The 115,343-nt window shown below is 65.9% G+C and carries 99 protein-coding genes, 1 tRNA gene and 4 pseudogenes (2 of these 104 running past the window's edge); 61 read left to right on the forward strand and 43 right to left on the reverse strand.

Features of this window, described 5'->3' with window-relative positions:
- Positions 1 to 2,639 carry the 3' portion of a hypothetical protein gene (locus ACVWYO_RS06470; protein ID WP_457349300.1) on the forward strand. Its footprint begins 1,852 nt before the window's first position, so the window shows 2,639 of its 4,491 coding nt (coding positions 1,853–4,491); the start codon falls outside the window, past its left edge; it ends in the stop codon at positions 2,637 to 2,639.
- Positions 2,640 to 2,656: 17 nt separating this feature from the next.
- Here ACVWYO_RS06470 and ACVWYO_RS06475 read toward each other — a convergent pair whose 3' ends face one another.
- The gene (locus ACVWYO_RS06475; RefSeq protein ID WP_457349301.1) at positions 2,657 to 4,231 is read right to left on the reverse strand and encodes an LA2681 family HEPN domain-containing protein; all 1,575 of its coding nucleotides are present in this window, start codon (positions 4,229 to 4,231) and stop codon (positions 2,657 to 2,659) included.
- Between the two features lie 241 nt (positions 4,232 to 4,472).
- On the opposite strand from ACVWYO_RS06475, the gene ACVWYO_RS06480 reads away from it, so the two are divergent.
- The 3 genes from ACVWYO_RS06480 to ACVWYO_RS06490 all read left to right on the forward strand — a co-directional run bounded on the left by ACVWYO_RS06480 (position 4,473) and on the right by ACVWYO_RS06490 (position 7,101).
- Entirely contained in the window at positions 4,473 to 4,778 is a 306-nt protein-coding gene (locus ACVWYO_RS06480) for a hypothetical protein (protein WP_457349302.1), read from the forward strand.
- A 78-nt stretch (positions 4,779 to 4,856) separates the two neighbouring features.
- On the forward strand, positions 4,857 to 5,579 hold the full coding sequence (locus ACVWYO_RS06485) for a hypothetical protein (protein ID WP_457349303.1): 723 nt from the start codon (positions 4,857 to 4,859) through the stop codon (positions 5,577 to 5,579).
- A gap of 277 nt (positions 5,580 to 5,856) precedes the next feature.
- Positions 5,857 to 7,101, forward strand: coding sequence for a phospholipase D-like domain-containing protein (locus ACVWYO_RS06490; RefSeq protein ID WP_457349304.1), 1,245 nt, complete (start codon positions 5,857 to 5,859; stop codon positions 7,099 to 7,101).
- 39 nt (positions 7,102 to 7,140) lie between these two features.
- Here ACVWYO_RS06490 and ACVWYO_RS06495 read toward each other — a convergent pair whose 3' ends face one another.
- Positions 7,141 to 13,206 (reverse strand): DEAD/DEAH box helicase, encoded by a 6,066-nt coding sequence (locus tag ACVWYO_RS06495; RefSeq protein ID WP_457349305.1) that lies wholly within the window; start codon positions 13,204 to 13,206, stop codon positions 7,141 to 7,143.
- Complete coding sequence (locus ACVWYO_RS06500; protein WP_457349306.1) at positions 13,207 to 16,590, reverse strand: STY4851/ECs_5259 family protein; 3,384 nt, start codon at positions 16,588 to 16,590, stop codon at positions 13,207 to 13,209.
- Between the two features lie 670 nt (positions 16,591 to 17,260).
- Here ACVWYO_RS06500 and ACVWYO_RS06505 point away from each other — a divergent pair.
- Positions 17,261 to 17,908 (forward strand): hypothetical protein, encoded by a 648-nt coding sequence (locus tag ACVWYO_RS06505; protein WP_457349307.1) that lies wholly within the window; start codon positions 17,261 to 17,263, stop codon positions 17,906 to 17,908.
- 137 nt (positions 17,909 to 18,045) lie between these two features.
- Complete coding sequence (locus ACVWYO_RS06510) at positions 18,046 to 19,977, forward strand: hypothetical protein (RefSeq protein WP_457349308.1); 1,932 nt, start codon at positions 18,046 to 18,048, stop codon at positions 19,975 to 19,977.
- Here ACVWYO_RS06510 and ACVWYO_RS06515 read toward each other — a convergent pair.
- Positions 19,937 to 20,997, reverse strand: a protein-coding gene (locus tag ACVWYO_RS06515; RefSeq protein WP_457349309.1) for an IS630 family transposase whose coding sequence is annotated in 2 segments (ribosomal slippage) — positions 19,937 to 20,505 and positions 20,505 to 20,997 — 1,062 coding nt in all. Because the reading frame shifts where the segments join, the coding sequence is not laid out codon by codon here. The two genes, ACVWYO_RS06510 and ACVWYO_RS06515, sit on opposite strands and share 41 nt — an antisense overlap.
- Before the next feature lie 770 nt (positions 20,998 to 21,767).
- Positions 21,768 to 22,118, reverse strand: coding sequence for a hypothetical protein (locus tag ACVWYO_RS06520; RefSeq protein ID WP_457349310.1), 351 nt, complete (start codon positions 22,116 to 22,118; stop codon positions 21,768 to 21,770).
- 829 nt (positions 22,119 to 22,947) lie between these two features.
- Here ACVWYO_RS06520 and ACVWYO_RS06525 point away from each other — a divergent pair.
- The 8 genes from ACVWYO_RS06525 to ACVWYO_RS06560 all read left to right on the forward strand — a co-directional run bounded on the left by ACVWYO_RS06525 (position 22,948) and on the right by ACVWYO_RS06560 (position 32,077).
- Entirely contained in the window at positions 22,948 to 23,157 is a 210-nt protein-coding gene (locus ACVWYO_RS06525; protein ID WP_457349311.1) for a helix-turn-helix domain-containing protein, read from the forward strand.
- Positions 23,154 to 25,097: an AAA family ATPase gene (locus ACVWYO_RS06530; RefSeq protein WP_457349312.1), complete on the forward strand. Its 1,944-nt coding sequence runs from the start codon at positions 23,154 to 23,156 to the stop codon at positions 25,095 to 25,097. The genes ACVWYO_RS06525 and ACVWYO_RS06530 overlap by 4 nt, the downstream gene beginning before the upstream one ends.
- A gap of 414 nt (positions 25,098 to 25,511) precedes the next feature.
- Positions 25,512 to 26,162 carry a hypothetical protein gene (locus tag ACVWYO_RS06535; RefSeq protein WP_457349313.1) on the forward strand — a complete coding sequence of 217 codons (651 nt, stop codon included), beginning with the start codon at positions 25,512 to 25,514 and terminating at the stop codon, positions 26,160 to 26,162.
- 3 nt (positions 26,163 to 26,165) lie between these two features.
- Positions 26,166 to 26,870: a hypothetical protein gene (locus ACVWYO_RS06540; RefSeq protein WP_457349314.1), complete on the forward strand. Its 705-nt coding sequence runs from the start codon at positions 26,166 to 26,168 to the stop codon at positions 26,868 to 26,870.
- A complete protein-coding gene (locus ACVWYO_RS06545) occupies positions 26,870 to 28,660 on the forward strand; it encodes a hypothetical protein (protein ID WP_457349315.1) in 1,791 nt (596 codons plus the stop codon). The genes ACVWYO_RS06540 and ACVWYO_RS06545 overlap by 1 nt, the downstream gene beginning before the upstream one ends.
- Complete coding sequence (locus ACVWYO_RS06550; RefSeq protein ID WP_457349316.1) at positions 28,657 to 31,329, forward strand: hypothetical protein; 2,673 nt, start codon at positions 28,657 to 28,659, stop codon at positions 31,327 to 31,329. Before ACVWYO_RS06545 ends, ACVWYO_RS06550 begins: the two co-directional genes overlap by 4 nt.
- Positions 31,330 to 31,366: 37 nt before the next feature.
- Positions 31,367 to 31,666: a hypothetical protein gene (locus ACVWYO_RS06555; RefSeq protein ID WP_457349317.1), complete on the forward strand. Its 300-nt coding sequence runs from the start codon at positions 31,367 to 31,369 to the stop codon at positions 31,664 to 31,666.
- 63 nt (positions 31,667 to 31,729) lie between these two features.
- A complete protein-coding gene (locus tag ACVWYO_RS06560) occupies positions 31,730 to 32,077 on the forward strand; it encodes a hypothetical protein (protein WP_457349318.1) in 348 nt (115 codons plus the stop codon).
- Between the two features lie 121 nt (positions 32,078 to 32,198).
- Here the strand turns inward: ACVWYO_RS06560 and ACVWYO_RS06565 are convergent, their stop codons facing one another.
- A complete protein-coding gene (locus ACVWYO_RS06565) occupies positions 32,199 to 32,687 on the reverse strand; it encodes a BrnA antitoxin family protein (RefSeq protein ID WP_457349319.1) in 489 nt (162 codons plus the stop codon).
- On the reverse strand, positions 32,672 to 32,884 hold the full coding sequence (locus ACVWYO_RS06570; protein WP_457349320.1) for a hypothetical protein: 213 nt from the start codon (positions 32,882 to 32,884) through the stop codon (positions 32,672 to 32,674). Before ACVWYO_RS06570 ends, ACVWYO_RS06565 begins: the two co-directional genes overlap by 16 nt.
- Positions 32,885 to 33,276: 392 nt before the next feature.
- Between ACVWYO_RS06570 and ACVWYO_RS06575 the strand changes: the two genes are divergently transcribed.
- Together ACVWYO_RS06575 and ACVWYO_RS06580 are read left to right on the forward strand one after the other, a co-directional pair.
- Positions 33,277 to 33,537 carry a hypothetical protein gene (locus tag ACVWYO_RS06575; RefSeq protein ID WP_457349321.1) on the forward strand — a complete coding sequence of 87 codons (261 nt, stop codon included), beginning with the start codon at positions 33,277 to 33,279 and terminating at the stop codon, positions 33,535 to 33,537.
- Between the two features lie 72 nt (positions 33,538 to 33,609).
- Positions 33,610 to 33,984, forward strand: coding sequence for an HU family DNA-binding protein (locus tag ACVWYO_RS06580; protein WP_457349322.1), 375 nt, complete (start codon positions 33,610 to 33,612; stop codon positions 33,982 to 33,984).
- A gap of 236 nt (positions 33,985 to 34,220) precedes the next feature.
- On the opposite strand, the gene ACVWYO_RS06585 is transcribed toward ACVWYO_RS06580, so the two are convergent.
- From ACVWYO_RS06585 to ACVWYO_RS06595, 3 genes and pseudogenes are all read right to left on the reverse strand, one after another.
- On the reverse strand, positions 34,221 to 34,532 hold the full coding sequence (locus ACVWYO_RS06585; RefSeq protein ID WP_457349323.1) for a hypothetical protein: 312 nt from the start codon (positions 34,530 to 34,532) through the stop codon (positions 34,221 to 34,223).
- 128 nt (positions 34,533 to 34,660) lie between these two features.
- Positions 34,661 to 35,294, reverse strand: a pseudogene (locus ACVWYO_RS06590) (SOS response-associated peptidase family protein).
- Positions 35,295 to 36,216: 922 nt separating this feature from the next.
- On the reverse strand, positions 36,217 to 36,468 hold the full coding sequence (locus ACVWYO_RS06595) for a hypothetical protein (protein ID WP_457349324.1): 252 nt from the start codon (positions 36,466 to 36,468) through the stop codon (positions 36,217 to 36,219).
- 79 nt (positions 36,469 to 36,547) lie between these two features.
- Between ACVWYO_RS06595 and ACVWYO_RS06600 the strand changes: the two genes are divergently transcribed.
- Complete coding sequence (locus ACVWYO_RS06600) at positions 36,548 to 37,342, forward strand: hypothetical protein (protein ID WP_457349325.1); 795 nt, start codon at positions 36,548 to 36,550, stop codon at positions 37,340 to 37,342.
- Positions 37,343 to 37,628: 286 nt separating this feature from the next.
- On the opposite strand, the gene ACVWYO_RS06605 is transcribed toward ACVWYO_RS06600, so the two are convergent.
- Complete coding sequence (locus ACVWYO_RS06605) at positions 37,629 to 37,841, reverse strand: hypothetical protein (protein ID WP_457349326.1); 213 nt, start codon at positions 37,839 to 37,841, stop codon at positions 37,629 to 37,631.
- 82 nt (positions 37,842 to 37,923) lie between these two features.
- Between ACVWYO_RS06605 and ACVWYO_RS06610 the strand changes: the two genes are divergently transcribed.
- Together ACVWYO_RS06610 and ACVWYO_RS06615 are read left to right on the forward strand one after the other, a co-directional pair.
- Positions 37,924 to 38,115, forward strand: a complete 192-nt coding sequence (locus ACVWYO_RS06610; RefSeq protein WP_457349327.1) for a hypothetical protein — start codon at positions 37,924 to 37,926, stop codon at positions 38,113 to 38,115.
- Positions 38,116 to 38,215: 100 nt separating this feature from the next.
- The gene (locus tag ACVWYO_RS06615; RefSeq protein ID WP_457349328.1) at positions 38,216 to 38,338 is read left to right on the forward strand and encodes a hypothetical protein; all 123 of its coding nucleotides are present in this window, start codon (positions 38,216 to 38,218) and stop codon (positions 38,336 to 38,338) included.
- Positions 38,339 to 38,597: 259 nt separating this feature from the next.
- Here the strand turns inward: ACVWYO_RS06615 and ACVWYO_RS06620 are convergent, their stop codons facing one another.
- From ACVWYO_RS06620 to ACVWYO_RS06630, 3 genes are all read right to left on the reverse strand, one after another.
- Positions 38,598 to 38,909, reverse strand: coding sequence for a hypothetical protein (locus ACVWYO_RS06620; protein WP_457349329.1), 312 nt, complete (start codon positions 38,907 to 38,909; stop codon positions 38,598 to 38,600).
- Between the two features lie 32 nt (positions 38,910 to 38,941).
- Positions 38,942 to 39,988 (reverse strand): hypothetical protein, encoded by a 1,047-nt coding sequence (locus tag ACVWYO_RS06625; protein ID WP_457349330.1) that lies wholly within the window; start codon positions 39,986 to 39,988, stop codon positions 38,942 to 38,944.
- A 568-nt stretch (positions 39,989 to 40,556) separates the two neighbouring features.
- Positions 40,557 to 41,852 (reverse strand): tyrosine-type recombinase/integrase, encoded by a 1,296-nt coding sequence (locus ACVWYO_RS06630; RefSeq protein WP_457349331.1) that lies wholly within the window; start codon positions 41,850 to 41,852, stop codon positions 40,557 to 40,559.
- 328 nt (positions 41,853 to 42,180) lie between these two features.
- On the opposite strand from ACVWYO_RS06630, the gene ACVWYO_RS06635 reads away from it, so the two are divergent.
- Complete coding sequence (locus ACVWYO_RS06635) at positions 42,181 to 43,047, forward strand: HNH endonuclease (protein ID WP_457349332.1); 867 nt, start codon at positions 42,181 to 42,183, stop codon at positions 43,045 to 43,047.
- A 610-nt stretch (positions 43,048 to 43,657) separates the two neighbouring features.
- Here the strand turns inward: ACVWYO_RS06635 and ACVWYO_RS06640 are convergent.
- The gene (locus ACVWYO_RS06640) at positions 43,658 to 44,590 is read right to left on the reverse strand and encodes an IS5 family transposase (RefSeq protein ID WP_457348219.1); all 933 of its coding nucleotides are present in this window, start codon (positions 44,588 to 44,590) and stop codon (positions 43,658 to 43,660) included.
- A gap of 60 nt (positions 44,591 to 44,650) precedes the next feature.
- Between ACVWYO_RS06640 and ACVWYO_RS06645 the strand changes: the two are divergent.
- Positions 44,651 to 45,502, forward strand: a pseudogene (locus ACVWYO_RS06645) (MFS transporter); the annotation flags it as partial.
- Here the strand turns inward: ACVWYO_RS06645 and ACVWYO_RS06650 are convergent.
- Positions 45,503 to 46,510 (reverse strand): LacI family DNA-binding transcriptional regulator, encoded by a 1,008-nt coding sequence (locus tag ACVWYO_RS06650; RefSeq protein ID WP_457349333.1) that lies wholly within the window; start codon positions 46,508 to 46,510, stop codon positions 45,503 to 45,505.
- 278 nt (positions 46,511 to 46,788) lie between these two features.
- On the opposite strand from ACVWYO_RS06650, the gene ACVWYO_RS06655 reads away from it, so the two are divergent.
- The gene (locus ACVWYO_RS06655) at positions 46,789 to 47,088 is read left to right on the forward strand and encodes a winged helix-turn-helix transcriptional regulator (RefSeq protein ID WP_457349334.1); all 300 of its coding nucleotides are present in this window, start codon (positions 46,789 to 46,791) and stop codon (positions 47,086 to 47,088) included.
- A 53-nt stretch (positions 47,089 to 47,141) separates the two neighbouring features.
- On the opposite strand, the pseudogene ACVWYO_RS06660 reads toward ACVWYO_RS06655, so the two are convergent.
- A pseudogene (locus ACVWYO_RS06660) lies at positions 47,142 to 47,240 on the reverse strand (hypothetical protein); the annotation flags it as partial.
- Between the two features lie 26 nt (positions 47,241 to 47,266).
- Here ACVWYO_RS06660 and ACVWYO_RS06665 point away from each other — a divergent pair.
- Positions 47,267 to 47,464: a hypothetical protein gene (locus ACVWYO_RS06665; RefSeq protein WP_457349335.1), complete on the forward strand. Its 198-nt coding sequence runs from the start codon at positions 47,267 to 47,269 to the stop codon at positions 47,462 to 47,464.
- 21 nt (positions 47,465 to 47,485) lie between these two features.
- Here ACVWYO_RS06665 and ACVWYO_RS06670 read toward each other — a convergent pair whose 3' ends face one another.
- From ACVWYO_RS06670 to ACVWYO_RS06690, 5 genes are all read right to left on the reverse strand, one after another.
- On the reverse strand, positions 47,486 to 48,778 hold the full coding sequence (locus ACVWYO_RS06670) for a glycoside hydrolase family 130 protein (RefSeq protein ID WP_457349336.1): 1,293 nt from the start codon (positions 48,776 to 48,778) through the stop codon (positions 47,486 to 47,488).
- A 280-nt stretch (positions 48,779 to 49,058) separates the two neighbouring features.
- Positions 49,059 to 50,054: an SMP-30/gluconolactonase/LRE family protein gene (locus ACVWYO_RS06675; protein WP_457349337.1), complete on the reverse strand. Its 996-nt coding sequence runs from the start codon at positions 50,052 to 50,054 to the stop codon at positions 49,059 to 49,061.
- Positions 50,051 to 50,524 (reverse strand): cupin domain-containing protein, encoded by a 474-nt coding sequence (locus ACVWYO_RS06680; RefSeq protein WP_457349338.1) that lies wholly within the window; start codon positions 50,522 to 50,524, stop codon positions 50,051 to 50,053. Before ACVWYO_RS06680 ends, ACVWYO_RS06675 begins: the two co-directional genes overlap by 4 nt.
- Complete coding sequence (locus tag ACVWYO_RS06685; RefSeq protein WP_457349339.1) at positions 50,521 to 51,651, reverse strand: Gfo/Idh/MocA family protein; 1,131 nt, start codon at positions 51,649 to 51,651, stop codon at positions 50,521 to 50,523. Before ACVWYO_RS06685 ends, ACVWYO_RS06680 begins: the two co-directional genes overlap by 4 nt.
- Before the next feature lie 81 nt (positions 51,652 to 51,732).
- A complete protein-coding gene (locus ACVWYO_RS06690) occupies positions 51,733 to 52,002 on the reverse strand; it encodes a helix-turn-helix domain-containing protein (RefSeq protein ID WP_457349340.1) in 270 nt (89 codons plus the stop codon).
- A 316-nt stretch (positions 52,003 to 52,318) separates the two neighbouring features.
- Between ACVWYO_RS06690 and ACVWYO_RS06695 the strand changes: the two genes are divergently transcribed.
- Positions 52,319 to 53,665 carry a GntP family permease gene (locus ACVWYO_RS06695; protein WP_457349341.1) on the forward strand — a complete coding sequence of 449 codons (1,347 nt, stop codon included), beginning with the start codon at positions 52,319 to 52,321 and terminating at the stop codon, positions 53,663 to 53,665.
- A 24-nt stretch (positions 53,666 to 53,689) separates the two neighbouring features.
- Complete coding sequence (locus ACVWYO_RS06700) at positions 53,690 to 54,367, forward strand: FadR/GntR family transcriptional regulator (RefSeq protein ID WP_457349342.1); 678 nt, start codon at positions 53,690 to 53,692, stop codon at positions 54,365 to 54,367.
- Here the strand turns inward: ACVWYO_RS06700 and ACVWYO_RS06705 are convergent.
- Both ACVWYO_RS06705 and ACVWYO_RS06710 read right to left on the reverse strand, forming a co-directional pair.
- Positions 54,364 to 55,278 carry an alpha/beta hydrolase gene (locus ACVWYO_RS06705; protein ID WP_457349343.1) on the reverse strand — a complete coding sequence of 305 codons (915 nt, stop codon included), beginning with the start codon at positions 55,276 to 55,278 and terminating at the stop codon, positions 54,364 to 54,366. The genes ACVWYO_RS06700 and ACVWYO_RS06705 overlap by 4 nt on opposite strands.
- Positions 55,275 to 55,787 carry a gluconokinase gene (locus tag ACVWYO_RS06710; protein ID WP_457354891.1) on the reverse strand — a complete coding sequence of 171 codons (513 nt, stop codon included), beginning with the start codon at positions 55,785 to 55,787 and terminating at the stop codon, positions 55,275 to 55,277. Before ACVWYO_RS06710 ends, ACVWYO_RS06705 begins: the two co-directional genes overlap by 4 nt.
- 257 nt (positions 55,788 to 56,044) lie before the next feature.
- Here ACVWYO_RS06710 and ACVWYO_RS06715 point away from each other — a divergent pair, with 257 nt between their 5' ends.
- The 3 genes from ACVWYO_RS06715 (at position 56,045) to ACVWYO_RS06725 (ending at position 65,315) form a co-directional block, all read left to right on the forward strand.
- Positions 56,045 to 59,104 (forward strand): glycosyl hydrolase family 28-related protein, encoded by a 3,060-nt coding sequence (locus ACVWYO_RS06715; protein WP_457354893.1) that lies wholly within the window; start codon positions 56,045 to 56,047, stop codon positions 59,102 to 59,104.
- Between the two features lie 21 nt (positions 59,105 to 59,125).
- Positions 59,126 to 62,185, forward strand: a complete 3,060-nt coding sequence (locus tag ACVWYO_RS06720) for a TonB-dependent receptor domain-containing protein (protein WP_457349344.1) — start codon at positions 59,126 to 59,128, stop codon at positions 62,183 to 62,185.
- Between the two features lie 85 nt (positions 62,186 to 62,270).
- Entirely contained in the window at positions 62,271 to 65,315 is a 3,045-nt protein-coding gene (locus ACVWYO_RS06725; protein WP_457349345.1) for a glycosyl hydrolase family 28-related protein, read from the forward strand.
- Between the two features lie 10 nt (positions 65,316 to 65,325).
- On the opposite strand, the gene ACVWYO_RS06730 is transcribed toward ACVWYO_RS06725, so the two are convergent.
- The 7 genes from ACVWYO_RS06730 to ACVWYO_RS06760 are packed head-to-tail and all read right to left on the reverse strand — an operon-like array spanning position 65,326 to position 69,419.
- Positions 65,326 to 66,105 carry an enoyl-CoA hydratase-related protein gene (locus tag ACVWYO_RS06730; protein ID WP_457349346.1) on the reverse strand — a complete coding sequence of 260 codons (780 nt, stop codon included), beginning with the start codon at positions 66,103 to 66,105 and terminating at the stop codon, positions 65,326 to 65,328.
- Positions 66,102 to 66,383, reverse strand: coding sequence for a type II toxin-antitoxin system RelE/ParE family toxin (locus ACVWYO_RS06735; RefSeq protein WP_457349347.1), 282 nt, complete (start codon positions 66,381 to 66,383; stop codon positions 66,102 to 66,104). The genes ACVWYO_RS06730 and ACVWYO_RS06735 overlap by 4 nt, the downstream gene beginning before the upstream one ends.
- On the reverse strand, positions 66,383 to 66,637 hold the full coding sequence (locus ACVWYO_RS06740; RefSeq protein ID WP_457349348.1) for a hypothetical protein: 255 nt from the start codon (positions 66,635 to 66,637) through the stop codon (positions 66,383 to 66,385). The genes ACVWYO_RS06735 and ACVWYO_RS06740 overlap by 1 nt, the downstream gene beginning before the upstream one ends.
- 19 nt (positions 66,638 to 66,656) lie before the next feature.
- Positions 66,657 to 67,100 (reverse strand): methylmalonyl-CoA epimerase, encoded by a 444-nt coding sequence (mce, locus tag ACVWYO_RS06745; RefSeq protein WP_457349349.1) that lies wholly within the window; start codon positions 67,098 to 67,100, stop codon positions 66,657 to 66,659.
- Positions 67,101 to 67,111: 11 nt separating this feature from the next.
- Entirely contained in the window at positions 67,112 to 67,675 is a 564-nt protein-coding gene (locus ACVWYO_RS06750; protein WP_457349350.1) for a hypothetical protein, read from the reverse strand.
- Positions 67,672 to 68,694 (reverse strand): cobaltochelatase subunit CobS, encoded by a 1,023-nt coding sequence (gene cobS, locus ACVWYO_RS06755; RefSeq protein WP_140847535.1) that lies wholly within the window; start codon positions 68,692 to 68,694, stop codon positions 67,672 to 67,674. Before cobS ends, ACVWYO_RS06750 begins: the two co-directional genes overlap by 4 nt.
- Before the next feature lie 32 nt (positions 68,695 to 68,726).
- Entirely contained in the window at positions 68,727 to 69,419 is a 693-nt protein-coding gene (locus ACVWYO_RS06760; RefSeq protein WP_457349351.1) for a winged helix-turn-helix transcriptional regulator, read from the reverse strand.
- A 74-nt stretch (positions 69,420 to 69,493) separates the two neighbouring features.
- Between ACVWYO_RS06760 and ACVWYO_RS06765 the strand changes: the two genes are divergently transcribed.
- The 3 genes from ACVWYO_RS06765 (at position 69,494) to ACVWYO_RS06775 (ending at position 71,311) form a co-directional block, all read left to right on the forward strand.
- The gene (locus ACVWYO_RS06765; RefSeq protein ID WP_457349352.1) at positions 69,494 to 69,925 is read left to right on the forward strand and encodes a VOC family protein; all 432 of its coding nucleotides are present in this window, start codon (positions 69,494 to 69,496) and stop codon (positions 69,923 to 69,925) included.
- 17 nt (positions 69,926 to 69,942) lie between these two features.
- Entirely contained in the window at positions 69,943 to 70,755 is an 813-nt protein-coding gene (locus ACVWYO_RS06770) for a VOC family protein (protein ID WP_457349353.1), read from the forward strand.
- A 64-nt stretch (positions 70,756 to 70,819) separates the two neighbouring features.
- A complete protein-coding gene (locus tag ACVWYO_RS06775) occupies positions 70,820 to 71,311 on the forward strand; it encodes an SRPBCC family protein (protein WP_457349354.1) in 492 nt (163 codons plus the stop codon).
- A 20-nt stretch (positions 71,312 to 71,331) separates the two neighbouring features.
- On the opposite strand, the gene ACVWYO_RS06780 is transcribed toward ACVWYO_RS06775, so the two are convergent.
- Positions 71,332 to 71,952: a J domain-containing protein gene (locus ACVWYO_RS06780; RefSeq protein WP_457349355.1), complete on the reverse strand. Its 621-nt coding sequence runs from the start codon at positions 71,950 to 71,952 to the stop codon at positions 71,332 to 71,334.
- A gap of 40 nt (positions 71,953 to 71,992) precedes the next feature.
- Between ACVWYO_RS06780 and ACVWYO_RS06785 the strand changes: the two genes are divergently transcribed.
- The 5 genes from ACVWYO_RS06785 (at position 71,993) to ACVWYO_RS06805 (ending at position 75,380) form a co-directional block, all read left to right on the forward strand.
- A complete protein-coding gene (locus ACVWYO_RS06785; RefSeq protein ID WP_457349356.1) occupies positions 71,993 to 72,307 on the forward strand; it encodes a BolA family protein in 315 nt (104 codons plus the stop codon).
- A complete protein-coding gene (locus ACVWYO_RS06790; RefSeq protein ID WP_457349357.1) occupies positions 72,304 to 73,020 on the forward strand; it encodes a glutathione S-transferase in 717 nt (238 codons plus the stop codon). The genes ACVWYO_RS06785 and ACVWYO_RS06790 overlap by 4 nt, the downstream gene beginning before the upstream one ends.
- Positions 73,017 to 73,460, forward strand: coding sequence for an NUDIX hydrolase (locus ACVWYO_RS06795; protein ID WP_457349358.1), 444 nt, complete (start codon positions 73,017 to 73,019; stop codon positions 73,458 to 73,460). The genes ACVWYO_RS06790 and ACVWYO_RS06795 overlap by 4 nt, the downstream gene beginning before the upstream one ends.
- Positions 73,457 to 74,359 (forward strand): pirin family protein, encoded by a 903-nt coding sequence (locus ACVWYO_RS06800; RefSeq protein ID WP_457349359.1) that lies wholly within the window; start codon positions 73,457 to 73,459, stop codon positions 74,357 to 74,359. The genes ACVWYO_RS06795 and ACVWYO_RS06800 overlap by 4 nt, the downstream gene beginning before the upstream one ends.
- Before the next feature lie 133 nt (positions 74,360 to 74,492).
- Positions 74,493 to 75,380 (forward strand): alpha/beta fold hydrolase, encoded by an 888-nt coding sequence (locus tag ACVWYO_RS06805; RefSeq protein ID WP_457349360.1) that lies wholly within the window; start codon positions 74,493 to 74,495, stop codon positions 75,378 to 75,380.
- Between the two features lie 164 nt (positions 75,381 to 75,544).
- On the opposite strand, the gene ACVWYO_RS06810 is transcribed toward ACVWYO_RS06805, so the two are convergent.
- Positions 75,545 to 76,645 (reverse strand): DUF2332 domain-containing protein, encoded by a 1,101-nt coding sequence (locus tag ACVWYO_RS06810; protein ID WP_457349361.1) that lies wholly within the window; start codon positions 76,643 to 76,645, stop codon positions 75,545 to 75,547.
- A gap of 64 nt (positions 76,646 to 76,709) precedes the next feature.
- On the opposite strand from ACVWYO_RS06810, the gene hisG reads away from it, so the two are divergent.
- From hisG to ACVWYO_RS06915, 21 genes are all read left to right on the forward strand, one after another.
- Complete coding sequence (gene hisG, locus ACVWYO_RS06815; protein ID WP_457349362.1) at positions 76,710 to 77,372, forward strand: ATP phosphoribosyltransferase; 663 nt, start codon at positions 76,710 to 76,712, stop codon at positions 77,370 to 77,372.
- A gap of 124 nt (positions 77,373 to 77,496) precedes the next feature.
- Positions 77,497 to 78,783, forward strand: a complete 1,287-nt coding sequence (gene hisD / locus ACVWYO_RS06820) for a histidinol dehydrogenase (protein ID WP_457349363.1) — start codon at positions 77,497 to 77,499, stop codon at positions 78,781 to 78,783.
- Positions 78,784 to 79,058: 275 nt separating this feature from the next.
- Positions 79,059 to 79,529: a transcription antitermination factor NusB gene (gene nusB / locus ACVWYO_RS06825; protein WP_140847576.1), complete on the forward strand. Its 471-nt coding sequence runs from the start codon at positions 79,059 to 79,061 to the stop codon at positions 79,527 to 79,529.
- 2 nt (positions 79,530 to 79,531) lie between these two features.
- A complete protein-coding gene (locus tag ACVWYO_RS06830; RefSeq protein ID WP_457349364.1) occupies positions 79,532 to 79,708 on the forward strand; it encodes a DUF4169 family protein in 177 nt (58 codons plus the stop codon).
- Between the two features lie 199 nt (positions 79,709 to 79,907).
- Positions 79,908 to 80,792: a CPBP family intramembrane glutamic endopeptidase gene (locus ACVWYO_RS06835; RefSeq protein ID WP_457349365.1), complete on the forward strand. Its 885-nt coding sequence runs from the start codon at positions 79,908 to 79,910 to the stop codon at positions 80,790 to 80,792.
- An 80-nt stretch (positions 80,793 to 80,872) separates the two neighbouring features.
- Entirely contained in the window at positions 80,873 to 81,790 is a 918-nt protein-coding gene (gene thiL, locus ACVWYO_RS06840) for a thiamine-phosphate kinase (protein WP_457349366.1), read from the forward strand.
- 111 nt (positions 81,791 to 81,901) lie between these two features.
- A complete protein-coding gene (locus tag ACVWYO_RS06845; RefSeq protein WP_457349367.1) occupies positions 81,902 to 84,058 on the forward strand; it encodes a sodium-translocating pyrophosphatase in 2,157 nt (718 codons plus the stop codon).
- 417 nt (positions 84,059 to 84,475) lie between these two features.
- Positions 84,476 to 84,940 carry a vgr related protein gene (locus tag ACVWYO_RS06850; protein ID WP_457349368.1) on the forward strand — a complete coding sequence of 155 codons (465 nt, stop codon included), beginning with the start codon at positions 84,476 to 84,478 and terminating at the stop codon, positions 84,938 to 84,940.
- A gap of 77 nt (positions 84,941 to 85,017) precedes the next feature.
- On the forward strand, positions 85,018 to 85,290 hold the full coding sequence (locus ACVWYO_RS06855) for a hypothetical protein (RefSeq protein ID WP_457349369.1): 273 nt from the start codon (positions 85,018 to 85,020) through the stop codon (positions 85,288 to 85,290).
- 16 nt (positions 85,291 to 85,306) lie between these two features.
- A complete protein-coding gene (locus ACVWYO_RS06860) occupies positions 85,307 to 85,513 on the forward strand; it encodes an alpha/beta hydrolase family protein (RefSeq protein ID WP_457349370.1) in 207 nt (68 codons plus the stop codon).
- Between the two features lie 297 nt (positions 85,514 to 85,810).
- A complete protein-coding gene (infA, locus tag ACVWYO_RS06865) occupies positions 85,811 to 86,029 on the forward strand; it encodes a translation initiation factor IF-1 (protein WP_010162480.1) in 219 nt (72 codons plus the stop codon).
- A 13-nt stretch (positions 86,030 to 86,042) separates the two neighbouring features.
- Entirely contained in the window at positions 86,043 to 86,618 is a 576-nt protein-coding gene (locus ACVWYO_RS06870) for a Maf family protein (RefSeq protein WP_457349371.1), read from the forward strand.
- A complete protein-coding gene (locus ACVWYO_RS06875; protein ID WP_457349372.1) occupies positions 86,611 to 87,567 on the forward strand; it encodes a ribonuclease in 957 nt (318 codons plus the stop codon). Before ACVWYO_RS06870 ends, ACVWYO_RS06875 begins: the two co-directional genes overlap by 8 nt.
- Positions 87,567 to 87,755 carry a DNA gyrase inhibitor YacG gene (locus tag ACVWYO_RS06880; protein WP_457349373.1) on the forward strand — a complete coding sequence of 63 codons (189 nt, stop codon included), beginning with the start codon at positions 87,567 to 87,569 and terminating at the stop codon, positions 87,753 to 87,755. Before ACVWYO_RS06875 ends, ACVWYO_RS06880 begins: the two co-directional genes overlap by 1 nt.
- 30 nt (positions 87,756 to 87,785) lie before the next feature.
- A tRNA-Phe gene (locus tag ACVWYO_RS06885) sits at positions 87,786 to 87,861 on the forward strand.
- A gap of 29 nt (positions 87,862 to 87,890) precedes the next feature.
- Positions 87,891 to 88,637: an SDR family NAD(P)-dependent oxidoreductase gene (locus ACVWYO_RS06890; protein ID WP_457349374.1), complete on the forward strand. Its 747-nt coding sequence runs from the start codon at positions 87,891 to 87,893 to the stop codon at positions 88,635 to 88,637.
- A gap of 106 nt (positions 88,638 to 88,743) precedes the next feature.
- Positions 88,744 to 91,215, forward strand: a complete 2,472-nt coding sequence (locus ACVWYO_RS06895; RefSeq protein ID WP_457349375.1) for a DegT/DnrJ/EryC1/StrS family aminotransferase — start codon at positions 88,744 to 88,746, stop codon at positions 91,213 to 91,215.
- A complete protein-coding gene (locus tag ACVWYO_RS06900; RefSeq protein ID WP_457349376.1) occupies positions 91,212 to 92,267 on the forward strand; it encodes a glycosyltransferase family 2 protein in 1,056 nt (351 codons plus the stop codon). The genes ACVWYO_RS06895 and ACVWYO_RS06900 overlap by 4 nt, the downstream gene beginning before the upstream one ends.
- Before the next feature lie 64 nt (positions 92,268 to 92,331).
- Positions 92,332 to 92,661 carry an ArsR/SmtB family transcription factor gene (locus ACVWYO_RS06905; RefSeq protein WP_457349377.1) on the forward strand — a complete coding sequence of 110 codons (330 nt, stop codon included), beginning with the start codon at positions 92,332 to 92,334 and terminating at the stop codon, positions 92,659 to 92,661.
- 13 nt (positions 92,662 to 92,674) lie between these two features.
- Positions 92,675 to 93,100, forward strand: coding sequence for an arsenate reductase (glutaredoxin) (gene arsC / locus ACVWYO_RS06910; RefSeq protein ID WP_457349378.1), 426 nt, complete (start codon positions 92,675 to 92,677; stop codon positions 93,098 to 93,100).
- Positions 93,100 to 94,386: an arsenic transporter gene (locus ACVWYO_RS06915; protein ID WP_457349379.1), complete on the forward strand. Its 1,287-nt coding sequence runs from the start codon at positions 93,100 to 93,102 to the stop codon at positions 94,384 to 94,386. Before arsC ends, ACVWYO_RS06915 begins: the two co-directional genes overlap by 1 nt.
- On the opposite strand, the pseudogene ACVWYO_RS06920 reads toward ACVWYO_RS06915, so the two are convergent.
- The 9 genes and pseudogenes from ACVWYO_RS06920 to ACVWYO_RS06960 all read right to left on the reverse strand — a co-directional run bounded on the left by ACVWYO_RS06920 (position 94,387) and on the right by ACVWYO_RS06960 (position 109,113).
- Positions 94,387 to 95,752: pseudogene (locus tag ACVWYO_RS06920) on the reverse strand (cation:proton antiporter).
- Between the two features lie 62 nt (positions 95,753 to 95,814).
- The gene (locus ACVWYO_RS06925) at positions 95,815 to 99,402 is read right to left on the reverse strand and encodes a M1 family aminopeptidase (protein ID WP_457349380.1); all 3,588 of its coding nucleotides are present in this window, start codon (positions 99,400 to 99,402) and stop codon (positions 95,815 to 95,817) included.
- Positions 99,403 to 99,416: 14 nt separating this feature from the next.
- Positions 99,417 to 100,328, reverse strand: coding sequence for an ABC transporter ATP-binding protein (locus ACVWYO_RS06930; protein ID WP_457349381.1), 912 nt, complete (start codon positions 100,326 to 100,328; stop codon positions 99,417 to 99,419).
- Between the two features lie 64 nt (positions 100,329 to 100,392).
- Positions 100,393 to 100,923, reverse strand: a complete 531-nt coding sequence (locus ACVWYO_RS06935; protein WP_457349382.1) for a hypothetical protein — start codon at positions 100,921 to 100,923, stop codon at positions 100,393 to 100,395.
- Positions 100,920 to 105,902: a hypothetical protein gene (locus tag ACVWYO_RS06940; RefSeq protein ID WP_457349383.1), complete on the reverse strand. Its 4,983-nt coding sequence runs from the start codon at positions 105,900 to 105,902 to the stop codon at positions 100,920 to 100,922. Before ACVWYO_RS06940 ends, ACVWYO_RS06935 begins: the two co-directional genes overlap by 4 nt.
- Before the next feature lie 81 nt (positions 105,903 to 105,983).
- A complete protein-coding gene (locus ACVWYO_RS06945; RefSeq protein ID WP_457349384.1) occupies positions 105,984 to 107,072 on the reverse strand; it encodes a hypothetical protein in 1,089 nt (362 codons plus the stop codon).
- A gap of 42 nt (positions 107,073 to 107,114) precedes the next feature.
- The gene (locus tag ACVWYO_RS06950; protein ID WP_457349385.1) at positions 107,115 to 107,585 is read right to left on the reverse strand and encodes a hypothetical protein; all 471 of its coding nucleotides are present in this window, start codon (positions 107,583 to 107,585) and stop codon (positions 107,115 to 107,117) included.
- A gap of 11 nt (positions 107,586 to 107,596) precedes the next feature.
- Complete coding sequence (locus ACVWYO_RS06955; protein ID WP_457349386.1) at positions 107,597 to 108,289, reverse strand: hypothetical protein; 693 nt, start codon at positions 108,287 to 108,289, stop codon at positions 107,597 to 107,599.
- Positions 108,290 to 108,447: 158 nt separating this feature from the next.
- The gene (locus ACVWYO_RS06960; RefSeq protein ID WP_457349387.1) at positions 108,448 to 109,113 is read right to left on the reverse strand and encodes a response regulator; all 666 of its coding nucleotides are present in this window, start codon (positions 109,111 to 109,113) and stop codon (positions 108,448 to 108,450) included.
- 109 nt (positions 109,114 to 109,222) lie between these two features.
- Here ACVWYO_RS06960 and ACVWYO_RS06965 point away from each other — a divergent pair, with 109 nt between their 5' ends.
- The 4 genes from ACVWYO_RS06965 (at position 109,223) to ACVWYO_RS06980 (ending at position 113,280) form a co-directional block, all read left to right on the forward strand.
- The gene (locus ACVWYO_RS06965; RefSeq protein ID WP_457349388.1) at positions 109,223 to 109,867 is read left to right on the forward strand and encodes a LuxR C-terminal-related transcriptional regulator; all 645 of its coding nucleotides are present in this window, start codon (positions 109,223 to 109,225) and stop codon (positions 109,865 to 109,867) included.
- On the forward strand, positions 109,864 to 112,365 hold the full coding sequence (locus tag ACVWYO_RS06970) for an ATP-binding protein (RefSeq protein ID WP_457349389.1): 2,502 nt from the start codon (positions 109,864 to 109,866) through the stop codon (positions 112,363 to 112,365). The genes ACVWYO_RS06965 and ACVWYO_RS06970 overlap by 4 nt, the downstream gene beginning before the upstream one ends.
- Positions 112,362 to 112,766: a response regulator gene (locus ACVWYO_RS06975; RefSeq protein WP_457349390.1), complete on the forward strand. Its 405-nt coding sequence runs from the start codon at positions 112,362 to 112,364 to the stop codon at positions 112,764 to 112,766. The genes ACVWYO_RS06970 and ACVWYO_RS06975 overlap by 4 nt, the downstream gene beginning before the upstream one ends.
- A 91-nt stretch (positions 112,767 to 112,857) precedes the next feature.
- Positions 112,858 to 113,280: a hemerythrin domain-containing protein gene (locus tag ACVWYO_RS06980; protein ID WP_457349391.1), complete on the forward strand. Its 423-nt coding sequence runs from the start codon at positions 112,858 to 112,860 to the stop codon at positions 113,278 to 113,280.
- Positions 113,281 to 113,391: 111 nt separating this feature from the next.
- Here the strand turns inward: ACVWYO_RS06980 and ACVWYO_RS06985 are convergent, their stop codons facing one another.
- Positions 113,392 to 115,343, reverse strand: the 3' portion of a protein-coding gene (locus ACVWYO_RS06985; RefSeq protein WP_457349392.1) for a beta-glucosidase. 652 nt of this gene lie beyond the right edge of the window; 1,952 of the gene's 2,604 nt are visible here — the last part of the coding sequence; its start codon lies off the right edge, out of view; the stop codon is at positions 113,392 to 113,394.

Genomic DNA, 115,343 nt, shown 5'->3' on the forward strand with positions numbered 1-115,343 from the left:
CTCCGGAGGCCGAACCGCTGGAGGAGGACGATCCGCTCGACGCGCAGGAGGACGTGCTCCGCTTCGCGTTCCAGAGGATACAGGATCAGCTCATCGCGAAGAGCCTCATCCAGGATCAGCCTGGTCCAGACGGCCTCTTCGAACCGACGGGCGTGCTCGCCTTCCTTCTGGGGCGATGGGGGGTGGAATACGACTGGCGGGGCGTCATCATCGCGCTCGCAGTCGAGTTCGCCGATGCGTGGGGCGCCGAGATGGTGGACCACATGCCGGGCGATTGGCTCCGATGGTGGGACGATCCGATCCTTCGGGAGGCCTTCGTCGAAAGCGTGCGCTGGCGCCAGCACGGATCCTTCCGGCCGCGCACCCTGGAACTCCTGAACGCGCTGGAGTGGCCTGCGACCCCGTTCGACCTCCTGATGGAGCTATCCGCGGTCGAGGGGCATCCCTGGAACGCCGACGTCCTGCACAGGAACCTGGCGAAGCGGAGCATGCCGGACCGCGACGCCTTCTGGACCACCCGGATCAACGGCGCGCCCGACGAGCCCCGGGCCGCGCACCGGCTGGCGGACTGGGGCCTCGGGGCCGGTCCCGCGACGGCGAGCGACGAGACCATCCGGCTCGCCCTTACCGCGCTCGGATGGATTTTCACCTCCACGAACGCGGCGCTCCGAGACCGTGCGACGAAGGCGACGACCGAGATCCTGCTGCGGCGGCCAGCGGCCGTCGGGGCGTTCGTCGGGAGGTTCGCGGACGTCGACGACGTATACGTCATCGAACGCGTCCTCGCCGCCGTGGCGGGATCATGCCTGCGCGATCCCACTCCTGTCCGGCTCACGGTTGCTGCCGCGAGCGTCTGGCACGACGTGATCGCGAAGGGACACCTCCCCGTCCACGTGCTCGCGCGCGACCACGCCCGCCTCGTCGTCGAGTTGGCTGCCGAGCGCGGCTCACTTCCTGCCGATTGCGACCTGGATCGGTGCCGGCCTCCCTATGGCAGCATCGCTCCGCGCTTCGGTCTCGATGAGGCGAAGATCAAAGCGGAGTGCACCGCCGCCGGGGACCACAGCATCTTCAGCTCGACCGCGGGATGGGGCGGCGACTTCGGCACCTACGTCGTGAAGCACCGGGCCCGCTCGTTCACGTCGGTCCGCCTGACCAAACCGCGGCCAGTCCGCCACGCGGAGGCATACCAGCGATTCCGGGAGGAGCTGATCGATGGAGACGAGTTCCGGGTCACCCTTCTCTCCATCGTCGAGACGACCACCGAGCTAATGCGAGGTAGCGACCGCCTACAAAGCCCTGAACGGCTTTGGGACATCTCGCGCGCGCAGGCTGAAGCCACACTCCTCCACCAGCTCGGGACCCGTGGACGGAAGCGCTATGAAACCGAGGCGCGTCCGCACCTGGAGGGCGAGGAGGGATGGTTGGGTTTCGCGGATGGCGAGCTCGGACTGATCGACCAGGAGCAGGCCAGGCTCTGGATAGCGCGGCGTGCGATCCGCCTGGGCTGGACCAAGCGGCTGTTCCCACGGGATGCAGGTGCGGGGAGCGAGACATCGCGCGCCACACGGATCGAGCGCATCGGCAAGAAGTACCAGTGGATCGCCTACCATGAATTGATCGCCCGGCTCGCCGACAACTATTGGCTCGCGCCCGAGTGGGGCCCGGAAGCGGTGAAGGGGTACGAGACCCCGCTCGATCTGCCCTTCACCCGCAGTCTCGAACCGACCGTTCCGCCTCGCGCCAACAATGATACGTCCAGACCTGCCGGCGATGGTCCGGTCGTTCCTCGCCTTGCCCTGGGCGAAGTCGCCACCTCGACCATGTGCGACTGGGTGTTCGAGGACGGGATCGCGCGGGACCGGCTCGCGCTCAGCCTCTGCCCCGACGTGGAGGGCGGGGACGGGGAGTGGCTGACCCTCTACCGCTACGCCTCCCGCAATACGGATCACCTACCCGTCGAGAACCAGAGGGGAGCTCCGTCCCGGCTGAACGACTTCCACTTCCTCCTCATGGTGGGAGTCGGAACGGCCGACGTCCCTGATTTCGTGGCCACGGCTCGCAACGTGTGGACCGATTTCCACCACGACTGGTTCAATTGGGGCGACCTCACGGATGGCCCATACCTCTATGAGGCAGGCATCCGCTCCACCTGGCCGGAAACGGAGTGGGTCACGACGGACGGCTTCCGGGGTGCCGAACAGACCTATCTCCGGTTCTGCCGCGAATACCACTGGGAGCACCACCTCGACGGCACGCTGCCACAGGGCGTAACCCTGCAGGTCCCGAACCCCTGGCTCCTGCGCGAGCTCGGTCTTACGGCTGATCCCCATAGGCTCGGGGTGTGGGTCGATAGCGAGGGTAGAGCCACGATCGTGTCGAGCGTCGGCGACCGGAATGCCCACTGCCTGGTACGCCGGGAAGCCCTCGAACCGATCCTCGCAGAACGCGACGTAGCACCCCTCTGGATCGGAATGGGCGAGCGCGGCGCATGGCCCGACCCTTGCGAGAACGCGGGTCCGAACTGTCGATGGAACGGCATCCTCTGGCGTGAGGCAGGTGAGGTTCGGCACGAGGCCTGGGCCGAGGACCACCGACCCGGCCAGGGCCAGCGTGTGGTGCGCCGCCGGCTGACATGAAATGGCCGTCAAAGAGTTCAGGTCGGATCTCTCCGCTTCCGCCGGTCATCAAGGCCGTAGAGCGGTAGAGTGCCGAGCCGCGCTTCAGGCCGCGCGCGGGCGCGTTCCTCGACACCGATCGCGAGTGCCAGCTGGATCAGCGCTGACCGCGCAATCTTCATCACCCGCAGCGCTTTCGCCTCCAGCAGGTCGCTGTCTATCGACAGGCCAAGCCCGTGCGACGATGGAGGATTGCGCATCAGCGGCCAGGCCCAGCCCTCATGGACCTGCAGGTACTTGTGCTCGAGAGCGTTGCGGATGTCATGGAGTTCGCGCGCGTCCGGCCCCGTCGATTGCATCAGCTGCTCATCGAAGAGATCCTTGGATAGCCAGTAGAGCCCCCGCAACGGCCAGTTCTCAGACTCCTTGAAGCGATCCAGAAGCCGGGGCTTGCCTTCCACCATCCACACGTTGCGGAAGTTGATCCGGTCGGGGATCTTGCCGAGCTTCCAGTAGTGGTCGACAAGGTAGGCGACCTTGTCGAGCAGCGAGTAGGCTATCCTGAAGGCCGTACGCACACGCTCGGTGGCCAGCGAGTGCATCGGGTAGTCCAGTGTATCGAACAGCTGCACGCCGCGATCCGAGAAGTGAACCCTCGTGTCCAGAAGCCCTTCGTAGAGCATGAAGCGGGCGGAGGCGTACTCCTGCTTCATCTGATTGAAGAAGCCGATGACGGGCGGTGGCGTTACGGCACCCGGACGCTCCTCCAAGCTCTCCGTGATCGGCGGCAGCACCAGATCGTCCAAGGCGGCGACCGAGTGCGCTCCGAGATCGTTGAGCGGGTTAAGGAAAAGCCTCCGTTCAAGACACCAGCCCCGATAGGCGCGCTCGGCCTTGTTCCGGCCAAGCGACGGGCCATCCAGATCCTGCAACCCGCGAATCCGTTCGAGGTCCGCTGCCTCCTCGTAGCTCCTCGCATCGGCGGCGAATCGCTGCACCATCGATTCAGGATAGACTGCGTCGAAGATGGAATCCTGCGCGGTCGCTGCGACCAGCGAGTCATGGGCGTGCAGCAGCAGAATCGCGCGATCGCGGTCCTCATCGAGCAACCCTGCATAATGCTTCAGTCCATAACCACGATTGGCCTGCGCCATCGCGAACCTCGGAATAATCCGCAGCGCCGCGTCCCAGCCCTCGATCGCGTCGATGAACCGACCCATCGTGTTGAGCTGGTTCGCGCGGTTGGTCAGTATCTGACAACGGCGGACCTCGCCAAGTTCGCCGAACCCTGGATGCGCAGCCGCGCGCGAGAGCGCCAGGACTTGCTGCTCACGCTGACGGTGATCCCACGTCCAGGAGCGACGGGTGCCCGAGACATCCTCCTTCACGCTCCAGGCATTCGCGCGGAAATACTCCAGGACCGCACCGTGCCCGATCGTCAGGTCGCGTCTCGCGAGCTCGTCGAGCAGGAAGATGGCCCGATCCGCGCCCCGCTCGAACCGTGCGTCCTGTGAAACGTCGATGAGGTTGCCTATGTGGTCGAGCGCCGCACCGTCATCGAGCTTCGAGATCGAGCGTTCACGCAGCCGTTCAAGGTCTTCAGGAGCGGGCATTCATCACCTCATCGCGCATATCGGCCCCCTCCACGGGAGAAGAGCTCCGGTTCAACTGCGGTACCTGCTTGTCGCTGCCACTTGACCAGCGCGAGCCAAGCGAGGAACATAGGCAGAACGAAAGAGTCGTCCCAACATGTCCTCCGCAACCGCCCAAGTCGAGTCGCTGGCCCTCCTTCGCGAGAGCGCGGCGGTCGTGCGCCCCCGCGACGTCCCGGCCCTGCCGTTCGACCTAGACTAGATGGATAAGCGTCTCGGCGACAACGGGATCGACGGTGCAGCACTGCACGAGGTCGCGCCTGGCGCCCCCTCGCTCAGCGACGATGCCGCCGCGGCACCTTTCGTTGCGGGCATCGCCGCCCGCTTCGCCGGCATCGGCGACGGCCGCGGCCTGTGGGCCGTCAGCCGCTTCGACCTCTACGCTCCGGGCCTCGAACAGGCCGGTCTCCCGCCCGGGGGGGTGTCATCTTCGCCGAGGGTCTTGAGGACAACGATGTGCTCGCGCTCATGGAGGACGCGCTGCGCCACGGCGCGCTCGCCGCAGTAATCGCCGAGGTGAAGCGCTCCGACATGACCGCCACCCGGCAGCTCCAGCTGGCGGCGGACGCGGGCCGCACACCAGCGGGTGGCGATCGGCACTGTCTCCGTTACCCGCGAACCCGCCCATCTCGCGCGGCTCTACCATCTGCAGATCGAGAGGATCGAGCCGGGCGACGGCATCGAGATAATGTGGCTGGCCGCGACGCGCACGGAGCCGCTTGGAGCAATGCCGTTCGCAGCGAACCTGACCGGCGAGAAGTCGCCTACCGACATAGCGAGGCTGGTTGATCGGCTCGCAGGCCGTGCCGGAGACGACGCTCCGTTCACGGTTGGGGCGGTCGAGAGCGATTTACCCGAGCGCGCTGTCGCGAGGGAAATCCGCTTGTCACGCCCCACGGCTGGCCTGCCTGGAAGCGTCCCGTCAGACTCCTGCGCTGACCGGAGCCAGCGATCCGGGGATGATGTCGGCCTTCTTATATACCGCGCCGTTGGCTTCTACCGATACGTAGTCATCGGCAAGAAACCACTGAACATATGGAACGCTGCAGCAGCTGGCGATCTCGCGGGCGTGAGCGGACTCAGGGATCGTTTTCCGACGGAGCTCATAAACGAACCCCGGTTGGCTGCCAGCGGCATCAGCGCGCGTCGCGGATGCAACGAAGATGCGCCGATAGGCGCTCCGCCAGCTGCAGCCGCTCGAACGGATCGCTGGCATCCATCATCGACAACCCTGGACGTTGGAGGGGGGCACCTCGGTACTTGGAGGTATCGCCGTGAACTGGAACAGCTCCCGAAGATTCGCGATTGACGCCGCCAGAAACCGAATTCGAAACAACACGCCCGTGCATTGAACGACCAGCGACGGGAGCTTGACTGCCTGCCGGGCAGGCGCATGGACAGAGCGGGTCGAAGCTCGTCCTTTACCCGTAACCAGCCGTCCCGCGCCCATAGTTTACCGGCGGGTCGAAGTGTTCGCCGAAACGCATTCAACTACCATTCCCCAATCCCGACCAACCCGTTAAGATCCTTGTCGGCAGCCGAAAATGCGCCTGCATAACTGCAAAAGATGAAACGGGTCTAAGCCTATGAAGCACAAGCCCCCGCCCGCTTCCACGGTGTTGTTCGATAACGAAGGCGACGAAGACGATCATGCCTCGAGGATCATCGCCAGCCTCGCCAATGCCACGCACTTCATCTGCATCGTGGCGTTCGCAAAGACATCCGGCCTCAAGCTCATTCGGGAAGCACTTGAGGCGCGCGCCGCCAAGGGCATCAGAGCCACGTTCGTGGTCGGGATCGACTTCTTCCAGAGTGAACCCGGGGTTCTTCGGGTGCTGCTCCAGATGCAGCGCGCGGCAGGAAAGGCAGGCAACGTGAAGGTCTACATGGGAAAGGAGGCGGGCGGCGCCACGCTGCATCCCAAGATCTACTGGTCGAAGAAGCCGAATACTGAAACCCTGATCGTGGGGTCCGCCAACATGACCTCGGGCGGGTTCTGCAACAACCACGAGATCTCCGCCACCCTCGCCGACGGCGTTCCCAGCTCCGAGAAATGGCTGCGGGCTTGGATCTCGCGTCGAGTGAAAACCAAGGACGTCGTTGAGGCGAGTCCGGCACTCATCGATCGCTACGAGCAGCGTCGCGACATCTATCGCGCAGCGATGAAGGCGGCGGAACGGCGAGCGCGTCGTGCAATGCAGGCTCCGCCCGGCCAGATCGTGTCGTTGAGCGACCTTCTGGCAGAGATGCGTGCCGACGATGGGCCTGACGGCTTCGATGCGCAGTCGGAAGGGCGTCGTCTGAACCATGCGAAAGCCCAGTCCCTACTCGCTGGGTTGGCGCGTGATCCGGACCTCAAGCGAAGCATGTTCCTTACTCGGTACGAGGAGCAGATCGGATGCTGGCACTCGGGTGGTCTCCAACGTGGCAAGACGGCGATCGCGCGGAAGGGAGCGCGGTTTCAGGAGGCACTGCGGGCCCTCGATTCCGAGCCCTCGCAGGATCCAGCGAAGCTCTTCGATCTCCTCAGGCACCATTTCGACGGCATCCCACGAGCGGGGATCAACGTCCTGACCGAAGTGCTCCACACGCGCGATCCGCGACGATTTCCGGTCATGAACCGCAATTCCGTAGCCGGAATGGGCCTCGCCAACATCACCGGCTATCCCCGCGCACCGGCGAAATCGTCAGTCGATGGTGCCCGGTACGCCCGCTTCGCAGCCGATGCAGAGGGGCTTCGCCGAGGCCTAGGGCTCGGCGACCTCAGCGAGCTCGATGTATTGTTCAATTTCGCCTACTGGAAGGAGCCGGAGGCGACCGAAGAGGATTAGCTTCAGTTGACAGGCTGCGGCTCCTCCGTCGGCTCCGCATCAACTTCGCGTGACAGCCACATAGCTCTCGCCCACCCCCGCGACGAATGTTGACGCATCAAGGAGCGCACCGGCCTGCCGCTCCGGGCCCGCCCTGAAATCATGCCGGTCTGAGGATGTAGCACGCCAGTAGCCGAAACCCTGGTCGAACAGGATCACCGCCACCATGCCGTCGTCGTAGCTGATCGTCATCTTGCGTCCGTGCGGCGCGTGGGAGTCGTAGTATCGGCACTGAAGCCGCAGGCGTTCGGCGAGAGCTTCCACAACGTGGGCGCGGTCTCCCTCGTTCTGCCAGTTGTTCCCGATCTTGAAAGGGGCACCACCGTACCGATCGTCCCGGAGCGGCTCGGTCACGACGTCAAAAGGGATGAGGACGCCCTTGGGCGCGAGCGAGTCCCGCAGCGCCGCGACTGTGCGGAACATCAGCAAGACGGGCAGAGGTGCCTTCAGATAGCGGTCGGAATAGCCGATCGCTGCGAGGTGACCGGGCTTCCACAGCCCAGCGGCCTCCAGATCGTCCTTGAGAACCCGGGATACCATCCCCGTCCCGAACTGCTTCACCGGCCGGCCCGGATCGGACTGCATGATGCGGACTCGGTCGCCAGGCGATGAGCGCTCCAGTGCATCGGCGTCCACGCGAAGCATCTGCGGAAACGACGCGAGCGGCATCGACACAAGCGGATGCTCGCTTCCCGATCCCCAGCCGGCGTCGAGCACGCGGGCAGCCGCGTCGCGGGTGAAGAAGCCGGTTGCACCGCCGGACGAACCGATGGCCGCCAGCATAACGGCGCCGTTCGCGCCCACGACCGGATCCGCGCTCCAGAGCGTGAAGCCGTGACGGAAGGAGGCGTTCCGCAGCCCTGCCCGCGCCGCGTCGTCCATCTGCTCAAGGGCCCCTGATGGCAGAACAAGGCGCACTTCCGCACCAACCGTGCCCAGCGATCCGAAGACGGTGGAGAACGGCGTCTCGGCCAAGGCAGCCAGATCATAGTCCGTTCCGGTCCAGATCGCCGCCACTTCACCGGCCTGCACCCGCCTGACCATGGCATCGGCCGCCGGCCCGCTGAGGACCGAATTAGGCCCAGCCAGGTCGTCCTCATCCGGTTCGCTCATGTCAGCGAGAAGCGTCGTGAGAAATGAAAGGGCGGCGCGGCGATCGATGATTTCCTGCTGCGCGAAGATGTCCGCCACGAGGACGCACGAGGAGCATCCAGTCCTACATTCCATCGGGCATTCAAGGACACGTCGCGCGCCTTGCAGGACAACGGTGAGCTCGTCGAGCAGGCGGGGCGAATAGCCGGCACCTCCCGAACTCTGATCATAGAGGAAGATCGAATAGGTCGGAGCGCCAAGTGCCCCGGTGCGTCGCGCAACGCCCAGCCCCAGCTCGCGCGGTTCGATGCCAAGCCGCCGGGAAAGGGCCTCGCGCATGGCCGATGCAAGCGCCCACGCCGTCCCGAGGTCGGTCAGGTTCGCGGGCTGAAGCTCTGCCACGTCCGTCAAGACCTCATGCCCAAGCGCCAGGGGACGCGTTATCGCGAACGTCTTGTCGTTGCCGGAACACCGACCGGCGCCACCCTTGGGTGGCATGAGCGCGTTGTGATCGGTGAGCGGTGGGCCGCCCTCCTCGGCCGCGCGACCGCAGTCCAGGCATATCTTGTAGCCTTGCTTCCGCCTTCCCATCGAATGGTAGAACACCATGCCATCGGAGGTCGCCCTCACGCGTCCCAGGATAGGGTCGAGCAGGGGATCCCAGCGCGCCTCCCTGGCCGAAATGCGAGCCGGTATCGGCTCGATGTATTCCACCCTGTCGGTCTCGGCGTGCGGCTTCGCCTTCCAGTCGACCCGGAAGCCGGCCGGCTCGAGGAACTGCTGCTGCTCTATACTCGTCGAGCCGCACGCGTTGCACTGCTCGACCATCGTTCGCGAGCAGCCCGCCTCCCCGCAGTCGCGACACGACCAGGACCAGCGCACGCTCTGGATCTCCGGACTGCCGTTGTCGTGGGCGGGCCGCTCCCAGTTCAGCGTCACGCCCTCCGAGGTCCAGACGAGCCCGTCGACCACGATCTCCGCTCCGGGCGCATACTCGCGGATGGCGACGTCGGCATTGCGGCTTGGATAGTCGTATCTCCGGTTCCGCGTGGTCTCGCCCTCATCGTCCGACCGGTTGCGGTGCCTGTCACGGGTCTCGGCGCAGTCGGTGATGAAGGGCACGACCGCGTTGGGGAATCCGTGACCTGGAAGCAGCGAACGGTTGGCGAGTTCCCTTAGCAGCGGTTCGCGGCACATCCGGCGCACCTGGATCTCGATCCCGGCCCGCGCGTCAGGTGCGAGCGTCCTCGCCTGCTCCCGCAGCGCTCGCCACTGCTCTCCGAAGGAGACAGCCGCCGACCCGAACATCTGTGCGGCAGTGGTCAGCACCGACGCGTTGCCCTCAAGAGCCGTCCCCCTGGTCAGCGCGCGAGTTCCGGGACCCGTGCTTGAGTCCGTGCTCGGCTGCGCCAGCCAGGCGAGGAATTGCGCGATCGGTGGATCGACGGGAGGATCCAGGGTCAGGCCTTGCGGGTAACCGAGGAAGTCACCCGCCTTGACACGTGTCAACTCGCCGGATGCCTCGCGGAACCATCGCGCGAGGAGCAGCGCATTGACGTGCCGCTGGACGATGCGCCGCGATTCAAGCTGCACCTTCGGCGACCGCAGCTTCGTGCCGAGGTAGGCCACCGGGTCCAGGAAGGCCTCGCGGTCCAGCGGGGTGTTGCGCGCGAAGGTGAGCGATGAGGCGAACCCCTGGCCCCGCCGTCCCGCGCGCCCCACCCGCTGACGGTAGTTCGCGATGGAGGGTGGCACGTTGGTGTTGAGGACGGCCTCGATCGATCCGATGTCGACGCCCATCTCCATCGTGGTCGAGCATGCCAGGAGGTTGATCTCCCCCTTCTTGAATTGCTCCTCGAACTCGCGGAGCCGATATGGCGGTTGCTGCGCCGAGTGCTCCTCAGCCCGGATGTAGGGCGCGAACGACGCAGCCCGGTCGTGAAGGTCGGACCACACGCCCGCGCCGCGGAGTTCGGCCACCAGCGGATCGTCGTGCGTGAACCCAGCCAGGCGCTCCCGATCGACAGCGCTGCGTGGGAACGTCTGTGGGAGCTGCGGGAAGGTGAGCTCCCGCGGCTTCTGGTCCGCACCCGGGGGGGGGCCGCGAAGGCCGTACGGGGTCCGCCCCAGGGCGAGCCGTGGGAGCACCCGATGCGTCACCGGGCATAGCCAGGCCGAACGGACCGGCGCAAGGGAAGCCCGGCCAAGGTCCAGTGAAAGGGTGGAGGCCGTGCTCTCCAGTAGCGGACGCACCTGATCCCAGGCGGACTGGAGTATGTCATCGATGGTCGCGCGATCCTCGGCCGACGCGCTATCCAGCCCGAGCGTCCGCTCCAGAAGCAGGACCGCATTGGTCTTCGGACCCGACGCCCCGGCTCGGGGCCAGACGATGTCCGAGGCATTGCGGCGGCTCTGGCCAGGCCCCACGATGCTGCGCACGAAGGCTTGCCTCGGCAGCAACCACCGCGCATCGGCCCAACTGATGTTCAGGACGAAGTTGGTCCGGATGGCTGCATCCACAAGGAAGTAGAGATAGTCGCGCCAGTCCCCGAGGCCGAGGCCCTTTCGCGTCAGGGCCTCCGGCACCCGCGCCTGGGTCAGCTTCTCGATCGGTGGAAAGACCAGCTTGGCGAAGCCGAGCGTTTCGATCGCGTTCGCCCGGCGCGGCCGCCGTGCAAGCTCCCGGAGCAGGAGGTAGTTGGCAAGCGCGTCGGGATCACGGTGGAACCGCTCATCGCGATCCGCATCCCACACGCGGCCGATCCACTGTCGAACCATCGGCTCGCTGCCCAGGTCCCGCACCGCCGCCGTCCATGGGACGCCCGCCTCGACGGCGCCCTGGCCCAGCTCCGCCTCAACCTCCGCGAGATACGGCGCGAACATCGCATCCCCCTGCGCGAGCCTGGCGAACTTGTCCCGCTTCTCCTCCAGCTCCACCCTCAGCTCGGGTGAGAGATCCGGGGGCGCCGATGCCTTCTGCACGAGATGGTAGACGAAGGAACGGACGTAGCTGCGCTCCGACATGGTCTCGATGTTCGCCGCGAAACGGGCTGTGCCCTGGCGGCTGTCGGTGAAAGAGATCAGCTGACGCCCTTCCGCGGGAAGCTCGATGCCTTCGACCCGGCTTGCGGACACCCCTTCCAGCATGGTCGGTGTCGCGTTCTGGATCAGGAAGGGTGCCCCGAAGCGGAATGGCCACAGCGGTCCGCTGGAATTGGTGCCGGGTGCCGCATGACAGCGAGCGCATCGCCCGTCGTCGACGGGTCGGCTCATCCAGACCGGGGTCCCCTCGCCCTTGCGCTCGGGGAGACTTCCGTCCCGCGGGTCCACGCCACGCAGCTGAAGGTCCGGAAGCGCGCGAACGCCCAGAAGCCTGCGCTGGCCGTCCGCGGGGACGCCGATCGGCTCCTGGTCCTCCGCCTCACCGTCTTCGGTCTCAGCATCGCCATCATCCATCTCGCGCGCGCTGGCGGCGGCGAACTCGTCACGGTCCGGGGTCGTCGCCGCGGGAAGCAACCTGTCACCATGGTCGTACGCGTTGAGCCACGGCTCTCCGCACTCGCGACAGCTGACGATCTCGTACAGCTGGCCTCCGCACCCGCCACACCGATCGTCGTCCTGGAACGAGATGCCGCCATACGGCCACTCCTCAGGGCGTTCGCGAGCACAACCCCCGTCCAAACAGGACCAGAGGCCTGGCACGGCCCGCACGAACTGGTGCACACGGAGCGGCAGCAGGGGACCGTCCCCCCTCGTCCCGGGCCTCGGGGTCGCGACACCGTGGATCAGCGAGGACGTGTCCAGCGCCGTGCCGGCGATCTGGCGGGCGCGGGTCAGCGACATCGGTCCACGCTCGGCCTCTCGCACGAACGCCTGCACCGTGGGATGCGCCGCGAAGTCGGCGCGCGCCGGATCCGGTGGCCCTGCAGCCGACGTCGGCGGTGGAAGGGCGACGTCCTGCCGGTGGCCGATCACCACGCTCACCTGCGATGTCGGAACGCCGGCCAGGTCGGCAAGGTAGCGCTGCAGTTCGGCCCTCGACTTTTCGTCAGAGCCGCCGATGGTCGCCGATGTCGCGACGAACCGCACGTTCGCCGCCTCGACGCCGAACGTCTGCAGCACGCGCCTCAGCAGAAGCGAGACCTCAGCCGCTGCGGATCCGACGTAGCTGTGCGCCTCGTCAATGACGATCCACCGCAAAAGACCTTGCGAGGCCTCGACGATCGGATGGTCCTCCTTCCGGATCGTCATGTATTCGAGCATGGTGCTGTTCGTGACCAAGACCGGCGGTGGATCGCTACGAAGGGTTCGCCGGTAGAGGACCTGCCCCGGGTGGTCGACCTCCGCCCGGTCGCGCTCGCTCTTGCGGTTGTCCGTCATCAGGCCGTTGTAGAGCGCGAAGCGGATGTCGCCGCCGAACGGCGCGATCCACCTGCGCAGGCGCTCCTCCTGGCTCGCGATAAGCGCGTTCAGCGGATAGAGCATCAACGCCCGCACACCCATGAGCCGACCCCGAACTTCGACCTCGCGCGCCAAGTCGTCCAACATGGGCACGAGGAAGCATTCCGTCTTGCCGGAACCTGTGCCGCTCGAAACGAGGACGGATCGCGGCTCCTTCGCCAGCAGGTGCGTCCAGGCCTCGATCTGGTGCGCGTACGCCGGATAGTCGAATCGGTACGGGTCACCCTCCCTTCCCACGAGTGCATCAACCACGCGCGGGTGGAGGAGGCCGCCGCGAAGGTCCTTGGGAGATCGACCGGACGACACGAAGCCCGCGGCGCCCTCGAGCGCGGGCTCGGCGAAAAGTGCGCCGCGGGACACGTCCGTGCATGACAGCCGGGCGCGGAGAAATGAGTTGAGGCCATCGTGCCGAATGCCGGCCTGAGCGATCACCGCGGCGGCCACCCGCTCGCGCAAGCGCGCATCAACCTCGAGCGGGCTCAGGGTCGCCGGAGAGGGGTCTGCGTCTGCCATCTAGCGATACTCCTCGAGCGTGGCGGCGAACGCCTCGCGAAACCAGCGCGGATGGCGCCGTCCTATGTCTTTAACGCACCTGATCTCGGCATCGTCGAGCTCGACCCGCTGCATCGCGGACAACGCCGCGGCGACGGGTGCATCCAGAGCGCGCCAGAAGTGCTCTCCCACGCCCCATGCCGGAAGCAGGTCCGCATGTCGCCGCCGAAACGGGTTCTGCATGTCCTGTATGCGGTCGTCAGATCTATTCAGAAAAGCGTTGGACGCCACGACAAGTCCGTCGTGCTCGGATTTCAACCCCAAGAGCGGTGCCAGGACGGGCTCCTGTTCCGCGATCGCCTTCCGACGGTCGCTCACCATCCGGGCCACCAGCAGCGGCTCGTCGGGTGCGGTCTCGAACAGGTACTCGGCCAATGCGGCCGCGGCCTCCTCCCAGCACCGGACATGCACCAGCGACCACGCCATCGGCAGCCCTTCGGTCAGCCGAACCAGCGCATCAAGGTCCTTCGCCGCCGCGTGGAACAGCATCATGGTGCCGAGAAGCGGCCGGTCGCAGATCAGCGCCAGGACGTCGAATGTCGCGGGCGGCATGCCGTCGAGCGAGAGGGCGAGATCGGTGGCTGACTTCACGAGCTCGCGGCTCTCGCGCGAAGTCGGCTCCCCCAGCGTGTCGTCAATGAGCCCGACGATCGCCGCCAGCCGCGGCTCCCGCTCCTGGACCGCCATCGCCCGGCCGAGCGCGGTGGTCGGCGCCACGGCCATGTCGCGCCCCCGGATGAACTGCGGGCAGCTGAGCACTCGCTCGTTGGCCCTGAGGTAGACCAGCCAGTCGCCGTGAAGGGTCGGAATCTCGAAGGGTCTGTGCATCCCGCTGGCGAGCAGGCCGTAAGAGCCAAAGTCCCGCTCAGCCGCGGGTTGGGCCAAGGCTCGCCCGACGATGCGGACGTCGCCCTCGACCACGGCACGATCAGGACACCATCCACGTCCCTCCTTCTGGAGGATGTGCTCGAACTCCTCGACGAACCAGAAGTCCTCATGGCCATCGTTGAACTTGAGCCTCACCGTCGCGCGTATGTCGCCAAGTGGCCGGAGCAGCGCCGCGAGGTCGTCGCGGACCGTGGACATCGGCAGCTCGCCGTCGACCCACCAGCTCGAGATTCCCTGCACCATAGGCCTCCGATTGCGGCCGAGGAGATCGGCGAGCAGCTCGCACCTGCCGTCGGCGCGAGCGACGAAACGGTTTATCGTCGAGAGCGAGATGCGCGAGCCGCGCTGCAGTGGACCAGCGGACCAGTCGTCTATCCAGGACTGGTGGGGAAGCGCGATCGAGATCTCGACGAGTGCCCGTCCGTCAACGAGGAGGCGTAGCGTGGTGCTCGATCTCGTGGTCGCGCGCGTCGGGAACCGCCAGGTGTCGAGGCCGACCTTCGCCCCGCCGTCCATCTCCATGCGACCCGGCCATCCGGAGACGGTGAGATTGAGCCATTCACCGACCCTGCGGGATTCGATCGCGAAGGCCGCTGGCAGCACGACGGCATCACCCCTTGCGCGGATGTGCCCGCTATGCTCATCGCGCCACGCGAACTCGCACTGGCCGTGCGATGGAGCGAGCGCGTTAGCCTGCCAACCGGCAGCCCCCGCCGCGCGCCAGACGAGTTCGCCCGGCGCCGCCATCCTCTCACGGTTACCGTCCCGCAGTCGAAACGCGGGCGCGCCGACGAAAAGCGGCAGCGTGGGGTCTACGCTCGAGCACTCGCGAGCGACGGTGCCCAGGATGAACAATCGATCGCGGTGCTCGCCCTTCTGTCCCGCGCGGACCAGATACCGGTCTCCACGCTCGGATGTGACCAGGGCTGCGCCTTCCACGATCCAGAGCGACCGCTCGCCTTGACTGCCACCGGCCAGCAGTTCGGAAGTGCTGAGCTCGTCATGTGCGGCGCAGGTCCACGTTCGCGGCACGTCGACGTGCAGCCGGTCCGGCCTGTACCCTCCGCTTCCGACACCAAGAAGCGTCAGTTCCAAGCGATCGTTCACGCCCTGGTCGCCGTCCGCCACGTAGACCCGCACGCCGGGTGGGACTGCGTCCCCGCCCGGCAGGCCGAACGGCTCGCCCACCCGCGCGCCGCCACCGCGCAGCTCCGCCGTGACCGCGATCGACAGCGGTAGGTCGAACCTGCTCCGCGTCGTGCTCGGTCTCGCCGTCCAGGTGCCCTCCTCATCCGGATCCGCGGTGGCCAGTTCGCCGGCCACGTGCCGCGCGAACTCGCCGGACGGGAAAAGGCGCAGCCGGCTCCAGTCCTCCCCGAGGTTTCGCGAGATCGCCCTACCCTCGACGTCATTGAGCGTTCCGGTGAGCTTCAGCTCGACCAGCTCTCTCCGCCCGTCCGACGTCAAGGTGAGCAGTCGTCGCAGACCAACCGCACCTGTCCCTCCACGCAGGACCGCGGTACGCATCAGGCCGTCGATCAGGCTTCGTCCCGCCTCGCTGCTGACACCGACAGGCAGTTCGTCGCGCCAGGCCGGGTGGTGCCTGTCGAGCCAGAGCGACGTGAGCGATCCCTCAGGCGCCCCTTCCGCATCCGCGAGGCGTCGCAGCCGAACGATCTCGGTCGCGAGCTCGGCGGACACGATCTTTATCTCCTGGTTGCGCCAGGTCTCGGGCACCAGAACCATGAGCGACGAGGCGATACGCTCGGCCACGTCGAGCGAGGCGTCCGGCTCGGCCAGCAGGGCTCCGACAAGACGCTCCAGAAATCGTGGCGCCCAGCCCGCCCCCTTCCCCTCGATCGCCGCGAGCGGGAAGCCGCCTTGCCTAGCGATCGCCGCAAGACGGTGATGCGTGCCGTTGATCCGCAGCTCCGGGATGCGCCAATGTCGAAGTCCGATGTCGGTCAGCTTCCGGTAGTTGGTCCAGCTCCCGCGCAGCTCGAGCGGCACGCCGAGCGCATCCCAGCGCTGCCCGGTGCCATCGTAGCACCGTCGGAACCACTCGGCCGCCCATAGCACGAACTGAGCCGCGAGGACCTTGTCGGGCGCGAACATCAGGGCGGAGGCGCGCGCCTTGAGCTTCGCCTGCAGATCGGAGAAGCGATCGTCCCGAAGTCGGTAGGCATGCAGCGGGCGTCCGTCGATCGCGGGCAGCTGGAGATCGGCTAGCCACTGCGGAAGCTCTGCGGCAGCGGCAGCGGCCGCCGGCGCCGTACCGAGCGGGCGCCTGAGCGCACCGGAGGATCTCCGCAGGATGAAGCGCAGCGCTACGGCCTTGTTGCGAAGGCGCTGAGAGTCGGGTGCAGCCGACGACTGCAACTCGTCCGCTATACGGCCAAGCTCATCTGCATCGGTCCTGGCCGCCTCTATGCGTGCCGCGTAATCCGCCCCGTCCACCCACCCCCCTTACCACTCGACAGCGCGATCCGCCGCTAAGTCGCGACGTGACGCTCCGACGATTTCAACTGCGCGAGCGATGCCGACCCGAGGAGGCACAGCACGAATTCGACGAGTGCACGTATCCTGCTCGATCTAGGCCGATAATCCAATCCCCGTGGAAGCTGCCGACCGGCTATTTCGAATTCTTAGAACGAACAGCATCCCTGGCGAACTGGGTCACTGCAGTGGCTCGACTAGCGCCCAATCCCGGCTACAATGCAACGCGTATTTTATTGCATGAACGACTTTAACGCCGAGGCCGCCGTCCAGACAAAACGTGTCTCGCCGCGGAGCTGGCGCTTAAGGACGGGCTTTCCGTGCGCGGCTGGCCGGACCCGCGCTAGCGCAAGCTACCGCGCAATATCTACAAGCTGACTGACGCGCTGATCGGCGAAGTTCGAATAGGCACGATGATAGCCGGTGCGCTGCCGTGGCGAAGCGTCGACAGGCGCATTAGGGCAGGCTAAATCGCAGACGTGGCGGCGGGTCGGATGGCGCGCCTACCGCAAAGCCTTCGTCGCGCCGTCTCCGCAAGGCAGATCACCACCAGGAGTGCGCAATGACGGATGCAGACACTGTGGATCGCAGGGTGTGAGTCCTTCAGCTGACCTACTCGAGCCTGAGAAGGTTGCTTGAGTTCAAGACGGTCTACGATATTCAGCGTAACGTAATTGACCGGCATTCTCGCGATTTCCGCGAGTTCGAGGCGGAAACCGCCGAGGGCACATTTGCGGGCGCCGGCGTACTCGCAACGCGCAAGAACATCCTTAAGAGCGCTCACCGCGCGGAAGGTAGTTTCTACCACGACGACGTCCCATTGGGATCTCACGAGGTCGGTGCCCACATCCGCAAGTTCCCCCTCGAGGCGGCGTCGGCATCCTATGTGTTTACACTAGTCGAGGTCTATGGCGACGAGGTGTCGGCGATCGTACAGCCCGGCGGCATCAATCGGAACAAGGCCTGGCACGAGGACATCAACGGTTTCGCCGACCTGCGCGACCGGGTCCAGGTCGAGACAGCGCGCGCCGCGTTCGCGAAACATTTCGGGGCGGAGTCTGCCGACGTCCCGGAACAGGCGGCGCGGCGCATGGTCGACTTGAAGCGTATCCGGAACGACTTCGCCCACGACGGTTCAGGGCACGTGTCATTCCTATCGTTCCTGTCCGACGCGATCGCGGTTGTCTGCCACATCGCTTTCCTGGTGACGGCCGAAACGCGCATCTCGATTTATCCGTGGGACGATCACGAATACCGGTTCGACCCTCAATCCACCTGACCGCCCGCCGGAGGGCGGCGGTCGCTCCATCGCTTGCATTCGGCATGTAGGGCGACGTGGCTAACAGCCGCGGACTCCGCGATCGGTCACCCGCGAATTCGGGTGGCGGCCCGAAAGTTTCGACGCACAAGTGAACGATGTTCCGCACCAGCCTCTCCGGTCAGATAAGGCAGACCAAACTGCCGAAGTGGAAACCGCTCCTGCCGATATTCGAGGCGGTGATGAACGCCGTCCAGTCGGTGCAGGACCGAGACGGCGACGGCGACGGCACGATAATAGTTAACTTTGTGGAGGCACCGTCCCTGGACATAGACAGTGTCGGTCGCATCGGGAATGTAGTGATCATCGATGAGGGGGTTGGTTTCACGGACGAGAACATGGACTCGTTCAACACGGCATATTCTGAGCACAAGTATACTAGAGGCGGTAAGGGCGTAGGCCGCTTCCTGTGGCTCAAGGCGTTCGACCGCGTCGAGATCGACAGCGTATTCGATGCCGACGGTGAAGGACGCCTTCGCCGAAAATTCTTGTTCGACACCGCCTTCGACCCTGATCAGGTGGTCGCAACGCCGACAGATGGCGCGAAGGTTGCGACCTCGATCGTTCTGATAGGGTTCCAGGATCCTTACAGAAGCGAGATCGCGCTAGACCTCGAGCACATTGCGCTTCGAATGTGCGAGCATTTCATCCTGCTCCTCATGCAGCCGACGTGCCCACGCATCGAGCTGCGTTCCGGCAAGCAGACGCTGCCGCTAAACCCATTCTTCGAGGAGACCTTCAGCCGGAACGCGACCCGTTCGACCTTCACGATCCGGGATCAGGATTTCACGGTCCACGGTTTCCGCCTGGCCTCGCCGCGCATGGCTCGACACCGCCTGATCTACTGTGCGGACGAGCGTGCGGTGTTGTCGGAGAACCTTGACGACCTCGTGCCCAACCTGTCGGGACGGCTATTCGACCCGAACGGCGGCTCGTTCGTATATCTCGCAGTCGTGACCAGTCGCTTTTTGAACGAGCATGTGAATCAGGAGCGCACGGCGTTCGACATTGACGACGGCTCGGACGCGGAGGCTTTTCAGGGCACGATGCTCATACCGACCCTAAAGCGAGCGGAGATCCGCAACGCCTGCGTCAATTTCGTCCGCAACGATCTGTCCGAGGTTCTCGCCGATATCAATTGCACCAAGATGGAGCGCATAAGAAGCTATGTCGCGACCGATGCACCGCACTACCGTGTTCTGCTGAAACGGGCCGATGAATTCATCGACCGCATCCCGCCGGGCGGCACGAAAAACGATCTCGAGCTCGCCCTTCATCGCGAGCTCCATCAGCGCGAGATCGAACTAAAGCGGGAAGGAAGCAGGATGCTTGTCGAGGCCGCCAGGCTCGACGATTACGAGGGCTATCGGGATCGCCTTTCTCATTTTCTGGAGAACAACAACGAGCTCGGCGTCGCCGCGCTCGCCCAGTATGTCACCCACCGGAAGATCATTCTGGAGCTGTTCGAGAAGGCGCTGAATTCGGTCGGTGATGGCCGATATCCGCTCGAGCGGATCCTTCACCAAATCATCTTTCCGATGAAATCGAGCACCGATGAAACACTGTATTCGCAGCAGAACCTTTGGCTCCTCGACGAGCGCCTTAACTCCTACGGAGTGATACATTCAGATCGGCAGCTCCGGTCAATCGATGGGCTGCAATCGGACTCGGCGCTGCGGCCGGATCTGATCGCCTTCGACCAAGAATATATCTTAGGTGACGGACCGCAGCCGCTGACGAGCCTCACCGTTGTCGAATTCAAGCGCCCTATGCGCGACGATTACACCGACGAGGTTAACCCGCTAAACCAAGTACTAGGCGTGGTTGAGAAGGTGCGGTGTGGGACCCAACTTGACGCCAACGGCCGGCCAATCTCGGTTGCTGGACCGGACATCCCCGCTACATGCTACGTCGTTTGCGACCTGACCCCAAAACTTAAGAAAATACTTCGTGAGCGGGATGCTACAATGTTATACCAAGACTCTCTGATCAGGACCGATGGGCCCACGACCTCAGTCCGATGGACATGATGCGCCACGGCTGATCGGTGAGGCGGTTCCAGGCAAAGCAGCAATGGTCGATGATGTCGTCGTAGGATTTGAAGATGCGGTTCGACAGCCAGTTGTCGCGCATGAACTGCCAGACGTTTTCGACCGGGTTGAGTTCTGGGCATTTTGCCGGCAACGGCAGCAGCGTGATGTTGGCCGGGACAATCAGCCCCGCCGAGAGATGCCAGCCTGCCTGATCAAGTATCAGCACGGCATGGGCGCCGGGCGCCACAGCGGCGGATATCTCGGCGAGGTGGAGCGTCATTCCTTCGGTATTGCAGCGCGGGAGCACCAGCGCCGCCCCCTTGCCCTCCGCGGGGCAGATGGCGCCGTAGATATAGGCCGAGGTGGTGCGTTGGTCCTTGGGCGCTGACGGACGTGTTCCGCGTCTGGCCCAGCGCCGGGTGATGCCATTCTTCTGGCCGACCCGCGCTTCATCCTGCCACCACAGTTCTATGGGTGTACCCCCGGGGAGCGTCGCTCGGATCGCTGCCACCTGGGCTGGGAAGCCTTTTTAAAAACGTCGATGGCGTCAGCCGCCTGCGCATGATGCCTTGGCCGTGCCGTCAGCTTCCTGTAGCCCATGGCGCGCAGATCGCGGCTCAGCGTCTGCTTGCTGACCGCCACACCATATTCGTCGAACAGCCACTGGATCAAATCGACGATCCGCCAGCGCACCACGCCATGTGACGCCGGGATCGGGCCCTGCTCGATGATCTCGGCAAGCGCCCGCTTATGCTCTGGGCCAAGCACCGGACGCGGACCGGGCGCTTTGCCGTCGAGCAAGCCGTCGGGCCCGCTGGTATTGAAGCGCAGCACCCAGTCTCGAACCGTCTGCAAACCAACGCCGCCTACCTGTGCCGCCGCGTGCCGCGCACCACCATCGTAAATCACCGCCAGCGCCAGCAGCCGCCGGACCTGGTTGGCGTCACCGCTCAAACGCGCCAGCCTTCGAAGACCAGACCCATCAAAATCGTCCCGAAGCCCAACCGCTGATGCCACCGCCAACCTCCCACCGTCTGCGATGTTGAATCAGATCATGACCGACTTGGGAATCCCCCGCGCTGAGTCAGGCTCCAAGGGACTTGGTATTACCCGACGGCCAAGGCTTCTACGGCTACAGTCGCAACTACAACGCTTATTTCGAGGTCCTTGACTACGGCAAGGTGCTCCGAGATGCGCAGCGGAGGAACGTCGCGCTCTTCGACAAGCTGAAGCTGCTATAACACCGCCGCCGGCGGCGGCGTCACCAGATCGGCGCATGGACTGTTGAATACGGCTCTCGACCGGCGCCACTTAGCTCGCTATCCTGAAAACGCGTCGTGGGATGGGCCCGCGGCGGAGTCTTGGTGCGCCGGGCAGGTACAGCGGCTGGACAGCGGACGGGTACAGCGGAGGGGTTCCGCCATATCCAAGAACCGCATTTTTCTGCGGGTTTTCGAAGTTGGTAACGGCTCTCGTAGGGGTCACCAGCGCTTCCAAGCACTTACGTATGTAAATGAGGATGGTGCTTCTAGCTTCCCCAAACTTTTCCCCAATACGCACTTTCCCGCCTAGCTGGATGATTCGGCCAAGCGGCTCCAAATACCACAACCAATCGGCGCGGCCAGACAGTGGCCGACGCAAAATATTCTCATAGATAGCGTCGGGTACAGCACGCCTGGAACCCATATGGCCTGCGCCTCCATGAAAGGAGCCGCAGCCGCGACGCGCTCGCGCTGAGCGTCGAGGATGGGCTGATCGTTGCACCGAATGTGATGATGGCGCGGTCATTAGCGATGCTGCGCCCGAGCCCGGCGCAAAGGCCTACTGACGATCGTTCCAGTGGGGCTAACCACTTTGATCCGAGATTTCTGCCAAAGCCATGTGGCAGCCTTTTCCCGATAGGTAGCGTCCGCGCATTCGCACGCCAGCTCCATCATCATCTCCACTGGTCGAGTTGCGCCAGGGTCCATATCCCACAGCGTCTCAGCGGCCGAGAAAAGCCGGGAAGCTTTGATCTTATTTGCCAACTTGCGGTCCTTTGCGGTGGGGAATTGGATGACTGTTGCCGGCAATCCATAATTGAAAGAGGCGGTTAGGGACGGACAGGTTGAGGGAAATGCGATTACGTTGCTGCTCATGATCGACTCCTTGTTGGACGATAATAACTAATACTTTATATTCTTATGTCAAAACAGACAGAGTTGGCCTATATTCCGAAGTATTTTGGCGTGTTGGCCAACAAGCTCGAGATATCTCCGAATTATAGATCGGACATTTCCCAACTTTGTCGCGTCGAATCCGACGATTGACCGCCAGAATCGTATGAGGAACTGTAAAAATAAATCGACCACCTTAGATCTGCATCGAAAGCGCAGCGGACCGCGAGCGAACGCCTCGCCGACCCCACTCTCCGCCCCCAGTCGCACGGCAGGGTCGAGATAGCGGCAATCCGAGCGCTACCGCGCCGCCTGCTCGTAGCGCTCACGCCAAGCGTCCACGTCCGGCGAGGCCCTAGATCTTGAAAAGAGGTGATAGCGCCCGCCAACCGGGCACAACCCAGGCCTCTGCTTAGGGGCGGTGGCGGATTATCGTCGATCTTAGGGTATCGAACACAGTGCAGGAGACACTGTGCTCTAGCCACGAGTGCGGGGAGAGGGCGCGTTCTGCCCCCGGCAGGGCGCTGGCCGACCCCCACCCCACCCCCCGGCACCACCCGGAGCGATCGAATAAAATCCGCGTTCCCGCCCCGCACTAATTTTTTTTCGCGCGGATCACGTTCCCCCATTCTGTAGTAACCTTCGGTTTTTCTCGCGGGCTATTCGGAGTTTTAGAGGATGTAGTATGACGATAGTTCCTACAGATTGTAGGAACTAAGATCGAAATCCGAAATCGTGCAGATTGACACTGATTTAATCTTAGCGCCTCTAGCATCTACCACCGACGAACGGCGGTCCAGCAGGGTGACACATGACCATTACCATCGAACCTCTTGCCGACCCTGTTCCCGTTGCGGCTGGGCGGCTGAGTATTTGTCGAGCGCAACTCTACAAAGAGATCGCAGCCGGACGGATCGTGGCTCGCAAGGCCGGCAAGCGCACACTCATCGAACGCTCGGAGCAGGCGCGTTGGTTGTCAGCGCTTCCGTTGATGCCCGCGAACATCGGTAAAACCGCGTGAAAGGCCTGTGCTTCGACGATTTGGACGAAATCTTTCCTGGGGCCACCTTGGGCAGAAACTCCCCCTCCGGGTCGATCGCCGGGCATCCCATCAATGCGATCTTCGCGGCAGCGAACGCACAGGCGGAGGCAGAAGCCCTATCCGCCGACGCGAAGCATCCGGATGAGAGCGAGACGGCTCAGGCCGCTTGGCGAGCCCAGCAGGACGCAGTGCGCGCCGAGGCGGAAGAACGCCAGATCGCTGATCAGGATGCCCTCCGCGCGCGGTTTGCTGCGGAGGACGCAGAACGCGCCGAGCAGGCGAGCGCCATCGACGCTGCTCGATCCGCGATGGAGCAGCAGGACCCCGATTATCACGCATATGCGGTGAAGCTCGGGTTTTACATCGATGCATATGATCCCGCCGACAGCGAGACGGCTGGGTCCAATTGGGCGCTCGCCGACGACGAAAACGAGAACGCAGAACTGATCGCGCGAGTGACGCCGCAAGTGATCAGCGCAATTTCGCCTTGGTTGGCGCACTTCGGCGCGATTGGCGGCGTGCGGGCTGACGGCCTCAATGCCACCTTGATGCGCGGGCTGGTTACCGCCGGCCTCTCCCCTACGTTCTACTTGGTCTGCGCCGCTGACGACGCAGCGGTTGGGGCGCCGTCGCTCGGCGAATTTACCCCCGTTTCTTTGGCGATCGACGCGCTGCCTGGCGCTTCGATCAACCTCAAATCCAAAGTCAGTCCGGTCAACGCGACGCTTCTGGTCGAAGCAATGCGCAATTGCGCCGAGCCGGTCGGGCCGTGGGGCGGCGCTCTACCGATCATCGATCTGCCCAGCGCGGCCGAGAGCCGATCGCAATATCTAGACCGAGCAGCGCTGGTACCGGGAAAGCTAAACCGGGTGATTGGCCGGTGGCGCCGTAGCGGCGGCAATCTCGCTCTTTTTGGAACGCTTGGCAGTGCCGATGAGCGCGCGTCGGGCAACCAGAAGATTGAATGGCTGGTGGAAGGGCGCATACCGCGTGGCTACGTCACGCTGTTGGTCGGCAATAACGCTTCAGGGAAGTCGAGCGCGGCGCACGCCATCGCGGCTGCGCTTGGCAGTCCCGAAGCCACCGCCCGGCGAATGGTTCTCGGTGCTGAAGTCACCGGGGAATACGAGGTGGCGATCATCTCGGGTGAGGATGGCGAAGGCATTATCAACCATCGAGCCGCCGCGCATGAAACGGCTTGGGGCCAAGCCTCGTATTTTGTGATCGACGGTGTGGGCGTGCCCCTAGAGGACGTGTTGGAGATGCTGGAGCTCACTCCGCATCTCGATCTGTTAATCATCGATCCAGTCCGAGCCTTTCTAGACGGCGATGAAGACTCGTCAGCTATAGTGTCGCGATTTTATGACCGGCTCACCCGCCTTGCTCGCGACAAAAATTGCGCAGTCATAGCGGTGCACCATCTTACCAAGGCCCGCCCTCGTCGCCTGGCCGATATGCTGCCGATGGTCCGGGGTTCCGGCGTCCACACCGATCGTGCGCGCCTTGTCATTGGAATGATCTATCGCGGCAACGGGCTCGTCGAAATCGGCCCTATCAAATCAAACCTGCCGGGGCTCTGGACAGAGACGAACCTCGGCGAGGTGTACGTCCGCGACGCCAATACGTTCACGTTGCGGCCTGCGATATCGAACGCGGCTGGCCTCCGGCCAAGCGGTGAAGATGACTGCGCCGAAACTCGTGTGCGGTCCGCCATCGGCAAACTCAACTCGGCTGCTATCGTCGTACGCAGGACCGGTAGATCTGGGCTGTTCGAGGCAAAAACGGCCGAACTGACTGGAATGTCACGCAACGCAATCTTGTCCGCGATTGCCGCGCTGCTCGATGCCGGCGCTTTGGTCGATGGTGAAGAAGGCCTCGTTGTGGTTCCGGCCGCGTCACCCTCTAGCGGGGACGAATGATATGCTATATCAGGTATCTGAATACCGCTCTTGCTTTGATTGCGGTGTACCAATTCAGGCTGCGCCGCCACCGGAGGTATCCAGAACAAAGGCGCGACCCTGCCCGATTCTGAAGCGCATCGCGCCCCGCGGCGGCGGGGGCAAGCGAGCCGTTACGATCAACAACCCACGGAGCAATCACCATGAATTTGAACCTCGCATGTGCAGCGCAGCCCCACACCGTTCACCTGATGCCCGGCGACACGCTCAACACGCTGCGGCAGCGCTGGGAGGAGTCCGCGCCGGCTCGCCGCTGCGGCCCAATCTTCATTCGATAATGCGCTTGGCGGCGGGCGCGGCAGGCCTCGTGTGTCGGGGCAGGGAGCTATTCATGGCCCGCCAGCCCTTCCGTCTCCTGCACTCGATGGTCGTTGCGTGCGGCCCGATCGCTTTCGCGGGTTCGCTCTGATGTGCTTCAGCGGAAACAACAGCGCGAGTAAGATCGCCAACCAGCAGCGCGCGGATGAAGTCGCTCGGCAGGGGCGTATCACGTCGGGCATGGGCTCGATCAACAGCGCATTCAGCGGCTTCAATGATGACTATTACGCGAAGCGAGCCAAGGACTATGTCGATTTCGCCACGCCAGCGCTGGATAAGCAGGCGCGCGCCACGCACGACGATCTGATCTATGCGCTATCGCGCACCGGCAACCTCGACAGCTCTGCGGCGATCAAGAAGAATGCCGACCTGACCGATGAGACGAACGCGCAGCGGATCGGTATCGCCAACACCGGGCTCGATCAAGCCAATCAGCTCCGGTCGAGCGTCGAGAACACGCGCGGCAACGTGGTCGCAGAGTTGAACGCCACCGGGGACAGCTCGGCCGCAGCAGCTTCGGCGCTTCGCGACACGTCGAACCTTAATCAGCCGTCCGGGTATTCGCCACTTGGCAATGTGTTCGCGAATTTTGCGAGCACGCTGGGCGCCATCGGGTCGAACTCCAGCAACGGATATGGCGGTTTCACAAGCGGCGGCAAGTCGCTGTTCGGCACCGGCTCCGGTTCACAACGCATCGTAGGAGCGTAAGACATGTGCTTTCCACCAGCAATCATCGCCGGCCTTGCCGCCGCCGCCGTGGGAACGGGCGCGAAATACATCGGCGACAAGCAAGCCGAGAGCGCCAGCAATAGCGCGTACGGCGCGGAGCGCGCGCGACAGCAGGCTTTCACCGCCGACCAGACCGCGAAGTTCCAAGACAGCCTAGATCGCACCAAGGAGCTGACCGATCCCGCACAGCAGGAGAAGGCTGTCGACGCTCGTAATAGCACGCTGGCCGCGGCGATCGTTCCCGCCTCGACCGCCGGCAGCTACCTGCCCGGCTCGTCGTCGGCGCCATCCGTCGTATCGACGGCGCAGGACAAGTCCGCGGCGACCAGCGCCGCAACCAGCAGTTCGCTAGCGCGCGCTATCGCTACCTTGGGCGGCGTGCAGGATCAAAAGCAGGGCGTAGACACTGCGATCGGCCGCAACAGCAGCGCTATCGGGCAAATTTCAGGCTTCAGGTCGGGCTCGGCGGGTGTGCTCAATTCCGAGATGAAGGCCGCGGCGCAAAAAGGATCGTTCCTCCGCGGTGTCGGCGGCTTAGCGCAGCAGTTTGGCATGATGGCGCTGTCGCATGGCTTGGGAGCACCAAGCGTCGGGACCGGCACGGACCTGAGCTACGCGGCGAACGGCGCGAGCACGTTGGGCAAGGTGTCCACCGCTGTCTCGCCTTTTAATCCAGGGGTCTTCTAATGGCACGCGAAGCAAACCAGTTCTACAAAGACCCGACCGCAGAGATCGGTTCGAGCCTCGCAACGGCGCTGTTCGGCGACCCCGCGGCTGCGCTGAAGCAACGGCAGGCGCAGGCTGCGGCAGACGCGCAGGCTGCGCAAGCTGAGGAGGCGCGCGCGCATGCCTCGGTGTACCGCGGGCAGGCAACCGGGCTCGACTCGACGAACGCTGCGAACGCCAGCCTTTCCGATGTCATTTCCAACCTCTTCAGAACCAAGCCTGCTATCGCCGCTCGCGCGCCAATGGGTGCGGAATCCGACGACGGCGGGGAGATTGCCGGGTTGCCGGGCGTTAATGCAGACCAAGCGTTCAAAAGCGGTCTGCCTGCCCTGTTTGCGTCCATGGTGCAGGGTGGCCATGGCTCAGATATCGACGGCACCGTTCGCGCCGCTGCGGCGTTCGGCGGTGGCGACGAGATGGCGCGGCGCGGACTAGTCGCAGGCGGCGCAAGTCCGAGCGCTGACTTCGCGATCACGCCAGAGCGCGCCGATCAGATCCGCACGCAAGACTCACAGTCGAAGCTCGCGCAGGCGATGGGCGTGGCGACGATCAACAATCGCGACAATATCCCGGTCGCCAACATCAAGGCAGCCAGCGACGCGACGGTGGCGGGCATCAACAACAGCGGCCGGGCCGACGTTGCCAATATCAAGGTGGCCGGGGCCTCGGGCGATCGGTACACGGGCGGTTGGACGCCTCGCGCGCGCAACGGCGGCGATAACAGCGATGCCGCGGTCGATGGCAAGATCGCTGGCATGGTGAAGTTCCTCGGGCTCCCGGCGAATGCCGATATTTCGAAGATCGATCCAGCGAAGCTCGCACAGGCCCTTGCGCTCTCCGAAGGTGGCAGCGCGACGAACCCCGCGAACATCAAGACGGTCAACGGCAAGGGCTTCATGAATTTTGGCAGCCCCCAAGCCGCTGCAAGCGCCACCGCCGCGCTTGTGTCGCGCAAGCTGGCCGCCGGGCAAACCACCATTCGATCACTCGTCGAGGGCTTGCCCGCAGGCGGCGGCGCTGCAAGTGGCCTTTCGGCTGACGCGCTCGATCGCGCCGCGCAAAATTACAATCTGACTGGCAAGATCCCTACTAATCTTGGCCGAGGCGGTGCTGTGCAGCAGCGCATCTTGTCTCGGGCGGCAGAACTTGCCGGAGGCACGAGCGTAGGCGACCAGCTCGCCGGGCAAGCTGCCCGCTCGGCTGACGGCCAGTCTCTCGCGCAGCTTCAGAAGCAAGTGGATGCGATGTCGGGCTTCGAACGTACCACGCTCGCCAACGGCAAAGCCGCAATCGAGCAGGCGGTTAAGAATGGTGGTCCTTCGACGGTGTCGATCTGGAACCAGTGGGTACAGAACGGCAAGCGCGGTTTTGCGGACCCCGGCGTCCGCGCCCTCGATATTGCCGTTCAAACGCTCGCGAGCGAGTATGGCAAGGCAATCGGCGGTGGTGCGAATGGCAACGCGGTGTTGACGGACAGCGCGCGCAAGGAAGCGCAGGAGCATGTCTCTTCGGCTATGACGGTCGCCGAACTGAAAAGCGCGGTTGCTCAGATGACGATCGATATGGGCAATCGCCGCCGAGCTTATCAGGGGCAACTCAACGACATTAAGGGGCGCATCTCCGGCGGCGGCGGCGGCGCAGCGCCAAACTCTGCACCGGCCCGCATCGTGAACGATGCCGACTACGCGAGGCTCGCGCCGGACACACGGTTCATCGGCCCGGACGGCGTCGTGCGGAGGAAGCCCAAGTGAGCGGATGGCAGGATGCGCCCGCAGAGCCGGCAGCGCCAGCTTGGGCGTCGGCACCGGCGGAAGGACCACCCGCGAAGCCGACGCATGACCAGTTCAACCGGCAGCTCGAACAGATGGTGAAGGCTGGCCACAACGCCGCCGACATCAACCAATTTGCGAGCGACAACGGCCTAACAATCAACCAAGGCGACCTCGCGCGAGCGGTAAAGCGCAAGGACGCCCGCGCCGTGAGCCGCGAGGATGTGCCTCCGCCAGCACCCTACAAGCCGCACTCACTCTGGCAGACGCTCGTCTCGCCGAGCGCGGCAGCGGCCGATAGCCAAGCGGTGGATAATTACACGCGAACGCGCGGAAACTTGGTCGACAAGTCGGTGTTGGCCCTTCGGGAAAGCTTTGCCAACACGGCGACGGGCATCGGCGAGGGTATCGCCGGGCTGCCCGATCTCGCGATTAAGGGCGTGGGCATGGCCGGCGGCGGGCTCGCTCGCCTGTTTGGCGCACCGGGGATCGCGCAGTCGCTGGAGAACCCCGTGACGATCGGCGGCATGGTGCGTTCGGCCACTGGGGCCGAAGCGGATCCCAAGGGCGAAGCGGGCATGGCGCGCGCGATATCGCGCGGTGTAGGCGGTGCAACCCAGGGCATCGGCATCGGCAATCTTCTCCAAAACGCGAAGGGCTCAGTCGCGCGCGGCATTGGCGCTGTCCTGTCGGCGAACCCCGGAACGCAGATAACGGCGGGCGCCACGGGCGCTCTCGGCGGTGAAGCGGCACGACAGGCGGGCGGCGGTCCGATCGCGCAGACGATCGCTAGCCTCGCGGCGGGCGGCCTCGGCGGCTTGGCCGGAGAGGGGACGGCGGCGCTCGGCACAGGCGCGCGGAACGTGCTCACCGATCGCGGCGCCGCGATCCGCGCCGGCAAGACGCTCACCGACAACGCGGACAATCTCCCGGCTGCGCTCACCCGCATCGCGGAAGCCGAGCCGCAGACCAGCGGCGCTGCGCCGACACTCGCGGAAGTCTCGCGCGATCCGGGTCTGGCGGGTTTCCAGCGGTCTTTCGGTTCAACCAACCAGAAGCAGGGCGCGCGGATCTCGCAGCAGCAACAGGAGAACGCCACGGGCCGCGTCGCCGCTGTCGGGGAAATCGCAGGCCCCGGTGATGCCGCTGCTGTCCAGGCGGAAGCAGGTGCACAGGCTGCGGCGCTCGCGACTTCGGCGCGAACCGCAGGCGAGGCCACCGGCCCGGCAGCGTACCCGGAAACCAGCGGTTCGACAGCGCGCCAACTTCTCGACGCGGCGCATGACGCGGCCAAGGCGCGCACGCGCTCTGCCTATCAGGACCCGGTGCTGACCGAAAAGACCCCCGTGGAGGTGCCGCCGGAGTTTTTCGACGGGCTAAAGGCGAAGCTCGAGAATTTCTATGGCGACGCCGGGGGCACAATGCCACCGGAGATGAGCAGCATCATTTCGGACATTGCGGGCGAGGCCGGCAACAGCAACGCGCTCACGAACCTTGATCGCCGCCTTGCAGACTTCGCCGGGCGGCAGCGCATGGCAGGCGCAGGCAAAGAAGCCGCGTTCGCAGAAAGCGTTCGCTCCGATCTGGCGGGCGTCGCTGACAGCGCCTTGCCGCCCGAGCAGCGCGCTGCTCTTGCTACGGCGAAGACCGCGCGGCGCGAGCAGGCGGATGCGTTCGAGGTAGGCTCTGTGGGCAAGGCGCTGGCGCAGGAGCGCTTCGGGCGCCCCGCGACGCCAGATAGCTCCATTCCGCAAGTGCTGATCCCCAAGGGTCGCGCAGGCGGCGAGGCCGTCGCGCAACTCTCTGCGTCCACATCCCCGGCCAACGCCGAGGCCATCGCGCGCGAGGAAATCCGCCGCCAGATGGATGTCGCGCCGAACGCCGCAGCCGTGGCGCGTGTGCGGCGCGATTTCGAGCCGGTGTTGCGCCAGTTCCCCGCGCTCAACGAGAATGTCACCAGCGCGCACGGGCAGATGGCGCTTGCCGAGGCGTTCCCCGCCTCCCCGCTCGGTCGGTTCGCAGACGCGACCAAGTCGCCGACGCAAGTCGTGGCGTCTATGCTCGACGCGAAGGACGGCGGGCGCGCGTTCACCGGCCTGGTCAATTCGCTGCGCTCGCGCCCGGCCGCGCTCGATGGCCTGCGGCGATCGGTCCATGACTATGTGGTCGATGCCAGCAAGACGAGCGCCGTCAACGGTGCGGGCGACCAGGTGCTATCGACCGCAGGCGGGCTGAAGACCCTGCGCAACGCGCTCGATCGCGATCAGGGCGCGAAGCTCTTTTCGCCGACACAGCGCCAAGCCCTGCTCCAGATCCAGGGCGAGATGGAGGGCGCGCAGTTTGCCAACACTGCGAACCGCACCGCTGGCTCTGACACGGCGCGCAACAACCTGCTGGCAGGCGCGGGCAAACTGGCGGGCCATAGCCGTACCGTCCGGATCGTCCGCGTCGTCATGGATCTGATGAACAATCAGGAGCAGGCGAATGCGCTGATCGGCAAGGCCATCCTTGATCCGAAGTTCGCCGCCGAGCTGATCCGCAATGTGCCCGCGGCGCAGGCGACCAATGTCGGGCAACGACTGGCGTCTAGCGTGATCGGCGCAACCGCTGGCGCGGCGCATCCCATTGATGCGGGGACGCGACCGAAATGAGCCTGGTCGTGTTTATCCACGCGCGCTCGCGGCGCTGATGCCGCACAGCGCTGCCAGCCTCACTGCGTGGTTAAACGAACCGTTCGTGCAAGATGCGGTCGTGAAGTCGCTGATGACCGTGGACTATCCATTAACGCTCAGCGAAGTGGCAGTGGCTTGCGGGGTATCGATCGCCGCAGCAAACAGCGCGCTGTTGCGCCTCCACAAACGGGGGTTCGTCACCCGTTACCACCTACCGATGCAGCGGCATGCGTATTGCCACAGGCGCGGCAAGTGCATCCCAGGCGGCGCCACGCGCATGCTTTACGTCTACAGCTGGGACTATGGGCGCGCTTAGCAGCGACTTCGCTGGTGGTCCGCTATCGGCGTGCGTGTTACACGCCTTGAAAGGGGACAGGCGGTGGATCTGACGGCGATGTTGGCACTGAGCGCGATGGCACTTACTGGCGCCACCACAGCCCCTTTAACAGCCATGGAGCGGCATACCATGGTTCGAGCCTACGGAACTCAAGCATGCTTCGAGCGGCTGTCACGTGCCGCGCCAGAGGTTGGTGGCACGATCATCCAAGCCGGCACTAATGCGACGGATCTCTGCGTTTGCGTTGGAGAATTGTTCGCCACCGGCTTTATCGCCGCCGCGTTCGACGCGGATAAGGTCAAGGACATGACCCCAGGCAGCCAAGCATCGAAGCTCTTCGAGAGCTATAACACTATCTGCCTGGGCCGGTTGAGACCGCCTGGCAGATAGTAATCGCGCACGCTTTTCAAGGCGGAGATCTCTCTGTGCGTTTGCGACGGCGCGAGTCCCTCCCCGTGGTTGCTTGCGAGCCGCTCTAGCCTCTCGCCTGGCGTGCCAATAAAGCCGGGTTTCAAAGCCCTGCCGCCTTGCGCAACACTTGATTGATACGCTTCTCCCAGCCGGGCCCATCGGCGCGAAAATGATCAAGCGCAGCCTTGTCGATCGGCAATGTGACGTCCTCCTTTGCCGAAGCTGGCGGGCGGCCCCGTCCGCGCTTCGGGGCGCAGTTAGCGGCTGCGAGTGCGAGCGCTGCACCGTTCGCCGCTTTCAGCAGTCGTCGTTCGACTACCCGGATGTGCTCGGCGGCCACTTTCTGAATTTTACGGTTTCCCTCTCGACGATAGATGCCCAGCGTTGCCATTCGCGAGGACACACCGCCCTGAGTGCTACCTAGTTTTTGCGCGACCGCAGGGGTCTTTGTGCCGATATTAACGAGCCGTCGCAATTCGGCATCATCTTCGGCCGACCACCGATCGCGTATCATGACAGCGTCATATATTTTGGCCAATCCGCAATCGCCCGGCTCGATTTTGGTTTGCGCACTTACAGGCTGGACCATTCGCTCTCGGCATCATCGACCGCCTGAAACACGTCGCCATCGGCCTGCTGGGATCGCAGGTGCGCGCGGACGGCTTCCGGATCTCCGTCCTTTGGAAAGGTCCGATCGCCCCGCGCAGCGAAGGCAAGCTCGTCGATCCAATCGTCGCGGTCTTTCTGTGCGAGCAGCCACCGGCCGAATGGTCCTCGTTCCGGCAAGCGATCTTCTAGATTTTCGTATCCCGGCATTAGGTCATCCGATTCGTTCAAGGCGAAGTTGACACGATACCAGCATCATCAACGTCCGAGAAACTAAGCCGTAGACTAATAACCGCGGAACCACAGCCGCATGGGGACGAGTTGTACCGTCGCCAGGAAATACTCAACGAGTTTGTCATGGCGGTTGGCGACGCGCCGGAAGCGACGGTTTCGGGATACGCGGCGGGGGTTGTGGTAGCGGTGGGTGCCTAAGCATTGGTCGCCGATCGAATCCGCAATAAAATCCGTTGGGCACGCTGTGTTCCCTTTCGGGATCAAACCCACACTATCCTCCGCTTGCGACCTCGTTAATTTTGGATAAACTTGATCTAAAGCAAAAAATGAGGGGCCTAATGAACGTCGTCGGGCAGGCTATCGAATTCCCCATGGTCCGCAAAGGCATTGGGTTCACTGTTGTGATGTCGCGTGAAACAATCGAGGGAGTTGCTGGCCATCCAATGGCTTCCGACGAGCCCGAGCGCTGGCTGAATAACAATATGGAATTTGTCACGCGAATCGCTGACCGCATCCGGCCGCTACTCACGCCTCGCGGTGCGCGCGTGGTTGTAGAGGCCAAGCATATTATCGCGCAGGGCACTCCTGTAGGCGCCTGACCCGAACCCACCCGGTCTCGCCAAAAGCGGCGATTATTGCCTGGAAATGCATCGTCGTTCAGCTCGGCGATAATGATCGATCGTATGATCATGGCTCGCCTGTCACGAGTTGAACAAGGAAGCGCAATGGTTCGTGCCGATCTCATCAAACTTATAGCTGCCGAGTGGCCCGACCTCCCGCTCGGCGACGTGGACAAGATCGTCACCGAGTTCTTTCACGCAATAACGACGCGACTGGCGGACGGCGGGCGGGTTGAGATTCGCCGTTTCGGTGTATTCACAACCCGCGCCCGAGACGCTCGGAGTGGTCGCGATCAGCGCACCGGTGCGTCGGTCGAAGTAAATGCCCGGCGCGTTCCTTGGTTTAAGGCGGGAAAAGATTTGTGCGAGTTGATTAACGGCGCAGGCTCCACCGCGCCTGACAGGAAAGGCATGGGCCAGGATTGACTTTCAATTAACCACCTTGCGTTCCATGCCACCGCGCGGCGGCTTACCGGTCGTGGGGGCGCATATGCTCAGGCTTGGACGGCGGTGACTGCATCGCGGGGGTTCAGCGCGAGTCGAAGTTGCGGTCTGAAATGCGGGAACCAGCTCGAACGATAACTCTCGGCCGGTGCTCAACATTCGAGCAAAATCGAGCCCTCTCCCCCGAAACAGGGAGAGGGCCGAGTTTCAGATGCTCGTCAGCAGCCGTTGACGTGGCGTGAGTGCGTCTTGTCGAAATGGCGCCCAAGAAGTCCGCCACCGACGCCGCCGGCTACCGTACCGAGAACCCCGCCGCCCAGCGCGTTGCCGATCAGCGCGCCGCCGACACCGCCAGCGATTGTTCCAACGGCGCCATTACCGCCGCCGCAACGATGACGATGATAATTGCTGTGACCGTAATAAGTGTGATGGCGATAATGCCGATGCGATTGCGCCGACACGGCGGTCGGCATCACAGCTGGAACGGCGACCATGGCCATCATTGCGGCCAGTGCGAACTTATTCTTCACGTCATTCTCCTTGGGACGGCCGAGAGCATCGGAACGGACGGCTCGGTTCCACAGCTTGTCGTAGGCCCGGCCGGTGAACGGCGCCCTAATTGGATTGGCAGCCTACCGTCAGGCTCCGCCGCCACGTGCTATTTCTCGTTCCGGCGTGTCGGGAACGCAGGCCCTCGCACGGTCATGCGATCAGCCGGATAGGGCTGCTGTAGCGCCACCACGTCGTCGTAGCTGCCACGCAACCATCGATCGTGGTCAGCGGGCTCAAGGACGGTGATCATCGACTTCGGATGGATCGGTGCGACGAGTTCGTTGGGGTTGCACGTTACCATCGTGAAGCCGTTCCCCTTGGCGGTGGCTTGCCAAAACCCGGCGACTGCGAATAGGGGCTGGTCGGTCACCTGGAACCACATCTCGCCCTTGAGCGGCTTCTTGCCGTCGCCGAGGTCGTGCGCTTCGGGCGTCCATTCGCAGAACTATCAGCGGGATCAGGCACCGGCTCTCGGGCTTGGCCGCCAGCGCGCGCCACTGCGACAAGCCTAGGTTGCGCACATTGGTCATTGGCCAGGCGGCGCCGCCGCCCAGAACATCCGAGGACATAACATCGAGACAGCGACCACGAGCGGTCTCGCGCACGACATACGCCCGGCTGCGCGGCATCAGTTCAGCGGGATTGAAGCGGTTGTCCATTGGACGATCGGCGCCGAACACCGTGCCGAAATGGGTGTGGAGCGTCTCGGGCTCGTAGCTGTTTCGGGCGCGGTTGCATATCGGTGCAGGCTGCCGAACTCCAGCGACGATGTCGATACTGTCAGATGTCGAGCTTACCCTGGCGGTCTTGCTCACGCTTAGCAATCAGGCTCGCTTGATACCGAAGTAACGATACAGCGTGGTCGCTCAAGCGCCCCATGATGGGAGATGTCCGACCAGGCGGATCGGCGAAGAATTCGTTTGCCCATGGAAGAGGCAAGACGCGATCGAGCCGAAACCGTGTTGCACACCACAACCCGCACGTGTCCATCTCGGCCACGTTTGAAATCACAAAATTATCTAACCCACCCCTGGTGACATCTTTCGATGTTCCATAGGCGACGTGGACCCAAGGATTTCCGTTGGTGTCGGCACTTGCCCGCTTGATAATGGCGGGCCGCGGTTTAGGTCCTGGGAGCGCCGGCTCTTCCTGAAACGGAAACCGGCACCACACAATGCTGCATGGTGCCGGCAACGTTGAAAATGGGAAGAACGTCCAAGCCAATTACCAGGCGTCTCCCGAAATCGGCGTAAGCTCGACGGGACCGCCGTTTTTCGCCGCTACGTATGCGTTGAGCTGCGAGATATATTCCTCGGAAACTCGATCGTTATAGCTCGGCGTCGGCCGTGCGGCCCGGAGTGAAGCAGTACCTGCCTGCTTTACGGGGATGCGCATAAAGGCACCTTTCTTATGAAACTTCATTGCTTGCCATGGTCCCGGTCGGGTTGCTGCTTGCTTAACCGGGCGGGGACTCATTTCGAGCGACCCAATTGCATAACGTACGGGGGGCGGCAATGTTGCAAAAAAGCAACGCTTCAACGCTGTGCGCCGTGGTGTGCCGCATAAAAAGCCCTGCCCCCTGCTTGTAGACCAACGGTGTGTCATGCTTTTAATATAGTAGATAGATGCGTGAATCCAACGATGAGTCAATTGCGATCCACCTCATTCCCGATCCCAGCGACACGATGATCTCCCAGTTATCCCTAGTGTGGGTGATTGAACCGCACCAGGGGATCCGCCACTGCCCCGCGCGAAGATCGCCGTGTCGTCCGCATGCATGTCCAGCCGCGCCCATCGATCCCAGACGGGGTGGATGAAGTTGGGCCTGCCCCAGATCTGCACCGCCGAATGATGCTCGTCGCCGCGGAAGCCGACGAAGTGGAGGGCGGGCTTGATCATCGAGAGTTCGACCATAGCGTTCACCATCGACTATTAGAGCCTATCCGAATAGCGTTGCTTGCCGACGCAGCAGCGGAGATTTCGGGGGGAGCTGATGGCGAAAGCTGAGTGGTCATGCGACGAGTGCGGAGACATCTATCCCGCCGATCAATTTGCCAAGGTCACGATCCGCGAGGTGTCGAGCACAAGCAGCTCGACCAGAGTCTATCGCGGCACGAAAGGCGGCTTAGGTGTCGGTGGGGGCAGCAGCACGCGTTATCGCCACGTGAAAATGAAGCTCTGCTACGCAAACTGCTATCCCGCATACCTTGAAATGCTTCGGCGCCAGCGCGCTCGGGCAATCAGGACCGGAATCGCTACGATCGCGATCATCTGCGGTGTGATCTATTTTGTTTTGAGGTTGCCTACGCCTGCGCCTCTGGCAGCAGGCAACGAAACCGCAGCCATTGATTCGAACGCGGCGGAAGCTCTGCCGCTACGGTCCAGCGAAGACGCGCGCAACAGCGCCGAACCGATCCAAGGCGACGCCGACCTGGATACGCGGCCTATGGCGGAGACGCCTCAGCAAGAAGTCGAAGTAGGTCGAGCTCCCATCGCAGAAGAGCCGCGGACGACAGCTGCTCCGAGTGAGGATGACCGTCGACCAGCCTCAGGGTCGAACAACATTGGCGGCGCGATTGCAATTGCACGGATCGACGCGCTCGAAGCGGGAAAAGCGATAGCTTGGCACGCGGATGGGGAACGAGGCTTCGCGGTTGTCAGCTCGCCCACCGCGACCGGAGATCGGACATGCCGCAATGTCTACATAACGAATGACTCGGCTGCACGATCTGCGACGGAGGCTTGGTGTCGGGTCGGCGACGGCGAGTGGGAGCGACAGCCGGGTTGATCACCGGTCGCCTTATTTTCCGCGAAGCTCGCCGCCGGCAGGCCCATTGCCCACGTCTCGGCGGCAGAACCATTCGTGAAAAATCTGCTCGCTGAGTTGGCGAACGAGGCGGCCGATACTGGCGATCCATGAGCCACTCGATACTTGGGGATCCTGATAGAGACGAACCGGAGTGCCGAGACCGGCTGGGCAGCATACGATAGCGACGGGAAGTTTATCGACAGGTATCGTGAAGACTGTTGACGAGACGTTGGGGTGATCGACGCGTCTGGCACCGCATTTCGATTCAGTTCCGGTGCGGATAGCTAAACCGCGCCACCGGATCCGTCTCGGTCCCCCGCGCGAACACGACCGTGTCGACCGGGTGCATGTCCTGTTGCGCCCAGCGGTCCCAAGCCGGGTGGATGAAATCTGGCTTGCCCCAGATCCGCACGGCCGAATGATATTCGTCGCCTCGAAAGCCGACGAAGTGGAGGGCGGGCGTGATGGGCGCGAGCACAAGGCGACGCGTATCCCCGTCTCGACGGCTTCCATCAATCGGCATAGCCTATCCAAGCCGACTAAGCGGCGGGAGGAAAGCCATGATTCGTAAGATGATGTTTGCGGCCGCATCGATCGCCCTGCTGTCCACGCCAGCGCTCGCCGCACCATGCCGTGACGCAAAGGGCAAGTTCATCAAGTGCGCCAACGCCGGGCCGGCCAAGCCGATGCGCTGCAAGAACGCCAAGGGCAGGTTCGCCAAGTGCGGGACGGCCGGCGCGAAACCTATGTGATGCCTATCGGCCCGCTCCACGACGGGGGCGGGTCGCTGCTTGAAGAGATCGGTCGGCTTGGTTTTCGGCCTGATGGGGGCGGGGGCGTTCCGTTTTACCGATGGCTAAACCCAAAGTCGCGGTGATGTCCGGGACGATTGCCCAACCCACTGAAGGCTCCGATGAACATGCCATGCCGCATGTGATCGTGCGGCGGCCGTTCGATTCGATCGCGGACGTGTAGAACGTGATGCGCATCAATTGCGCTCGGCGTTCCAGCCCAAAGGAGTGCGAGCGTCCCAGCCACCGCGATTGGTTTCATGTTCCCCCTCCGCGCGACCCGTTCGCCGCACTTCGATGATGCGGCGAGCAGGTTATCCGGTCAATCGAGTTCGGTGACGGGCATCACCGGCACTCGCCCATATGATAGCGGACCCAATACTTTCCCCATCGAACGGCGGCGCCCGCGGCGAGGATCGCGCCGGATAGCGATGGTCTATCTTTTAGCGTGCCGCGTGCAGCGACACGCGAGTAATTCGACCCGTAGGCTGGCAGGTCATAGCCCGGCTCAGCGTCAGGCGCTCGACGACGACGACCGCAATCAGCTGCGACGTTCGAGCAACTGTATTCCGCAAAGCCTCGCGGCACGGCGCTGTGCCTTCGAAGGCAGGTGCCTGGATGCCGGCGACGCGGATCTTGATGCCGTTCGAGCACCACAGCGGTCCATCACCATCATGGACGCGGACTACCGCGCAGTTGAATATCTGAGCCGGCGGCCCTGGCGCTGCCATAACTGCGATCAGAGCAAAGAGCATCGTTCGGTAGTGGCTGCTCTGCTACGGCCGCGCTACGCCCCGCCGTGCGCACCCGAGTGGATTGACGCAGCGATTGCTCCCGAAGCCAGTGGGTCGAGCCCGGCGACCTCTCCGCGCGCCCACACGAGCCAATCGGTGAGCGAAGCGACATCTACGTCCCGCATCTCGGCTGCCGCGGCTTCCTCAACGCGCGTAAGCAGGGCGCGGATCGCATCCGCATCACGGAGGCTCCGCGCAGCGGAAATCAATGCAGCGAGGCGGGTCTTCTGCAGGGCCTCGACGCGCGCCCGCTCCCGCGTGGCTTCGATCTGCCTGGCCTTGGCATCCACCGCCCTTTGCTCAACCTCGGCCTCAACGATCAGATCAACGACGATCTCACCAATGCGGTCTTCCAGAACCCCGGATCGATCGTCACCCCAGCGCCCGCCAAGGTGCGACCGAAGGCGCACCCTCGAGCCCGGTGCAGCGTTCCTCACGCTGCTGAGTGTGCTGCTCTCTCCCCAGCGGGTCCGGCCGCGAATGTCGAAGCGTAGCCGAATGTCTACCAAGCCGATTGTCGCGCGAGCCTGTAGGCCGCTATCCACGTAGATCGCCGTTCCGTCATGCCCCCTTCGGCGGAGCGTGTGGAATAACGCGTTGAGCAAGCGAAGCTGGCGGCGGCCGACCGCTGTGTGAAGTGCCGGGCCGGTTTCGGCCGGGCGATAAATATTGATCCGCTCGGCCGCATCGCGGGCAATCACGGAAAGGATCGCAGCGTCAGGATGTCGAAGCGACAGCGCCGAGAACGGGATGCCGATCGCATCGCGTTCTCGCTGGCGGATCGCGGCTAAGCCATCATCCTCAACGATCGGGGTCGGCTTGACGACGGGCGGCAGGAAGAGGCTTCCTGTAACCCCGTCCACCCACACGTCGCACCGCTCGCCTGCCGTCGGCCTTGGTTGCCGAGGAAGCGGCGAGCCTCGTTGTCCAGCGCGTACCTTGTTCCAGTGGCCGCGCGGCGGGATCGGCACATCAAGGGCGATCAGCATCCGTTTCAGATAGACATTTGAGACGCCGGCATGAGCCGCCAGCTCCTGCATCGGCGCCGTCCATGCGATCGCCCAAAGCAATGCTCTATCGACATATGGCATCGGCAACTCCAGCAGACAGCAGGCTGGCATCCCATCCGGAAATGGGCAAGGCACTGGCACACCGTTCCCGTTCCCAATCAACTCGTGGGAACGGCGGGAACGCGGGAACGTAAATATTAAGCACCTGATCTATAACGATTTATCGTTCCCGTGCGCGGCGGAAACGATAATCCGGCATAAGCATTTTGTTGTTACAATACAGTGGCTTAGCGTTCGTTCCCGTTCCCGTTCCCGCTATAGAGAGAGTAAACCCGGCTTGGAGCCGGGGGTATCTCTCTATCGGTTTAGCGATGGTGATGGCGAAGGTGGATCAGGCGGCGGTTGCGGCGCTCGCAAACGCTGATCAACGGGGACAATTCGCGCGGCGGCACTTCGAGCAGTCGGAAACGGTGATATGGAAAATGTGCGGAGTAAGCTGTGCAAACGTTTGCAGCGCACTGGGGGAATTTTGCCCCAGAGGAGATCTCTCGCTGCAAAGCTCTCTAAACGCCTGCTTGATCGCGGCGACGCCGCGGCACTAGGCGGCCTTAGAGACACCACCCAGCCCAACGACGTTGCTGCTCGCCGCCGGCACACCGAAAGTGCCGAGAAGCCCTCGCACCACGTCTGACACGTAGGATGGGGCTAGGTGGGCATAGTGCTTCTCGGTCATGCGGGTATCAGCATGACCGAGTTGCTTCGCAATCACAGCCATCGGAGCCCGACGCATGGCAAGCCGCGATCCATAGGTGTGGCGAAGAATATGGAAGCTAATCGCGGGCGTAATCTTGGCGGCCTCGCATGCCGCCTTCATAGGACGCGTCTGATCAGTGTGCTTCCACGGGTTGCCTTCCTCGCGAACAAGCAGATGATCACCGCTCGCTTTACCTCGTGAGAGACGAGCGAAATGCGCGACACCTTCATCTGTCAGCGCAATGGAACGCGGCTTTCCTGACTTGCTGATCTCGACATAGATCGATGCAGCTTTGGCGTCGAAATCGCGCACCCGCAAACGGCATAGCTCACCATACCGCGCGCCGGTGAGTAGCGCCGCGCCGACCAGATCGCGGAAACGCCCGTCGCATGCGTTCAAGCAGCGAATTGCCTCGTCATCCTGAAGATAGCGAATCCTGCCCTCCTCGACGCCGCGGGTGGGCGTCGCCGATTGCCAAGCCACCTTCGACGGAATGGAGATCTTCAACTCTTCCTGGCTCCTAAACGCAAGGTTCAGCGCCGCCTTGAGGACCGTCATCACACGATTGGCCGTGGCTTGACGGCGACGCTTCGCCTCTTTGTCTTTGGGGTCGATCGCCCGGCGGATGCGGGCGCCATTCTCGTCCAGCTTGCGGTTTACTGTTAAGCCGCCCTTCTCGCCGAGGTCGCGGTGCCAATCCTTGATCTGCGTCGCAGTTAGTCTCCGGACTTCGATTTCGCCAAAGACATCTTTGATGCGGCCGAGCTGGTGCTTCGTCCCGGTCTCATCCTTGCCCTGCCGGTGTTTGTAGTCCGACAAGTACGCATCGCATGCCATCGCTACGGTGTACGGGCCAGCCGGCACGCCATGCTCCGCCTGCGCCAGCTCGTCGAACCATGCCCGAGCGACTGCCTGGGCCTGAGAGAAGGACAGCACATCTGTGCCGTTCGCGTCGCAGGTGTCATCCGCCGTGCCAAGTTTCTTCTCCGAATAGCGGCCATCATCGAATGTGCGCGCCAGCCAGGAACCCGTCCGAAGCCCTTTGTAATATCCGATGTGCTTCCCGGTTTCGATCACCCGATAATAGGGCTTCTTGCGAGGATCGAGGCGCTCGCGAGCGGCCCGATTGTCGAGACGCACATCCTTAACAGTCCTAGCCACTATAGCGCCCTTATCTACTTCCCCAACTCTTCCCTAATACACGCACATAGACCCGGATGGAATCTAATAGATGAACATTGGCGGAAATCCTTAGGTTCCGGCACATTGGTGGACGGCAATAGACGCTTGTAGACCGGGATTTCACCCTCTCACGGCGTAAGCACGAGTTCGATTCTCGTAGGGGTCACCAGCGTTGATTTTTCAAGAACTTAGCTGATTTCGTGGGGCGTTTGTCTCGCAGTTTGTCTCGCACCCGCCTGCTTGAGATAGCCTCGCGTCAAGCGGCGACTCACGGTACTCTCGGGTAATGGATAAGCCACCACGCAATCCCCCTTGGTCGCGCGACGAACTAATCCTCGCGCTCGACCTGTATCTTACAAACCCTGCTAACCCGCCCGGGAAGGGCAGCAGCGCGGTTGCCGAGCTTTCCATGACACTCAACAAGCTCCACCGTCTCAATGGCGTTAGCGGCGCTCCTACACTCCGTAACCAGAACGGCGTTTATCTTAAGATGATGAACCTGCGTTCGTTGGACCCCGCGTACACCGCACAGGGCAAGGTGGGGATGCAATCCGGTGGCGCGCTCGAAAAGGTCGTCTGGGCCGATTACGAGGGTCGCAGGCAGGTCTTAGCCGCAGACGCGGCGCTCATTCGGCAAACCGTGATCGAAGTGAACGAAAGCGCGCTCGGCAAGCTCCCTGCGGCAGAACCGTATGAAGGCGAAGAAGGCGGCGTCATCATGAGCCTCCACAAACGCTACGAACGCGATCCGAAGCTAGTGCGAGAGAAGCGTAAGGCGGCAGTTGCGGCAGGCTCATTGGCCTGCGAGGTATGCGGCTTCGATTTTAAGGCTGCATATGGAAATCTAGGCGAAGGATATATCGAAGTTCACCATACTAGACCTGTTCATACTCTCATAGCTCGCACCAAGACGAAGTTGGAAGACTTGGCGCTGCTGTGCGCGAATTGCCATCGAATGGCACATAGGCAGCATATGCCGCTAGCCCTCGACATGCTTATTGAAATTCGTAAATCCGCACTCGACCGAAGGGAAGACACGCTTCAATCAAAGCCTAGGGGATCGCGACACACTGTTGATAATGATGCTGCGCAACCGGAGATAATTGGTTTAGCAATAGCTGTCGATCCAATATCGAAAGGGCAACATCTCTGATATGTTCAGACGCCGTTGGCTTTCGATACCCCATTTGCTTTAAAGTCGATCGGACCATCAGCATTATCGCGTAACTAAGACAATGACCAACAAGGAACTTTAACCCATTCGGCATTACGGTTAGGACAGCAGGACTTCGTGGGCTCGTCCGTTCCTTTGCTTCTTTCGTAAGCTTGATAACCTCTTTTTTATTGAATGTTGGATTACCGGTGCCATTGGATGACGTGATTACAATCCGACCTGGCGCTTCTCGCGGGATCATTGAACTGCCCGCAATAAGAGCAAGAACGTCGGCAATGATAGGAAGACGAGCATCTTTCTCGAATTGCTGCAGTGATTCCGTTAATATTTTCGTAATTGCGGCCGGAACACTTGCTCTATGAGCCAGTTTACGAATTAACTCCGGAATAAATACATGCTCATATAAGTCGTTTTCCCAGCTATAGCCGCTCGAATATAGAACGCGCCTATCGCTTATTCGATGTCCAAGCACTTCATCATAATCACTGTCGATCGCTACAATTGTATTTGAAATATCACCGTCAATTATTTGCCGAGGGCTTTGTTGCATAATTACGCGAGAGCATGACCGACGTTTTACTTGAAGATGTTATTGGATGCGGACGGTCACCGGCGTTCCTATTTCGGAGAACCGATTGAGAATTGCAGCACGGACTTTGAGCTCGGTAATCTGACGATCGAAGGTGCGGGCGACAACGCGCTGGCCCAGGAGTTTGAAGCAGTGCATTTTGGTCTCGACCAGACTGCGGCGATGATAGCCGCTCCACTTTTTCCAGATTGCGCGACCAAGCCGCTTTGTCGCGCGTAGCGCTCCATTGCGTGCATCGACGCCGGGACCGCCTTCTGCCCATGGTTGCCCGTTGCGGCGGACCGGGATGACCGCATCGGCACCGCGCCCGGCAATAGCGGCATGGCAGTCCCTGGTATCATAAGCGCCATCTCCGCCGACGCTGAGTATCCGCTCGTCTCCGGGAATTTGCGCCAGGAGAACGGGCAGCGTCGGTGCGTCACCAATGGCATTCGTCGTGACCTCAATGGCCCGGATATCCAGCGTCCCAGCATCAATCCCGAGATGCACCTTGCGCCACTGGCGACGGTAGGACGGTCCGTGTTTGCGCGTCTTCCACTCGCCTTCTCCCGTCATTTTGATCCCGGTGCTGTCGACCAGCAGGTGCAGTCCGCCCGAGCTGATCCGCCCGCCGAGGTTGACCTTCAACGTCTTCTGCCGTCGGCACAGCGTCGTATAATCCGGCACCGACCAATCCAGCCCCGCCATTTTGATCAGGCTCGAAACCAACCCCGTCACTTGCCGCAAAGGCAGGTTGAACAGCGTCTTCAGCGTCAGGCACAGCTCTATCGCGCTGTCTGAAAACCGCATCGGGCGACCAGGGCGACCACACGGCTTCGAAAGCCAGTGCATCTCCGGATCAAACCATATTTCCAGCGACCCACGCCGCTTCAGCGCCGCATTATACTCAGGCCAGTTCGTCGTACGATACACAGGTGCGGCAGGTTTGGGCATTACGCCTATCTATACCGCTCGATTCCCTGCGTGAATCCCCGCCATCAGTTTTGCAACAAAGCCTATCTTGCCCCATCATTGCTGGTGTGGTGGGGCATCAACAAGGATGCGCTCGACAGCAACGGCATTCCCGAAATCACGCGGATCAGCTTCCTGATCGGCGCGATCCTGTCGATCACGACGATCCTGTGGTCGGTCTGGCGCGTCCCCGAATTGCCGCTGACGCCCGAGGAAGACGCCGCAATCACCGCCGATCCGCTGTCGGTCCGCTCGACGATCACCGGGCTGGTCGAGGCGATTCGCGACATGCCGCCGACGATGCGCCAGCTCGCGGTGGCGATGCTGTTCCAGTGGTTCGGGATGTTCTGCTACTGGCAATATGTCGTGCTCGCGCTTGCCCGCGGGGTGTTCCACACCAGCGACCCGGCGAGCGTCGGTTTCCGCGATGCGGGGCTGCTCAACGGGCAGCTTGGCGCGTTCTACAATTTCGTCGCGTGCGTCTCGGCGTTTGCGATGGTGCCGTTCGCCCGCCGCTTCGGCGCCAAGCCGATCCATGCGGTCGCAATGGTGGCGTCGGGCGCGGCCATGCTGACGATCGCCTCGACCGGATCGATCCCGCTGCTGATCGTCGCGATGGTCGGCATCGGCATCGGCTGGGGCAGCCTGATGGGCAACCCCTATCTGATGCTCGCCAACGCGATCCCGCCCGAGCGGACCGGCGTCTATATGGGCATCTTCAACATGTTCATCGTCATCCCGATGATGGTCGAGATCCTGTTCGTGTGGCTCGCCTACCGGCCGCTGCTCGGCGGCGATCCGCGGCACGTCCTCATGCTGGGCGGCGCGATGATGCTCGCAGCCGCCGTGGCGACGTGGCGGATCCGCACGCCGGCACGTCCCGCGATTGCCTGATCAGGCCGAGCCGCGCAGGATCAGTTCGGGCGCCATCGTCACCGACTCGACGTCGGCGCCCTCGATCCGGCGGAACAGCAGATCGACGAGCACCCCCGCCCCGCGCGCAACATCCTGCCGCACCGTGGTGAGCGGCGGCGTGGTGTGCATCGCGATCACGACGTCGTCATAGCCGACCACGCTGACGTCTTGCGGCACGCGCTTGCCGTGCGCCGCCAGCGCCCGCAACGCGCTCATCGCGATGACGTCCGACGCGGCGACGATGCCGTCGGGCGACGAATGCCCCGCGAGATAGGCTTCGATCGCGGCATACGACGCCTCGCTCGTCAAATGCATCGGCAGCAACGTCGCCTGCCCGCTCCCCGACGCGGCGAGCGCCTGCTGGAAGCCGATATAGCGCGCGGCAAATTCGGGCACTTCGATATTGCCGAAGAACGCCAGCCGCCGGCGCCCCTGCGCGAGCAGATGTTCGGCAGCGAGCCGCCCGCCCGCGACATTGTCGGTCCCGACGGTGATCTGCGTCTTGTCGGGCATGTCCGCGCCCCACACGACGATCGGGCGATAGCGCGCGGCGACGCGCTCGATCGCGTCGATCTGGTTCGACTGGCCGACGATGACGACGCCGTCGACGCGCCCGGCATCGACAATCGCATCCAGCCAGCGATCATTTGCCGGGATGACCCGCGACAGCAGCAAGTCGTGCCCGCGATCGGCGATCGCGTCGGCCAGCGGCCCCAGCAAGCTCATGAAGAACGGGTCGGACAGATGCTGTTCGGCTTCGTGCCCCAGCGGCAACACCACGCCGATCGCGCCCGTCCGCCCAAGCCGCAGATTGCGGGCGGCCTGGTTAACCTTGAAGCCATGCTCGCTCGCCAGGGCAACGATGCGATCGCGCGTGGCCTTGGCGATCACCGGATTTCCGGCCAGCGAGCGCGATACCGTGGCCACGGATACGCCCGCCAGTTCGGCGAGTTCGGCCAGGGTCGAAACGGTCGGTTTCACGGACATCCCCGACCTTTGCCGCGTCGCGCGTCAAACGCCAACCATTGTGTCTCGAAAGTTGTAACGCCCGATCGAGGCGCGACAGGAACGGCACCATCGCCAGGCGCGCCTGTTCGGAGCAGACATCGCAAAATTCCGTGTCCAAGCCGTCGCAGCACGCTTCCACCAAGCGACTTGCAGGAGGATGAGAAGGTCACTATCGTTCTGCAATGGACACGAGGAGATTTGTCGACGATGCTTGCCCGGTCGCGCGGGCTTTGCACCGGGTGGGGGACACCTGGAGCATGTTGATCCTGCGCGACGCCGGCGCTGGACGGCGGCGTTTCGACGAGTTCCAGAAGTCGCTCGGCATCGCGCCCAACATCCTGACACGTCGGCTTGCGGCCTTGACCGCAGCAGGTCTGCTCGAACGCCGCCGCTACAACGAACGTCCGCCGCGCGACGAATATGTGCTCACTGCGGTCGGGCTCGATTTTCTGCCCGTCCTGCACGCGCTCGGCGCCTGGGGCGCGCGACACTTTTCGGACGGCGGCGTGACCGGCCTGGTCGATGCGGCGACGGGTAGGTCTTCCGTCCCAAGGTGACCGATCGCGAAACCGGTACGCCGCTTGCCCAACTGGACATTCGGGTTGCGCCGTCAGCTCTGGCGCTCAAGCGCGTCCGACCACAGGGTCAGCCGCCGTTCGAGCCGAGCGACGCTCGTCGCATCGGCGCCCTTTTGCGGCGAGAACAGCCGCGCCGCACCCGATCTTCGTCACCGCGGTGCGCACGCTGACCCAAGGCATCACCGACTTGCTCGAGAAGCTCGATATTGCCGATGCCGACCATCGCGCCTCGTCGATCCTGTCCGAGATGGTCGGGGCGCTGGCGCTGTCGCGGATGCATTCCGATGCCGCCGAAGCGGAGGCGCTGCTCGACCATTCACGCCGCTCGATCCTGCAATCGCTGAAGCTCGGCTGACGCGCGCGTCGGGGCCGGCGCTCATTCCATCGTCTTGAGCAGGTCCTCGATGCGACAGCTTGCGAAACTCGCGGAATGGTCGGCAACGCCGAACGGCAGCAACAGCGTGCGATCATGGACGATCGCCCCGCAGCTGTAGACGACGTTGGGCACATAGCCGGTCGTTTCGTTGGGCCGCGGCCGCAGGATCGGTTCGGCGGTACGCGCGAGCACCTTGCTCGGATCGACCTTGTCGAGCAGGCACGCCCCCATCGCATAATTGCGCATCATGCCGACGCCGTGCGTAAGCACCAGCCAGCCCTCGTCGAGTTCGATCGGCGACCCGCAATTCCCGATCTGGATATATTCCCACGGGTAGCGCGGGCCGATCAGTTTGACGCCACCGTCCCAATGCGTGATCGTGTCGGACGCGATCAGCCACAAATTCTCATTGTCCTGCCGTCCGATCATCGCATAGCGCCCGTCGATCCGCCTGGGAAACAGCGCCATGCCCTTGCTCGCCGGTACCGAACCCGTGAGCGGCGTCATCTCGAACGTATTGATGCCCGTGCCGCGGAACAGCTCGCAGCGCGCATCGCGGCCATCGAATGCGGTATAGGTGCCCAGGAAGCTGACCGCGCCGTCCTCCTCGGTAAAGCGCACCATCCGCAAATCCTCGATCCCCTGGCGCTGGGTCGCGGTCACCGGGAACAGCACGCTTTCGGACGGCGCCTCGCTGCCTTCGCAGATCACGCGCGTCGTTCCCGCCGTGCCGCTTTCGTCTGGCCCCTCAATTCGCGGCGAGGTGACCCAGCCGCTCGGCTGGTCGACGTGGAAGCCGTCGCGCGCGCTCCAGCTGCCCGTCCGGAAGGTCACCGACGAAACGTGCCCTTCGCCGATCCCGCGCAGCGAGAGGATGAAGTTGAGCCCGTCGGTGGGCGCATTGTCCTGATTCAGCCGCAGCACGATGCTGGGGTTGAACAGAGCGGCGGCCTCGAACGAATATTCCGCGCCGAGATACGCGCCGATCAGCAACTGCTGGTCGCGGTCGGCGGTCACCGTGTCGGGCAGGCACTGCCGCACTTCCTCGAATCGTCGCGTCAGGATCGTCTCGACATTGCGATGTCGCTCGGAAAGCGACTCCACGATGCACGCGCGATCGGCACGGCGCGTCGGTGCGTCGAGCGACAGCACGCGCTCGATCACGATCCGCAGACGCGACGGCGCACCGTCTCGGAAGGGCGCGGGATATTCGACGCTGAACGGCTTGATGACGGTGCGTGCCGGGTCGGGGCGCAGAGACACGTCGGAAAAGGTGAACAGGTCGTCGCGCATTGAACGTGGCTCCGATGGCGGGGTGGCGATCGTTGACGGAAACGACTGAACGATGGGCAGGGTTGCGCGTATTTGCGCGCCGCGCGCAGGGGCAATCCCATGATGACGCGCGTCAGACGCTAGCCAGCGCCGTCCGTGGCAGTGACGAGTGATCAAGATTTCTGTGCCGCGGGCGGCCGGGCCTTTCCGCGGCGCCGCGGTCAGCGCGCGTTGCGCAAAAGACGTATCAGGCTTCGGTTCGCCGGACTTTCGCCCGCATTTCTGCCGCCGCGACCGCGGTTCAGCCGGCGATGCGCAGCGGCACGCGCAGCACGCGGTCGGACGCGGTGAGGAACAGGGTCCGGCCCGCCTCGCCGAACGCGCAATTGGCGATCGGGCCGCCATTGGCGATCAGCCCGAGCGGTTCGGCCTCGGGCGTCAGGATCATCATCCCGCCCGGCACCGAGCAGAACAGCGTCCCGTCGCGTGCGATCTTCATCCCGTCGGGGAGCCCCGGCGCGCCGCCGGTCTGCAGCGCCTTGGCATCGAGCCAGATCCGCGAACCCGTCGGCATTCCGCGCGCGTCGAGATCGTAGACGCGGATCACCGGCGCGGCTTCGTCCGACACCGACACGTAGAGCCGGCGCTCGTCGGGCGACAACGCGATCCCGTTGGGGCGCGTCAGCGTGCCGTCGAGCAACACCGCCTCGCCGCCCGGCGCCCAGCGATAGACGCCGTTGTGCGGCAGTTCCTTGATCGACGACGTGTCGCCATCGGCGAGCCCGTACGGCGGATCGGTGAAATAGAGCGCGCCGCTCCGCGCGACATGGAGATCGTTGGGGCTGTTGAAGCGCTTGCCCTGATAGCGATCGACCAGCACGCTGCGGCGTTTCGTCTTGAGATCGAAGCGATCGACGCTGCGCCCGCCGCTATTGGCGATCAGCAGCGCACCGTCATGCCCGAGCGCGAGCCCATTCGAGCCCGCCTCGCGCACCAGTTTGGGGTCGGTACCCGCCGCGCCCGAGGGCGAGAGAAACGCCGTCGCGCCACCAGCGCGCGTCCAGCGCCGCATCAGATTGGCAGGCGGATCGGAGAAGAGCAGCCCCGTCCCCGGCACCCATACCGGTCCTTCGGCCCAGCGGATGTTGGTCGCGATCGTCTCGATCACCGCATCCGGCGCGATGATCCGGTCGAGCTTGGGCGACAGCCGGCGGATTACGGGCGCGGTCGCCAGCGCCGCCGCGGGCATCGCGACACAGGCCACGCCGAGCGCGAGCAGCTGACGGCGGTCGATCATTTCCGCGGCAGCTTCATGCCGAGCAGGACGAGCTTGCCGCCGGTAATCCCGAAATAATGCGGTGTCCCCGCCGGGATCAGCATCACGTCCCCCACTGCGAGCGGCCGCGTTGTGCCGCCCTCGATCCGGCTGCCCTCGACGAGATCGGCCCGCGTGGTGTGCGGATCGACCATCCGCCCGCCCGAGATCAGCGTCCCGGCGCCCGCGATCACGATCGTATATTCGGCATCGTCGGGATGCACCGCGGGCTTGCCCGGCGCCTTCCAATATTCGAGCGCGGCGACGGGCGCGCCATCACGCACCAGTGGTGCATAGGCAAATCCCTGCCCCGGCTTCGTCCCCGCCGCCATCTTGGCCACTGCCGTCTGCACGTCGGCGGCCGAGGCGAACCCGGTCGGATCGGTCACAGGCGCCTGCGCGGCAACCGGCGCGGCCAGGACCAGCGCGGCGATCAGCAACAGCGGCTTCATGCCCGACCGTCCAGCCGGATCGTGCGACCCTCGCGCGCCGAGCGGTAGATCGCTTCGACGATACGCATATCGCGCAACCCCTCCTCGCCCGACACGATCGGCGTCGTCCCGCCGAGCACGCAGGTGGCGAGATGATCGAACTGCCCCGCGAACTGCGTCACGCCCGGCCCCGGCGGCGGGGTAAGCTCGCGCTCGCGCCCGTCCTTGCCGGTCCACATATGGTTGCCGCTATAGCGCGTCGCGGGTTCGAGTTCGATCCGCCCCTTGTCGCCCATCAGCAGCACGTGGTTCTGGTTGGCGCTGTACATCGACTGGCATCCCGCGATCGCGCCCGAGGGGAATTCGAGATTCCATTCGATCATGTCCTCGACCTCGCGGAAACGCGGGTCGCTGCGGTCGGTCGATTCGCGCGCGGTCACCGCGATCGGCTCCTCGCCGGTCATGTAGCGCGCCGCCTGGAGCGAATAGACCCCCATATCCATCAGCGATCCGCCGCCCGACAGCGCGCGCTTCAATCGCCATTTCGACGGATCGCCCTGGGTAAAGCCATGCTCGGTGCGGACGTAGCGGATCTTGCCCGCGGCGCCACTGCGCGCGAGCCGCATCGCCTCGAGGTTGAACGGCTCGAAATGGCAGCGATAGCCGATCATCAGCTTGCGATCGGCCTTGCGGCACGCGACGATCATCGCCTCGCACTCGGCGACCGAGATCGCCATCGGCTTTTCGCACATCACGTGCTTGCCCGCTTTGGCGGCGCGGATAGTATACTCGGCATGCATCGAATTGGGCAGGCAGACATAGACGATGTCGATCTCGGGGTTGTTCCGGATCTCGTCGAAGCGCGCATAGGAATAGACCGCGTTCGCGCCGAGCCCGTGCTCGGCGGCGACGCGCTGACCCTTGGCGGCGTCGCCGGTCACCACCGCGACCAGCTTGCTGTGCTGGCAGCGCGCGAATTCGGGGATGATCACCCCCAGCCCATAACTGCCGAGCCCGACGATCGCATAGCCGAGCTTGCGCCCGCCCGGCGCCAACGTCGCATGCGCGCCCGCCTGCGTCGCGATCATCTGCGGAGCGACCGCGGCGGCAGCCGCAGACAGGAGGAAATCGCGGCGTCCAAAATCCATGCGTCGTTCCTTGTGCGGGCGCTCGCGGTTCGAGGAAGACGCGCCTGATGGGAAGGAAAGTGTCGGTTTACCGGCGTGCGCTTAATGCGCCAGCGCGCTGTTGCCCCAGCCGAGCGCCTGCGCGGTGACCGCCAATTGCGTGCGGTTATGGACCTTCAGCTTGCGCATCAACGCGGTCATGTGCGCCTTGACGGTCGCTTCGGCGATGCCGAGGTCATAGGCGATCTGTTTGTTAAGCTGCCCGCAAAAGACACCGTCGAGCACCTTGCGCTGCGTCGGTGTGAGCCGTGCGAACGGCGTCGGCGGGTCGGTCGCGAGCCTGGTGTCGGCCGCTGCGGCGTGCTGCGTCATCGTGATCCCTCTCCCCATCATGGCGTGACGTGGCACGCGCTGTTCGATCGTCGGCTTGGGCCGATCGCAGGGACCATATGACGAATCCCGTTAGTCGGACTTTACGCAAATTGGTTGGACAGATTCAAGCCTATTTGCGACACAAAACGTCACAATCGGTATTTTTCTTTGGACAAGACGAAATGCTGTCATACAGATAGTTCCGATCGCAGCTTTAGACTGCGGAGCATCGGGGGAGGCACTGGATGGTCTATCGGCAAGCGACAACGTGCGGACGGTGTGCGGATCGTGCGACCCGCGGCGGACGGCGCGTCCGATGACCCCGCAAGATTATCGCCTGGTCCTTGCCGCCGTTCTCGGCATCGCGCTCTCGATCGTGCTGATCGTGCGCGGCCGGCTCCATCCCTTCATCGCCTTGCTGACCGGCGCCTTCACCGTCGGCCTGATCGCCGGGTTGCCGATTGCCGACACCGCCAAGGCGATCCAGAAGGGCGCGGGCGACATTCTCGGCGGCACCGGCCTCGTCGTCGCGCTCGGTCTCGCGCTCGGCGCGATGCTGCAATTGTCCGACGCCGCCGCCGGCCTCGCGCGCACCGCTTTGCGCTGGGCGGGGGTCAAGGGCGCGCCGTGGGCGAGCGTCGCGACCGGGCTGCTGATCGGCCTGCCACTGTTTTTCGAAACCGGATTGGTGCTGCTCCTCCCGATCGTCGCCGCCGCCGCCGCCGCTTTGCCGAGCGGCGCGAACCAGGATTCCGCCAAGCTCCGGCTGATGCTCTCGGCGCTCGCCGGCCTGTCGGTGGTCCACGCGCTCGTCCCACCGCATCCCGGCCCGCTGCTCGCGGTCGAGATGCTCCATGCCGATCTGCTGCGCACGCTCGGCTATGGCCTGCTCGTCGGTATCCCGACTGCGATCGTCGCCGGGCCGGTGCTCGCCAAATTCACCGCGCGCGGCATCACGCTCGCGCCGCCGATGCTCGCCCCCCATGTGCTCGCGATGCCCGCCCCGGCGAACTGGCGCGCGCTGCTCGTCGTGCTGATGCCCGTCGTGCTGATCGCTGCGGGGCAAGCGGTCGCCTTGCTCCCACCCGCGCTCGCACCGCGCTTCGCGATCCTCGCGGTTGCGAGCAACCCTGTGCTCGCGCTGCTGATCGCGTGCCTCGCCGCCCTTCCCCTGCTGTTCGGCCGACGCATCGGCGACGCCAAGGTCCAGGAGGCGATCTGGAGCGAGACGATGCTCCCGGCAGGCGCGATCCTGCTCGCGATCGGCGCGGGCGGCGCGTTGAAGCAGGTGCTCGTCACCGCCGGCCTGTCCGACCTGCTCGCGCGCGTCGCGACCGGCGGGCCGCTCTCGCCGATCGTGCTCGCCTGGCTCGTCGCGGTCTGCATCCGCCTCGCCACCGGCTCGGCCACGGTCGCGACGATCACCACCGCGGGAATCATGCCGGCGTTCGTTGCCGCCTCGGGCGCGTCGCCCGAATGGATCGTGCTCGCGATTGGCGCGGGCTCGCTCTTCTTCAGCCATGTCAACGATCCCGGCTTCTGGCTGGTGAAGAGCTATCTCGGCATCGACACCGCCTCGACCTTCAAGACCTGGTCGGTGATGGAGACGGTCGTTTCGGTGATGGGGCTGGCGTTGATCCTCGTCGCCAGTCAGCTATTCTGACGCGATGCGACGCGGAACGAAGCCATGAGCGAGGGGCGGCTGGCCGACCGGGCCTATGCCGGGATCGTCGAGATCATCAATGGCGATGCGCTCGCGGTCGGCGATCGGCTACCCTCGGAGGCGCGGCTCGCCGAGCTGTTCGGCATGTCGCGCACGATCGTCCGCGAGGCGCTCGTCCGGCTCGCGTCGGACGGCATCACCGAGGCGCGGCGCGGGGCTGGCTCGTTCGTCAAGGGCCGCCCGTCGGACCGGCTGATCGCCTTCCTGCCGATGGACCATATGTCGGCGACCTTCGGCACCTACGAAGTCCGCTTCGTGCTCGAGGCCGAGGCGGCGCGGCTCGCCGCGTCGCGCCGTTCGAGCGAGGAAATGGCGGCGATCGACGCCGCGCTCGACGCGTTGCGCACCGCCCTGCTGTCGAGCGCGCCGGCGCATGACGAGGATATGGAGCTCCACCGCCGGATCATCCTGGCGACCGCCAACCCCGCCTTCCTGATCGCGTTCGAGGCGCTGTTCGCCGATGTCGACCGGATCATGCGCGCCGGCGTCGACATCTCGCGCTCGCGCCCACCCGAGGTGATCGGCGCGATGCTGCGCGAGCATGAGATGCTGGTCGATGCGATCCGCCAGCAGGACGCCGACGGCGCCGCGCTGGCGATGCGCTGGCATCTGTCGGAAGGTCGGAAGCGGCTGCTGCCCTAATTCGGCAGCAACTCGGTCGTGCTGCTCGGCGTCGCGCGCTTGCCGCCGCCGGGCACCAGCCAGCCACCATCGCCAAGCCAGTCGGCGAGCCGGTCGGGCCAGTGCTGCAACCCAACGCGCTCGGCATGCATCGCGACGTTGAAGCCATGGTCGGTGTCGGCGAACAGATGCAGCTCGGCCGAGACATGCGCATCGCGCAATTGCTGGTAGAGCGTCAGCGTCGGCGCAGCACAGCACGCGTCGAGCGTCCCCGCCGCCAGAAACGCCGGCGGCGCGCCCGCCACCGCGCGCGCGGGCACGCCAAGCGGCCCGGGATAGATCAGTACCTGGAAATCGGGCCGACCATCGACGCGGTCGACCGCGTCGCGCGCTGGCGCCGCAGACGCGGGATTGTCGGCGACGAGCGACACCAGCTCGCCGCCCGCCGAAAACCCCATCAGCCCGATGCGATGCGGATCGACGCCGTAGTCGGCGGCGTGCGCGCGGACATAGCGTACCGCGCGCCGGGCATCGGCGGCGCCGTCGCGCTCGATCTGGTACGCTGAGCCGGCCTCGCGCGCGAGCCGGTATTTGAGCACGAATACCGTCACCCCGAAGCGGTTGAGCGTGCGCGCGGGCATCAGCCCTTCGTTCACCCACACCAGCATCTTGTGCCCACCGCCGGGCGCGATGATGATCGCTGCGCCATTGGCGTGCGCGCGGTCGGCGCGCAGCACCGTCAGCGACGGGCGATGCACGCTGCGGACATAGGTGTTCTCGACGATTTCGGGCGCGTCGCGCAAGGGATCGGCGCCGGGCGGGCCGTCAGGCCAGAGCGGCACCACGCTCGGTGCGACGGTCGGGACCAACGCCGGGCCCTGCGCAGCGAGCGGCGCGGCGATGAAGGCGAGTGCAAAGGCCAGGCGTCTCATCGCATCTGGCCCGCGTCGGCATGGGGATCGCGCTGCAGCCATGCCAGCGCTTCGCGGCACAACCGCTCGGGGGACACACTCGCGTCGAGCGTTGTCGCCGCCTCGTCGGGTGCGAGCGGCTCGAGCGTGTCGAGCTGGCTCGTCAGCAAACTGCTCGGCATGTAATGGCCGGGGCGATTGGCAAGCCGATGGCGAAGTTCCGCGGGTGCGGCGTCGAGCAGGAGGAAGCGCGTCGGCGCCGCGATCGCCGCGGCCAGGCGATCGCGATAGCTGCGGCGCAACGCCGAACACGCCGCCACCACCACGCCGTTCGCACGCACCTCGGTGCCGATCGCCGCGCCCAAACGGTCGAGCCAAGGCCAGCGATCGCTATCGTCGAGCGGCTGCCCGCTGCGCATCTTGGCCACCGCTGCGGCCGCATGGTACGAATCGCCCTCGAGAAACGGCGCATCGAGCGCACCAGCAAGCACCGCGCCGACCGTCGATTTGCCGCTCCCGCTGACCCCCATGACGATCACCGCCAGTGGCGCGATCCCGTGATGCTTGACTGCCCGTTGCAAAGATTGTCCCCAAAACCGGACGGAGCCGCGACGCGACGCGCCGGCCCGGGCCTTTCGCATCGCCTGATACCGCCCGCGACGCCCGCCTGGGAACTACGACCATCGTCGCGGATGGCAGCCATGCTTCGGAGGCCTATTCCCAGCCTCGGCCAGGCGCGCACGTGCCGGTCGCAAAGGGTAATGTTAACGTGAACATTCGAACAGCCATGCTGGTGACGACCGCGGTAGCGCTACTGGCGCCCGTCGCCGCGCGCGCAGCGCCATCGACGCTTGCCACGCGCCCCGCCGATCCGCGCGCGGTCACCGTTGCGGGCGCCAATGACGGCCGCGCCGATGCGACCGACGCGATCCAGCGCGCGATCGACGCCGCGCGCCGCACCGGCAGCACCAAGGACAGCGGCGAAGGCATCGTCTTCCTCCCCTCGGGCCGTTATCGCCTGACGCGCAGCATCCTCGTCCCGCCCGGCGTGCGGATCTTCGGCGTTGGGCCAACGCGCCCGGTGCTCGTGCTCGGCGATGCGACCCCTGGCTTCCAGACCGGCGTCGCGACAATGGTGGTGTTCACCGGTGGCGACCAATATCAGGTCGGCAAGGTCCCCGTCCCCGTGCCCACCGTGGTCCCGGCGCGCGACGATGTGCGCGACGCCAATTCGGCGACCTTCTATTCGGCGATGAGCAACGTCGACGTCGAGATCGGCGCGGGCAATCCCGCCGCCGCCGCGGTGCGCTTCCGCGTCGCGCAGCACGCCTTTCTCAGCCACATGGACTTCCGCCTCGGCTCGGCCTTTGCCGGCGTCTACCAGGCGGGCAACGTCATGGAAGACGTGCACTTCCACGGCGGGCGCTACGGCATCGTCACCGAAAAGACGTCGCCCGCATGGCAGTTCACGCTGATCGATTCGAGCTTCGACCATCAGCGCGACGCCGCGATCCGCGAGCATGAGGTCGACCTGACGCTCGTCAACGTCCGTATCAGCGACACCCCGGTCGGGATCGACATCGATTCCGGCTATAGCGACTCGCTCTGGGGCAAGGACGTCCGCTTCGAGCGCGTCTCGCGCGCCGCGGTGACGATCAGCCGCGAGAACAGCGCCTTCACCCAGATCGGCTTCGACAACGCGCTCGCCACCGACACGCCGGTCTTCGCGCGCTTCCGCGAGAGCGGCAAGACCGTCGCCTGCGCGGGACGCAGCTACCGCGTCGCGAGCTTCTCGCACGGCCTCGCGGTGCCGACGCTCGGCGCGACCGGCCGGATCGCGACCGATGCGCAGATCACCCCGCTCGCCGCGCTGCCAGCCCCCCGCGCCAATGCGATCCGCGCGCTCCCCGCGGTCGCGCAGTGGAGCAACGTTCGCGATCTCGGCGCGCGCGGCGACGGCACCACCGACGACAGCGCCGCGCTCCAGCGCGCGATCGACTCGCACCGCGTGCTCTATTTCCCGGTCGGCTTCTACCGCGTAACCACGAAGCTCAAGCTGCGCCCCGACACCGTGCTCCTCGGGCTTCACCCCGCGCTGACCCAGCTCGTATTGCCCGACTCGAACCCCGCCCATGCCGGCGTCGGCAGCGTCGTGCCGATCCTCGAGACCCCCAAAGGCGGCGACAACATCGTGTCGGGGCTCGGCCTGTTCACCGGCCGCATCAATCCGCGCGCCTCGGCGCTGCTGTGGAAATCGGGCGCCACCTCGCTCGTCGACGACGTCAAGATCATGGGCGGCGGCGGCACGCCGACCGCCGATGGCCTCCCGCTCGGCGCGCGTTCGGCGCACAGCGGTGACCCAGTCGCCGACAATCGCTGGGACGCGCAATATCCGAGCATCTGGGTCACCGACGGCGGCGGCGGCACCTTCGCCGATGTGTGGACGCCCAACACCTTCGCGCAGGCCGGCTTCTATGTCTCGGACACCAAGACGCCGGGGCATGTCTACGAGCTCTCGGCCGAACACCACGTCCGCAACGAGATCGTGCTCGACGGCGTCGAGAATTGGGAATTCCTCGCGCCGCAGACCGAGCAGGAAGTCGGCGAAGGCATGGATGCGACCTCGCTCGACATCCGCAACTCCCGCAACCTGCTGTTTGCCAATTATCACAGCTACCGTGTGACGCGGACCTTCCACCCGGCGGTGTCGGCGGTGAAGCTCACCAACGCGTTGGACATCCGCTTCCGCAACGTCCACATCAACGCCGAAAGCGGCATCGCGAGCTGCCAGGCCGATGGCTGCGGCACCTATCTGCGCGTCAGCAAATTCCCGTTCGAAAATGCGATCCAGGACAAGACGCGCCACCTCGAAGTCCGCGAGCGCGAGTTCGCCCGGCTCGACATTCCCGCCACGCCAGCACCGGCAGCAGTCCCCACCCCGCTCCCCGGCATGGGCCCGGTGCGCAAGCTCGAAAGCGGTTTCTTCTCGATCTCGGGCGGCGCGGTCGATGCCGCGGGCGCGCTCTATTTCGTCGAGCATCGCTTTCAGCGGATCTATCGCTGGAGCGCGGCGGCGGGCCTTGAGATCGTTCGCGACGCCGCGCTCGATCCGGTCAATCTCGCGGTCGAACGGTCGGGCAAGCTGCTCGTCCAGTCCTCGCTCGGTGCGGAGGGCAGCGTCTATGCCTTCGACCCCGCCGGGCCGAGGACCGATGTCACCCTGATCGCGTCCACCCCGACCGCCGCGCATCCCGACGCCCAGACGCTGCTGCCGGGCAATTGGTGGAACAACGGCGAGTTCCGCGATCAATATGACGCGAAGACCGACCATTTCACCACGCTCGGCGAGATGTTCGCGCGCGATGCCGCGAGCCCCAAGCCGCGCGAATATGTCTCGCCCGACGGCAGCCTCGTCCTCCCGGCGTTCCGCGTGTGGCAGCAGGGCACGCCCGACCATGTCGGCTGGCGCTTCTCCGACACGCTCGACGCCTACAGCCTGGTCGGCGCGCGGGTCGGTACGCGCGTCTATGCCAGCAACGAGTCCGAGGGCCGCGTCTACAGCGCGCTGGTCGGTGCCGGCGGCACGCTCGGCGAGCTCAAACCCTTTGCCGAACGCGCCGGCGAAAGCGTCGCGGTCGATGCGCAGGGCCGCGTGTTCATCGCGAACGGGCAGGTCTTCGCCTACGCCCCCGACGGCCACGAGATCGGCCGGATCGACGTTCCCGAACGCCCGCTGCAGCTGATCTTCGGCGGCGCCGACAAGGCGACGCTTTTCATCCTGACGCACCATTCGCTCTACGCCGTGGCGATGCCGTCAGGCACGTCACCGCAATCTAACAACAATTAAAAAGAACAGGTGAGGACCCCCATGACCGACACGATCGAACACCGCCCGCTTTCCCGCCGCTCGCGCAGCACCCTGCTGACCACCAGCCTCGCCGCGCTGGTCGCGATGGCGATCGCGACGCCGTCGCTCGCGCAGACCGCGCCGGCAGCGCAACCGCCCGCGCCGCCGACCGCACAACCGCTGCCGAGCGACACTCCGCCGGCGCCCGGCGCCGAAGCGGCAGCGCCCGATGCCGTCGGCCAGGACATCGTCGTCACCGGCTCGCGCATCACCACCGGCGGCTTCACCGCGCCGACGCCGACGCAGAGCATCGGCGCGGCCGACATCGCGCGCAACGCCGAGCCCAACGTCTTCACGACGATCGCGCAATTGCCGTCGCTGCAGGGGTCGAGCGGCGTCACCACCGGCACCAACAGCACGTCGAGCGGGCAGCAGGGCCTCAGCTCGTTCTCGCTGCGCGGGCTCGGCACGATCCGCACGCTGACGCTGCTCGACGGCCAGCGCGTCGTCGGCGCGAACGTGACCGGCGTTCCCGACATCAGCCTGTTCCCGCAATTGCTGATCAAGCGCGTCGACGTCGTCACCGGCGGCGCATCGGCGTCGTACGGCTCGGATGCGGTCGGCGGCGTCGTCAACTTCATCACCGACAAGCGCTTCGTCGGCTTCAAGGCGAACGTTCAGGGCGGCATCACCACCTATGGCGACAACAAGCAGGCGCTGTTCCAGGCGGCGGTCGGAAAGTCGTTCTTCAATGATCGGCTGCACGTCCAGGTCAGCGGCGAATATGACCATGAGGACGGCGTTCCCGCTGGCGGCTTTGGCGAGGAATTGGCGAACGGGCGCACTTGGTATCGCACCTCGACCTTCATCAACCGCAACGTCACCAATGACGGGTCGCCGCAATATCTCGTGCGCGACCATGCGCAGGCATATCAATACACCAAATACGGGCTGATCACCAACGGACCGCTGCAGGGCACCGCGTTCAACGCCGCCGGCCAGCCGTTCCAGTTCCAATATGGCTCGAACGGCGTTCCCGCGAAGAATGCGGCGGGCACTGTATCGGGCTGCTATTCGGCTGGCGGATTCTGCCTCGGCGGCGATCTGTCGGGCAATGTCGGCATCGGCACGACGCTCCAGTCGCGGCTCGATCGCTATAACGGCTATGGCCGCGTCGGGTTCGACATCGATCCCGACAACGAGATCTACGCGACGGTCAACATCGCGCAGGTCGACACGATGAACCAGCCCAACCCCGGCGCGACCAAATCTGGGCTGACTCTGCAGTGCGCCAACCCATTCGTCCCCGCCTCGATCCAGGCGGCGTGCGCCAGTGCCGGGATCACGCAGTTCCAGTTCGGCACGAGCAACGGCCAGCTGCCCAACAACATCACGGTCTATCCGACGCGCAAGCAATATCGCTTCGTCGGCGGCGCCGCGGGCAAGGTGCCGGTGTTCGGCACGAGCTGGAATTACGACATCTCGTACGAGCATGGCGAGAACATCACCGACATCCACGTCAAGAACATCCTGCTGACCAACCGCTATGCCGCCGCAATCCAGGCGATCAACCTTGGCGGGCAGATCGTCTGCGCCGATCCGGTCGCGCGCGCCAATGGCTGCGTACCGATCAACATCATCGGCGGCGCTGCGCCGAGCGCGGCAGCACTCGCCTATATCGAACCCGCCAACGGCCCGTTCCAGCATACCCGCCAGACGCAGGACGCGTTCAACTTCAGCTTCAGCGGCTCGCCGCTCAGCTTGTGGGCCGGCCCCGTCTCGATCGCGGCGGGTGCTGAATATCGCAACGAATTCTACCATGTCGTCGGCGATCCCTACGGCAACGGCGTGTCGGCCGAGACGCCGTATAGCGCCAACTATCCCGCCGATCCGTTGCTCTCGACCAACGGCGCCAACTGGTACGCCGGCAACTACCATGCCGGCCGCGGCAGCTACCATGTCGCCGAAGGCTTCCTCGAAGTGAACCTGCCCTTCCTCAAATCGGACACGCTGGGCAGCGCCAACCTCAACGTCGCCGGCCGCGTGACCAACTACAGCACCTCGGGCACGGTCTATACCTGGAAGGTCGGCGGCACATGGGACACGCCGATCGACGGAGTGCGCATCCGCGCAGTGACCTCGCGTGACGTTCGCGCACCGAACCTCTCGGAACTGTTCGCGGCACCGATCACCACCACCATCCCCAATTTCACCAACTCCGACCCAAATCGCCCGGCCAACGTCCCTGCGACGCTGACGATCCTGCAGAACGCGGTCGGCAACACCGCGCTGAAGCCTGAAATCGCGCGTAACACCACGGCGGGCATCGTGCTGTCGCGGCCACACTGGCTGCCCGGCTTCAGCGCATCGTTCGATTATTACCGGATCAAGCTCAACGGCGTGATTTCGACGCTCAACGCGCAGCAGGAGGTCAACCTCTGCTATCTCAACAACATCACCTCGTTGTGCAGCGCCTTCAACCTCAACCCGCCCGCCGGCACCGCGCCCTACGTCAATTTGCAGGCATTCAACCTTGCCTCGATCTTCACCGACGGTTTCGACATCGAGGCAAGCTATCAGTTCGGTCTCACCAAGGTCGGCCTGCCCGGGCGCGTCGTGCTGCGCGGGCTTGCCACCAACGTGAAGAACTTCATCACCAACCCGGGCGTCCCCGGCACGATTCCGACCCAGTCGGCCGGGGTCAATGCCGGCAACACGCCGTCGTGGAAGCTGCTCGCGACCGAGGCCTGGAACACCGACACGTTCAGCTTCAGCGTGCAGCAGCGCTGGTTCAGCGATGGCGTCTACAGCAACGAATATGTCGTCTGCAGCACAAACTGCCCGGTCTCGACCACGCAGCATCCGACGATCGACAACAATTCGATGCCCGGCGCCTTCTATCTCGATATCGGCGGGTCGTATAACATCACCAAGAAGCTGAACGTCTATTTCAAGATCGACAATCTGCTCGATCATGATCCGGCGCCGTCGCCGCAGACCAATACCGGCATCGACACCAACCAGGCGCTCTACGATACGCTCGGCCGTCTGTTCCGGGTTGGCGTGCGCTACAACTTCTAGCACCTTCGTCCCCAACCCGGCCCGGTGGGCCGGGCACCTCGCGTCCCGGCCGGTGGCCGGGACGTTTTTATGCCAAGGAAATACCATGCCGAATGGGTCGATCCGCCTCCGGGCCGCCTTGCTCGCGACGCTCGTCGCGACCGCAACGCCCGCCGCCGCCTCGACCTCCTATTACGTCACCGCACCCGAAGATTCGCGCGCGGTGACGGTCGCGGGCGTGCGCGATGGCCGCGCCGACGACAGCGCCGCTTTGCAATCGGCGATCGACGCCGCCGCGGCGAAGGGCGGCGGCGGGATCGTGTTCGTGCCGTCGGGGCGCTATCGCATCAGCCGCACGCTCTACATCTGGCCCGGCGTGCGCGTGTTCGGCGTCGGCAAGACGCGGCCCGTGATCGTGCTCGGCGATGCGACGCCGGGCTTCCAGCAGGGGGTCGCCAACATGGTGATCTTCGCCGGCGCCAAGCCCGGCGCGAGCGCTAAAGCCAAAGCCCAGCGCGTTCCCTTCCCGCCCCTCGGCAGCGTGCCGTTCGATCCCGCCATCGCCGATGCCAACCCCGGCACCTTCTACCCCGCGCTGTCGAACATCGACTTCGTGATCGGCGCGGGCAACCCGGCCGCTACCGCGATCCGCTTCCATGCAGCCCAGCACGCCTATCTCGCGCATATCGATTTCCAGATCGGCTCGGGGCTCGCCGGGCTCTATCAGGTCGCCAACCAGGCGCAGGACCTGCAGTTTCATGGCGGCCGATACGGCATCCTCGCCGAGAAACCCTCGCCCGCGTGGCAGTTCACGCTGCTCGATTCGAGCTTCGACGGGCAGCGCGAAAGCGCGATCCGCGAGCATGAGGCGAGCCTCACACTCGTCAACGTCGCGTTGCGCAACGTGCCGACCGCGATCGACATCGACCGGGGCTATGGCGACTGGCTGTGGGGCAAGGACGTCCGCTTCGAGAACGTCGCGAACGCCGCGGTGGTGATCAGCAACGAGAACAACGTCTACACGCAGATCGGCTTCGAGAACGCGCTCGCGAGCGCCACCCCGACCTTCGCGCGCTTCCGCGACAGCGGCCGGAGCGTCGCCGGAGCGGGGCAGACCTACCGTGTCACCGCGTTCAACTACGGCCTCACGGTCCCCGGCCTCGGCGCGACCGGCAGCTATCAGACGGTGATGAACGCCGCGCCGATCGCACGGCTGCCCGCCGCCCCGCCGCCCGCGCTCCGCAGCCTGCCCGCCACCACCGGCTGGGCCAATGTCCGCAGCCTCGGCGCGCGCGGCGACGACACCACCGACGACACCGCCGCGATCCAGCGCGCGATCGACACGCATCGCACCGTCTATTTCCCTGCGGGCCGCTACCGCGTCACCGATACGCTCAAGCTCAAGCCCGACAGCGTGCTCGTCGCGCTCCACCCGAGCCTGACGCAGATCATCCTGCCCGACGGCACCCCCGCCTTTCAGGGCGTCGGCGCGGCCAAGCCGCTGATCGAGAGCGCGCGCGGCGGCGACGCGATCGTCTCGGGGCTCGGCCTGTTCACCGGCGGCATCAACCCGCGCGCGACCGCGCTGCTGTGGCATGCCGGCGCAAGGTCGTTGGTCGAGGACGTCAAGTTCCAGGGCGGCCACGGCACCGACCTCGCCGACGGCAGCCGGTTCGACCCGTACAACGCCAACCACACCGGCGACGCCGATCCCGCCAAGCGCTGGGACGCGCAATATCCGAGCCTGTGGGTACAGGGCGGCGGCGGGACCTTCGCCAATCTGTGGAGCCCCAGCACCTATGCGCAAAGCGGGATGCTCGTGTCCGACACGACGATCCCCGGCCATGTCTACCAGATGTCGATCGAGCACCATACCCGCGCGGAGTTCGTGCTCGATCATGTCGCGAACTGGGAGTTCCTCGCGCCGCAAACCGAGGAGGAAGCCGGCGAAAGCCAGGACGCGGTGTCGTTCGAGATTCGCCACAGCCGCGACATTCTGCTTGCCAACCTCCACGCGTACCGCGTGACGCGCTCGCTGAAACCCGCGCCGACCGCGGTGCGGCTGATCGACTCGCACGGCCTCCGCTTCCGCAACGTCCACGTCAATGCCGAGAGCGGCCTCGGCACCTGCGACGAGCATGGCTGCGCGACCTATCTGCGCGCGAGCAAATTCCCGTATGAAAATGCGATCCAGGACGTGACGCACGGCCTCGAGACACGCGAGCACGAATTCGCGGTGCTCGACGTGGGCGCGGCCGCAGTACGCGCGCGCGACGCGGTGGCCGACGCGAAGGTCGAAAAGCTCGCCGACGGTTTCTACTCCGCCGCCGGTGGCGCTGTCGCAGCGGACGGAACGCTGTATTTCGTCGATCACCGCCACCAGCGGATCCACGCCTGGTCGCGCGCCACCGGGCTGACCGTCGTTAGCGATGCGCCGCTCGACCCGGTCAATCTCGCGGTCGACCGCTCGGGCAAGCTGCTAGTGCTGTCGTCGAACGGACGCGAGGGCACGGTCTACAGCCTCGATCCCAAGCGCAGCGACGCGGCGATCACCGTCATCCCGCCGACCCCGGTGGCCGATCATCCCGGCGCCCGGACGGCGCTCCCGGTCAATTACTGGGTCAATGGCGAGTTCAAGGATCAGCTCGATCCTAAGACCTTCGCCTATCCGACCCTCGCCGACATGTTCGTCCGCGACATGGGCCTCGCCAAGACCCGGGAATATGTCTCGCCCGATGGCAGCTTGGTGCTGCCGGCCTACCGCACCTTCCAGCAGGGCCCGTCGAGCTTTCTCGGCTGGCGCTTCTCCGATTCGCTCGACAGCTACGGCTTCACCGCCGCCGCGATCGGCGCACCGGTGTTCGTCACCAACGCATCGGAGAACAAGACCTATCGCGGCCGTGTCGCCGCACAGGGCGTCGTCACCGATCTAGCGCCCTTCGCGAACCGCGGCGGCGAGAGTGTGACCACCGACGCGCAGGGCCGCGTCTATGTCGCCAACGGCCAGGTCTTCGTGTTCGACGCGAGCGGCAAGCCGGTCGGCCAGATCGACGTTCCCGAGCGCCCGCTCCAGCTGCTGGTCGGCGGCGAGGCGGGCAAGACGCTGTTCGTCCTGACCCACCACGCGCTCTACGGCATCCCGCTGCGCTGAACGGCGCGGCTCAGGCGCCGGTGAAGACGGGCTTGCGCTTCTGCAGGAAGGCGAGCCCGCCCTCCATCGAATCGGCAGAGCCACGCGCGGTGCGCTGGTTCTCCGCCTCCTGCAGCATCGCCGCGACATAATCGCTTTCATAAGCGCTGCGGATCTGGCGCCGCATCAGTCCGATCGCGCGCGTCGGCCCCGCCGCAAGCCGCTCCGCCAGCGCGAACGCCTCGGCGTCGAGCGCGTCGTCGGTGACAACTGTGTGGATCATCCCCCAGTCGAGCGCCTTGGTCGCGGGCACCTTTTCGCCGAGCAGCATCATCTCGCTCGCGCGCGCCTTGCCGATCAGCCGCGGCAACATCCAGCTCGCGCCGCCATCGGGCACCAGCCCGATATTGACGAACGCCTGGAGGAAATAGGCGGTCTCGCTCGCCACGCAGAAATCGGCGGCGAGCGCGAGGCTGCAGCCGATTCCCGCCGCCGGCCCGCGCACCGCGCTGACGACGGGGACGGGCAGATCGGCGATCGCCGCCATCGTCGGATTATAGCTCTCCGTCAGCGCCGCGAAGGTCGCATTGCCCGGATCGTCACTGCCGAGCGCCCCGCCGCCGACATCGGCGCCCGAACAGAAAGCCCGCCCAGCGCCTGCGATCAGCACCGCCCGCGCACCGTCGAGTTGGTCCAGCGCCTCGCGCAATTCAACGAACATCGCGGGCGGCGCAGCATTGAGCCGCTCGGGCCGGTCGAGCGTAAGGACGAGCACGTCGCCGCGCCGTTCGGACTTGATCATCGTGGTCATGGCGTTTCCCTGTTTTCGCGGGCGTGGTGGACGCGGAGGATCGTTACCCGGTCGCTGACCATCGCATAGGTGATCACATATTGAATATCCACGACGGGCAAGACGCGAAGCCCCGCTTTGCCCCACGGCCGCCCCATTCCGGGCCTACGCCCTAGCGCATCCGCACGTTCGATCAGCGGTGCATCGACGCGAGCCGCATAGGCCTCACTACGTTGCGCGTTGAAGTCGTAGATCCGGGCCAGGTCAGCACGCGCCGCGACCAGCCATCGCGCACTCACTATTCTGCCGCGCTCGCGCGAAAACGGTTTCGGCGCTCGGCGGCATCCTGGACGATTTGCTCGTGCGGAACGACCCGACCGTGCTTCACATCGTCAAGCGCCTCGCGGATATCATCGCGATAGGCGCGCGCTTCGGCTTCGGTGCGAAGGAAGGGCAAATCCGCCATGAGCTCGACGAGCGAAGCGTCGGGATCATCGAGCCAGCGCTCTAGCTCGACCACATCGAGCGCAACGATATTCGACTCTTCGTCCATCAGCCGACGATACACCGCTTCAGGCGTGCTGCCCAGACGCCGGCGTCTCCATCAGCTCGACCAGCATCCCGCCCATGTCCTTGGGATGGACGAACACGATCGGCGTGCCATGCGCACCGATCCGCGGCTCACCGAGCACGGTCGCGCCCTTCGCCTTCAAATCGGCGACCGCGACCTGAATGTCGGGCACTTCGAAACAGACGTGATGCTGCCCGCCCGCCGGGTTCTTGCGCAGGAAGCCCGCGATCGGCGAGCTCTCGTCATACGGCTCGATCAGCTCGATCTGCGTGTTGGGCGTGTCGATGAAGCACACCTTCACACCCTGCGCCGGCAAATCGAACGGCACGCCGATCACCGTCGCGCCGAGCAGGTCGCGGTACAGCGCGATCGAGCGTTCGATCGAGGGCGTCGCGACGCCGACATGGTTGAGGCGCCCGAGCGTTGTGGGAGCGGGATCGGTCATCGTAACGGCCCTTATTCGTCTTCGGGTTCCGAGGCCTTCTTGGCCGTCGTCGGATCGACGGGCGGACGCGGCGCCGGCGCCCCGGCGCGCGCGGGCACCTTGCCCAGCTCATAGTCGCACGCCGACAATACTTGCCGGATCGGGCCCGCGCCGGGTCCGGTGAACACCGCATCGACCGGCTTGTTGTCAGGATCGATCACGCGCACGCGGATCGATTTGCCCCCAGCGATCATCGCCGCAAGATTGCTGACGACGACATCATCGCTGATGAACGCGCCGCTCCCCGGGAACTGCCAGTTGGTGCCGAGCCACCCGCCATCGTCGACATTGAGCGACACCGGACGCGGCAGCGCGGCGGCGAACCCGCCCTTGGGGATGAACTGCAGCGAGACGATCTTCTCTGCCGTCGCGTCGCAACGCACCACCAGCCGCGCGCTGGTATCGGTCGACCAGGCCGAGCTCGAGGTCGCGATCGTCTTGCCGCTCGTGCGCGTCTGCACGGCCCATGGCGCCGATGGCACAGCGGCGGCGGCGGCGGGCGCTGCCGCCTGAAGCAGGAGCAGCGCCGCGATCATGCCTTTGCGCCGATCTTCGGCGCGCCGACGACGCTCTCGGGCAGATCCTTGCCGAACACGCGCTGATAATATTCCGCGACCAGGCTGCGCTCGGTCTCGTCGCACTTGTTGAGGAACGACAGACGGAAGGCGAAGCCGACATCGCCGAAGATCAGCGTGTTCTGCGCCCAGGTGATGACGGTACGCGGGCTCATCACCGTCGAAATGTCGCCGTTGATGAAGCCGCGACGTGTCAGATCGGCGACGCGCACCATGTTCTCGACCTGCTTCTTGCCCTCGGGCTGGTCGTATTCGCCCGACTTGGCGAGCACGATCCGCGCCTCGACTGCCGCCGGCAGATAGTTGAGCGTGACGACGATGTTCCAGCGATCCATCTGCCCCTGGTTGATCTGCTGCGTGCCGTGATACAGGCCCGACGTATCGCCGAGACCGACCGTGTTGGCGGTCGCGAACAGCCGGAAGAACGGGTTCGGGCGGATCACGCGGTTCTGGTCGAGCAGCGTCAGCTTGCCCTCGGTCTCGAGCACGCGCTGGATCACGAACATCACGTCGGGCCGGCCCGCATCATATTCGTCGAACACGAGCGCGGTCGGCGTCTGCAGCGCCCACGGCAGCAGCCCCTCGCGGAACTCGGTGACCTGCTGGCCGTCCTTCAACACGATCGCATCGCGGCCGACCAGATCGATGCGGCTGATATGCGCATCGAGGTTGATACGGATGCACGGCCAGTTGAGGCGCGCCGCGATCTGCTCGATATGCGTTGACTTGCCGGTGCCGTGATAGCCCTGCACCATCACGCGACGGTTGAACGCAAACCCTGCGCAGATCGCGAGCGTCGTGTCCTGGTCGAACACATAGGCCGGGTCGAGATCGGGCACGCGCTCGTCGGCTTCGCTGAACGCCGGGACTTCCATGTCCGAATCGATGCCGAACAGGTCGCGCACCTTCTTCATCTGGTCGGGCGCGTCGAGGATCGTCGTCTCGCGGCTGTCGGGCTGGGTGTTGGGAATCTCGGTCATGCAGCAGCCTTAGGCCAAGGTTGGGCGCGGACTCAAGAAGCGAGCTTGGGCGGCAGCGGAAACAGCGTGACGAATTCTTCGGCGAGCGCGCGATCCCCCGTCACGCCGAGCACGCCTGCCGCCTCGGCATCGGCAATCGGCCGGCCGCCATAGACGATCGCGGCGAGCGTCGGCGGATCGGTCTCGAACACCACCGACCCCTCGGGCTCGCCGCGCCGAATCGCGATTCCGGTCGCATCGACCATCGCGACGAATGTCTCGGCGCCGAAGCGGAAGCCGACCCGCGCATCGAACGCGCCGCTACGGCTGCGGTCGATCATCGTTCGGAACGACAGCATCGCGGAGGCCGGGCTGAACGGCAGCGTGGGGTCGTGCAGCACCGATTGCACCGCCCAGCGCCCGAGCTCCTGGATCGCCACCTCGGCCGAATAGCCCCACGGCGTCAGCTCATAGACCTGCACGGACGCCGGCGGGGGCAGCATGCGCCGCAGCAGGATGCCGACGCGCGCCATGCCGTCGAGCCGCTGCGTCAGCACATTGGCGCTGATCCCGGCGAGTCCTGTGCGCAGTTCGCCAAAGCGGCGCGGCCCGAACATCAACTCGCGGACGATCAACAGCGACCAGCGTTCGCCCACCAGCTCCATCGCCAGCGCAGTACCGCAGGCGTCGTCATACCAACGCTTTGCCGCGCCCTTGCCACTCGCAGTAACTTTAGATAACTTCATCGTTGCTTTTTATAACCAGAAAGCGCACCCCTGCCTATGTCGATTCGCACAATCGCACCTGCAGGAGTCACACGATGCCCCGCATGATCTTCATCAACCTTCCGGTGTCCGATGTCGCGGCGTCGACCGCCTTCTACGAGGCGATCGGCTTCGTGAAGAACCCGGCGTTCAGCAACGACCAGGGGGCCTGCCTCGTCTGGTCCGACTCGATCTCCGTCATGGTCGCGGCGAAGGCGTTCTACGCCACGCTGACCACCAAGCCGATCGCCGACACGCAGGCGACGAGCGGCGCGCTGTTCGCCTTGGCGTTCGACAGCCGCGCCGCGGTCGATGCGATCGCCGAGGCGGCGGTCGCCGCGGGCGGTCGCGAGGCGCATGGACCAGAGGACGAGGGTTTCATGTACAGCCGCGCCTTCTGGGATCTCGACGGTCACGGCTTCGGCCCGTTCTGGATGGACCCCGCCGCGGTGGAAAACGGCCCGCCGGCGACCGCCGAGGCCGCCTGATCGACAGGGGACAGACGATGACCAACCCGCACGGCACGCCGATCTGGTACGAACTCCTCAGCGCCGACCCGCCGGCCTCCAAGGCCTTTTACGACCGGGTCATCGGCTGGACGATCGGCGAGCCCGGCCCCGCGATGGACTATCGCATGATCGAAACCGGCAACGGAGCGATCGGGGGAGCGATCGGGGGAGCGATCGCGGGCGCGGTCGGCGGAGTGATGCGGCTGAGCCCCGAAATGCAGGCGGGCGGCGCGAAACCCGGCTGGCTGTTCTATATCGGCGTCGATGACGTCGACGCGACCGCCGCGGCGATCACGGCCGCGGGCGGCGCGGTGCATATGGGCCCATGGAGCATGCCCGGCGTCGGCCGCATGGCGGTCGTCGCCGATCCGCAGGGCATCCCGTTCTACATCATGCGCGGCGACAGCGACGCGGACAGCACCGCCTATGAGCGCACCGGCATGGGTAAATGCAACTGGAACGAGCTGATCACCCCGGACCAAGACGCCGGCGACGCCTTCTACCGCGCGGTCTTCGGCTGGTCCTATCCCGACGTGATGCCGATGGGACCGATGGGCGAATACCGTTTCTTCGCGGTCGGCGATGCGACGATCGGCGCGACGATGCGGCATGACGGCGCGGGTCCGGCGCCCGGCTGGCGCTTCTATTTCCGCGCGCCCGACATCGTCGCGGCCGCGGCCAGGGTGGTCGAGGCTGGCGGCAGCGTGCTGTATGGTCCGGCCGAGGTGCCGGGGGGCGACCGCATCATCGTCGCAAGCGATCCGCACGGCATTCCCTTCGGCGTGGTCGGTCCGGGCGCGGAGGGCTGAACAGGGTCGTCCCCGCCACCCCGTTGCCTGCCGGTCCTGACAAGGCCTTTCGAGGAGCATGACGATGTCGACCGACCCCGCCACAGCCCCTGCCACAGCCCCTGCCCCGCCCCTCCATGAACTGCGCATCACGCGGCTGATCGACGCCCCACGCGAAGCGGTGTGGCGCGCCTTTACCGATCATCTCGCCGAATGGTGGTGCCCCAGACCGTGGACCGTCGAGCTGATCGAGCAGGATCTCCGCCCGGGCGGCCGCTCGGCGATGCGCATGCGCGGGCCATCCGGCGAGGAATCCCCGCAAGAAGGCGTCTTCCTAGAAGTCGTGCCGATGGAACGGATCGTCTTCACCGATGCCTTTACCAAGGGCTGGCTTCCGGCCGGTCCGTTCATCGTCGGCTTCCTGGAATTCGCCGACGAGGACGGCAAGACGCGCTACGTTGCCGGGGCGCGTCACTGGACCGCCGAAGCCAAGGCGCAGCATGCAGCGATGGGCTTTATCGAGGGCTGGTCTACCGTTGCCGCGCAGCTCGAGCAGGTCGCCCGCCGGATCGCCTGACACCCGCCCATCGACGCCGATCAGGCGAAGGCGGGCGCGCCCTTCAGCTGCGTGTACGCCGCGATCACCTCCTGCAGCTTGCTCTCGAAGCTGCGGTCGCCGCCGTTGCGATCGGGATGATATTTCCGCACCAGCTCGGCATATTTTTCGCGCAGGCCCCGCCGGTCGACATCCGCCGCCAGCCCGAGCACTTTCAACGAACGCCGGTCGACCTCAGACAACGGCCGCCCATCCTTGCGCGCCGGTTCCGCCGCACGCCGGAAGCGCGCGCCGATCGCATCGAGCGGATCGCTGAAATCGCCCCATTTCGGCGGCACGTCGGCGCCCGAATGCGCAAAGGCGCGCGTCTCGCGCTCCCATCCCGCGAACGGCCGCTGTTGCGCATGGATTTCCTCCGCGCTCATGCCGGTGAAGAAATTGTAGCGCGCGTTGAACGCCCGCACGTGGTCGAGGCAGAACCAGCGATACGGCCGCGGCCCGTCGCCCGCGAAGCGCGGCGCATCGCCCGCCGGCGCGCGGAATTCGCCCGCCAGATCGCAGCCCGGTTCCTCGCATACGCGCCCGCTGCCCTCGATCCGGCCGTGGAAGCGCGGGGCGGGGCGCTCGCGCGCGCCATCTTTCTTGTCGTCTTCGCGCGCCACGCGGGGTCCCTCAAATCCAAAAACGGCCTATATAGGCGCGATGCTTGACCCTGCCACCGCACCCGCCCCGAATCCTGGCCCACTTTCCCGCCCGCTCGTCGACGAGATCCGCGAGCGGCTCGTCGCCGCGCTCGAACCCACCGCGCTCGATGTGTCGAACGACAGCGCGCAGCATGCCGGCCATCTCGGCGACGACGGCACCGGCGAATCGCATTTCAGCGTGAGCGTCGAAGCCGCGGCCTTTACCGGCCTGTCGCGCGTCGCGCGGCAACGCCTGGTCAACACCGCGCTCGCCGACCTGCTGCGCGACCGGATCCATGCGCTGGCGATCCGCGCGCGGGCGCCGGGCGAATGAGCGCGCGTTACAATCTCTGGTATTGGCCCGATCTGCAGGGCCGCGGCGAATTCGTCCGGCTCGCGCTCGAGGCGGCGGGGATCGCCTATGACGATTGCGCGCGCACGCACGGCGCCGAGGCGCTGCTCGACGACATGGAACGCCACGCGGCAACGCGCGGACCCTTCGCGCCGCCCTATCTCGAGCTCGACGGCCTGGTGATCGCGCAGGTCGCCAACATCTTGCTGTTCCTCGGCGATCATCACCAGATCGGCGGATCGGGGATGGCCGACCGGCTGTGGCTCAATCAGCTCCAGCTGACGATCGCCGACGTGGTGGCCGAGGCGCACAACGTCCACCACCCGCTCGACGGCAATGCCTATTACGAGGACCAGAAGGACGCTGCGCTGATCGCCGCCGCCGCCTTCCGGGCCGATCGCATCCCCAAATTCCTCGGCTATTTCGATCGCGCGGCCAACGCCAATCCCGGCGAGTGGCTGATCGACCATCGCTGGACCTATGCCGACACCTCGCTGTTCCAGCTGGTCGAGGGCCTGCGCTACATGTTCCCCAAGCGGATGGCAGCGATCGAGCACGACTATCCCGCGGTGATCCGGATCCACGATCTCGTCGCCGAGCTGCCGGGCATCCACGCCTATCTCAAGAGCGACCGGCGCCTGGCGTTCAACACGCAGGGCATCTTCCGCCACTATCCTGAACTGGACGCCGAATGACTCGGGCGCTGCGCCCGGCCGCACGGATCCTGCTGCTCGACGAGGCGGATCGCGTGCTGCTGTTCCGCTTCGATCCCGACGATCGCCCGCCCTTCTGGTGCACGCCGGGCGGCGCGGTCGATCCGGGCGAGAGCTACCCGGAGGCCGCACGCCGCGAGCTGCGCGAGGAGACCGGCCTCGATCTCGATTGCGGGCCGGAGGTGCTGCAACGCCACGCCGAGTTCATCACGATCGAGGGCGTCCCGGTCAGCGCCGACGAACGCTATTTCCTCGTCCGCGCGCCGCACGATGCGGTCGACACTGCCGGCCATACCGAGCTCGAGCAGCGCGTGATGACGCGCTTCCACTGGTTCACCCGCGACGAACTCGCCGCCGCCACCGAACCCTATTTTCCCGAGGATCTGCCCGCCATCCTCGACGCGCTGGAGCGCCCGCAATGACCAACGACGATCTCATCCTGCAGACGATCACGCCGGTGACGCACGATCTCGGCGGCTTCAAGGTCCACCGCACCTTGCCCTCGCGGCCACGCACGATGGTCGGCCCGTTCATCTTCTTCGACCAGATGGGCCCGTCGCGGCTCGGCATGGGCGAAGGGATCGACGTGCGGCCCCATCCGCACATCAACCTGTCGACCGTCACCTATCTGTTCGGCGGCGCGCTCGGCCACCGCGATTCGCTCGGCAGCGACGTGGTGATCGAGCCCGGCGCGGTCAATCTGATGACCGCGGGACACGGCATCGTCCATTCCGAACGCCCGCCCGACGCCGCGCGCGCGGACGGGCCCGAACTGTCGGGCATCCAGACCTGGCTCGCCATGCCCGAGGCCGACGAGGAAATGACGCCGGCGTTCGAGCATGTCGCGCGCGCCGATCTGCCGACGGTCGAGGTGTCGAACGCCCGTGCGCGCGTCGTGATGGGGAGTCTCTGGGGCGCCACCGCGCCGACCACGACCTATGCCAGCACGATCTACGCCGACATCGTCCTCGACGCGGGCGGGTCGATCCCGATCGACGCCGATGCCGACGAACGCGCGCTCTACATCGCGCTCGGCGAGGCGACGCTCGACGGCATGACGCTCGAACCGATGACGCTCTACGTGCTCAAGCCCGGCACCGCGGCGACGCTCCGTTCGACCACGGGTGCGCGCGCGATACTGTGCGGCGGCGAGGCGTTCGCGACGCCGCGCCATGTGTGGTGGAACTTCGTCTCCTCGAGGCGCGACCGGATCGACGAGGCCAAGCGCGCCTGGACCGCGGGCGAATTTCCGAAAGTGCCCGGCGACGACAAGGAGTGGATCCCGATCCCGGCTATTCCCAAGACGGTCAGCTATCCGTAACTCTTCCTCCCTCCCTTCTTAACCCCCTCCCGCTTGCGGGAGGGGCTGGGGGAGGGCATGACACAAGCGCCGCGCGTCGAGTAAGGTCAGGCCCTCCCCCCGACCCCTCCCGCAAGCGGGAGGGGAGACTAAAATGACCGACTTCACCCTGAACCGAATCGCCCTCCCCACCGGCGTCGAGCTCGACGTCGCCACCGCCGGCTCGCCCGAACACCCGCCGATCCTCCTGCTCCACGGCTTCCCCGAATCGCACCGCACCTGGCGCCACGTCATCCCGCAGCTCGCCACCGATCATTTCGTCATCGCCCCAGACCAGCGCGGCTTCGCGCGTTCGTCCAAGCCCGCCGAGATCAGCGACTACACCCCCGACAAGATGGTCGCGGACCTGCTCGCGCTCGCCGATCATTACGCGCTCACGACCTTCACGCTCGTCGGCCACGATTGGGGCGGCGCGATCGCCTGGATGGCGGCGTTGCAGAACCCCAAGCGGATCACCCGCCTCGTCATCGTCAACGCGCCGCACCCCTTCGTCTTCCAGCGCACGCTGTTCGACGACAGGGCGCAGCGCGAGGCGAGCCAGTACATCACCGCCTTCCGCAACCCCGGTTTCGAGACCTATATCGACAGCATCGGCCTCTCGAATTTCTTCGACAACAGCTTCCTGCGCCACACCGATTTCGCGCGGATCGCCGACGAAAAGCCGGTCTATCTCGACCAATGGAGCCAACCCGGCGCGATGACCGCGATGCTCAACTGGTACCGCGCGAGCCCGATCCTCGTCCCCGCAATGGACGAGACTCCGCCGCGCCCGGCGTTCCTCGACGGCGCGTTCCCGCCGGTGACGCAGCCGACGCTCGTCGTGTGGGGTCTCGGCGATGCCGCGCTGCTGCCGAGCCAGCTCGAGGGGCTCGAGACACTGGTGCCCGATCTCACGGTGGTGAAGGTCGACGCCGGGCATTTCGTCCCGTGGGAAAATCCCGATGCCATCGTCGCTGCGATCAAGGAATGGGAAGCCGCCTAACTTAAATCCTCCCCGGGAACCGGGGGAGGGGGACCGCCAGCCTCCTTCAGGCTGGTGGTGGAGGGGGCCGCCACAAACGTGACGCCCGTGGCGAGCGCCCCCTCCACCCTTCGCTGAATGCTCAGGGTCCCCCTCCCCCGCTGCGCGAGGGAGGATTTGCAGTGTCACACCCGAACCTTCGCGCCTTCCGGCAAATCCACCAACGGCGCAGTCCCGTCACCCGCCCCCGCATCGATCCAAGTCCCATGCGCATGGCTCGTCGCCACCGTCGCCCACTCCCCCGCCCCGGGCCACCAGCGCGCCCGCACCACCTGATGCCCCAGCGACCGGTCCGGCTCCATCGCCACCCAGCCAAGCGGCCGCTCGACCGTCGCGCGTGCCCCCGCCGCCGCCATCGCCACCCGCACCCGCTCCGCCACCAGCTCGGGCAGATACTGCCACACCACCGAATGCATCAGCACGCGTGTCACCCCCGCTTCCTGCGGCTCGGCCAGCCGCGCTTCGATCCAGTCGGCCGCATCCGCCCGCTCGAGCGCCACGCCGTGCGCGCGCACCATCTCCACCGCCGCGCGCACCCGCGCCAGGCGCTCGGGCGTCTCGGGCCAGACATAGGCCGCCAGCCGCGCCGCCACCGCCGGATCGGTCGCATCGATCGGCGCGACGTCGCAGCCGCGCACCGACACGATCTCGAGCGGCACCGCCACGGGCGGCGGCCCGCTCCAGCGCGGCACGATCGTCACCGGCGAATCAGCCGGCCCGAACCAGGCGCCGCCAAGATCGAAGCGATACCGCCCGATCAGCAGATTGAGCCCAGCACTCGACCCGATCTCGAGCACCTCCACCCGCGGCCCGCACGCCCGCGCGATCTCGAGCAACCCGAGCAGCAGCGCCGCCGACCGCCCCGGCTCGTTGGTCTGCGGCGGCCCGTCGAGCCACGGCAGCAGCGCCGCCTCATGCTCCACCAACACCCGCTCGATCGTCGCGAGGATCGCGCCCGCATCGGTCACCGCCCCCGAATACACCGCCGCCAGCCCGGCATCGCGCCCCGCCTGCACCAGCGCATGCAGCCCCCCGAACACCCGCAACGGCAGCGCATCGCGCGTCGGCTCGCCCGGCCAGTCGAGCACCCGCGCCCCGACGAGCGATCGCCGCGTCAACCCATCGGCGATCGCCGCGCACATCCGGGCATAGACCGGCGCGGCATTGGCCTCGCAATAATGCTGCTGGATCCGGAACGCGTCACGATTGCTCTGCTCATCGGCCATGATCGATTTTCTCCGTCGGTCGCGTTGTTGCGCCCACCCCCGCCCGCAAGTAAAGCCCGCGGCTATGGCAGACCCGATCATCATCGCCGTCCCCAAGGGCCGCATCCTCGCAGAAGCGATCCCCTTGCTCGAACGCGCCGGAATCGTCCCCGAAGCCGCGTTCAGCGACGAGAACAGCCGCGCGCTGCGCTTCACCACCAACCAGAGCGGAATCGACCTCATCCGCGTCCGCGCGTTCGACGTCGCGACCTTCGTCGCACACGGCGCGGCGCAGCTCGGCATCGTCGGGTCGGACGTGCTCGCCGAGTTCGAGTATTCGGAACTCTACGCGCCGGTCGATCTCGGCATCGGCCATTGCCGCCTGTCGGTCGCCGAGCCTGCCGACATGGCGGCGAACGACGATCCGCGCGGCTGGAGCCATGTCCGCGTCGCGACCAAATACCCCCACGTCACCGAAGCGCATTTCGCGCGCCGCGGCGTGTCGGCCGAGTGCGTGAAGCTCAACGGCGCGATGGAGCTGGCGCCGCTGCTCGGCCTCGCGCCGCGGATCGTCGATCTGGTGTCGTCGGGCCGCACGCTCAAGGAGAACGGCCTGGTCGAGGTCGAGGTGATTTGCGAGGTCACCTCGCGCCTGATCGTCAACCGCGCGGCGTTCAAGACGCGCGGCGAAGTGGTGCCGCTGGTCGAGGCGTTCCGGCGGGCGGTTGCACAGGAGATGGCGGCATGAGCGGGATGACGTTCAAGCCCCTCCCCTTCAGGGGAGGGGTTGGGGTGGGGCCGAAACGGGCACCCGCTCTCTGCGAGGCACGCCCCACCCCCAGCCCCTCCCCTGAAGGGGAGGGGAGCCGCACATGATCCGCCTCACCACCACCGCCCCCACCTTCGCCGCCGACTTCACCGCGCTCGTCAACGCCCGCCGCGAAGCCGACGCCGACGTCGCGCGTGACGTCCGCGCGATCATCGCGCGCGTCCGTGACGAAGGCGACGCCGCGGTCCACGCCTACACACAAAGCTTCGATCGCCACGATCTCGACGCCACCGGCTGGCAGATCGACCCCAGCGAATGGCGCGCCGCGTACGACGGCCTCGCCCCCGACCTGCGCGCCGCGCTCGAGCTCGCCGCGCAGCGCATCGCGACCTATCACGAGAAGCAGAAGCCGCAGGGCACCGAGAGCACAGACGCCAACGGCATCCGCACCGGCGCGCGCTGGAATGCGATCGAGCATGCCGGGATCTACATCCCCGGCGGCCGCGCGGCCTATCCCTCGTCGGTGCTGATGAACGCGATCCCCGCCAAGGTCGCCGGCGTCGACCGCATCGTCATGGTCACGCCGACCCCCGACGGCGAGGTCAACCCGCTGGTGCTCGCCGCCGCGCACATCGTCGGCGTCGACGAGCTGTGGCGGATCGGCGGCGCGCAGGCGATCGCCGCGCTCGCGTACGGCACCGACCGCCTCCGCCCGGTCGACGTCATCACCGGCCCCGGCAACGCCTGGGTCGCCGAAGCCAAGCGCCAGCTCTACGGCGTCGTCGGCATCGACATGGTCGCGGGCCCGTCCGAGATCGTCGTCGTCGCCGACGGCGAGAACCGCGCCGACTGGATCGCCGCCGATCTGCTCTCGCAATCGGAGCACGACCCGACCAGCCAGTCGATCCTGTTCACCGACTCGGCCGCTTTCGCCGACGCCGTCGCCGCCGAGGTCGACGCCCAGATCGACACGCTGGCCACGTCGAAGGTCGCGCGCGCGGCATGGGATGCGAACGGCGCGATCATCGTGGTGCGCACGCTCGAAGAGGCGCTGCCACTGGTCGACCGCCTCGCCGCCGAGCATCTCGAACTGGCGTGCGACGATCCGCAGGCGCTGTTCGACAAGGTGCGTCATGCCGGATCGGTGTTCCTGGGCCGCCACACGCCCGAGGCGATCGGCGATTATGTCGCCGGGCCGAACCACGTGCTCCCGACCGGGCGGCGTGCGCGCTTTGCCAGTGGGCTGTCGGTGCTCGATTTCATGAAGCGGACGAGCTTCCTGCAGCTCGGTCCGCAAGGTCTCGCCGCCATCGGCCCAGCCGCGGTAGCGCTGGCCGAAGCCGAAGGCCTCCCCGCCCACGCCAGATCGGTCGCGCTCCGCCTCCCCTAATCTCCTCCCCTCCCTGGAAGGGAGGGGCTGGGGGTGGGTCGGCCTCCCGGGCGCGCGCCGCTCTGACGCAAGCGGTGTCGCCGCCGCATCCATGGCACGCGTCACGCCCGACTACGGGCCGACCCACCCTCGCCCCCTCCCTTTCAGGGAGGGGAGGCTCGCGGGCAACCGTCGCGCGAGCTGATCCGCCAGCGCCTCCCTTCCACCAGGGGAGTAACAGCCCCCCCACACACCAATCTTCCCGTTCCGCGCTTTTTCCCCTATGGCGCCCGCCCATGTCCTCCCACGCCACTCCCCGCACCGCCGCCCGCTCCAAAGCGCGCGCCGCCGCCCGTCTCGCCGCCGTCCAGGCGCTGTACCAGCACGACATGGAAGCAACGCCGATCGCGCAGTTGCTCAACGAGTTCCACAATCACCGCCTCGGCGCGACGATCGAGGATGCCGAATATGCCGAGGCCGAGGTCGATTTCTTCGACGATGTCGTAAAGGGCACCGAGGCGCGCCTCGCCGAGATCGACACGACGATCGCCGCCAAGCTCGCCAAGGGCTGGAACCTCGCGCGGCTCGACAAGGCGATGCGTGCGATCCTGCGCGCCGGCACCTACGAGCTGCTCGCGCGCGCCGACGTGCCGGTCGGCACCGTCATCACCGAATATGTCGACGTCGCGCACGCCTTCTTCGACAAGCGCGAGGCGGGCTTCGTCAACGGCCTGCTCGACAACATCGCCAAGGACGTTCGCGCCTGAGCATGGCCGAGGTCGTCAACCTTCGCCGCGCGCGAAAGGCGCGCGCGCGCGACACCGCCGAGACGACCGCCGCCACCAACCGCGCCGCCTTCGGCCGCAGCAAGGCCGAGCGCGCGGCGGCAGCGCACGACGCGGCGCGCGCTGAACGCGTGCTCGACGGGGCCAAGCGCGAGGAATGATCGGGGCGGGCGCACACCGTGCGTTAATCCCCTGTGCTGCCGTCGCGCGCCAGACGAGAGGGAGAGCGGCGCCGCCCGCTCTGCAGGGACCGCACGGAATCCCTCGATACAATACGCAGACCTTCCCGCCGCGGCGTGCTAATTGAAATGGATGTTGAGTAGGAAATTCGGTCTCGCGGCTGCGACCAAATCGCGCGTAGTGCTTTTCATCGTTCTGACCTGCGTCGCGACCGGCCCGTTCTGGGCATTGGCGATAGCGACCGGCGATTCAGCCGGCGGCCGCGGCGCTTATGCGGTCGGAGCCATGTGGGGCCCCGCGGTAGCGGCGCTGCTCACCTGTGCGATCACGGGCCAATCCGTCAGGTCGCTCGGGTGGCGGTGGGGACGATGGCGCTGGCAAGTGCTGTCGTACCTCTGGCCGTTCGCGGTCTGCAGCGTCGTTTACGGAATCGTCTACGCGGCCGGTTTCGGCGGTTTTCCTAAAGCTGAAACGGTCACCGCGTTGCGGAAGAGTCTGGGTTGGCCCGCCGCAGACCCATGGATCGTGGTCTCCGGCTGGTTTGTGCTTCTCGCGACCACGGGCATCGTGCGCGGTGTCGCGACGGCTCTCGGTGAAGAGATCGGCTGGCGTGGTTTCCTCAGTCCCATCCTTTACGAACGACTCGGCTTCACGCGCGGCGCCTTGCTGACGGGCGCCATTTGGGCCGTCTGGCATTTCCCCCTCATTTTCTTCTCGAACTACGATAGTGCCACACCTTGGTGGTTCGCGACCCCCTGCTTTGTCGTGGAGGTTCTCAGCCTTGCGGTCATCATGTCATGGATACGGATGCGGTCGGGCAGCCTGTGGACGGGGGTGATCGCCCATGCGAGCATCAATCTCTTCAATCAGGCTTTCTTCGCTCCTCTGACCGCCTCGCGCGGGGCGATAACCGCGTACACCATCGATGAATCGGGCGTGGTCTTGCCGCTTGTCCTGTTGGTCACCGCGATCTTTTTCTGGAGCAAACGCGGATTGCTGGAAAAGAGTGAAGCGCGTGTCACCGGGCATTCCGCGTCACCGCTACCGAACGCGAATCCCGCCTGACCCACTGCGTCGACGCAAACCGCTCTGGCGCTCGGCCGGCGACGGCAGACATCCCCCGCGGGGGCCGCTAGAGCACAACCATGACCGAGGCCGATTTCATCGCAGCCCTGCGCGCGCTGCCGCTGCATCCCGGCGCGCTGGGCTTGCGCGACGATGCGGCGCGGCTCGGGCGGCTCGTGCTGACGAGCGATACGCTGGTCGAGGGGGTGCATTATCTCGACAGCGATCCTGCGGGGGATGTCGCCTGGAAACTGGTCACGACCAATGTGTCGGATCTGGCGGCGAAGGGCGCGGTGCCGGTCGGGGTGATGCTCAACTATCCACTGCGAAGCGACGCCCCAGCCTCGCCGACCGATTGGGACACCGCCTTCCTCGCCGGCCTCGCCGAGGCGCTCGGCGCCTTCGCCGCGCCGATCCTCGGCGGCGACACCGTCTCGCTCCCGCCGCACGCCCCGCGCGTGATCACGCTCACCGCGCTCGGCGACAGTGCGCACGCGCCCACCCGCAGCGGCGCGCAAGTCGGCGATGCGCTCTGGGTCACCGGCACGATCGGCGATGCCGGCGCAGGGCTCGCGATCGCGCAAGGACAGCCCGGCCCGGCCGACCTGCTCGCCGCCTATCGCCGCCCGCAGCCGCAGCTCGCCGCTGGCCAAGCGCTCGCCCCCCACGTCCATGCGATGATGGACGTGTCCGACGGCCTGTTGATCGACGCGCAGCGCATGGCGGCGGCAAGCGGCCTCGCGCTCGCGATCGATCTGGCGCAGATCCCGCTGTCCAACGCCTATCGCGCCCACGCCGGCGACACCCGCGCCGCGCGCCTCGCCGCAGCCACCGCGGGCGACGACTATCAATTGCTCTTCGCGCTGCCCCCGCACCTCGCCCCCCCCGCGCCCGCAACGCGGATCGGCGTGTTCGCGCCCGGCGAAGGCCTCACGCTGCACGACGCGGGCACACCACTGCCGCTCCCCGCCGCGCTCGGCTATCAGCACGCCGGCTAAGCCGCTCGAACCGCGCCGCTTGCCAAGCCCCGCCGCGGCGCTACTCTGGGCCCCAAGCGTGGGGGCGCGCGGCTGTGTGACACCTCACCGATTCCATGGGAAAGGACACGCATGACGATCGTCTATGCCGCCATCATCTATGGCGTGATTGCCGTAGCCTACGGCCTCCTCACCTCCGCCCAGGTCCTCCGAGCGCCCGCGGGCAACGCCAAGATGCAGGACATCGCCGCCGCGATCCAGGAAGGCGCCAAAGCCTATCTCGGCCGGCAATACCGCACGATCGCGATCGTCGGCGTCATCGTCCTCGCTTTGGTGTGGTTCTTCCTCGACGGGATGCGCACGCCCGTCTCGGCGGTGAGCTTCGCGCTCGGCGCGGTGCTGTCGGGCGTGGCGGGCTATGTCGGCATGAACATCTCGGTCCGCGCCAACGTCCGCACCGCCGAAGCCGCACGCACCTCGCTGCAGGGCGGCCTGACGATGGCGTTCCGCTCGGGCGCGGTCACCGGGCTACTCGTTGCAGGCCTCGGACTGCTGGCAATCTCGGGCACCTTCTGGTTCCTCGCCGGCCCGAACGGCGCCGACGCCGGCGCGCCGGTGGTGGTGAAGGCGCTCACCGCGCTCGCGTTCGGCGCCTCGCTCATCTCGATCTTCGCGCGTCTGGGGGGCGGGATCTTCACCAAGGCGGCCGATGTCGGCGCCGATCTCGTCGGCAAGGTCGAGGCCGGCATCCCCGAGGACGACCCGCGCAACCCCGCCACGATCGCCGATAACGTCGGCGACAATGTCGGCGATTGCGCCGGCATGGCGGCCGATCTGTTCGAGACCTATGTCGTCACGATCGGCGTGACGATGATCTCGGTCGCGCTCGCGCTGCGCCAGGCCGATGCGCTGCTCCAGGTGATGACGCTCCCGCTGATCGTCGGCGGGGTGTGCATCCTCACCTCGATCATCGGCACCTATTTCGTCCGCCTCGGCAAGGGGCAATCGATCATGGGCGCGCTCTACAAGGGGTTCTGGGTCAGCATCCTGCTGTCGATCCCGGCGATCTATCTCGTCACGCGCTATGTGCTCGGCGACATGAGCGCGGTGATCGGCGGCAACGCCTTCCTCGACGGCGGGACGCAGGTTGCCGCCGCCGGCGTCGCGGCGGCGACCTTCACCGGCTGGGAGCTGTTCTGGTCGATGATGGTCGGGCTCGCGGTCACCGGGCTGCTGGTGTGGATCACCGAATATTACACCGGCACCAACTTCCGCCCGGTGCGCAGCATCGCCAAGGCGTCGCAGACCGGCCACGGCACCAACGTCATCCAGGGCCTCGCGATCAGCCTCGAATCCACCGCGCTCCCCACACTCGTCATCGTCGTCGCGGTGATCGCGGCGTATCAGCTCGCGGGCGTGATCGGCATCGCCTTTGCCGCAACCGCGATGCTCGCGCAGGCGGGGATGGTCGTCGCTTTGGACGCCTACGGCCCGGTGACCGACAATGCCGGCGGCATCGCCGAGATGGCCGGCCTGCCCGACGACGTCCGCCACCGCACCGATGCGCTCGACGCGGTCGGCAACACCACCAAGGCGGTGACCAAGGGCTATGCGATCGGCTCGGCGGCGCTCGCGGCGCTCGTGCTGTTCAACGCCTACACCTCAGACCTGGCGCGCGATTTCCCCGATCTCACGGTCAATTTCGCGCTGTCGAACCCGTACGTCATCGTCGGGCTGCTGCTCGGCGCGCTGCTCCCCTATCTGTTCGGCGCGATGGGGATGACCGCGGTCGGCCGCGCGGCGGGCGCGGTCGTCGAGGAAGTGCGCCACCAGTTCCGCGAGAATCCCGGGATCATGGCGGGCACCAGCCGCCCCGATTACGCACGCACGGTCGATCTGGTCACCAAGGCGGCGATCAAGGAGATGATCGTCCCCTCGCTGCTGCCGGTGCTCTCGCCGATCCTCGTCTTCTTCGTGATCCGCGGCGTAGCGGGCCAGGCCGAGGGCTTCGCGGCCTGGGGCGCGATGCTGCTCGGGGTGATCGTCTCGGGGCTGTTCGTCGCGATCTCGATGACGAGCGGCGGCGGCGCGTGGGACAATGCCAAGAAATATATCGAGGACGGGCATTATGGCGGCAAGGGCTCGGAAGCGCACAAGGCGGCGGTGACGGGGGATACCGTGGGGGATCCTTACAAGGATACGGCGGGGCCGGCGGTCAATCCGATGATCAAGATAACCAATATTGTCGCGCTGCTGCTGCTTGCAGCCCTTGCTGCAAGCGCAGGCTGAGCAAAGCTCAGCAAGCGCGACCGGCCGGCGGGGGCGCCCGACGCCCCGACCGACGGCGTGGCTTTGCCACGACGCCCCTTCTTCTCCCTTCTTCCGTCACCCCGGCCTTGTGCCGGGGCCCACCCTGCCGCGCGCGCCACGAGGGTTGCGCGCGCATCGCGGTGGACCCCGGCACACGGCCGGGGTGACGGCTGAGAGGACTGCCCCCCACCCATTCGCGCTGAGCGTGTCGGAGCCCCCCTTCTTCTGTCACCCCGGGCCTGTCCAGGGGTCCACCGTGTCGCGCGCGCTACGCCGCTCACGTGCGCATCCCGGTGGACCCCGGCACACGGCCGGGGTGACAATCGGGAGGACGGGGGCCTCACCCCACCTCACCCCAAATTTCCCCACCACCCCAAAACCCGCTACCCAGCCCAAATGCCCCACCGCCCCCTATCCCCCGGCGAACGCGACCACGCGCAAGCCCTGTTCGGCCCCGCGATCGCGTACGACGGCATCAAGGTCCACGCCCGCCGCTATCTCCCCTTCCAGCCGCGGAACGTGGCAATGGCCCCCAACGGCCACATCTATTTCCCGCGCCCCAGCTTCAAACCCGATTTCTCGACGACCATCCCCGACCTCGCCTGGATCCTGCACGAGCTGACGCATGTCTGGCAGCATCAGAGCGGCATGTGGGTCCGCCTGCGCGGCACGCTCGCCGCTGGCCGCTACCATTACGGCGACCTCGCCGACACCAACCGCCCCTTCACGCGCTTCAACATCGAGCAGCAGGCCGCGATCGTCGGCGATTACGTGCTGACCACCAATGGCTACCACGCGCAACACGGCCGCGGCGCGCGCGCGGATTACGAGCGCGTGCTGCCGTTTCTGCGGTCCGCGTAAAGGCCCGCCCCCCGCTTGCCTCGCCCCGGCACCTTGGTAAGGTGGCATCGGCGCCACGCGCGCCTGTCGGGGGACATATGACATATCAGGGATTTAAAGGCCTGTTCGGCGGGTTCGTGCTGTTCGCTGCGGTCCCGCTCGGCGCGACCGAAAGCGCGCCCGCGGGACCGCCCAAGCCGCCCGCCAGCGCGATCTCGGCGGAAAGCTTCGGACAGCTTCCCTTCATGGAACCCCCCAAGCTTTCGCCCGACGGCACGCGCATCGCGACCAAGCACGCGATCAAGGGCCAACAGCGGCTCGCGAGCATTCCGCTCGATAAGACCCAGCAAGGCGGTCTCGCCGGTCTATGACGCCGCGCATTTCGCGATGCCGATCCTCATCCTCCACGGCAAGAAAGACACCGTCGTCCCGGTCGCGCAATCGCGCAGCATGGTCGCGCGGCTGAAGGCGGCGGGCAAACCGTACCGCTATGTCGAGCAGCCGCTCGGTGACCACCATTTCTCGCGCGAGGCCGACCGGGTGCAATTCCTCACCGAACTCGAAGCGTTCTTGAAGGAGAATAATCCCGCCTGATCGCCCCCCTCAAAAACCGCTGTCCTACACGCGGCCTTTTTGTCATCCTCGCGCATCGCCCCCCTTGCGGGCCGCTCTTTCTGATGACCGGACGCTACGCTCCCGCCACCCCGCAATGGTGCGACTTTCGTGTGACTTTCCGCGGGTCACTGTATTATATATGCACCACACTAAATCGCGCGAGGATATGCAACCTTCGTCCCCTTTGCCCGCGCGGCTTTCCTTTTCGGGCATCTTCGGCTATGCGCCGCGCTTCGCGAACTCCGCACAAGATCACCCACATCCTCAGAGGTTTGTTTGGCAAAAGAAGAACTGCTCGAAATGCGCGGCCAGGTGGTGGAGCTTCTGCCCAACGCCATGTTCCGCGTGAAGCTTGAGAACGATCACGAAATTCTTGGTCACACCGCCGGCAAGATGCGCAAGAACCGCATCCGCGTGCTCGTCGGCGACGAGGTGCTGGTCGAGCTGACCCCGTACGATCTGACCAAAGGGCGGATCACCTATCGCTTCAAGTGAGCGCGCATCGGCGATGAGCGCGGCCCTGGTTCTCGCCTCCTCCTCGCCGCGCCGCCGCGATCTGCTCGCGCGGATCGGGGTGACGCCCGTGCGAATCGAATCGCCCGACATTGACGAGACCCCGCTGACCGGCGAGGCACCCCGCGTCTATGCGCTGCGGCTCGCGCTCGCGAAGGCGCAGGCGGTGGGCCGTGCCGCGGACGAGATCGTCCTCGCCGGCGACACGACGATCGCGCTCGGCCGTCGCATCCTGCCCCCCGCCGAGACCGAGGACGTGCAGCGCCGCCTGCTCGGCCTGCTCTCGGGCCGACGCCATCATTGCCTGAGCGCGGTGTGCGTCATCGCCGCCGACGGAACGGCGCGCACCCGGCTGTCGGACACGATCGTCGCGTTCAAGCCGCTCTCCGCCGCCGAGATCGACGCGTATGTCGCCAGCGGCGAAGGGCTCGGCAAGGCCGGCGGTTATGCCATTCAGGGCCGTGCCGAGGCGTTCGTGCGCTTCCTGTCGGGGTCGCATTCGGGCGTGATCGGGCTGCCGTTGTTCGAGACGCGGGCGCTGTTGCTGGCCTCGGGCGTCGCGCTTGGCTGAATGGCTGTACGAGGCCGGAATCGGCGAGGCCCGCGCGATCCTGGTCGACGATACGGGAATCGTCGAGGCGCGGATCGAGCTCGATCAGACCGGTCCGCGGATCGGTGCGGTGCTGCCGGCCCGGCTGGTCGAGATCACCGTCAAGGGCCGCGAGGGCCGTGTCGCCTTTACCGGCGGCGAGGCGATGCTCGCCCCGCTCCCGCCCGGCATCACGCAAGGGACCACGCTGCTGGTCGAGCTGGTGCGCGAGGCGATCCCGGAGGGGCGCCGCACCAAGCTGCCGCGCTGCGCCCCCGCTGAAGGCCCCGCGCGTGCCGGGCCGAGCCTGCTCGAGCGAATCACCGCGAGCGGCGTATCCGTGCGGACCTGCCGGGCGCACGAGCTCGACCATTTCGAGGCGGCCGGCTGGTCGGAAATGCTCGAGGAGGCCGAGAGCGGCGACATCGTCTTTACGGGATCGGTGGGCGGCGCACTGCGGATGAGCCCGACCCCGGCGATGACGCTGTTCGACGTCGATGGCTATCCGCCGCTCGAGCCGCTTGCGCTCGCTGCGGCGCGCGCGGTCGCCGCGGCGATCGTGCGCTTCGACATCGGCGGGTCGATCGGCGTCGACTTTCCCACCCTCAGCGGCAAGGCGGCGCGCGGTGCGGTCGATGCCGCGATCGACGCGGGGCTGCCCCAGCCGTTCGAGCGCACCGCGATAAACGGCTTCGGCTTCGTCCAGATCGTCCGTCGCCGTGCCCGCGTGTCGCTCCCCGAACTGCTCCGCGCCGATCCCGCCGCCGCGAAAGCGCGTGCCCTGCTCCGCCGGATCGAGCGCATCCCGCCGCCGGCACAGACGCAGCACCGCGTGGCGCCCGGCGTGCAAAAGGTGCTCGCTGCCAATCCGCACTGGATCGCCGAGCTCGCGCGGCGTACCGGCGTCACCCCGATCTTCGAGGTGGCATGATGGCGCGTTCCAAACCCTGTCCGCTGTGCGGCAAGCCGCCCGTCGCGGCCTTCTCTCCCTTCTGCTCGCAAGGCTGCCGCGACCGCGACCTGCTGCAGTGGCTGGGCGAGGGTTATGCGATCCCGGTGCGCACTTTGCCCGGCGAAGAAGACGAAGACGGGCTAGACACGCCCCGAGACCGCGACTAAGAGGCCGCTTCCCCGGAGCAATTCGGGTGTGCCCGAGTAGCTCAGTTGGTAGAGCATGCGACTGAAAATCGCAGTGTCGGTGGTTCGAATCCGCCCTCGGGCACCATTTTCCTGAACAGCTCTGGAGAAGTGGTGATGCGTACGGTCTTCATCACGGGTGGCACGTCCGGGATCGGCGAGGCCGCCGTCCGCGCGTTCGCGGCTTCGGGCTGGCGCGTCGTCACCACCGGGCGCCGTGCCGATCGGCTGAAGGCGCTCGCCGATTCGCTTGGCGAAAACCTCCACACGCTCGCTTTTGACGTTCGCGACCGCGCGGCGATGCAAGCCGCGATCGCTGGCTTGCCCGGCGACTTCGCGCAGATCGACCTGCTCATCAACAATGCCGGGCTCGCGCTCGGCACCGCGCCGGCACAGGACGCCAAGCTCGACGATTGGCAGACGATGATCGACACCAACGTCTCGGCGCTGGTCGCGGTGACGCGGACGCTGCTGCCCGGTCTCGTCGCGCGCAAGGGCGCGATCATCAACCTGTCCTCGGTCGCGGCGACCTATCCCTATGGGGGCGGCAACGTCTATGGCGGGACCAAGGCGTTCGTCCATCAGTTCAGCCTCGGGCTGCGCGCCGATCTGCACGGCACCGGGGTGCGCGTCACCTCGATCGAGCCGGGCATGGTCGAGACCGAATTCACCGTGGTGCGCACCGGCGGCAATCAGGCGGCGTCCGACACGCTCTATGCCGGTGCCAACCCGATGACCGGCGACGACATCGCCGCGACTTTGCTGTGGGTCGCCGAATTGCCGGCCCATCTCAACATCAACACGCTCGAACTGATGCCGGTCAACCAGTCGTTCGCGGGCTTCGCCGTCGCGCGGGAGGGCTGACGTTTCCCAAGACGGCGGATGCCGATACATATCAGCCTCGTAACGAGATTTTAGGAGGCTTCACGCCACAAGGCGCGGGTCCGTAGTCCAGAGAGGCCCGACCGCTATGCGCTACCCCTTGATCGCCCCCAACCCGCCGCGGCTGAGCGATCACGTCGCGGCGCTGCACCGTGTCGAGGCGTCGGGTCATTTCAGCAATAACGGTCCCGAGGTCCGCGCGTTCGAGGCCGAGGCGACGGCGCAGCTGTTCGGCGGACACGGCGCAAGCCTTGCGGTCAGCAATGCGACGCTCGGGCTGATGATCGCGATCCGCGAAGCCGCAGGCGAGCGCTCCGCCGGGCGCTATGCGCTGATGCCCGCGCTGACCTTCGCCGCGACCGCGCAGGCGGCATTGTGGGCCGGGCTGACCCCTTTGATCTGCGACATCGACCCCGCCGACTGGACCGCGAGCGCCGAGGCCGAGGAGCGCCTGCTGCGCGAGCATGGCGACCGAATCGCGGTGCTGCTGCCCTATGCGACATTCGGCACCGCGATCGACCTCGACCGCTATGCCTGGCTGCAGCGCGAACACGGCGTCGGCGTGGTGATCGATGCCGCCGCCTCGCTCGGCACCCGCGACGCGGGCGGGGGCGGGTTCGGCGCGGGGGCACCCTTCGCGGTGGTCCATTCGATGCACGCGACCAAGACCTTTGCGGTCGCCGAGGGCGGGCTGATCCACTCGGGCGATACCGATCTGATCGCGCGGCTGCGCGCGATGGCCAATTTCGGCTTCGAGGCCAATCGCAACGCGACGCTGTTCGGCCTCAACGCCAAGCTCCCCGAAGTGCTCGCGGTGATGGCGCGCGCCAAGCTCGCCGAAATCGACACGGTGTGCGACCACCGCGCCGCGCTCGAAGCGGCCTATCGGACCGACCTGAAGGGCGTCGCGTTCCAGCAGGCGGAGGGCCAGCGACGCGCGAGCCAGTTCATGCCGGTGTTGCTCCCCGAATCGGTCGTCCACCGCCGTGCGGAAATCGCCGCCGCGCTCGCAGCGGTCGGGATCGGGTCAGGCCAATATTTCAGCCCGCACCTCGGCGAACAGCCGCTGTTCCAGCGCACCGCGACGATCCTGCCGACCCCGGTCGCCGATTCGATAGGGGCGCGCTCGCTCTCGCTCCCCGTCACCGATGCGATGCGCGTCGCCGATGTCGCGGTGATCGCCGAGGCGTTCAATCGCATCCTGTCGCGCGAACTCCGCACGCCGGCGCAGCCCCGGCAACAAACGATCGCCTCGCTGCTCGTCGTCGGCGGCGGCCCCGCCGGCACCGCATTGCTCACCGCCGCGAGCAAGCGCGGCCGCTTGCCCGAGCTCGCCGGATCGGGGCTGGTCGTCGCCGAGCGCGAGGCGACGCTCGGCGAGGGGCGGATCGGCCGCTATGCGATCACGTCGGACAGCACTGCCGAAACTTTCCTCAGCGCGGTGCGCGACAATCCGCATCCCGAACTCGCCGCTCTGGTCGATCATCCGACCGGACAGGCGGTCGGCCACTATATCGGCGCGCTCGGTGTGCCGCTGGTCGAGGCGGGGGCGTTCGTCCAGGCGGCCGGGCAACACCTCCACGCGCTCGTCACGCAGCATGGCGGGACGGTACTGACCGGACACGACGTGCTCGGCACGACGCGCGTCGCCGGCGGCCTATGGTCGAGCCGCCTGCGCCGCCGCAGCGACGGGCACGAGTTCGACCAGCTCTCGAGCGCAGTGGCGATCGCGACCGGCGGGCACCAGCCGCTCGACCGGCTCGCCGCGCAGCGCGCCGGCGGGGTGTCGCTCGTCAGCGAGGTCGGCGACCGGCTGATGCAATCAGACGAAGCGCTCGCGCTCGGCGGCCCCGAGAGGATCGTCGATCTGCTGTCGACCAAGCGCAACCCCAGGATCGTCGTGATCGGCGGATCGACCAGCGCGATCGCGACGATCGTCCTGCTGCTCAAGACGGCGAGCATCCCGCTCGGCGCGGGCGCGATCACGCTGCTCCACCGCCGTCCGCTGCGCCCCTTCTACCCCACCCCCGCCGCCGCTGCGGCCGAGGGCTTCACCGATTTCGGCCCCGACGACATCTGCCCCGTGAGCGGCTTCGTCTACCGCCTCGCGGGCTTCCGGCTCGAGGCGCGCGAACTCGTGCTGCGCGAGCTCCGCGTCGACGGGCGGACGCCCGATCCGCGCCTCACCGTCCATCAGGTCCGCGGCGACGACGACGCGGGCGCGCGCGCCCATCTCGCCGAGGCCGATCTCGTCATCGCGGCGCTCGGCTATCGCCCGCGCGCGCTGCCGGTGCACGATCAGGACGGCCGCGCGATCGCGCTTGCGGCGCACCAGGGCAGCGCGATGGTCGATCGGCATTGCCGCATCCTCGATGCGAGCGGCGCGGCGATCCCGGGGCTGTTCGGGATCGGGCTGGCGGCGGGCTTCGTGCCGTGGGGCCGGCTTGGCGGCGAAGCAAGCTTCTCGGGCCAGGCCAACGGACTGTGGCAATGGCAGAACGATGTCGGTGCGATGATCGTTGACCAGGTGCTCGGAGATGGCGCACGAGCGGTGGCATGACTGCCCCCACCGTTAGTGTCATCATGCCCACCTATAATGGGGCGGAGCTGATCGGCGAGACGATCGCCTCGCTCCAGGCGCAGACGTTTCCCGATTTCGAACTGATCATCGTCGACGACTGCTCGACCGACGCGACCGTCGCCGTTGCGCGCAGCTTCGACGATCCGCGGATCCGCGTGATCGAGGCGCCGACCAACCGTCGCGTCGTGCTGACGCGCAACGCCGCCTTTGCCGAGGCGCGCGGCCGCTATATCGCCGCGCTCGATCATGACGATCTGTGCCATCCGACGCGGCTCGCGCGGCAGGTCGCCTATCTCGATGCGCATCCCGAGATCGTGCTGGTCGGCAGCGCCGCCAACGTGCTGTTCGAGGGTACGATCCTGCCGTCAGCGCTCGCACCGCTCTCGACCCCGCTGCTGATCGAATGGCTGATGCGGATCGAGAATCCGCTGGTGTGGTCCTCGGTGATGATGCGGACCGACGCGGCGCGAAAGCTCGACCCGTTCCAACGGCCCGAGCGCGTCTATGCCGAGGATTTCGATCTCTATCACCGCATCTCGGCGTTTGGCGGGATCGCGCGGATCGACGACGAGTTGCTGACCTATCGCCGGCATGGCGGCGGCGCGTCGCAGCTCCAGGCGACCGCGATGCGCGAGCGCGCGAGCGAGGTCCTGGCCGATGCCTATACCCCGCTGTTCGGCGATGCGGCGGGCGACGCTGCGACGTTGATCGGCCGCTACGTGATGGCGCAGCAGCCAGTCCCCGATCGCGCGACCTTCGAGCGCGTCGGCGAGACGCTGGTCGCGCTGCAGGACGATTTCCTGCAGCGCCACACGCCCGACGCTGAAAGCCTCGCGCTGATCCGCTGGGAGACCGCGCGGCGCTGGGCGCGGATCGCGCGCGCCGGCTTGCGCACCGGGCGGCTCAAGCTCGGCGACGCGACCGGCGTGCGGCCCGACCATCTCGGGATGGGCTATGCGGGGATCGAGGAACTGATCCTCTCGCGACTGGTCGGCACGATTCGCTCGGCACAGCGACGCAAGACCGGCTGAGTTACTCCATCGGTTTTTCCCGACAGGTCTTGCTCAACGCGGAGCCATCGGATAATTCCGATGCATGCCGACCGACGACGCGCTTACCATTCTCGCTGCACTTGCCCATCCGACGCGCCTCGCGGCCTTTCGTTTGCTCGTGCGGCACGAACCCGACGGGCTCTCGACCGGCGACCTCGTCGCGCAGACCGGCCTGACGCAGAGCACCTTCTCGACGCATCTCGCGGTGTTGGCGAAAGCCGGCCTCGTCACGTCGGAAAAGCGCGGTCGGCAGATGATCCAGCGCGCGTCGATCGGCACGCTCAGCGACCTGATGCTGTTCCTCGCCAGGGACTGTTGCGAGGGCCGGTCCGAACTGTGCGCGCCGCTGATCGCCGACCTTGCCTGCTGCTGACCCGGAGCCCGCCATGACCGACATCATCGTCTATCATAACCCCGCCTGCGGGACCTCGCGCAACGTACTCGCGCTGATCCGCAACAGCGGCGTCCAGCCGCACGTCATCGAATATCTCAAGACCCCGCCCGAGCGCGCGTTGCTCGTCGAGCTGATCGCGCGCGCCGGGCTGACGCCGCGCGAGCTGCTGCGCAGCAAGGGCACGCCCTATGCCGAGCTCGGGCTGGAAGATGCGACGCTATCCGACGCGGCTCTGATCGACGCGATGATGGCGCATCCGATCTTGATCAATCGCCCGCTCGTCGTCTCGCCGCTCGGCGTCAAACTGTGCCGCCCGTCCGAGGCGGTGCTCGACATCCTGCCCGATCCGCAGCGCGGCGCCTTCGCCAAGGAAGACGGCGAAGCGGTGATCGACGCCGCCGGCCAGCGGATCGCCTGATGCTGGTTGCGCTGCTGATCTTCGTCGTCACGATCACGCTCGTCATCTGGCAGCCGCGTGGCCTCGGGATCGGCTGGAGCGCGATGGGCGGGGCGGCAGTCGCGTTGCTGCTCGGCGTCGTGACGCTCGGCGACGTGCCGACGGTGTGGAACATCGTGTGGAACGCGACCGCCACCTTCGTTGCGATCATCATCACCAGCCTGTTGCTCGACGAAGCCGGGCTGTTCGAATGGTCCGCGCTGCATGTCGCGCGCTGGGGCGGTGGACGCGGCAAGCGGCTGTTCACGCTCGTCGTGCTGCTCGACGCGGCGGTCTCGGCGTTGTTCGCCAATGACGGCGCCGCGCTGATCCTCACCCCGATCGTCCTCGCGATGCTGCGCGCGCTCGGATACGGCGCGAAGGCGACGCTCGCCTTCGTGATGGCGGCAGGCTTCATCGCCGATACGGCGAGCCTGCCGCTCGTCGTGTCGAACCTCGTCAACATCGTCTCGGCCGATTTCTTCAAGCTCGGCTTCGGCGCTTATGCCAGCGTCATGCTCCCCGTCGATCTCGCCGCGATCGCCGCGACGCTGCTGGTGCTGCGGCTCTACTTCCGCCGCGACATTCCAGCCGCCTATGATGCCACGCAACTCCGTGAGCCAGCGGAGGCGATCCGTGATCGCGCCACCTTCACCGTCGGCTGGTTCGTCTTGGCCGCGCTGCTGCTCGGCTTCTTCGTGCTCGATCCGCTCGGCGTACCGATCAGCGCGATCGCCGCCGCGGGCGCGCTGATCCTGCTCGCTGTGGCGGCGCGCGGCACCGTTATCCAGACCGGCAAGGTGCTGCGCGGCGCGCCGTGGCAGGTCGTGATCTTCTCGCTCGGCATGTATCTCGTCGTCTACGGCCTGCGCAACGCCGGCCTGACCAACCAGGTGGCCGTCCTGCTCGACCGCGCCGCGGCAGGCGGCGTATGGGGTGCCGCGTTCGGCACCGGGATTATCGCTGCCTTGCTCTCATCGGTGATGAACAACATGCCGAGCGTGCTGATCGGCGCGCTGGCGATCGACGCGAGCCACGCGACCGGCACGATCCGCGAGGCGATGGTCTATGCCAACGTCATCGGCTGCGATCTCGGCCCCAAGCTGACGCCGATCGGCTCGCTCGCCACGCTGCTGTGGCTCCATGTCCTCGCGCAGAAGGACGTGCGGATCGGCTGGGGCTATTATTTTAAGGTCGGCGTGACGCTGACCGTACCCGTGCTGCTCGTCACGCTCGCCGCGCTCGCGCTGCGCCTCACGCTCGGCTGATCAGACCGACGCCAGCTCGGCATCGACCGCCGCCAGATCGCCGCGCGCGCGCGCCGCGCGGCCGTAGACCGCCTCGAACAACGGCGTCGCCATCACCGTGGTGACGATCGCCATCAGCACGAGCATCGCGAACAAGGTCGGTCCAATAATGCCCTTCTGCAGCCCGATATTGATGATGATCAGCTCCATCAGCCCGCGCGAGTTCATCAGCGCGCCGATCCCGAGCGCGGTGCTGTTGTCCTCGCCCGACAGCCGCGCGGCGGCATAGCAGGCGCCGAACTTGGCGAGGATCGACACGACCAGGATCCCGAGCGCGATCAGCAGCAGCGACCCCGACGCAACCATGTCCATCCGCGTGTTGAGCCCCGAATAGGTGAAGAACATCGGCAGCAGCAGCACGACCGCGAGCGGCTCGACCTTGCGCTTCAACTCGGCGACGAACAGCCCGCGCGGCATGCACACGCCCATCAGGAAGCCGCCGAAGATCGCATGGATGCCGATCGCGTCCATCACGAACGCCGACAGGCAGAACAGCAGCAACGCGACCGCGAGCATCCCGCTGGTCATCTCGCCACGCTGCTCGACAATCCTGCCGAGCGGGGCGAGCAGCCGCCGCCCGAGCAGCAGCATGAAGCCGGTGTAGATCAGCGCCCCGCCGATCGCGAGCACCGCAACGCCCGCCCCCGCCCCGAAGGTCGCCAGCACGATCGCGAGCACGCACCACGAAGCGGCATCGTCGAATGCGCCCGCGGTGAGCGACAGCGTGCCGAGCGCCGAATTGGCAAGGCCGCGCTCGTTGATGATCCGCGCGAGCATCGGGAAGGCCGTCAGCGCGATGCACGCGCCCATGAACAACGTCGCGCTCGCCCGGTCGATGCCGGCCGCGAACAGGCCGGGCACCGTCAGCAGGAACGGCGTGATCACCACCGCGAACAGGAACGGCGCGGCGATCCCCGCCGCCGACACCATCGCCGCGCTGCGCGCCTTCGACTTGAAATGATCGAGCTGCAGCGTCAGCCCGACGATTAACATGTAGAGCCCGACGCCCAATTGCGCGCCGACATAGAGCACGTTGCGCGTGTCCTTGGGGAAGATCGCGAGCTGCAGATCGGGCAGCAGCAGGCCGAACAGCGACGGGCCGAGCACGACCCCGGCGATCATCTCGCCGACGACCTGCGGCTGGCGCAGGAATTTCTGTCCGAGCCAGCCGACCAACCCGGCACGCGAGGATGATCACTGCGAGCTGGAGGAAGAAATGAACGCTGAAATCACCCGGCGTGTAGCTCTTCACCGCGTTGACCGCGGGGCCATGCGCCCCCAGCACTCCGCTCAACGCCTGCCACGCTTCGCTCAGCAACCCGTTCATATTCCGCCCCAAAGCTTTGCGCAGCCTGTCCCCACTGCGTCCCTGCGCGCCGCGTTAGCGCATCATCCGGTCACTGCCACGATATTATCGTCCGAATTGCGATCGATATAGGTGTTGTAGGGATCAATCCCGGCAAAGGCCGGCTTGCGCTTGCTGATGATGCGGAGCGTCTGCACACCCGACCGGACGGGCAGGCGCTCCATCGACACCACGTCCTTGGCCGAAAAGGCGCCGTAATCGGGCTTGTGGTCAAACAGGCCGACCGCGATCGTGTCGGACAGCGGCGCCGCCGTCTCCTTGCCCGTGCCGCTCGCGTAGAATTTCGCAGCATCGACGCCGAGTAGCGTCTCGAACGTACCGTCGGGGAGTTTGCGGACGCTCGCGGTTTTCGCCTTCAGATCGTAGATCGTGATGCGATCGAGCAGGTCGCGGACAAGCTCGCGCTCGGCCGGGGTGCGGGCAAGGCCGAGGAAGCCGTTCACCAGATCGAGCGAGCGCGGATAGGGCTGGCTCTTGAAGCGATATTTGGCAAGCAGACCGCGCAGCATCGCGTTGACACGGGCCTCGCCGAGCCGATCCTGCAACAGGTACATCACCACTGCGCCCTTGCGATAATGGATGTAGCCCTGGTCCTCGACCCGATCGAGCGGCAACTCCTCGACCCGCTCAGATCCGCGCGACCGCAGATAGAGATCGAGCTCGTACTTGAGGAAGCGGCGGATCTTGTCCTCGCCATACAGGTGCTTCATCACCATCAGCGCCGAATATTGCGCCATCGTCTCGACCAGGATCGTGCCGCCCTGCATGTCGGCGCTGATGATCTGGTGCGCCCAATATTGGTGGCCCAGCTCGTGCGCGGTGACATAGGTGACATAGTCGATCTTGTCGGGGGCGTTGGCGTCGGCGAGGAAGCCGATCCGCTCGGAGTACGGGATCGTCCCGGCGAACGCCTGCGCGAAGGTGGCATAGCCCGGGAATTCGATGATCCGTGCATAGTCGAACTGGTACGGCCCGAAATTGGCGCGATAATAGCCGAGCGAGGTCTTCATCGCCGCGAGCATGCGATCGACATTATAGGCGTGCTTCGCGTCGTAGAAGACCGACAGCTTGACCCCGTCCGCCATCTCCGACTTTTCGGCATAGGCCGCCGACTGCACCGAGAAGAAAGCGAGGATCGGTGCGGGCGAGACGAAGTGCGCGGTGCGCCGGCCGCCCGCGACGGTATCGGAGAGTTTGCGACCCGGGGCGATCGGCGTCTGGCCGGCATCGGTCGAGACGGTGATGTCCGAATTTACCCAATCGGCATCGCCGATGTAGTTGCGGCGCTCTGCCGACACGTCCTCGAGCTTGGCCTTGCGCAACTCTGGCGTCAGCCCGTACTTCCGCCGCTTGGCGCGGTCGCCGAGCAGGCCGTCGCGGTCCATCCCGATCTGCGGGGCGAACTCCGAATTGCTGAGGAAGGTCCCGTTGCCGACCAGCCGCGTATCGTCGCCATTGGCGCGCAGCGCGACGGTCTGGCGATGCGTCACGAACGACAGCGTTCCCACCGCGCCCGGCGCGAGCGGCGTGGCGAAGCGATAGATGCGATATTTGAGATCGGCATCGTCCATCGCCAGCGTCGCACCTGGAACCACGATCGAGACGATCCTGGTATCCTCGTTCGCCAGCCGCACATGCAGGTCGCGTACCGGCGCGCCGGTATCGTTGACGAAGCGATAGCTGCCCGTCGCCTCCATCCGGCGCTCGGCCGGATAGAGCGCGACATCGAGCTTGATGTCGGTGGTCGAAGGCTGGAGAACCGTCTCGTACTTGAGATATTTCTTCTCGTACGTCGCCAGCCGCGCCTCGCGGTCGTCGCGGGTGCGATAGACGTTGCGCACGTCCATCTGCCGGTAGAGCCAGACACCCGTCACGATCGAGACAAGCAAGCCGCCCGCGAGCACCGCGCCCGCCGGTCCCTTGAGCCGCGCCGGAACCTGCCGCAGCCGTGGCACCAACCGCGTCTCGGTCCCGCGCCGCCACAACAGATGCGCGATCACTGCCAGCGCGAGCGCGATCCCCGACCAATAGAGCCGCAGCCACCAGCTCAGCGGCCCGCCGATCTGATCGCCATTCATGTCGGACAATGCGAGATTGCCGGTGCTGCCGTAATTGTAGAGCGGATGCTCGAAGCCGATATTCTGCAGCGTCAGCGTGGCGACGAGGTAGATCACCATGATCCCCCAGCCGACGAACTTGTTCGGGCTCAGCGCCTGGACGAACACCGACAGGATCGCGATCAGCACCATGTCGACCGTCATTGGCAGCAAATACCAGTCGAGATATTGCAGCGGCTCGAGCGCGGTCACCCCGCGCGCGAGCTGGACGAGCATCGCCGCCACCGCCGAGATCAGCAGCGTGGCGAACAGCACCCCCGCCACTGCGAGCGCCTTGGGCACCATATACGCCCAGTTGGGCAGCGAGGTCGCGTCGATGATCTCGTGCATCCGCCGCTCGCGATCGCGCCACACGACTTCGCCGCCATAATAGATCGCGATGATCAGCGGGAAGATCCCGAACGCGCCCATCAGCGTGCCGATCACCGCGAAGGTCAATGGTCGCGCGGGCGTTCCGTACAGCTCGCCGGCAAAGATCAGCGCGCCGAGCGCGTTGAACAGGCCGATCACCAGCAGCACGAAGAACGCCGGGCTGCGAAACACCAGCCCCATCTCGAAGCGACAGCGCAACCACAGCCGCGCGCCATTCGACGCGGCGGGGCGGACGGGCGGAAGGTGGTCGACCAGTAGGGGCGTCGAGGCGGCCAGCTTGGCGTCCTTGCGCTGCTGTCGCCGCAACTGCCGCTTCGACGCGCCGCGTTCGGAGAAGGTGAAGCGCGCATAAGCGAGCGCCAGCGCGGCGAACGACACGACCAGCCAGATCAGCCGGTTCCACAGCAGGATGCCGGTGAGAGCGGGCAGATGCGCGTTCGACTCGCTCGCGGTGAAGTAGCGCGTCGTCTTGGCGAGCGCGCCGAGTCCGAACGACTCGATATAGGCGCCGAACTCGCGATATTCGGGCTTGGAGCGGATCACCGTGTTGAGCACGACGTAGAGCACGAGGAACACGACGACGCCGAGATACGAATACATCATCGATCGCGTCATCGTCGCGACCGCGAAGAAGATCGACGCGGTCAGCAGCAGGTTCGGCAGCGCGAGCAGAAAATAGACCGAAAGGTAATCGAGCAGCCTGTTCGGCCCCATCGTCTCGGGGTCGACCCACGGCATCAGCGAGCCGATAAAGATCGCCAGCGGCACGACGAGAAACGTGATCGCCGCGGCGACGAACGCGCCGAGGAAGCGCCCCATCAGATAATCGAAGCGTGAGACGCGCGTCGAGCGCACCATCGGCCCGAAGCCGCTTTCATCGTCGCGCACGATCACGTTGGCGACGAACGCGGTCGTCACGAACATGTAGAACAGCGTCATGATCAGCGAGATCTGCGCGATCGCGACCGGCGCATTCTTGTGGATGTTGCCGCCGCCGCCGATCTGGATCTGTTCGGTCGTCATCGCGCCGAACGGCAGCAGGAAGAACAGGACCGAGACGACCCAGAACACCGGGTTGCGGAATTGATAGCCGAGCTCGAAGCGCGCGATCTTGCCGAACATGCCCCCGGCCCCCTTCACGCGGCTGCGACGGTGGGACGGACCAAGGCCGCATCGCCGCTGCGCGAGCGCGACAGCGTCGAGAAATAGACGTCCTCGAGCCCGCCAACGACCGGCGCGAAACCATCGCCCGGATCGGTGTCGGACAGGACGTGAATGATCGTCCGGCCCGCGAACAGCCGGGTCGAGATGACCTTCTGCGTCTGCGCATAATGCGCCATGTCGTCGCGCGCGATCGTCTTGGCCCAGACGGTGCCGCGCGACGCCTGGATCAGATCCTGCGGCGCGCCCTCGAGCTGGATCCGCCCGGCGGCGAGCACCGCCATGCGCGGGCACAGATCGGCGACGTCCTCGACGATGTGCGTCGACAGGATGATCACGACATTCTCGCCGATCTCGGCGAGCAGGTTGAGGAAGCGGTTGCGCTCCTCGGGGTCGAGGCCCGCGGTCGGTTCGTCGACGATGATCAGTTCGGGATTGCCGATCAGCGCCTGCGCGATCCCGAAGCGCTGCCGCATCCCGCCTGAAAAGCCCGCGATCGCCTTCTTGCGGACATTCCACAAATTGGTCTGGTTGAGCAGCGTCTCGACCGTCTGCTTGCGCTCGTGCGCCGAGGCGACGCCTTTGAGCACCGCCATGTGATCGAGCATGTCGTAGGCAGAAACCCGCGGATAGACGCCGAAATCCTGCGGCAGATAGCCAAGCCGCTCGCGCAAGGCGTCGGGGGTGGCGAGGATGTCGATATCGCCGAAGCGGATGCTGCCCGAAGTCGGTGCCTGCAGCGTGGCCACGGTGCGCATCAGCGTCGACTTGCCCGCACCATTGGGGCCGAGCAACCCGAACATGCCCTTGGGCACCGACAGCGTGACGTCGTCGAGTGCGCGCGTTCCGTTGGCATAGACATGCGTAACGTGTTCGAGTTCGAGCATGATTCCCCCCTATGTCGGGGGGAGGCTAGCGCAGTGTGTTAGGAAGCTAAAGCGCAAAATTGCGTTAGCGGATCATCACACGATAGCGGATCTGGAAGCTGCCGAGCACGCGGAAGTTCGCCCCTGGCTTGATCCGGATTGCCCGCACCCGGACGTCATAGCCTTGGGCGTCGGGCGTCGGCGCGTAGCTCCAGCTGCTGCCGTCATAAAAGTCGAAACAGTCGGTCGTGCTCGAAAGCGAGGCGAACGAGCAGGTCAGCCCGCTGGCGAGCAGGCCGACCAGCCCGCCATCGGCAAACTCGATCGGCCCTGTGCCGCTGGCAAGATTGGCCACGCGCAGCACGACGCTCGCCGGGAGGACATCGTCGATCCGCATCGTGTCGACCGTCTTGCCGGTATTGCCGACCGGGTTGGTGAACAGCACCTTATATTCGACCACCGCACCGGGAAGCGATTTCGGCGCGGCATTGCCGAGCGGATCGGACAGGACGGTGGCGGTCTTGGTCGCGGTCAGATCCGCGCCATACGCGCTGCCCGGGCCCAGCAGTGCGCATGCCGCGATCACGAGGACACGCGAGCGCCGAGCACGCATCACCGGCCGATCCCGAACAATGCGCGGCCGGCGCGGCCGAGCGAGCCCTGGTCGAATTTCAGCCGTGCGGTCACATACCCTCCAGCGCGCGAATAATGGTCGTCCTCGAAATCGCGGTCGCGATAGCCCGCGATATTGTAACCCGCGGTGATCCATACGTTCTTGGCAGGCGATACGCCGACCGTCGGGCCATAGCTGTACGACACCACCCCGCGCTGCCACGCATGCTGGACCGACGTCTGCACCCCGATATCGAAGCAACGCCCGACATCCTTGCGCATGTCGATCCCGATCGCATCGACATAGCCGGTATAATCGTAGGTCCCGAAGCTGCCGTGCACCCATTTCGACCCGTAATAGACCGTCGCCTCGAGCCCATGCCCGCGTCCCTCATTGCCGGTTCGATAGTTGAGCGCGAGATTGTTGATCACGCGGAGTGTCCCCTGAAAGCCGCCGCCGTAGGACGATACGGCGAGCACGTTGCTGCTTTCGATCCCCGCATCGGCATGTTCCTGGCGGAACTGCAGCCGCTCGAGCACCGACCAGCGACTGTCCTGCGGCCGCAGCGCGAGCGCCAGATCGGCGTTGAGCGCGGCGGCCGAGGCGCCGAAGCGATCGGTCAATGCGGCATAGCGGATCCCCGCCGCAAGCGTGCGCCCCTGCCCGAGCGTGCGCAGGAAATCGCCGGTGATCGTCCAGCGCACGTCGCGGTCCGAGCGGCGATGCTCGAGCCGCCCGTTCGCCGACCACAGCTCGGCGCGATACCCTGCGCCGACCGTCGCCGCGACATAATCGCCATCGTTCTGATAGGTGCCCGCGGTCGCGCCGTTCGCGGTGCTGGCAAAGGCGTCGATGAAGGCGCCGGTCGGCACCTTGCCGCGGACCGTGCTGCTCGCATCGAGCGTGACGTCGATCGTCCAGCGCTTGCCGATCGGCAGCGACTGGCTGAGGCCATATTGTGCATAGGTGCGCTGGCCGTTCTCGCCGATCGCCTGCTGGTTGAGCGTCGACATCAGCTTCGCCCCCGTCCACGGCGCGACATCGAAGCCCAGGCGCGGAGTGCCGACGGCAAAATCCTTGCCCTGCGCATATTCATAGCCGCCGAGCAGGCGGATCTCGTCGCGCACGCGCCACGCCGCGGTGAGTTGCTGGCGCAGCGGGAAATCGACGCTCGCGCGCTCGCCGCCCGGCGCGACCTGCGCCTGCGCGCCGAGTTCGAGCTTGCCGCCGAACAGCACCTGCGTGCCGCCCAGCGTCAGCAGCCGCGAATGCCGCGCCTGCCCGTCGATCCCGCTGTCATCGGCGAAGGTCCCGCCGACGAACAGCGTCCCCGTCGCGCGACGATACTCCAACCGGGCCTCGGCGGCCTTGCGCGCGCCGGGGCCATCGAGCTGGACGGCATTCCACGCGGTCAACGTCATGGCCAGCTTGCTGCTCAAGGCGACGCGGCCATCGACGCCGAACTTTCGCGTCCCAGCCTCGACGACATTCTGCTGGCCGAGCCCGAACGCCTGGTCCTGGCTGCGGCCATAAACGAGCACGTCGATGCCGCCGCGGTGCAGTTCCGCCTCGCCGAGCCACGCCTGCCCTGCCCCGAACCCACCGGCCCCACCCCGCGCATATTCGGCGCGGATTTCGCTGTCGACGGTCGGCTTGGCCTTGAGGTCGATCCCCGCGACCGTCCCGTTGCCCACGGTCGCATCGCGCAACACGCTCGCACCGAGCTGCACGCGGCCCTGCGCCATGCGCACCGTCGCACGGCCGCCAGTGGCAAGCTTGCGCAGCGTGCTCTCGGTCTCATAATCGACGACGATGAACACCGGGTTGAGCGCGGCGTCACGCCCGAGGATCGGCTCACGGAAGCGGAGCGTCCCGGCGGCGGGATCGATGTCGTAGTCGATGTGCCGCGTCATCTGCGTGCTCGTCAGGACGCGCTCGGGGCGGATCCGATCGCGCACTTCGAGCCGGAGCTGGTCGCTATTGGGAACGATGTTGCGGCCCGACAGCCGGTATGGCCCCGACAGCCCGTTGCCCTGAATCTCGTCGCGGCCGTGCAGCTGGTCGGTATTGGCGGCGAACGCGCTGAACAGCACGCGGTTGCCCTGATATTCGGCCTTCACGCCGTTGAGCACGCGGCTGTAACGCGTCAGCTGGGTATCGGTCAGCCCGGTCTCGAAATCGCCCAGCAGCGCGTAGAGATTGCGCCGCTCGAGCCGCAGGTACAGCTTGCGCTGCGTCGCCGCGTCATACCCCTGCGCGCTGCCGTCGCCATAGACGGTGTAATAGCGATCGGGATCAATCTGGCCGAGCAGCCCGCGCGAGCGGTCGATCTTGCGGTTGCTGTCATAGGCGAGCGTCATCAGCCACGATCCCTTGATCCGCCCCTTGGCATAGAAAGCGAGCTGGCCGTCGGTGACGACGCCGCCGCGCATCCCCGCCGGGAGCGACCGCGTCCGCGTCGACAGCGTGTCATAGCCGATCGTCCCCGCGCCAAAGCCGACCACCACCCAGTCGCGCGTCGAGGCGGCGAGCCAGGCGCGCACGTCGCTCGTCCGCACCGTCTTGTCCTGCGTCAGGCTGATCACGGCATGGACAGCGCCAGCGTGCGTCGTCGGCTGGAGCGCGATGAAGGCGAGACCGTCGTCGCCGCTGACGCGCGCAGTGGTCTGCGCGCGGCCCTTGCCGGCGAGCTGGCGCGCCTGGTCGAGCTCGACCTCGAGCGCGGCGGTGTAGGGCTGGTCGACCTTGAACGGGACGAGCGTCCCGTCGCGCACCGGATGCCCGCTCCGGTCGGTCACGCGCACCGCGATCAGCGGGCGTGTCAGGCCGTCGGCGACGAGCCGGCTGACGGCGGGAACGAACACCGCGCGGTCGGCGATGCTCGCGGATCGCACCGTGCGTGTCAGCGTCGTGACGACGCCGCCTTCGGCCGAAAACACGCGCACCGCGATGCTATTGTCGCCGTCTTTCAACGCGATGCCCGACCAGCGCGCCAGTGCGATCGTCTTGTCGGGATTGATGTCGGTCGTGTCGAACAGCAACGGATCGACCGGCTCGCCATTGACCACGAGCGCGACGCGCTGCCCCGGCAGATGCTTGACGACGACGCGCGTCACCGGCGCGCGCGGATTGTAGTCGGGGGTCGGGAACAGCAAGGCGACGCCGGGTTGCTGGCCCGCAAACCACTCTCGGTCGCCCGCGGCATGGGCGCTGCTGGCGACCGAGATCGGCAGCGCCTCGGCCGCCGCGGTCTTCACGCCGGTCGGGCGCAACTGGAAATCGACGCGCTTGAGCAAGCCGCCCTCGGCCTCGACGAAGCGCGAGATCGCACTGCCCGCGCTGCGCGTGTCGCTGTCGCATGCCACCGGCTGGTAGGCGGGCGGGATGCTGTTCGTATCCATCTGGACGACGTGGCGGCCGGGACGGATGCCCTCGACATGGTAATAGCCATCGCGGTCGGTCGCGACATAGGTGCCGTCCTCGAGCAGCAGGCGGATTCCGGGAATGCCCTTGCGCCCGCGATCGGGATCGCCGCAGCCGCCTTCGGTGACGCGGCCGATCAGCGTGAAGCCGTCGGTGAACAACAGCGGCGTGATCCGCACCGCGGCGGCGGCGTCATTGCTCGTCGTCCCGGCATTGCCCGAGGCGAGCACGCGGTTGACCGCCTCGCCCGCCGGAGCGCCGGGCGCGATGCTGACGACATAGCGCACGTCGAGCGTCGCCCCGCCCGCGACCGCAGGAACGGTGAAATCGAGCCGCCGCCCGTCGCTCGAGACGGCGGGCTCCGCCGTACCGCGCGCCGAGCCGCGCTCGTAGCGCAGCCCGGGCGGCAAGATATCGGTCAGATGGACGCGAAGCGCGGCATCACGCCCGCGATTGGCGAGCGTAACGCGATATTGCACGAAATCGCCCGGCGACGCCTCGCGCACCGAGGCGGTCTTGGTCAGCAGCAAAGCGGTAGCGCCGACCCGGTCCATCGGCACGTCGACATAGAAGGTGTCGGGCGTCGCCAGCGTGAACGCACGACCATATGACGCATCGTTGACGACGAATCCCGCACCCTGCGGGTCCTTCAAGGCGGCAAGCTCGCTTACGGTCTTGGTCGAGGGCGCGGTATAGGTGGCCGGCGGCTCAATCTTGAGATGATAGGTGCCCAATCCAACGAACGGGAAACGGTAATTTCCCTGCGGAAAGGTATAGGTGCGCCCGCTCGCATCGGTGGCCGACGTGCCGCTGACGACGCTCGACGGGTAGCGGCTGATGCCGTCGTCGCCAAAGACGACCGCAGGCCGGTCGGCCGCGTCGAGCAAGGTGATCCGCGCGCCGTTGATCAACGCGCCGCTGGCAGAATCGAACACATAGCCCGCCGGATCGACCAGCACCGAATTGGTCGAGCCGTAGCTATAGTCGTCTTCGGCAAAGCTCAGCGTAACGTGTTGCCCGCGCATCCGCGACGGGTCGCATGCCTCGGTCGCAGGATCGCTGCCGACTTCGGGCACGCCGCCGGCGAAGACGCCGGTGTCCAGCCCGGTCTCGAGCAAGGCGAGGCTGCCCGAATAGGTTTCGGTCGACACGCTGATCGTCGCATATTCGCGCGCAAGCGGGTCGCGATTGCCGCCGGCATTTTCGAGCACCAGGATCAACGGAACGTTGATGTCGAGCGCCTTGAGCGGCGGCGCGGCGGCGAGCGTCATGGCGTCGATCGGGGCGGGGGTGAATTGGAGCGTCGGATTCGTCTGACACGATAGGCCGGTGAGCTGATAGCCGACGGGAAGCAGGCGGAAACTGAGCGCGGTCGGACGCTTCGCGCGATCGACAACGACGGAGACGGGGTTGGACGCCACGCTCTGTCGGCCGTTCGGCGTATCGAAGCCGAGCCTCGCGATATTCGATATGCGCGCGCTTTCCTGCGCCGTCGCAGGGGCGACGGACGCCAGCCCGAGCAGGGCGGCGAGAGCGGTCAGGGCGCGCGGTCTGGGCATGATCGGGGGTGTTCGGCGCGCAGGTCTCCCGGCGCGCCGAAGCACGATCTCCTTGAACAAGGCTTTGGAAAGAGGTCGGGACTAGTTGATCGTTACCTTGAACGAGACCGCCACGATGCCGCCGCCGATCACCGTGCCAAGATTGGCGATGATCCGGTTGTTCGGTGTGTCATAGCTCCCGGTAAACGGCGCCGTGATCGTCGGGAGCAAGGTACACGTGCCGCCAGGAAGGCCGATCGCGAGCGACCCCGGGACATAGGTGGTGTTGGCCGGCACCGGATCGGTGATCGTGACGCTATTGGCCGAGGCGGTGAGCGTCGCATTGTTCGCGATCATGCAATATTCGACGATGGCGCCCGGCAGCGCCTTGGGATTGAGCGCATTGACCCCGTCCGACAGGATCAGCGCGGTCTTGTTGACGGTCAGCGCGACATTGCGCGTCGCGATGATATAGGAGCCATAGGCCCAGCCCTGACCGTTGCGGATGATATCGACGCCGATGCCGTCGCTATCGCCGTCGGCGAACACCACATCGACAGTATTGTCGGCATTCCCGAGGCTTAGATCGGTCGCGACGAGCGCGGCGCCCTGCGTATTTGCGGTGCCGCCTGTCGCCGCGATCACCTGCAGCGCGACGTCGGCCTGGTTGATCGTCCCCGTCGCCGGCACGTCGCCGACGATGAACACCTCGACCGAATTGTCGGGCGCGAGTTCGTCGATATAGGTGCGGGTGTCGATCGTCGGATTGTACACGCCGTCGCCATCGGTATCGACGAACACCTTGAAATTGGTGAGGTTGAAATCGTCGGTTCCGGTCAGCAGGCCGCCCACGATCCCCGACTGGAAGGCGTTGACGAGGAAATCCTGCGTTCCGTTGGTCGTGTTGGTGACCTTGTAGCGCGTATAGGCTGCCGTCTGACCGAGATTGACCTGCGTCGCCGCCGGCTGGTCGTAGATCACGGTCAAATTGACCTTGCGATCGACGACGAAGCTCGCCGTGGTCGAGTTGGTCGTCTGTGCCGTGCCGTTGACGCTGTAGGTGACCGAGGCGGTGTTGCTGACGGTCGTTCCCGCAGTGGTGCTTTGTGCGGCGGTCTGGGCATGCGCCGCGCCGGTCGCAGACAAGGTCGCGGTTCCGGCCAGTAGGATTCCAATCTTGGTACGCGTCACACTCTTCACTCCCTGTTAGAAATCGACGTCCGTAAAAAGTCGTTATTTGAGAACGGCCTGGAAGGAGAGCTGCCCTTGCGCTCCGCCTGGGACGGCATTGGCGAGGCGCCACCGCACATTGGTCACATCGTCGGGTGCCGCCGCGCGCGAGGCGCCGTCGGCCGTCCGGACGCGCAGGGTCGCGAGCGGGCCATAGGTCTTGCCGTCGACCGAAACGTCGGGCGCGGCCGAGCCTTGCGAGGGGCCGCGATAGGCGATCGCGGCGGGCACCGGATTGTCGAGCACGATGTTGCCGATCGGCTGGCTGCCGGTGTTGCGATAACCGAGCACGAAGATCACGCGGTCGCCCGGCACGACCCTGCGCGCCGGCACGAGCGCGACCCGCACGCTGCCATCGGCGGCGCGCGTCTTCGCTTCGGTCAGCGCCTTCGCGGTGACCTGGAGCGGCCCTGCGGCGAGCGCCGGCGTCGCGATGACGCTGGCCAATAAAAGGGCGGGTACAGGCAGATGCATTGGACGTCTCCTCACAAGGTCTTCACGCTGAACTGGATGGTGTGGTTGCCCGCCGCGGTGAGATCGCCGAGCCGGATATGGGCCCCGGCCGCGTCTGCGATGCCGGGGTCGGCGTCGGCGCCGTTCGCGCCCGCGCCGGCGAACACTGTCCCGGCGGCGCCGCTGCCCGATTGCGCGCTCACCGTCGCGGTGATCGCGGCCACCGCGGCGACCTGCGCGCCGTCGACCAGCACGAAGATGCGCACCCGTTCGCCCGGCGCGAGCCGTACGCTCGGCGGCGTCAGCAGCGGATCGGTATCGGCCTGGAACACACCGTCACCGTTGCCGTCGCGCGCGACGCGGTCGACCACGACGCCTTGCTGATTGCCCGTGATCGTGAGCGCGAAGCTCTGCGTACCATTCCCGGTATTGACGACGACGAACGGCACCGCGACCTGTGCCTGCGACTGGACCGCGAGGCTCGGACGTTCGGCGGTGATCGTCACGTCGAGCAGTTCGGCCGACACCAGGGTCACGGTGTTCGACGCGACTTTCTGCGCCCTGCCGCCCATCTCGAAGGTCAGCTCGGCGGTGTTGACGATCGGCGTGCCGGCCGGCACCGCCGCCATCGCCGGCGTCGCCACTGCAAGCGCAAGCAATGCCGCCAGAGCGGCCAGCCTCCGCTTGCGCTGCGCGACGACGATGGACGTAGAACGATCCGGCACTTTTCACCTGCATGATGGACGTGCAGGCGTTCCGCGGCATTTCAGGTTAAGCAGATGCTACCAGTCGTCCTTTGGTTCCCGGGACTTCGACCAATGTCGAATGCCGCGGCAAAAAAGGCGGCCGTCTGACGCGTCCTCTGGAACGAAGCGATCCGCCCTCACCCAACGGGCGCGAAGATGGGATCGCGGTCGATCTGCGCGAGCACCCGCCGCCCCTCGCGGCGCGCAACGGACAGGATCGCGGCATCGCCTCGCGACAGCCGCTCCCAGCTTGAACCGACTCGATCGAACCCGAGCGTGCCCGCGATTCCGGCGACGCGGTGCATCGCGTCCTGCGACGGCGTACCATTCAAGGATGCCACCGCTGCTGTCAGTTCCTCGCGAAATCGCGCGATCAGCGGTACGATCGCGGGCTGACCGAACTGCTCGGCCAGGCGGTGCGCACCGGCGAGTTCGTCGTCGGGGCGCCAGTCTGCAACCGCGGCCAGAAGCGCTTCGGACCGCTCCGATGGCGCCACGCAGCCGTCGAACCCGAGCCGCCACAACCGTTCGTCGGGGATCGCAGCATCGCTCTGTGCGAGGATCGCGGTGCTGCGCAGCGGCGGCGGCTCGGCGCGCAGCGCCGCGACCAGCGCCGTTGCGTCACCGCGCTGCAGCCCATCGCCGATCAGGATAAGAACAGGGCGATGGACCCGCGCCTGGGCGAGTGCGGCAACATCGTCGCGCGCTTCGAGCACATGCCATTGGGCGCTCGATAGGACCGCGTCGACGAACCGTCGATTGCGCGCGTCGCCATCCACCACAAGGACAATCGGAGGTTTCACTTGATCTCTATCAATAATTTATAGCGTTATCACTAGACAAGCTTGTCGTTTATGCCGAAGTTCAGCGCCCTGTAATCGAAAAAGATGAATGGTGTAGGGGAGATCTGTTGTGCAGCTTGGTGGCCATGCCTTGGTCGCTGACGATCATCCCCTGACGCGGGAAGGGCTGGCGCTTGCGATACGCGCCGCTGCGCCCGGAATAGCGCTAGACAATGTTGGATCGATCGCGGAAGCCGAACGGGCGATCGCTGCGCGCAAGGGCGGGTATCGCCTGCTCCTGCTCGATTTCGTGCTGCCGGATGCGCGCGGTTTCTCGGGGTTCCTGCAACTGCAGCATCTGCTGGCCGCGACCCCGATCGTCGTCATTTCCGCGCGCGCGGAGCCGGTCATCATCGAGGCGGCACGCGCGCTCGGCGCCGCCGGTTTCGTGTCGAAATCATCTGCACTCGATTCGCTGGCCGCATCGCTGCGGCTGATCTTTGCGGGCCAGCGCGTGTTCCCACCGGCGCAGGGTGCAAATCCTGCAGCGCACTCGCTGCGCGATCGCATCGCGACGCTTTCGGGGGCGCAGTTGCGCGTTCTGCTCGCACTCGCCGATGGCCGGCTCAACAAGCAGATTGCCGATAGCCTCGCCATCACCGAGGCGACCGTCAAAGCCCATCTGACCGTGATCTTTCGCAAGCTGGGGGTCGATAATCGCGCCCAGGCCTTGCTGGCGGTGCAGCCATTGCTGGCGGAGACGGGCGCGCGATGACCTTCGCCACCGAACATGAGATCGTTCGGCCAACCCCTCCCAACCTCGTGCAGTTCCTGCTGCTGACATTGCTCGCGCCGGTGCTGCTCGCGGTCTTCTCGGTCTGGCTCGAGGCGGAATATGCCAGCACCGACGCGCTCCGGCAGCAGGCGCACGAGGGCTTCGAGAACAGCGCCCGCGTCGCGACGCTCATCGAACGCCTTACCGCTGCCGAATCGGCGCAGCGCGGCTTCGTCATCACCGGCGAACGGCGATTCCTTGCGACTTATTCCGACGCAAAGGTCGCCGTCGGAACGACCTTCCTGCGGCTGGCGCCCGAGCTGCGCGGCCATCGCGAGGAAGAGCAGCGTCTCGCCGCGCTACAGCGTCTCGCGCGGCTCAAATTCGCCGAGATGGACGAGGTCATCGCGAAACGGTGGACCGCGGGGCTCGATGCCGCGGCACGCCTGGTCAGCTCCAATGCGGGCCAGCGCCTGATGGAGCAGATCCGGTTCGAATCGACCGCCATGGTCGATGCCGCCGGGCGCACCCGTGATCGCGAGGTCGCGACGTATCGCACGCGCGTTGGCGAGGACGCGACCACGATCCGGATCGGCATCGGTTTTATCGGCCTGGCGATGGTCGCCGTGGCGCTGCTGATCTGGCGGCAGGGCATGGCGAAATATCGCTCGCGCCTGCAAACCTATGACGTCGCCGAACGCAACCGCGCGATCCTGCAGAGCACGGTCGATGCGATCGTCATCTTCGACCCCAACGGCATGATCGAGACGGTCAATGCCGCCGCGGCGAAGATGCTCGGGTATCGCGCGGCGGACTTGATCCGCCGGGATTCGTCGGCCCTGATCAGCCAGCTCGATACATCGCGGACCTTTCATCAGCGGATCGGGCTGATCGACGGGCAGTTGCGCATGCCGCACCGTCCCGATCGCAAGCTGATCCACCATGACGGCCACGAGATTCCGGTCGATGTCGCGCTCGGCGTGATGCGCCTGCCCGCTGGCGACTATATCGTCGCCTCGGCGCGCAACATCGCCGAGCGCAAGCGCGCCGAACGGATGAAGGACGAGCTGATCTCGACGGTCAGCCATGAATTGCGCACGCCGCTGACATCAGTGGTGGGCGCGCTTAGCCTGTTGCGCTCGGGCGCGGCCGGGACGATTGCCGAGGCCCCCGCCCGGCTGATCGAGATTGCCGAGAACAATTCGCGGCGTTTGATCCGGCTAATCAACGACATGCTCGACATCGACCGGATCCAGTCGGGCCAGCTCACGCTGCAGCGCGAACGGACCGATCTCTGCGAGATCGCTGCGCGAGCGTGCGAGGGCAGCCAGGGGGCCGCGTCGGCACTCGACGTCCAGATCGAATGCCACCTCCCGAAGCATCCGGTGCTGATCTTGGGCGATGCCGAGCGTTTGTTGCAGGTGATTTCCAATCTGGCGTCGAATGCTCTGCGCGTCACGTCGGCTGGTGGAACCGTCAGGATCGGCGTCGCGCAGACCGACGACGGTCAGGCGCTGGTGACCATCGACGATGACGGACCCGGCGTGCCGATCGCGTTTCGTGACCGCATCTTCGGCCGGTTCGAGCGCGCGACCCACGAGCGCGGGGTCGGAACGGGTCTCGGCCTTGCCATCTCGCGGGAGATCATCACCCGCCACGATGGCAGGATCTGGTTCGAGGATCGCCCGGCGGGTGGCACGCGCTTTGCCTTTGCGCTCGCCCGCCTGCGCGAGGATCGGCTCGAGTCGACGCCAGCGGCAATGCCCAAGATCCTGGTGTGTACGGCCGATGCCGATGTGGTGGCGGTGGTCGCATCGCTTGCCATCTCGACGCGGTTCGAGTCGGTGCGGGTCGACACGGTAGCGGCGGCGACGACGGCGCTCGCACGCGGAGATCACGCCGCGCTGCTGCTTGATCCGACGGCCCCGGACGACACCGATTGCGCCCTGGTCCGTGCGCTCCAGGCGAGCCTCGACGCGCTTACGCCGCCGATCGTGCTCGTCACCGCCGAGCGCCGCGCGCGCCTTGAGGTGTTGGCGACGCTCGATGGCGTCGAATGGATCGAGGAACCGATCGATCCAGCGCGCATCGCCGAGGCGCTCCGCGCGGCGGTCGCACGGTCAGGAACGCCGCGTCCGACGATCCTGCATCTCGACGATGATCACGACGTACTGCTCGTGACCGAAGCTGCGCTCCGGCTCGAGGCCAATGTGCTCACAGCGACCGATCTCGCTGCGGCCCGCAAATTGATCGACACGCATGTGATCGATCTCGCGATCCTCGACTTCGACCTGGGGGGCGCGTCGGGGCTCGATCTGCTGCCGACGCTGGCGAGCGCGCAGGATGCCGCGATCCCCGCGATCCTGTTTTCGGCGCGCGATGTCGGGGCCGACGTAACCGACCGGGTCGATGCCGTACTGGTCAAGTCGCGCAGTTCGATCCGCGATCTCAAGGCGGCGATCCGCCGCATCCTCGTCGCAGCGGACAAGACGCCATGATGCCGCCCCTCGACCTGCTCTATGTCGATGATGACCCCGATATCCGGACGATCGTCGAGCTCGCGCTCGGGCTCGATCCGGCGATCACGGTGCGCACCGCCGCCTCGGGCAAAGCGGCGATCGCGTCGTTCGTCACGCCCGACGCGATTCCCGATGTGGTCGTGCTCGATGTCATGATGCCCGGGATGACCGGCCCGGAAACGCTCGCCGCCCTGCGGTGTCATCCGTTGCTCCGCGAGACGCCGGTGCTGTTCATGACCGCGCGCGGACGCGACGCCGACATCAAGGACTATCTCGCGCTGGGCGCGGCGGGCGTCATCCTCAAGCCGTTCGACCCGCTCTGTCTCGCCACACAGATTCGCACCTGTGTCGGCCGCGCGGAAATGCTGCCCGACCATTAGACCTTGGTCGCACTGCGCCGCACCCGATCACGGACCGCAAGATCCTGTTAAGCGCGTTGGTTGGATCACAGCCTTTGAAAGGGCTGTCCCCATGATCGATCACTTGCGGCAGGACCATGACCGACTGCGCGCGATCATCACCGAGCTGCGCGCCCTGCTCAAGGATGACGGTGCGCGGATCGGGATGTGCTTTGCCGCCGCGCGCTGGGCGCTGACGCGAGAGCTCCTGCGCCACATGGCGGTCGAGAAGCAGTTTCTGCGCGACCAACCGAACGAATGCGCCGCGCTATCCACGCTTTCGACCTACAATCCCGAAAACCTCGAACGCCGCTATCGCGACCATCTCGCGCGCTGGAGCGCGATGGCGATCGATGCGCAGTGGAAGGACTATTGTCGCGATCTGCGCGAGATGCTCGCCGCTTTGGAACACAATATGGATTTCGAGGAGCGGTCGGTCTTTCCCAGAACCGAACGCCCGGCCGCAACGAGCGGAAACGCGCCGCCGCATCCATGACCGGATCGGCGCGCGCGGGGCAGGTGTTTGCAATCACGACACTGCGCGACACGACACCAGATACCGCAGGCAAGCCCGCCGCGCTAAGGCGACGGGCTCGGCCCTGCTCGTTCACCGCGCGAAGCGGCGCTGCGTTAGGATCACGCTGCCCATCAACACCGGATCCGTCGCCGATCTCGCCAGCGTTACGCCATAGCGACCGCCCGTGATCTGCCAACTGGACGTCGCCGTGTCGTATCTGGCGAGCAAGCGCGGGTCGACGGTGAGCGAGATCGTGCGGCTTTCGCCCGGCGCCAGCGCGACGCGCTGAAAGCCGAGCAGCCGCGGTTCGATCACGCCGTCGATTGTCTGCAGATAGAGCTGCGGCACATCGGCGCCCGCATGCGTGCCCGCATTGCGCACCGTCAGCTTGACCGAAACGGTCTTGCCGCCGCTGACGGTCAGCCCCGAATAGGCGAAGGTGGTATAACTCAACCCGTGACCAAAGGCGTACATCGGCGCGAGCCCCTTGCGCGCGAACCAGCGATAGCCGACATCCGCGCCCTCGGTCATTGCGACGCTGACCGGCGTGTTCTCGGGCGTGCCGAAGCTCGGAATCGTCGGGCGCGGCAGTTGCTCGACGCTTTGCGGGAAGGTGATCGGCAAACGGCCCGAGGGATTGACCTTGCCGGTCAGCACCTCGGCGATCGCCTGCGCGCCCTCCTGCCCCGGATACCAGGCGGCGACAATCGCCTTGACCGCGTCGCGCCACGGCATCGCGACCGGATTGCCGGTCTGTAGCACCACGATCGTATTGGGATTGGCCTTGGCGACCGCCGCGATGATCGCGTCCTGCCCACGCGGCAGGGCAAGATCGGGCGAATCGAAGCCTTCGACCTCGTATTTGTTGACGAAGACGATCGCGACATCGGCGCGTGCCGCGGCCGCGGCGGCTGCCTGCGGATAGAGGCCCGGATCGAACTCGACCTTCGCCCCCGGCGCAGCCGCGGCGATCGCGTCGGTCGGTGCGCCGGCGAACCAGCGCGCGATGCGCCAGCTCCCCATCTGCCCCGAACCGCCGATCGGATCGCTCGCCGCCCAGCCCTTCGGCGGCAGGCCCTGCGACGACCCGCCCCCCGACAGCACGCCGATCTGTGCCTTCTCACCGATCACCGCGATGCTGCGCGCGCCGGCTGCGAGTGGCAGCACGCCGTCATTCTTGAGCAATACGATGCCGCGCCGCGCGATCTCGAGCGCAGTGGCGGCGTGAGCAGCCATGTCGACCGGCTCCTGCGCGGTCCATTCGGTGATGCCGACCGCCTTCATCGAGCGCAGGATGCGCCGTACCATGTCGGACAGCCGCGCCCGGTCGAAGCTGCCGTCGGCGAGCTTCGCCTTGAGCGGCGCGCCGAACCACACTTGCGTGTCGAGCTGGTCGCCCGATTGCTGGTCGAGCCCCTTCGCCGCGAAATCGGCGGACGACACCGCGCCCCAGTCGCTCATCACCCAGCCCTTGTACCGCCAGTCCTGCTTGAGGACGCGGTTGAGCAGGAAGTCATTGCCGCAGGCCTTGGCGCCGTTGACCAGATTGTAGGCGCACATGATCGAGCCGGGCTTGCCCGTCTCGATCGCGATCTGGAAAGCGAGAAGATCCGATTCGCGCAGCGCCGCCTCGCCGATCGTCGCGTTCCAGCTATGCCGGTTGGTCTCGTTCGAATTGAGCGCGAAATGCTTGGCGGTGGCGATCACGCCCGCTTCCTGCGTGCCACGGATCGCGGCGCCGCCCATCAGACCCGACAGCAGGGGATCTTCGGAGATATATTCGAAATTGCGGCCGTTGCGCGGATCGCGCGTCAGGTTGATGCCGCCGCCGAGCAGCACGTTGAAATTGCGCGCGCGCGCTTCGCTGGCGACGAGATAGCCGCCGCGCCGCGCCATCTCGGGATCGAAGGTCGCGCCGAGCGCCAGCCCGGCTGGCAAGGCCGTCGCGGTATCGGCCTTGCGCACGCCGAACGGGTTGGTCACGCCGAGGCTTGCATCGGTTTCGCGCAACGAGGGGATGCCGAGCCGTGGAATACCGCGGA

The sequence above is a fragment of the Sphingomonas sp. UYP23 genome (assembly GCF_054059235.1).

Bases quoted from the DNA above. Each gene is read 5' to 3' on its own strand.
- ACVWYO_RS06720 (WP_457349344.1), top strand. From the start codon at position 59,126: ATGACCGACACGATCGAACACCGCCCGCTTTCCCGCCGCTCGCGCAGC.
- ACVWYO_RS06565 (WP_457349319.1), bottom strand. From the start codon at position 32,687: ATGGTCCAGCCTGTAAGTGCGCAAACCAAAATCGAGCCGGGCGATTGC.
- hisG (WP_457349362.1), top strand. From the start codon at position 76,710: ATGGCAGACCCGATCATCATCGCCGTCCCCAAGGGCCGCATCCTCGCA.
- ACVWYO_RS06620 (WP_457349329.1), bottom strand. From the start codon at position 38,909: ATGCTCTTTGCTCTGATCGCAGTTATGGCAGCGCCAGGGCCGCCGGCT.
- ACVWYO_RS06580 (WP_457349322.1), top strand. From the start codon at position 33,610: ATGATCGATCGTATGATCATGGCTCGCCTGTCACGAGTTGAACAAGGA.
- ACVWYO_RS06640 (WP_457348219.1), bottom strand. From the start codon at position 44,590: ATGCCCAAACCTGCCGCACCTGTGTATCGTACGACGAACTGGCCTGAG.
- ACVWYO_RS06760 (WP_457349351.1), bottom strand. From the start codon at position 69,419: ATGAAGTTATCTAAAGTTACTGCGAGTGGCAAGGGCGCGGCAAAGCGT.
- ACVWYO_RS06495 (WP_457349305.1), bottom strand. From the start codon at position 13,206: ATGGCAGACGCAGACCCCTCTCCGGCGACCCTGAGCCCGCTCGAGGTT.
- ACVWYO_RS06675 (WP_457349337.1), bottom strand. From the start codon at position 50,054: ATGATCGACCGCCGTCAGCTGCTCGCGCTCGGCGTGGCCTGTGTCGCG.
- mce (WP_457349349.1), bottom strand. From the start codon at position 67,100: ATGACCGATCCCGCTCCCACAACGCTCGGGCGCCTCAACCATGTCGGC.
- ACVWYO_RS06685 (WP_457349339.1), bottom strand. From the start codon at position 51,651: ATGGATTTTGGACGCCGCGATTTCCTCCTGTCTGCGGCTGCCGCCGCG.
- ACVWYO_RS06715 (WP_457354893.1), top strand. From the start codon at position 56,045: ATGCTGGTGACGACCGCGGTAGCGCTACTGGCGCCCGTCGCCGCGCGC.
- ACVWYO_RS06740 (WP_457349348.1), bottom strand. From the start codon at position 66,637: ATGGACGAAGAGTCGAATATCGTTGCGCTCGATGTGGTCGAGCTAGAG.
- ACVWYO_RS06700 (WP_457349342.1), top strand. From the start codon at position 53,690: ATGAGCGAGGGGCGGCTGGCCGACCGGGCCTATGCCGGGATCGTCGAG.
- ACVWYO_RS06785 (WP_457349356.1), top strand. From the start codon at position 71,993: ATGCTTGACCCTGCCACCGCACCCGCCCCGAATCCTGGCCCACTTTCC.
- cobS (WP_140847535.1), bottom strand. From the start codon at position 68,694: ATGACCGAGATTCCCAACACCCAGCCCGACAGCCGCGAGACGACGATC.
- ACVWYO_RS06870 (WP_457349371.1), top strand. From the start codon at position 86,043: ATGAGCGCGGCCCTGGTTCTCGCCTCCTCCTCGCCGCGCCGCCGCGAT.
- ACVWYO_RS06810 (WP_457349361.1), bottom strand. From the start codon at position 76,645: ATGGCCGATGAGCAGAGCAATCGTGACGCGTTCCGGATCCAGCAGCAT.
- ACVWYO_RS06950 (WP_457349385.1), bottom strand. From the start codon at position 107,585: ATGCATCTGCCTGTACCCGCCCTTTTATTGGCCAGCGTCATCGCGACG.
- ACVWYO_RS06480 (WP_457349302.1), top strand. From the start codon at position 4,473: ATGGATAAGCGTCTCGGCGACAACGGGATCGACGGTGCAGCACTGCAC.
- ACVWYO_RS06655 (WP_457349334.1), top strand. From the start codon at position 46,789: ATGTTGATCCTGCGCGACGCCGGCGCTGGACGGCGGCGTTTCGACGAG.
- hisD (WP_457349363.1), top strand. From the start codon at position 77,497: ATGATCCGCCTCACCACCACCGCCCCCACCTTCGCCGCCGACTTCACC.
- ACVWYO_RS06690 (WP_457349340.1), bottom strand. From the start codon at position 52,002: ATGACGCAGCACGCCGCAGCGGCCGACACCAGGCTCGCGACCGACCCG.
- ACVWYO_RS06650 (WP_457349333.1), bottom strand. From the start codon at position 46,510: ATGTCCGTGAAACCGACCGTTTCGACCCTGGCCGAACTCGCCGAACTG.
- ACVWYO_RS06680 (WP_457349338.1), bottom strand. From the start codon at position 50,524: ATGAAGCCGCTGTTGCTGATCGCCGCGCTGGTCCTGGCCGCGCCGGTT.
- ACVWYO_RS06730 (WP_457349346.1), bottom strand. From the start codon at position 66,105: ATGACCACGATGATCAAGTCCGAACGGCGCGGCGACGTGCTCGTCCTT.
- ACVWYO_RS06850 (WP_457349368.1), top strand. From the start codon at position 84,476: ATGCCCCACCGCCCCCTATCCCCCGGCGAACGCGACCACGCGCAAGCC.
- ACVWYO_RS06975 (WP_457349390.1), top strand. From the start codon at position 112,362: ATGATGCCGCCCCTCGACCTGCTCTATGTCGATGATGACCCCGATATC.
- ACVWYO_RS06520 (WP_457349310.1), bottom strand. From the start codon at position 22,118: ATGAGCAGCAACGTAATCGCATTTCCCTCAACCTGTCCGTCCCTAACC.
- ACVWYO_RS06770 (WP_457349353.1), top strand. From the start codon at position 69,943: ATGACCAACCCGCACGGCACGCCGATCTGGTACGAACTCCTCAGCGCC.
- ACVWYO_RS06615 (WP_457349328.1), top strand. From the start codon at position 38,216: ATGGCTAAACCCAAAGTCGCGGTGATGTCCGGGACGATTGCCCAACCC.
- ACVWYO_RS06855 (WP_457349369.1), top strand. From the start codon at position 85,018: ATGACATATCAGGGATTTAAAGGCCTGTTCGGCGGGTTCGTGCTGTTC.
- ACVWYO_RS06490 (WP_457349304.1), top strand. From the start codon at position 5,857: ATGAAGCACAAGCCCCCGCCCGCTTCCACGGTGTTGTTCGATAACGAA.
- arsC (WP_457349378.1), top strand. From the start codon at position 92,675: ATGACCGACATCATCGTCTATCATAACCCCGCCTGCGGGACCTCGCGC.
- ACVWYO_RS06895 (WP_457349375.1), top strand. From the start codon at position 88,744: ATGCGCTACCCCTTGATCGCCCCCAACCCGCCGCGGCTGAGCGATCAC.
- ACVWYO_RS06540 (WP_457349314.1), top strand. From the start codon at position 26,166: ATGTGCTTTCCACCAGCAATCATCGCCGGCCTTGCCGCCGCCGCCGTG.
- nusB (WP_140847576.1), top strand. From the start codon at position 79,059: ATGTCCTCCCACGCCACTCCCCGCACCGCCGCCCGCTCCAAAGCGCGC.
- ACVWYO_RS06845 (WP_457349367.1), top strand. From the start codon at position 81,902: ATGACGATCGTCTATGCCGCCATCATCTATGGCGTGATTGCCGTAGCC.
- ACVWYO_RS06635 (WP_457349332.1), top strand. From the start codon at position 42,181: ATGGATAAGCCACCACGCAATCCCCCTTGGTCGCGCGACGAACTAATC.
- ACVWYO_RS06610 (WP_457349327.1), top strand. From the start codon at position 37,924: ATGATTCGTAAGATGATGTTTGCGGCCGCATCGATCGCCCTGCTGTCC.
- ACVWYO_RS06795 (WP_457349358.1), top strand. From the start codon at position 73,017: ATGACTCGGGCGCTGCGCCCGGCCGCACGGATCCTGCTGCTCGACGAG.
- ACVWYO_RS06880 (WP_457349373.1), top strand. From the start codon at position 87,567: ATGGCGCGTTCCAAACCCTGTCCGCTGTGCGGCAAGCCGCCCGTCGCG.
- ACVWYO_RS06625 (WP_457349330.1), bottom strand. From the start codon at position 39,988: ATGCAGGAGCTGGCGGCTCATGCCGGCGTCTCAAATGTCTATCTGAAA.
- ACVWYO_RS06970 (WP_457349389.1), top strand. From the start codon at position 109,864: ATGACCTTCGCCACCGAACATGAGATCGTTCGGCCAACCCCTCCCAAC.
- ACVWYO_RS06980 (WP_457349391.1), top strand. From the start codon at position 112,858: ATGATCGATCACTTGCGGCAGGACCATGACCGACTGCGCGCGATCATC.
- ACVWYO_RS06575 (WP_457349321.1), top strand. From the start codon at position 33,277: ATGAACGTCGTCGGGCAGGCTATCGAATTCCCCATGGTCCGCAAAGGC.
- ACVWYO_RS06510 (WP_457349308.1), top strand. From the start codon at position 18,046: ATGTTCCGCACCAGCCTCTCCGGTCAGATAAGGCAGACCAAACTGCCG.
- ACVWYO_RS06545 (WP_457349315.1), top strand. From the start codon at position 26,870: ATGGCACGCGAAGCAAACCAGTTCTACAAAGACCCGACCGCAGAGATC.
- ACVWYO_RS06905 (WP_457349377.1), top strand. From the start codon at position 92,332: ATGCCGACCGACGACGCGCTTACCATTCTCGCTGCACTTGCCCATCCG.
- ACVWYO_RS06800 (WP_457349359.1), top strand. From the start codon at position 73,457: ATGACCAACGACGATCTCATCCTGCAGACGATCACGCCGGTGACGCAC.
- thiL (WP_457349366.1), top strand. From the start codon at position 80,873: ATGACCGAGGCCGATTTCATCGCAGCCCTGCGCGCGCTGCCGCTGCAT.
- ACVWYO_RS06930 (WP_457349381.1), bottom strand. From the start codon at position 100,328: ATGCTCGAACTCGAACACGTTACGCATGTCTATGCCAACGGAACGCGC.
- ACVWYO_RS06890 (WP_457349374.1), top strand. From the start codon at position 87,891: ATGCGTACGGTCTTCATCACGGGTGGCACGTCCGGGATCGGCGAGGCC.
- ACVWYO_RS06525 (WP_457349311.1), top strand. From the start codon at position 22,948: ATGACCATTACCATCGAACCTCTTGCCGACCCTGTTCCCGTTGCGGCT.
- ACVWYO_RS06830 (WP_457349364.1), top strand. From the start codon at position 79,532: ATGGCCGAGGTCGTCAACCTTCGCCGCGCGCGAAAGGCGCGCGCGCGC.
- ACVWYO_RS06915 (WP_457349379.1), top strand. From the start codon at position 93,100: ATGCTGGTTGCGCTGCTGATCTTCGTCGTCACGATCACGCTCGTCATC.
- ACVWYO_RS06705 (WP_457349343.1), bottom strand. From the start codon at position 55,278: ATGAGACGCCTGGCCTTTGCACTCGCCTTCATCGCCGCGCCGCTCGCT.
- ACVWYO_RS06860 (WP_457349370.1), top strand. From the start codon at position 85,307: ATGCCGATCCTCATCCTCCACGGCAAGAAAGACACCGTCGTCCCGGTC.
- ACVWYO_RS06725 (WP_457349345.1), top strand. From the start codon at position 62,271: ATGCCGAATGGGTCGATCCGCCTCCGGGCCGCCTTGCTCGCGACGCTC.
- ACVWYO_RS06595 (WP_457349324.1), bottom strand. From the start codon at position 36,468: ATGGTCGAACTCTCGATGATCAAGCCCGCCCTCCACTTCGTCGGCTTC.
- ACVWYO_RS06600 (WP_457349325.1), top strand. From the start codon at position 36,548: ATGGCGAAAGCTGAGTGGTCATGCGACGAGTGCGGAGACATCTATCCC.
- ACVWYO_RS06900 (WP_457349376.1), top strand. From the start codon at position 91,212: ATGACTGCCCCCACCGTTAGTGTCATCATGCCCACCTATAATGGGGCG.
- ACVWYO_RS06710 (WP_457354891.1), bottom strand. From the start codon at position 55,787: ATGGGGGTCAGCGGGAGCGGCAAATCGACGGTCGGCGCGGTGCTTGCT.
- ACVWYO_RS06750 (WP_457349350.1), bottom strand. From the start codon at position 67,675: ATGATCGCGGCGCTGCTCCTGCTTCAGGCGGCAGCGCCCGCCGCCGCC.
- ACVWYO_RS06670 (WP_457349336.1), bottom strand. From the start codon at position 48,778: ATGCGCGACGACCTGTTCACCTTTTCCGACGTGTCTCTGCGCCCCGAC.
- ACVWYO_RS06695 (WP_457349341.1), top strand. From the start codon at position 52,319: ATGACCCCGCAAGATTATCGCCTGGTCCTTGCCGCCGTTCTCGGCATC.
- ACVWYO_RS06925 (WP_457349380.1), bottom strand. From the start codon at position 99,402: ATGTTCGGCAAGATCGCGCGCTTCGAGCTCGGCTATCAATTCCGCAAC.
- ACVWYO_RS06790 (WP_457349357.1), top strand. From the start codon at position 72,304: ATGAGCGCGCGTTACAATCTCTGGTATTGGCCCGATCTGCAGGGCCGC.
- ACVWYO_RS06555 (WP_457349317.1), top strand. From the start codon at position 31,367: ATGCCGCACAGCGCTGCCAGCCTCACTGCGTGGTTAAACGAACCGTTC.
- ACVWYO_RS06940 (WP_457349383.1), bottom strand. From the start codon at position 105,902: ATGCCCAGACCGCGCGCCCTGACCGCTCTCGCCGCCCTGCTCGGGCTG.
- ACVWYO_RS06765 (WP_457349352.1), top strand. From the start codon at position 69,494: ATGCCCCGCATGATCTTCATCAACCTTCCGGTGTCCGATGTCGCGGCG.
- ACVWYO_RS06475 (WP_457349301.1), bottom strand. From the start codon at position 4,231: ATGCCCGCTCCTGAAGACCTTGAACGGCTGCGTGAACGCTCGATCTCG.
- ACVWYO_RS06805 (WP_457349360.1), top strand. From the start codon at position 74,493: ATGACCGACTTCACCCTGAACCGAATCGCCCTCCCCACCGGCGTCGAG.
- ACVWYO_RS06775 (WP_457349354.1), top strand. From the start codon at position 70,820: ATGTCGACCGACCCCGCCACAGCCCCTGCCACAGCCCCTGCCCCGCCC.